Genomic DNA, 111,799 nt, shown 5'->3' on the forward strand with positions numbered 1-111,799 from the left:
CGACGATGTGGCGCGGGGCTTTCTGCATTCGCACTCGTACACCGGCAACCCGCTGGCCTGCCGCGCAGCGCTGGCCACGCTGGAACTGTTTGAGCAACTGGATGCACTGAAAACCAACCAGACGCTGGCGCAACGCATTGATACAGCCTGCAGGCCCATCACACAGCACCCGCGTGTGCAGCATGCACGCCATCTTGGAATGATCTGGGCCTGGGATGTACACACTACCCTGCCCAACTTTGCGCGCCGTTACCACCAGCACGCCATGGCACGCGGATTGGTACTGCGACCCATTGGCAAAACGCTGTACGCCATGCCGCCCTATGCGCTCGACGACGAGGCCGTCCAGTGCCTCGCCAGCGGCGCGCTCGATGCGCTGAACGCCACCCTGCAGGAGGAAAGTTGATGATGGGATGTTTTGTGACCGGCACCGATACCGGTGTCGGCAAGACGCTGGTGTCCGCCGGGCTGCTACACGCTCTGGCGCGCCACCACCGCCGCGTGGTGGGCATGAAGCCCGTGGCGGCTGGCCTGGTGCCCTGGGGGGACGACTGGGCCAGCGAAGACGCGATTGCGCTGCGCTCGGCCTCTACCCTGGCCGTGCCGCCATCGCTGGACAACCCCGTGCTGCTGCCCGACCCGCTCTCGCCCCACATCGCCGCGGCGCGGGCGGGTGTGCAGATCGACATCGCTGCCATCGTCGCCAGCTACCAAACGCTGGCCGCTCAGGCCGACGCCGTGGTGGTGGAAGGAGCAGGCGGCTTTCATGTGCCGCTCACCGATACGCTGACTGGCGCAGACCTTGCCCAAGCCCTGGCCTTGCCGGTGGTGCTGGTGGTGGGTTTGCGGCTGGGCTGCCTGAACCATGCGTTGCTGACCGCCGAGGCCATCCGTGCGCGGGGCCTCACGCTGGCGGGCTGGGTGGCCAACCGGGTGGACCCCGACATGGAGGCGATGGAGGACAACATTGCCTACCTGCGTACCCGGCTGGGTGCACCGCTGCTGGCCGATGTGCCGCACCAGGAGCTACCCGAACCCGGCAGCCTGGTGTTTGATTTGCCCAAGGACTGGCGATGACAAGCGCCACGGCACCACAAACGTCGTGGCTCGACGAGATCCCCGCGCGCCTGGTCGACATCGAACGCGCCCACCTGCTGCGCCGCCGCCGTGTGGTGCAGCCCGCCGGCGGTGCACGCCTGTTGGTGGACGGCCGGCCCATGCTGGCCTTTTGCAGCAACGACTACCTGGGTCTGGCCGGTCACCCTGCGCTGGCCGAAGCCGCGCGCGAGGCCACACACCACTATGGCGTGGGCTCGGGCGGCTCGCCGCTGGTCAGCGGCCATAGCGCTGCCAACGATGCGCTGGAGCACGATCTGGCGGCCTATGTACAACTGCCCCGGGCCCTGTACTTCTACGCGGGCTATGCCACCAACACCGGCATCATCCCCGCGCTGGTGGGTGACGGCGATGCGCTGTTCTCCGATGCACTCAACCACGCCTGCCTGATCGACGGTGCCCGCCTGTCGCGCGCCACCATTCACCGCTACCCCCATGCCGACCTGGCCTCGCTGGAGGCTGCTCTGGCCGCCAGCCCTGCGCGGCGCAAGCTGGTCATCAGCGATGCGGTGTTCAGCATGGACGGCGATCTCATCGACATCCCAGCCCTGCTCGCGCTGTGTGAGCGCTACGACGCACTGTTGTTGCTGGACGATGCCCACGGCTTTGGCGTGCTGGGCCCCCAAGGGCGCGGCAGCCTGGCACAGGCGGGGCTGACGGGCCCCCACGCCTCGCGCCGCGTGCTGTACATGGCCACGCTGGGCAAGGCAGCGGGCGTGGCGGGCGCCTTTGTGGCCGGCGATGCAGCCCTCATCGAATGGCTGCTGCAAAAAACGCGCACCTACATCTTTGCCACCGCCGCGCCACCGCTGCTGGCAAGCGCACTGCGCCAAAGCCTGCAGCTCATGGAGGAAGCCGACGACCTGCGCGCGCACCTGGACGGACTCATCGCGCAACTGCGCCAAGGACTGTCCACATTGCCTGCATCGCTGGGCTGGCACCTGCTGCCGTCGCACACCCCCGTGCAGGCCCTGATCATCGGCAGCAACGAAGCGGCGCTGGCGGTGATGGAAGGCCTGCGCGCCAAAGGACTGTGGGTGCCTGCCATCCGCCCGCCCACCGTGCCAGCGGGCACGGCGCGGCTGCGCATTGCGCTGTCCGCCGCGCACACCACCGACGATGTGGCGCAACTGCTGGCCGCGCTGCATGCGCTAGCGACACCGTTGGTGAGCCGCTGACAAGCCGCAGTACCATGCACAGCCCAGGCGCCCTGCCAGTGCAGGCCCTCCCCTATCCTTCCAGCGAGACGATTCCATGCCCCACCTGACCATCGAATACTCGGCCAACCTGCCCCACTACCCCGAAGCCGAAACCTTGACGGCCCTGAACGCCGCCCTGTGCGCACATCCCCAGGTGCAGGACGAGGCAGACCTGAAGACGCGCTTCATCGTGGCCGACAGCTTCGAGATCGGCATCGCGCCCGCCAACCGCGCCTTTGTGCACGCACAGCTGCGCCTGCTGTCAGGCCGCACGCCCGAGGCCAAGAAGGAGCTGTCCGACCTCATTGCCGCTGTGCTGCGCGAGCGCACCCCCAAGCCCCAGGGCGTGATGGTGCAATTGAGCGTGGAGATCGTCGATATGGACCGGGGCTCGTACGCCAAAGAGCGGCTCTGACGCTGCGCTCCTGCCCCCGCCTCAGGCCCCGTCGCCTGCGTTGCCGGTGATCGGCTGCACGATGCCCGTGATGTAGCTGGAACAACTCGGGGCCGCCAGGAACACGCCGGCGGGCGAGATCTCCTCGGGTTGCGTCGGGCGGTCCAGACGCGTTGTCACGCCAACCTTTTCCACCTCTTTGGCCGGGCGCTCCGCCGGGATCCGCGGTGCCCACACCGGCCCCGGCGCCACCGCTTTCACGCGGATTCCCCGGTCGGCAAGTTATGCGCCAGCACCTGGGTAAAGGCATGGATCGCACCCTTGGTGGCCGGGAGCGAAGGGGACGGAGGCGGTCATGGCGGAATGTCTTTCTGCCGACAGGGGCTCCAGGTCAACCGGAGCCAAAAAAAGGGGCGCCTGGGCTTCAAGGCCAGTGCGCCCACGGTGGTACGGACGGCGAGTTCAACGACCGGGCCGGGGCAGCACACGCTGCCCCGGCCCGGCCGCGTCAGTCGCAGCAACGGTCAGCTGGCATCCTTGGACTTGCCGGTATTGCCCTGGTTGCCGCCAGACGCAGTGCTGGATGCGCTCTGGGAGCCCGCACCTTTCTGGTTCTGCTGGCCAGGCTGCTGCTGGCCCGAACTGCCGCTGGTGCGTGTGGAGCGCCACTGGCTGAAGTCATCCGAGAACTTCTGGTAGCGCTCCTTGCGCCAACTGTCGTAGTCGTCATCCAGCATGCGCAGTTGCTCGTCGCGCCACTGCTGGTAGTCGGGATCGCGGTGGCCCTGGCTCTGCTGGGCGGGCGGTGCATTGCGGGTGAAACCATAGGCGTTGCCATAGCCACCCTGGCCGCGTTCATCATCGCGATAGGGCGAGGCAAAGCGCCCTTCGTCATCGCGAAAACCCTGGCTCTCGTACGGGGCTCCCCAGGCCTGGTGCTGACGGCCGGGACCGTTGTCGTAGCCCGAGCGGCCCTGAGGCCCATACGCGCCAAAGCTCTCACGCCCGGTGCGTGGGTAGCCCTGCGATTCGCCACGGCTGCGGTTCAGGCCGTACTGGCCATACCGTTCGTGGCCATAGCGTTCTTGCTCATAGCGGTCATTGCGGTTCTCGAACTCCTGGCGGTAACCGCCAGGGCTGCTGCCGCGATGGTCTTCGCTGCCGTAGCCGTGGTGGTCACCGCGCTCGGTAAAGCGCATGTCGTCGGCATCGCGGCCCATGCCATGGCGGGAAAAGTTGCTGTCGTCGCTGTCTCTGTAGCCCATGGTGTTCTCCTTGCGGTCAATGGGAATATCAAAAATTGAAAGTGAATAGGAATGAAAGGGTGCGGCTGGCCACGCGCTGTTGTGGCCCGCCCGGTCTCAGGACTGACTCTTGTGCGAATCGCGGCTGCCTTGCTGCTTCTGGTCGCGGCCCTGCGCGTGTGTGTCGGCGTCGTTGCGGCCGCCTTGCTGGCGGTGGGTGTTGTCGCCCGTGCTCTGCTCAGCCTGCTGCTGCCCGGCGGGCGACTGGCGCTGAGACGAAGGGGTGTTGGGCTGGTTCTGCGGGTTGTTTTGAGACATGGTGGCTCCTGTCGAAGTGGTTGAACAAAGGTGGCACACAAAGCCTTCAAAGGCGTCTTGTGTGGGTTCATGTTCGAGGGGCACCGCAGCGCTTTTTGTAGGCCGTGTCCTATAGGCCTGTGGGCCAGGTGCGATGCGGTGTAAGCAAGCGCACAGCAGGTAGCGGGATGCAAAAGGGGGCATTTGCCAGACCGCAGCAACCGGCCTTGCCAGGCCGGTGCGGTCAGGCTGGGTGGGCGCCATGCACGCGCCTACAGCCCGGGCAAGCAGCGTCACATCCTGATGCACAGGATGCGCGTTGGAACGCTCGGCCCGCTGCCTGAACGACCACCGAAGGCAACACACCCACGGCCTGATCCACTGCGCTGAACGGCCCCTGCGGCGGCCGCCAAACACCCTGGGGCGGCACGCCAACAGGGAGGTTGCGAGAAAAGGGTTGGCTACGCGTCCAGCGTGGCGTCCAGCCAGCCGCGCAGGCTGTTGATGAACGCCCAGCCTTGCACGCGGGGGATGTCGGCCACGCGCAGCACGGCCTCCACCACGTGGCCGTCCTGCAGTGCCACGGCGCGGCCCACGCCGGGCAGCAGGCCGCAGGACAGGGGCGGCGTCACCCAGCGCCCATCGACGAGCGCGGCGATGTTGCCGAAGGTGCCTTCGGTGATCTCGCCCGCCTCGTTCCACAGCACCGTGTCGAACACGCCGGGGGTGGTGGGTGCAAACGCCGCGTAGTGCGCGCGCCGCGTGGTCTTGTAGCGCACAAACTCGCTGTGTGCGGCCGCAAAGGGGCGCGGCGCCAGTTGCAGGCGCACGGGCACCGCCGTGGTCTGCAGCGCAAAGGCCTCGGCGCGGGCGCTGCCATCCGCCGCCAGCAGCAGGCGCACCCGCCAGTCGCCATCGCGGTGTTGCAGGGCGGCAATCTGCAGCTCCTGGCGCACCGCATGTGCGTTGAAGACAAAGCTGAAATGCGCGGCCGCCTCGCCCATGCGGCGCACATGCTGATCGGCGTGCACGAATTTGCCGTGGTGCAGGCCCAGGGTTTCGAGCACCTCGAACGGAGCGCTGGCCCGCTCGACAAAGGCGCGCTTGTGTTGCCACTCGGCCCATTCGGCACCCGCCTCGGCACCCGAGGTAATGCCGCTGCCAATGCCGCAGGTGGCTTTGGCAACGCCGGGGGAGGCCTCCGCACCGGCACCCGTACCCACGCCACGCAGCACCACGGTGCGGATGGGCACATTGAACGTGGCCGCCACCGGGTGCAGGCCGTCTGGCCCCGCCGCCCCGCCAGGCCGCACCACACCCACCGCGCCGCAATACACACCGCGCGGCGCGGGCTCCAGCGCGCGGATCATCTGCATGGCGCGCACCTTGGGCGCCCCCGTGACGGAGCCACAAGGGAACAGCGCCGCAAACACATCCGTCAGCGTGGTGCCGGGCCGCGTGCGCGCCGTCACGTCCGAGGTCATCTGCCACACCGTGGGCAAGGCCTGCGTGGCAAACAGCGCAGGCACCTGCACGCTGTGCGGCAGCGCAATGCGCGACATGTCGTTGCGCAGCAGGTCCACGACCATCACGTTCTCGGCACGCTCCTTGGGCGCCGTGCGCAGGTGCTCGGCCTGCTGCGCGTCCTGCTCGGGGGTGGCGCCGCGCGGGGCCGTGCCCTTCATCGGGCGGGCCAGCAGGGTGCCGCCTTCCGGCGCGTCCTGCCAGTCAAAAAACAGCTCGGGCGACACCGACAGCACTTGCTCGTCACCCGCCTGCAGGTAGGCGGCATAGCCCCCGGGCTGGGCACGCAGCAACGCAGCAAACAAGGCCTGCGGCGAACCCTGCAGCGGGCCGCGAAAGGGTGCGGTGTAGTTGACCTGGTACAGCTCACCCGCTGCGATGGCCTGCTGGATTTGCGCCAGCGCGGCGTCAAATTCCTCGCGCTCGGGGCTGTCGTCCCACACCACCTGCGCAGGGGTTGCCGCTGCCGCCGCATCCGCCGCGTCGTCGGTCCCGGGCTGGGGCGTGTCGTACACGGCAAACCAGGCCAGCGGGCCGTCGGCCGCATGGGTCTGCAATGCAGCATCGAAGGCCGGGGCGGCCTCGTAGCGCACATGGCCCACGCACCAGCGTCCTTGCTGTGCGGCGGCAAACACGGCGTCGAGCACACCGCGCACCTCGTGCAGTGCCTGGGCCACCAGCACCTCGCGCGGGGCCTCGAAACGGTGGCGCAGGCGCGCGGCGCCTGCGCTCAGCGGCTGGGTGAAGTCAATGTGGCAACTAGAAGTCAAAGCAGGCGGAGGCGCTAGTGGATCATGCGCCTGTAGCTATCAAAACATGAGCAAACTTCAACGCGTCGTGCGCACTCAGGCAGCGCCCAGGTGGGGCAACAGTGCGCCGGTGGGCTGACCGTTCTTGAGCGCCGCTGTGAAGGCCAGCATGCGGTCAATCGGCTGACGCGCACGCGGAATCAGTGCGGGGTCCACGTGAACAGCGTTCGCACCGGTCTCCAGCACCCGGGCCACATCGGCCAGGCCGTTCATCGCCATCCAGGGGCAGTGCGCACAGCTCTTGCAGGTGGCGCTGTTGCCCGCCGTGGGCGCTTCGTAAAACGTCTTGCCGGGGTTGAGCGTGCGCAGCTTGTGCATCATGCCGTTGTCGGTGGCCACGATGAATTCGGTGGCGTCCATCTCGCGCGCGGCCTTGAGGATGGCGCTGGTGGAGCCCACGGCGTCGGCCAGGGCCACCACGTCGGCGGGGCTCTCGGGGTGGACCAGCACCTTGGCATGCGGGTGCTGCTGCTTGAGCAGCTCCAGCTCCAGCGCCTTGAACTCGTCGTGCACGATGCAGGCACCGTTCCAGAACACCATGTCGGCGCCCGTCTCACGCTGGATGTAGGCGCCCAGGTGGCGGTCGGGCGCCCACAGGATCTTCTGGCCTGCGGCCTTGAGGGCGCTCACGATGTCGAGCGCGCAGCTCGATGTGACGAGCCAGTCCGCGCGCGCCTTCACGGCCGCGCTGGTGTTGGCGTAGACGACCACAGTGCGGTCGGGGTGCTGGTCGCAGAACGCGCTGAATTCGTCGATGGGGCAGCCCAGGTCCAGCGAGCAGGTGGCGTCCAGATCGGGCATGAGCACGGTCTTTTCCGGGCTCAGGATCTTGGCCGTCTCGCCCATGAAACGCACGCCGCTCACCACCAGGGTCTGCGCCGCGTGGTCCCGGCCAAAGCGGGCCATCTCCAGCGAATCGCTCACCAGGCCGCCGGTTTCCTCGGCCAGGTCCTGCAGGTCCGGGTGCACGTAGTAGTGCGAGACCATCACCGCGTTCTTTTCCTTGAGCAGGCGCCGGATCTTGTCCTTGAGCGCGACACGCTCAGCCTGGGTGGGCTCAGGTGGCACGCGCGCCCAGGCGTGTTTGGTGGAGCAGACAGAGCCCGCAGCGGCTTCGTCAGGCTGCTCGTATTCCACATCAATGCGGTTAAGGATCGTGGTGGTCATGCCAGCTCCTGCAGGCGCATCGAAAAGTCCGTGGCCTTCACGTCCTTGGTCAGCGTGCCGATGGAGATGCGGTCCACGCCGGTCTCGGCCAGTTCGCGCAGGCCGTCGAGCGTGACGCCGCCCGAGATTTCCAGAATCGCCCGGCCCGCGTTGATGCGCACGGCCTCGCGCAGCATGGTCAGGGGCATGTTGTCCAGCAGCACCATCTTGGCGCCAGCCTCCAGCGCCTCGGCCAGTTGCTCCAGGGTTTCCACTTCGATCTCGATGAACTTGGCCTGAGACGCCACCCGCTCGGCAGCGCGCAGCACGGCGGTCACGCCTCCCGCAGCGGCAATGTGGTTCTCTTTGATCAGCACCGCATCGTGCAGGCCAATGCGGTGATTGGTACCGCCGCCCACGCGCACTGCATATTTCTGCGCCAGGCGCAGGCCGGGAATGGTCTTGCGCGTGTCCACGATGTGGGCGCGGGTGCCAGCCACCACATCCACATAGGTGCGGGTCTTGGTGGCCACGGCCGACAGCAGTTGCAGGAAGTTGAGTGCGGTGCGCTCGGCGCTGAGCAGCGCGCGGGCATTGCCTTCAATCTCCAGCACCACCTGGTCGGGGGCGCAGCGCTGGCCTTCGGCCACATGCCAGGTGATCTGCACCGTGGGGTCGAGGGCGCGCAGCGCGGCTTCGGCCCAGGGGGCGCCGCAGATCACGGCAGCTTCGCGCGCCAGGATGCGCGCGCGGGCGCGGCGGGCGGGGTCGATCAGGCCGGCGGTGAGGTCGCCAGTGCCCACGTCTTCGGCCAGGGCGCGGGCCACATCGGCCTGGGCCAGGGCCTTCACTTCGGTATCGCTCATGGGGGTCTTTGCGGGGGAATGTGCGGAATATGTCGCAGCTGTCATGGGCCGCGAGCATACCGGGAACGCAAAGGCCACTGTGCCAGCGCTGGCCCCTGGGGCCCGCGCTGGAAACCAATAAGTACACCCAGTATTGGTCGCATAGACTCGCGGCAATTTTTTGGCTCCACCGCGCTACATGACCGCCACCAGCCCTGTTTCCGCCACGCCCTATGGCACGCTGCCGCCCGCATCGCCCCTGCCCCAGCGCCGCCCCGTGAGCCTGCCGCGCCTGGCGCAGATGCGCGCGGCGGGCGAGAAGATCACCATGCTCACCGCCTACGACGCCACCTTTGCGGCCGTGGCCGATGCGGCGGGGGTGGAATGCATTCTGGTGGGCGACTCGCTGGGCATGGTGTGCCAGGGCCTGCCCAGCACGGTGGGAGTGACGCTGGACACCATGGCCTACCACACGGCCAGCGTGGCGCGCGGCCTGCACCGCGTGCAGGGCACGGCCTGGCTGGTGGCCGACCTGCCCTATGGCACCTATGCCGAAAGCCGCGAACAAGCGCTGCGCAGCGCCTGCGTGCTGATGCAGGCGGGTGCACACATGGTCAAGCTCGAAGGTGGTGGCTGGACGGCGGCCACGGTCGAATTCCTGGTGCAGCGCGGCGTGCCGGTGTGCGCCCACCTGGGCCTGACGCCACAAACGGTGCACGCGCTGGGTGGCTACCGCGTGCAGGGCAAAACCGACGACGCGGCCCGCACGCTGCGCAAAGAGGCCCATGAGCTGCAGGACGCAGGCGCCGCCATGCTGGTGCTGGAGATGGTGCCCGCAGCGCTGGCCGCCGACATCACGGCCGAGCTGCCGCACTGCCACACCATCGGCATCGGCGCGGGCAACGGCACGGCCGGCCAGGTGCTGGTGTTGCACGACATGCTGGGCATGAACCTCGGGAAGATGCCGAAGTTCGTCCACAACTTCATGCAGGACGCGGGCAGCGTGCGCGGCGCCATGGAGGCGTATGTGCAGTCCGTGAAGCAAGGGCGTTTCCCGGACAACGCTGTGCACGCCTGGTGAGCCCTTTTCCTCTCTCCTTCTGACCCCTCCGACCCCATGCTGATTGCCCGCTCCGTTGCCGACCTGCACCAGGCCCTGGCCCCCTACCGCCGCCCTGCGTTTGTGCCCACCATGGGCAACCTGCATGAGGGGCACATTGCCCTGGTGCGCCAGGCCAAGCCCCTGGGCGATGTGACCGTGGCCAGCATCTTTGTGAACCGCCTGCAGTTTCTGCCGCACGAGGACTTTGACAGCTACCCGCGCACCTGGGAGGCCGACTGCGCGCAGCTGCAGGCCGCCGGTTGCGATGTGCTGTTTGCCCCGCGCGAGACGGACCTGTACCCCGAGCCCCAGACCTTCAAGGTGCACCCCGACCCGCAGCTCGCCGACATGCTGGAGGGCCATTTCCGCCCCGGCTTTTTTGTGGGCGTGAGCACGGTGGTGATGAAGCTGTTTGCCTGCGTGCTGGGCCAGACCGGCGGCACGGCCGTGTTTGGCAAGAAGGACTACCAGCAGCTCATGGTGATCCGCCACATGGTGCAGCAGTTTGCGCTGCCCATTGACGTCGTAGCGGGCGAGACCTGCCGCGCGGCCGACGGGCTGGCGCTGAGCTCGCGCAATGGCTACCTGAGCCTCGAAGAACGGCAGGAGGCCGTGGCCCTGTCGCAGGCCCTGAAGCGACTGGCGCAGCAGTGGCTGGACGCCAGCGACCGCAGCACGCTGGAGACCCAGGCGCAAGACGCGCTGCGCGCCCGGGGCTGGGCGCCCGACTACCTCACGGTGCGCCGCCGGGCCGACCTGTTGCCCGCCACGGCCGACGATGCCGCAGGCACGCTGGTGGCGCTGGGTGCAGCGCGGCTGGGCAGCACGCGGCTGATCGACAACCTGGAGTTCTGATTAGCTATCATTTCCATAGCTACCCAGGCATGTACTACTGGCGCTTCCTGTCAAAAAGACTTCTAACCAATTCAAATCCACCCGTTGCAGGCCAGCCACTGCACCAGCAAGCCAGTCACCACCTCGGGCTGCTCCATGGTCAGCATGTGGCCGCTGCAGGGCAGCAGGTGGTGTTCGGCGCCGGGCACCAGCGCCGCAATCTCTGCCGAGCATTCGGGCGGCGTGAGCTGGTCGGCCGCGCCACACACCACCAGCACGGGGCAAGCCAGCTGGGGCAGGTGCAACCGCGCATCGGGGCGGTGGATCACGGCGCGGTTCTGGCGCACCAGGTGGTCGGCGCCCGCGTCCAGCACAAAGTCCAGGTAGGCCTGCACCAGGTCCGCGTTGGCGGCGTTCACGGGGTGGAAGGCCAGGGCCACGTTGGGCTCGATGACCTCGCGCATGCGGCCCTGTTCAAACAGTTCGATGGCGCCTTCGCGCAGGGCGCGCATGTCGGGCGTCTCGGGCCGCGCGGTGGTACCCAGCAGCGCCAGCCCTGCCACACGCTGCGGCGCCTGGCGCGCGGCCTCCATGGCGACCATGCCGCCCATCGACGCACCGGCCAGCACCAGCGGCCCCGCGTGTTGTGCCAGCAGGCGTGCGGCAAAGTCTTCGATGCGGTGCAGGTTCACATCCTGGTGGGCGGTGGCGACCTCGGGGCGCAGCGCGGCGGGCAGTAGCGGCAGCACGCCGCGCCACATGCGTTCATCGGCGGCCAGGCCCGGCAGGAGCAGTAGTTGGGGGGAATGGGACATGGGTGAATCAGGGCATCACCAAGTTGGTGCGCAATCAGCAAAAGGGAGACAGCCCCGGCAGCGGGGCGCGGACCGCACATTGTGAACAGCCGATGACCGCTTGTCACCGCCCCCGGAATAGTTGCCCGCGATGGCTCGGGACTTGCTAGCATGGCCTGCATATGCCCATCCACGCCGCGCTCCACCACGTCACGCATTACCAATACGACCGGCTGGTAGGCCTCGGGCCACAGACCATCCGATTGCGGCCTGCGCCCCACTGCCGCAGCAACGTCATTTCGTATTCGCTCAAGGTCGAGCCTGCACAGCACTTCATCAACTGGCAGCAGGACCCGTTTGCCAACTACCAGGCGCGGCTGGTCTTCCCCGAGAAGACGCGCGAGTTCAAGGTCACGGTGGACCTGGTGGTGGAGATGGCGGTGTACAACCCCTTCGACTTCTTCCTGGAGCCCGAGGCCGAGAACATCCCGTTCAAGTACAGCAGCGATGTGCAGCAGGAGCTGGCACCGTACCTGGCCACCGACCCGATGACACCGCTGGTGCAGGCCTATCTGGACAAGGTGGACCGCAGCAAGCAGCGCACCATCGATTTCCTGGTCAAGCTCAACCAGCAGGTATCGCAAGACATCCGCTACCTCATCCGCCTGGAGCCCGGCGTGCAGACACCCGAGGAAACGCTGCAAAAGGCCAGCGGCTCGTGCCGCGACTCGGGCTGGCTGCTGGTGCAGCTGCTGCGCCACCTGGGGCTGGCGGCGCGGTTTGTGTCGGGCTACCTGATCCAGCTCACCCCCGATGTGAAGGCGCTCGATGGCCCCAGCGGCACCGACCACGACTTCACCGACCTGCACGCCTGGTGCGAGGTCTACCTGCCCGGCGCAGGCTGGATCGGCCTGGATGCCACCAGCGGCCTGATGGCGGGCGAGGGCCATATCCCGCTGGCCTGCACACCCCAGCCCTCGGGCGCCGCGCCGATTGAAGGCGGCGTGGACAAGGCCGAGGTGGAGTTCAGCCATGAGATGCGCGTCACGCGCATCTACGAATCGCCCCGCGTGACCAAGCCCTACACCGAAGACCAGTGGCAGGCCGTGCTGGCCCTGGGCGAGCAGGTGGACGCCGACCTGGTGGCGGGCGACGTGCGGCTGACGATGGGCGGCGAGCCCACCTTTGTGGCCGTGGGCGACCGCGACGCGCCCGAGTGGAACACCGACGCGCTGGGCCCCACCAAACGCGGCTTTGCCACCGAACTCACGCACAAGCTGCGTGCCGAATATGGACAGGGCGGCTTTCTGCACTTTGGCCAGGGCAAGTGGTACCCGGGCGAACAGCTGCCGCGCTGGGCGCTGTCGATCTGCTGGCGCGCCGACGGCCAGCCCGCATGGCAGAACCCCGCGCTGTTTGCCGACGAACGCAACCCCTCGCACTACACCAGCGCCGACGCCGAGCGTTTTGTGCGCCACCTCACGCGCAAGCTGGGCGTGACGGACCGCTACATCCAGCCCGGTTATGAAGACACCTTCTACTACCTGTGGCGCGAGCGGCGCCTGCCGGTCAACGTGGACCCGTTTGACGCACGTCTGGACGACGAGCTGGAGCGCGCACGCCTGCGCCGCGTGTTCGAGCAAAAACTCGACAGCGTGGTGGGCTATGTGCTGCCGCTGCAGGCAGGCGAAGGCGCGGGCACGCTGGCGGGCAGCGTGTGGAGTACCGGGCCGTGGTTCTTCCGCGATGACCGCATGCTGCTCATCCCCGGCGATTCGCCCATGGGCTACCGCCTGCCGCTGGACGCCCTGCCCTGGGTGAAGGCATCAGACACCGAGCACCTGATCCCGCAAGATCCGACCGCGCCCCAGAGCCCGCTGGCCGCTGCCACCACGCTGCGGGCGCGATATTCCGTGCCATCCGGCCCGGTCACTGGCGACCGCGACCTGCCCTACCTGGCAGGCGCCACCGCGCCGGGCGAGGCACGGCGCGTAACGCAGAGCACTGCGGGTGGTGATAACGCGCGCCTGTCCGGTCAGCCCGACCCGCATGCGGGCGTGCAGCCCCCGGGCAAGTTCCAGTCGGCCGCAGGCCTGTCGCGCACGGCGCTGTGCGTGGAGGTGCGCGACCCGCGCCGCGCCAGCGGCCCCAAGGCCGAGAAGGTGGGCGAGAAATACGGCGTGCTCTATGTCTTCATGCCGCCGCTGTCGCGCCTCCATGATTACCTGGACCTGCTGGCCGCCATCGAAGCCACGGCCGAAGAGCTGGGCATGAAGATCGTGCTGGAAGGCTACCCGCCGCCGCGCGATGCGCGCCTCAAAGTGCTGGCAGTCACGCCCGACCCGGGCGTGATCGAAGTGAACATCCACCCCGCCAGCCATTGGAAGGAGCTGGTGCAGCACACCGAGTTTCTGTACCAGGCCGCGTGGGAGACGCGCCTGTCGGCCGAGAAGTTCATGACCGATGGCCGCCACACCGGCACCGGTGGCGGCAACCACTTTGTGATGGGCGGCGCCACACCGGCCGACTCGCCGTTCTTGCGCAAGCCTGAGCTGCTGGCCAGCCTGCTGCTCTACTGGCACAACCACCCCAGCCTGAGCTATCTGTTCAGCGGCCTGTTCATCGGCCCCACCAGCCAGTCGCCGCGCGTGGACGAGGCGCGCAACGACCAGCTGTATGAGCTGGAGATCGCACTGCGCGAGATCGAAACCAACCGCGCAACCTATGGCCAGGACATGCCGCCCTGGCTGGTGGACCGCACACTGCGCAACATCCTGGTGGACGTGACGGGCAACACCCACCGCAGCGAGTTTTCCATCGACAAGATGTTCTCGCCCGACAGCAGCACCGGCCGCCTGGGCCTGCTGGAGCTGCGCGCCTTTGAGATGCCGCCCCACGCCCACATGAGCGTGGTGCAGCAGCTGCTGCTGCGCGCCCTGATCGCCCGCTTCTGGAAGACGCCCTACCGCGCGCCCGCCGCCCGCTGGGGCACCGAGCTGCACGACCGCTGGATGCTGCCCACCTTCATCCAGCAGGACATGCACGACGTCGTGGCCGAGATGAACGCCGCAGGCTACGCGTTTGACGCAGCCTGGTTTGCACCGCAGTTCGAGTTCCGCTTCCCCATGGTCGGCACCGTCCAATCGATGGGTGTGGAGCTGACCCTGCGCAACGCGCTGGAGCCCTGGCATGTGATGGGCGAGGAAGGCTCAGCCGGGGGCACCGTGCGCTATGTGGACTCGTCGCTGGAGCGCATCGAGGTGCGCGTGACGGGCATGAACGAAAGCCGCCATGTGGTCACCGTCAACGGCCAGCCGCTGCCGCTGCAAAGCACGGGCACCACCGGTGAATTTGTGGCGGGTGTGCGCTACAAGGCCTGGAACCCGCCCTCGGCCCTGCACCCGACCATTGGCGCCCATGCGCCGCTCACGTTCGACATCGTGGACACCTGGATGAACCGCTCGCTCGGCGGCTGCCAGTACCACGTGGCCCACCCGGGTGGGCGCAACTACGACACCTTCCCGGTCAACGCGTATGAGGCCGAAAGCCGCCGCCTGGCGCGCTTCTCGCGCATGGGCCACACGCCGGGCAGGCTGGCGGTGCCGCCTGCGACGATTGAGCTGCCGGGCAGCCGGGAGTTTCCGTTCACGCTGGATCTGCGGCGCAAGATGCGGAGGTAGAGAAGCCCCCTGAGTCGCTGCGCGCCTTCCCCCCAGGGGGACGACGCCCTTGCTGCGGGGCGGCCCTTGCTTGGCGTCTCTGGCATCGGCCCCACCAGTTTCGACGGTGCGGGTTACCCGCAGAGTGTTGTCGACCAAATGCCCGAAAATCGAGCGCAGTGAACCACCTCAACGACAGCCTCCCCACCCCCGACCCTTCTGACAGCGCAGCCCAGTTGGCGGCTGCACTGGCGCCTGCTGCGGCGGCCGGGCATTTTGACGAGTTGCGGGGTGCCAGCGTGGCGGACGCCCCCGGCGCTGCCACTGCATCATCCACTCCCAAATCAATAGCAAACAAGCCAGATATCACTAGCGCCTGGGGCCAATTCTTTGATCAATTGGGGCCCGAGGGCTTCCAGGACCTGGACCGGCGCATGCAGAGCCTGCAGCGGCAGGTGCGCGATAACGGCATCACCTACAACGTCTATGCCGACGCCGACGGCCCGCAGCGGCCCTGGTCGGTGGACCTGTTTCCGCTGATCCTCTCGCAGGGCGACTGGGCACACATCGAGCGCGGCGTGCTGCAACGCGCGCGCCTGCTCAACCGCGTGATGGCCGACGTGTATGGCCCGCAGGAGCTGCTGCGCAAAGGCCTGCTGCCCAGCGCGCTGGTGCAGGGGCACCCGGGCTACCTGCGCGCCATGCATGGCGTGCAGCCCGTGGGCGGCACCCATTTGCACATCGCGGCGTTCGACATGGCGCGCGATGCGCAGGGCGACTGGTGGGTGGTGACGCAGCGCACGCAGGCGCCCTCAGGCCTGGGATATTTGCTGGAGAATCGGCTGCTCATCTCGCGCCTGTTCCCCGAGGCGTTCAGCCAGATGCATGTGCAGCGCCTGGCAGCCACCTACCGCGCACTGCTCGACGGGCTGCGGCAGATGAGCCCGGCGGGGGCGGATGCGCGCATCGTGCTGCTCACGCCCGGCCCGTACAACGAGACCTATTTTGAGCACGCGTACCTGGCGCGCTACCTGGGTCTGACGCTGGTGGAGGGCAACGACCTCACGGTGCGCGACGCGCGCCTGTACCTCAAGACGCTGCATGGCCTGCAGCCGGTGCACGGCATCTTGAAGCGCCTGGACGACGAGTTTCTGGACCCGCTGGAGCTGCGCAGCGACTCGCGCCTGGGCGTGCCCGGCCTGCTGCAGGCCATCCGCGCGGGCAACGTGCTGGTGGCCAATGCGCCGGGCTCGGCGTTTCTCGAATCGTCGGCGCTGCTGGGCTTCATGCCCGCGCTGTCGCGCCACCTGCTGGGCGAAGAGCTGGCCCTGCCGTCACTGCCCACCTGGTGGTGTGGCGAGCGCTCGGCCATGCAGGCGGTGCTGCCGCAGCTCGCGCACAGCGTGATCCGCCCCACCTGGCCCATGGCGCAGCGCGTGCCCGTGCTGGGCGGTGCGCTGTCGGCACAAGACCTGGCGCAGTGGTCCGCTCGTATCGAGGCCCAGGGCGACGAATACACCGTGCAGGCCCACCTGCCGCTGTCGCAAATGCCCACCTGGCGCAGTGACGCCGCAGAGGGTGCGGGCCAGGGCGGTGGCCCCATCGCCCCCCGCTCGGTGATGCTGCGCGTGTTTGCGGTGTGCGACGGCCCCGGCTCGTGGCGCGTGTTGCCGGGCGGGCTGGCCCGCCTGGCCCAGGGCGACAGCGGCATCACATCCATGCAGCGCGGCGGCAGCAGCGCCGATGTGTGGGTGCAGACCGATGACCCCGTGGACACCACCACGCTATTGGCCCACAACCAGGCCGCGCCCGCCGTGGTGCACCGCAGCCGCCAGGTGACCAGCCGCGCGGCCGAAAACCTGTTCTGGCTGGGTCGCTACACCGAGCGCACCGAGAACGTCACGCGCCTAGCGCGCATCACGCTGCAATGCCTCAATGGCGAGGACCAGACCTCGCAGCCGCTGCTGGCCTGGCTGAGCGCCATGGGCGTGAGCCAGGGGCTGGTGCTGCCGACCGTGCCTGCGGCCGGGCAGGCACGGCGCGTGTTCGAGCGCTCGCTGATCGCCGGGCTGACGCAGCCCGCGCAGGTGACCAGCGTGGGCTACAACCTGCGCGGCATCCTGGGTGCAGCCTCGGCCGTGCGCGACCGTTTGTCGCAGGAACACTGGAACCTCATCGTGCGCGCCGAGGCGGAGTTTTTTGCGCCCCGCACAGGAGCCGAAGACGACGGCGACTATTCGCCGCTGGACGCGCTGCGCCAGCTGGAGGTGCTGAGCGGCCACACCGCCGCCATGACGGGCCAGCAGACCGACCGCATGACCCGCGACGACGGCTGGCGCCTGCTGTCCATCGGGCGCCATCTGGAGCGCCTGGGCTTTCTGGCTTCGGCGCTGGAAAGCGGCCTGCAGACCGGCGCCGTGCACGATGAGGGCGGCTTCGAGGCCATGGTGGCGCTGTTCGACAGCACCATCACCTTCCACGCGCAGTACCAGCAGCGGCGCGACATGCCCGCCCTGCTGGACCTGCTGGTGATCGACCGCGACAACCCCCGCTCGCTGGCCTGGGTCGCGCAGACGCTGCGCGGGCGCATTGCCAAGATCGAAGCGGCCGCCGGTACGCCCGGCGAATCCGCCGCCACGGGCATCCCCGAAGCGTCCGACCTGTCGCTGGTGGCCTTGTGCGCACAGGACGCCGAGGGGCGCCATGCCGCGCTGGAGGATTATCTGGGCCGGTGTGTGCGGGGCGTGATGGGCTTGTCGGATGTACTGGCCACGCGCTACTTCACGCATTCGGCGGATGCACTTCGGCACAGCGTAGGAGCTTGACCATGAAGCTGCGCGTCATCCACGAAACGGTGTACCACTACAGCCCGGCGGTGCAAAACGCCCAGCACATGGCCCATCTGCGCCCGCGCACCGGTGTGGTGCAGCGCGTGCTGACCCACAGTCTGCAGGTGGACCCCGCCCCAACACAGTGCAACCTGGTGCAGGACGTGTTTGGCAACACCCGCGCGTTCTTCAGCCTGCCGTTCACCCACGAGCAACTGCGGGTGCGCGCCGAAAGCCTGCTGGAGACCCTGCCCGTGCCCGCCGCACCGCCCGGCGAGCCCTGGGAGGCCGTGCGCGAGCGCCTGGGTTATCGGCGCGGCCAGCCCTACCACGCGGCCACCGAGTTCAGCTTTGCGTCGCCCTACATTCCCCGGCATGCCGACTTCGTGGCCTATGCCGCCGAGAGCTTTGCACCCGGCCGCCCGCTGATGCAGGCCGCCCGCCACCTGATGTCGCGCATCCATGCCGACTTTGCCTACACATCCAACGCCACCGACGCGGGCACGCCCGCGCTCGAATCGCTGCGGCTGCGCCGGGGCGTGTGCCAGGACTTTTCCCACGTGATGATCGGCTGCCTGCGCAGCCTGGGCTTGGCGGCGCGGTATGTGAGCGGCTACCTGCTGACCGAGCCCCCGCCCGGGCAACCCCGGCTGGTGGGGGCCGATGCCTCGCACGCCTGGGTGTCGGTGTGGTCACCGGCAGCCGAGGAAAGTGATGGCGCATCAGACGACAACACCTGGTTTGACCTGGACCCCACCAACGACCGCGCGGCGGGCGAGGACTATGTGACCCTGGCCATCGGCCGCGATTTTTCGGATGTGTCGCCGCTGCGCGGCGTGATCCACGGCGGCGACCACCATGTGCTGCAGGTGGGCGTGACGGTGGAGCCGGTGCCCGCCGCTACGGCCGCTATGGCCGCTGCGCCAGACGCGCCAGATACACCCCTCACACCGCCGCAGGCACCAGGAAGTCCCGGCTGATCCGCGCACCCAGGTCGTTCACCCGCTCCAGGAACTGGGTGAGGTAGGCGTGCAGTCCATGGGTCAGGATTTCATCGATGCGTGCGAACTTGAGGTGCGCCAGCAGTCGCCCCGCGTGCCGCTGGGTCTCGGCCGACTGGCCGCTGCCCAGCATGTCGAGGTTGCCCAGCACCTCTTTCATGCAAGCGTGCAGTGAGCGGGGCATGTCGGCCCGCAGGATCAGCAGCTCGGCCACACGTTCGGGCGTGATCACGTCGCGGTACACCTTGCGGTAGGTCTCGAAGCCCGACACGCTGAGCAAGATCGCGCTCCAGTGGTAGAAATCGTAGTCTTGGTCCTGCGCCGTGGCCGCGCCCATGAAGTCGCTCTGCACCGCGTGAAACTTCACATCCAGCAGCCGCGCCGTGTTGTCGGCCCGCTCCAGAAAGGTGCCCAGGCGCATGAAGTGCAGCGCCTCGTCCTGCAGCATGGTGCCCACCGTCACACCCCGCGAGAGGTGCGATCGGAACTTCACCCATTCGAAGAATCGCGCCGGGTCCTGCTCCAGTGCACCGCTGGCGATCAGGCGGTTCACTTCGAGCCAGGTCTGGTTCTGGATCTCCCAGGCCTCGGTGTTGAGCGCACCGCGCACGGCCCGCGCGTTCTCGCGCGCAGCCTGCAGGCAGGCCACGATGGACGACGGGTTGGACGGGTCCTTGACCATGAAGTCGAGCACCTTGGCGGGCGTCACCTCGCCATGCTGGGCGGTGTAGGCGGGCAGCAGCTCGCTGATGGACAGCAGGCCCTGCCAGCCCAGGGTGGCCACCTCGGTCGATTGGGGTAGCAACGCACTCTGGTAGTTGACGTCGAGCATGCGTGCGGTGTTCTCTGCCCTTTCGGTGTACCGGGCCATCCAGAACAAATGATCGGCGGTGCGGCTCAGCATGTGATCTCCTTCTTGGACGAGGGCAGAGAACCCCGAGCGTGTTGCACACGCTTGCGGTATTTTTTCGAAAGCCCCGCTGCGCAGGGCTTTTCTGCCCTTTCGGTGTAACGGGCCATCCAGAACAACTGATCGGCGGTACGGCTCAGCATGGTCATTCCCTCCCTTGGCGTTGTGTTTGCATTGGTGATGACGATATGTGTGCTGCAGCGGGCTGATCGCCCAGCACCCAGGTGTCCTTGGTGCCCCCGCCCTGCGACGAATTGACCACCAGCGACCCCTCCTTGAGCGCCACGCGCGTGAGGCCGCCCGCCACCATCTGCACCTTCTGGCCGCTGAGCACAAAAGGCCGCAGGTCGATGTGGCGGGGCGCAATGCCGCTGTCCACATAGGTGGGGCAGCTGGAGAGGCTCAGCGTGGGCTGGGCGATGTAGCCGTCGGGCTTGGCGATGACTGCGGCGCGGAAGGCCTCGATCTCGGCCCGGGTGGCCGCAGGGCCAATCAGCATGCCGTAGCCACCCGCGCCATGCACCTCCTTCACCACCAGTTCATGCAGGTGGTCCAGCACGTACCGCAGGTCGTCCGGCTTGCGGCACATCCAGGTGGGCACGTTCTGCAGGATGGGCTCCTCACCGAGGTAGAAGCGGATCATGTCCGGCACATAGGGGTAGATCGACTTGTCGTCCGCCACGCCTGTGCCCACGGCGTTGCAGATGGCGACATTGCCGGCCCGGTAGGCGGACATGAGCCCCGCACAACCCAGGGTGGAGGTGGGGCGGAAGACATCGGTATCGAGGAAGTCGTCATCCACCCGGCGGTAAATCACGTCCACCCGCTGCAGCCCGCGCGTGGTGCGCATGTACACAAACTGGTCCTTGACCACGAGGTCCTGCCCCTCGACCAGCTCCACGCCCATCTGCTGCGCGAGGAAGGCGTGCTCGAAATAGGCGCTGTTGTACATGCCGGGGGTCAGCACCACCACGGTCGGGTCGGCCGCACCGGCCGGGGCGCTGGCGCGCAGGGTGTCCAGCAGCAAGTCCGGGTAATGCGCCACCGGTGCCACCTGGTGCTGAGCGAACAGTTCGGGGAACAGCCGCATCATCATCTTGCGGTCTTCGAGCATGTAGCTCACGCCGCTGGGCACGCGCAGGTTGTCTTCCAGCACGTAGTACACGCCCTCGCCTGCCGCATCCGGTGCCCGCACGATGTCGATGCCGCTGATGTGGGAGTAGATATCGAGCGGCACATGAACGCCGACCATCTCCGGCCGGAACTGGGCGTTGCGCAGGATCTGCTCGGCAGGCACGATGCCTGCGCGCAGGATGTCCTGGCCGTGGTACACGTCGTGGATGAAGCGATTGAGCGCCGTGACCCGCTGCACCAGGCCCCGCTGCATGTGCGCCCATTCCTGCTGCGGAATGATGCGGGGAATCAGGTCGAAGGGGATGAGCCGCTCGGTGCCCGCGCCGTCCTCGTCCTTGGCGCCGTAGACGGCGAAGGTGATGCCCACGCGCCGGAAGATGACCTCGGCCTCGGCGCGCCGCGCCTGCATGGATTCGGCACTCTGGCGCGCCAGCCACTGGGCAAACCGCGCGTAGTGGGGCCGTACATCACTGCCCGCCCAGCCTGCCGCACCGCCCAGGCCGGCCAGGGGCAGCCGGGTAACCATCTCGTCGAACTTCTGCATGAGAGCCAATCTCCTGCAAGCCCTCAAGCAAGTTCCAGGCCGTTTTCATGCCCGGCCGACAGCCACCGTCAATATTTCGACCGAATCGCTCTCTAGCGCCGGTCTTTATTGGCTGCCTTGCTATTCTTTTTGACACCTTGATTCGCAGCCGGCGAGGGTGGCGGCATGGGTGCCATAGTGGCCACAGGGGCAGGGCGCGCGGCCGCTGCACGCACCATGTCGTGCACAAAGCGCAGCTTGGCCAGCACCTCACCCGCCAGCGCGAACGGGTAGGCATCAGGTTGACCCAGGCTGCGCGTAAGGCTGTTGAGCAGCAGCGTCAGCGGCACCAAGTGTTGCACCATGGACTGAAAGTCGGGCGCCGGGCTGGCAAACGGATCGATGGCGCTGCTGCGCTGCGCGCCATAGATACCGGGAATAGTGACCTCGGTGGCATAGCTGGCCGAGGTTTCCAGCAGGTCGATCATGTGCAGGTAATGGGCCCAGGTTTCAGCCCAGTCTTCCCAGGGGTGGGCGGCGGCATAGGCACTCACATGGTGGTTGGCCCAGTCACTGCCCTCGTTGCCCTTGGCGTAGTGCGCCTCCAGCGCCGCTGCGTAGTCCTGGCGCTCGTCACCAAACATCTGTCTGAAGTCGTCCAGCCGCCCGCCGTCGCGCACCAGCTGGTCCCAATAGAAGTGGCCGGACTCATGGCGCAGGTGACCGATCAGAGTGCGGTAGGGCTCACCCAGCGCGATGCGGCGACGCGCGCGCTCGTCGTCGTCCGCCTCGGCCACGTTGAGCGTGATGGTCCCACTGTGGTGGCCCGTCAGCACGGGCGGTCCGCCCGGCACCTCGGCCAAAAACTCGAACACCGGACCGGTACGCCCGGGCGCCGGCTCCAGGCCCAGGCGGGCCAGGCTGTAGAACAGCCGCCGCTTGGCCGCTTCGATCTGCATCCAGCGCCCCATGTTGGCGGGCTCGGACAGGTCGGGCATCACCCGGGTCTGGCGGCACGACACACACAGCTCCGCAAAGTCGTTGGCGGGTATCGCGAAGTTGCAGGCTTGGTGGTCCGTGTGGTTGCGGCACATGCGGTACAGGCGCCCGCTGTAGTGGGCACTGCCCTGCCCCCCTTGGCGGCGCCACAGGTCGGCACCGTCCTGCGGTGCAGGGGCCAGGGCAGCCATGGTCAGCACATCGGGCAAGAAGGCCAGCGCACTGCCGCAATGCAGGCACTGCACGCTATCGAAAAACACCAGATGACCGCAATGGTCGCAATTGAATACCCGCATGGTGTGGAGCTTATACCCCGTGGACCGGAGCCGTGAGGAGGAACAACGCACGGCCCCCCTTTTGCAGCGCCAGGGTGGGCCCATGAAAAAAGCAGGCCCCGGGACATTCCCGGAGCCTGCTTCAGGATCGAAGCCACTGCGCCAGGGGCGTGGTGCCCCGGGTGCAGGGCGTCAGCCCTACCGGTCAGGGCCGCACAACGATGCTGTTGCGCACTTCGCGCACATGCTTGGTGTTGCGCGCAATGTTTTCGGCCTGGTTCTTTTCAGCCTGCGACTTGGCAAAGCCCGACAGCTGCACCGTGCCATTGAGCGTTTCCACGCTGATGGAGGTGGCAGACACGTTCTTGTCTTCGGCCATCTTGGCCTTCACGGCGGTGGTGATGCCAGCGTCATCCACATAGGAGCCAACTGTTTGCTGTTCGCGGGCCACCGAGCAACCTGTGGCTGTGACGATGGTGATACCGGCAACTGCGGCAAAAGCGAGGGCACGTGCGTATTTCATGGTGTTTTCCTTGTTCAAGAATGGTTGGGAACGCGGGTGCTGGGACATGTTCAGTCCACCGGTCTGTTGCACCCTCCGCGACCGGCGGACTGTGGGAAAAGGACAGCGCTGGCGCATAGCCAGGCACTGCGGGCAAGGCACCGGCGTGCAAACACCGGCGTGCTAGCCCTCAGTATGCATTGCGCCGGCGGGACATCCACATCGCCACGGTGGCCAGCAAAGCCCCCGATGCGGCGGCGATGACCAGCGACTTGCCGGGCTGCTCGGCCACATACTTGCCGGTGACTTCGGCTGCCTGCTGGATCTGACGGCGTGCACGCGCGCTGGTCTCGGCGCAGTAGTCGATGCTGCGAGCAGCCAGGTCCTGTGCACGGGCTGCCAGGTCATCAATCGCCGGGTCGGTCTGGCGGCGCAGGGCGCGCACGCTTTCTTCGGCCTTGTCCAGCGACTGGTCGGCGGCAGCCCGAGTCGTCTGCACTGCGTCCTGCGCGCTTTGCAGCACGTCATCGGCCAGGTTGCGAACACCGTGGGTCACTTTGTCGGTAGCGGTCTGAAGGCTCATGGGGAAACTCCTTGGGGTATGGGGTACGGGGATGCGGGAGGGGGTGAAGGGCAGCAGTCCAGGCGTTGCGGCCTGACTCACCCCTTTTTCAGGAGCCCCAGCACGAAGGTGACCACAGCCATGATCACGAACACAAAGAACAGAATCTTCGCAATGCCCACGGCACCGGCAGCAATACCGCCAAAACCGAAGAGGGCTGCAATCAGCGCGATCACCAGAAAAACAACTGCGTAGTGCAACATTTCCATCTCCTTATGGGTGGCCGGCTTGCCGGCAGATCGGGTGGCGCCAAAACCTCAACGCCTGGGACCAACTGTAGGTATCTCCCTGTGCCCTGGATGCCAGTGCGCGGCGCGCGCCCATGTCGGCGGCGCAGTGGGGGTCATGTAGGACGGCGCGCACTGGCCGGACCGGGCGCACGGTAGCGCGCACAAGCGGCTGCAGCGCAGGTACGCCACGGCAGGACGCTGGCTCCGGGCGTGGCGTCCCCACAGCCAGCAGGTGTCGCACGAAGGCCTGCATGCGCTGCGCCACGCAATGCAGGGAATGAGGGAGATGCGGGAAGAAGGCGGCGTATGCCTCAGGCGTCGTGCGCAGCGGCGTTGCGGCGCGGCTCTGACGAGGTGCGCGGCAGCGGCAGCACGGCCGACAACAAGGTGCCATTGCCAGGCCGCGAAGTGAGCGTGAGACGCCCGCCCGCTGCCTCGACCCGGTGGCGCATGCCAGCCAAGCCGTGCGAAGTGGGGCGCACGGTGCCCGGGTCGAAACCCACACCATCGTCGCGCACCTGCACCGACACATGCGTGGGATAGCCGTGCACCGACACCAGCACCTTGCTGGCCTTGGCGTACTTGCCGATGTTGGTCAGCGCCTCTTGCACCATGCGATACACCGTGAGCTGCGCTGCGTCGGGCAGTTGAACGGCCTCCAGACTGGTCTCAACCTCAATGCCTGCGCGCTCGGCGTATTCGCGTGTCAGGATCTCCAGCGCGGCGGTGAGCCCCAGGTTCGACAGCGACGACGGTCGCAGGTCTTCGATGATGCGACGCTTGAGCGCAATGCCGCTGTTGAGTGTTTCGGTGAGGTGCTTGAGGCGCTCGGCAATGTCGGGCGCAGTGGCATCGATCTTGGATTTGAGGCGCGCCACATCCAGCTTGGCAGCCGTCAGCAGCGCGCCCAGCTCGTCGTGCAGTTCCCGCGCCAGATGGCCCCGTTCTTCTTCGCGCACCTCCTGCAAGTGGTTGGCCAACTCGGACAGCGTGGCCGTGCGGTCGCGCACCAGTCCTTCCAGGCGGTCGCGCTCACGCTCCAGCACCTCTTGCTCGCGCAGGTTGACGGTCTGAACCGCCTGCGTCTGGCGCAGGTACATGTAGAACGCCAGCAGGCCAATGGCAGTGACCGTGGCAATGCCGATGCGCGACAGCATCAGCGACTGCTCGATCTGCTCGCGCCCCTGTTGCAAGCGCTGGTCGCTGCGGGCAATCAGCTCTTGCGCGTGCTGGCGGATCGCCTCCATGTGCTCCTTGCCCACATCCGTGTTCAGAATGAATTTCCATGCATCTTCGTTGCCCTGACGGCGCAGGCGCAGGCTCAGCTCCATCTCAGCCAGCTTGCGCGAGATCTGCCGCGACAGCAACGCGAACTCCTGCATGTCCTCGGGCGATGCCATGAACTGGTTGCGCAGGCGATCCAGGTTGGTCTGCACGGTCGCTACGGCCTTGTCATACGGTTCCAGGTAGGTCTCGTTGCCCGTGAGCAGATAACCCCGCTGGCCGGTTTCCGCATCCAGCATGCTTTGCAGCAGCTTGTTCACATCGGCCCGCGTGGTCAGCCCCTGGGCCAGTTGTTCCACCGCGTCCTGCGAACGCATGTGCCCCGTTTCATTGATGCCCACCAGCACCATGGCCGCCAACAGCGCCATGGGCAGGCTCAGGGCCATCTGTCGGACTTTTGGTAACCAACGCCGGGTGTTTTCTTGGAGATTCATACGCTTATTCTGGATAATGACCCGTTACCTGCCAGGTGCGCCAGCCATGCAACGACATGCCGAGCGCCTGGACTTCAATACACACCGGCAGCACCTTTGCTGCCGCCTCGAAAGAAGCATCAATGATCAAGATTGGCATTGTGGATGACCACGCGATTGTTCGTTCCGGGCTGCGGCAGTTCTTGTCGGAGCACGTCGACTTGCGGGTGGAAGGCGAGGCGGCCAACGGCCGCGAGGCCATCGACCTGGTGCGCAACAAGGAAATCGATGTGCTGCTGATGGACCTGTCGATGCCTGGCCAAAGCGGGCTGGACGCGCTGGCCATGCTGCGCGCCAAGGCGCCCGACATGGGCATCCTGATCCTGAGTGGCTACCCTGAAGAACACTACGCGATCAACCTGATCCGCCAGGGTGCCAGTGGTTACCTGAACAAGGAGTGCGAACCGTCGGAGATCGTGGAGGCCATTCGCACCATTGCTCTGGGCCGCCGCTACCTGACGCCTGCCGTGGCCGAACTGCTGGCACAGCAACTCAACCGCAAGGACGATGCGCCACCGCATGAGCAGCTGTCTGAGCGAGAGTTCCAGGTGTTCCTGAAGCTGGCCAAGGGAGAGACGGCGGGCGATATCGCCAAGTCGTTGTCGCTGAGCGTGAAAACGGTGAGCACGTACCGCACACGCCTGATGGAAAAGATGAGTCTCTCGTCCAACAGCGACCTGACCTACTACGCACTCAAAAATCGCCTGATCGACTGACATCCAGAACCTGGCCAGAGCCCGGCGCTGCCGGGCGTAGGCAAGTCTTGCTTTTGCGTTGAAAAAGAAGGGAAAAGAAGCACCCCGACTGCCGCATGCACCCACGCACGCGGCGGCGGGTTGTGTCACTGGGATGCGCCCGATGATGCGGCAGACACACCGCCGCCGCTACCGGCCTCCAGCCCGTTGGCCGGGCTGCTGTGCTGTACGCAGTAGTCCACCAACGCGTCGATCTCGTTGGATTTGTCAAACACGGCATCCACACCCAGCTGCGCACAGCGCATGCGCACATCCGGCGTGGCGTAATTGCTAAGCACCACCATTTTTTGGCCTGGCCGCCGCGTGCGGCAGGCAGCCAGCACACCCAATCCGCTGCCCTGGCGCAAGAACAGATCCACGATGGCCAAGTCCCATTCCTCAGGGTGCGAGGACAACCAGTTCGTACCGTCGTCTTCGGTTTCCGCCACGCCCACCGCTTCTACAGACGCCAACTCCTCCAGAGTTCCGATCAGGTTCTCGCGGATGGTCGCGTTGTCTTCAACAATGTAGGTGCGCAGTTTCACGGGCGGGTCCATGTGTACGGACAGTGCGGGTCACGCTGTCCTAGCCTTGAATTTAAGGCTTCCATGCGCCGGATTCTGCCAGCCACAACACGCTGGCCATGTAGGAAGAATCCTACCGCGCAACACACACCTTGCAATGGGCGTGGCGCTGAACGCGCATGGTGCTCCACTCCATGGCCCGGCCATCGAGCATCAGCAGCCGCCCCGCCAGCGACTGCCCCACGCCCGCTATGAGCTTGAGCGCCTCGGCTGCCTGCACCGCACCCACCACACCCACCAGCGGAGCAAATACACCCATCGTGGAGCAGCGGACCTCTTCAAACTCCGCATCTGGCGGGAAGATGCAGGCATAACAAGGCGACTGCGCATCGCGCGGGTCCACCACCGTGATCTGCCCATCGAACTGGATCACAGCCCCCGCCACCAAGGGCTTGTTGTGACGCACACAGGCGGCATTGACCGCGTGGCGGGTCGCATAGTTGTCGCTGCAGTCGAGTACCACTGTGGCATCGCACACCAGACTGTCGAGAGCCGCCGCATCCACCCGGGCCTGCAGTGCGGTGACCTGCACCTCGGGGTTGATGTCGGCCATGGCCTGCGCCGCCGACTGGACCTTGGGACTGCCCACGCGCGCGGTGGTGTGCGCAATCTGGCGCTGCAGGTTGGTCAGGTCCACCACATCGTCATCGACGAGTGTGATGTGGCCCACACCGGCGGACGCCAAGTACAGCGCAGCGGGCGACCCCAACCCGCCAGCGCCGATGATGAGAGCATGGGCTTCCAACACCCGCTCCTGCCCCTCGATGCCCACCTCGTCGAGCAGGATGTGGCGGGAATAGCGCAGGAGCTGGTCATCGGTCATGGGAAGGCGGGCCTGCAGCGGCCAAAAAATCAACGGTGAAACAGGCGGACATGCAAAAGGCTGGATTCCTCGCGAAATCCAGCCCGGGGTCGGAGCGCGAAAGGCTCAATTCTCTTTCTTTTCTTCCTTGCGCTCTGTCAGCGTCTTGCTGACCAGCACAGGGCGACCCTTGAGCTGGTTGAGGGCCTGCACCAGCTGGAAGTCCTTGTCCGAACCGAATTCGGGCACCTTGCGGTCGGCCGCAGGCTTCTTGGCTTCTTCTTCCATGCGCTTGCGGGCTTCCTCACGGGCTTTTTCACGGGCTTCGTCCTTCTTCTCTTCACCCTGGCCGCTGTTCAAGTGCTTGTCCAGATCTGCCTCGCGCATGCGCAAGGCGGCAAAGATGTTGCCCTCTTCCGACTCGTCAATCATCACGTCGGGCACGATACCCTTGGCCTGGATCGACTTGCCACTCGGCGTGTAATAGCGGGCGGTGGTCAGCTTGATGCCCGTGTCAGGCCCCAGCGGACGCACGGTCTGCACCGAGCCCTTGCCGAAGGTCTGGCTGCCCATGATGGTGGCGCGCTTGTGGTCCTGCAGCGCGCCAGCCACGATCTCGCTGGCGGAGGCAGAGCCTTCGTTGACCAGCACCACCAGCGGCACCGCCTTGAGGGACGCGGGAAGGCGTTTGAGCGGATCACCGCCGCCCCGGCGCTGGTAGTAGTCGGGGGCAGCCTTGTAGGTGGCCTTGCTGTCGGCCAGCTGGCCATTGGTGGTGACCACCGTCACGTTCTCGGGCAGGAAAGCCGCAGAAATTGCCACGGCTGCATCCAGCAGGCCGCCGGGGTCGTTGCGCAGGTCCAGCACCAAGCCCTTGAGGTTGGGCTCCTGCTTGTAGACCTCTTCCACCTTGCGCACAAAGTCATCCACCGTGCGCTCCTGGAATTGCGAGAGGCGGATCCAGGCGTAACCGGGCTCGATCACCTTGCCCTTGACGGACTGGGTCTTGATCTCTTCGCGCGTGATGGTGACGGGGAACGTGCGGTTCTCGTCCTTGCGGAAGATGGTGAGGGTGACCTTGGTGCTGGGCTCGCCGCGCATGCGCTTGACGGCGTCATTCAGCGCCAGGCCCTTGACGGCGGTTTCGTCGATCTTGGTGATCAGGTCGTTGGTCTTGAGCCCGGCGCGGAAGGCAGGCGAGCCTTCGATGGGCGACACGATCTTGATCAGGCCGTCTTCCTGCGTGATCTCGATGCCCACGCCCACGAAGCGGCCGGAAGTGCCCTCGCGGAATTCCTTGAAGGACTTCTTGTCGAAGTATTGCGAGTGCGGATCCAGGCTGGAGACCATGCCGGAGATGGCGTCGGTGATGAGCTTCTTGTCATCGACCGGCTCGACGTAATCGGTCTTGACCAGACCGAACACGGCGGACAACTGCTGGATTTCTTCGAGCGGCAACGGCGTCATGGCGCCACGCGCCACCGTTTGCAGTGACACCGTGGTGAGCGCACCCGCCACCACGCCTACCGATACCCATCCTGCAATCTTGAGTTTGTGGCCCATACAACACCTTTTACCGCTTCGAAACCAATATACACCTTGGAAGGGCCAAACCCGCCGCAGTTCCGCATGGATGCTCACTTTGGCGGGGATAAGCGGGGTTTTCCCCGCTCTTTACCTGCGATTTACGCTTTGCCCTGTGATGCCACGGCGGCTGCGGCCTTGGCCGCCGCTTCGGCATCGCCCAGATAGTAGTGACGGATGGGCTTGAGGTCGGCGTCGAGCTCGTATACCAGTGGAATCCCGTTGGGAATGTTCAGACCCACGATGTCGGTCTCGGAGATGTTGTCCAGGTACTTCACCAGCGCGCGGATGGAGTTGCCATGCGCAGCCACCACCACCCGCTTGCCCGAGCGAATGGCGGGCGCCATGGCCTCGTTCCAGAACGGCAGCACGCGGGCCACGGTGTCTTTCAGGCACTCGGTCAGGGGCACATTCTCCGCAGCCACCCCAGCGTAGCGGCGGTCACCACGCTCGCTGCGAGGGTCGGTGGCTTCCAGCGCTGGCGGGGGCGTGTCATAGCTGCGGCGCCATACGAGCACCTGCTCGTCGCCGTACTGTTTGGCCATGTCGGCCTTGTTCAGGCCCTGCAGGGCGCCGTAGTGGCGCTCGTTCAGGCGCCAGTCCTTGACCACGGGCAGCCAGGTGCAGTCCATTTCGTCCAGCGTGTACCAGAGGGTGTGGATGGCGCGCTTGAGCACGCTGGTGAACGCCAGATCGAACTCGTAGCCCTCGGCCTTGAGCAGCTTGCCGGCCGACATGGCCTGGGAGACACCGGTGGGCGTGAGGTCCACATCGGTCCAGCCGGTAAAGCGGTTTTCAAGGTTCCAGGTGGATTCGCCGTGGCGGATCAGAACGAGCTTGTACATGGTTTCCCCAGGAAAGGCAGGTCAAAAAAATGCGGGCCAAAACCCAGCATTCTAGAATTACGCTGTTCGCCAACCCAAGGAAGCTTCGTGAAATTCATTATTGATAACTGGTATCTGTTCCTCGTTGCACTGGCTTCGGGCAGCATGTTGCTGTGGCCGGTCCTCAAGAACGCCAGTGGCGGTTCGCTGACGCCAGCACGCGCCGTGCAGCTCATCAACCGCGAAAAAGCGGTGGTCATCGACGTATGCGAAGCCGAGGAATTCGCCACCGGCCACGTGACTGGCGCCAAGAACGTGCCCGTGTCCCAGCTCGAAGAGCGCCTGCCCGCCGTGGTCAAGAACAAGGCCCTGCCCGTGGTGCTGGTGTGTGCGAGCGGCGCACGCGCCAACCGCGCCGTCGCCATTGCCAAAAAACTGGGCTACGACAACGCCCAGGCACTCGCTGGTGGCATGAAGGCCTGGCGCGAAGCCAGCCTGCCTGTGGAAAAAGCCTGATCCGCCCCTAGTTATTCGGTCAGCGCTAGTCTTGCGACTGGTTTTTCAGTCCCACAGGAAGAAAGAGGAAGGTTCGCCATGCAACCCGTGAAGATGTACACCACCGCCGTCTGCCCCTATTGCATCCGGGCCAAGCAGATCCTCAAGTCCAAGGGTGTGGAGCAGATCGAGGAGATCCGCATCGACACAGACCCCGCCGCGCGCAGCCACATGATGGAAATCACCGGCCGCCGCACGGTGCCGCAGATCTACATCGGCGACACCCATGTGGGTGGCCACGACGATCTGGTGGCGCTGGACAGCCGTGGCGAGCTGATGCCCTTGCTCGGCGCCTGACCCCCTCTCTGGGCGCTGCATAATGCAGCCCCATGTGCCCGCTGCGGGAGCTGCTCCCCGGCGGGTTTTGTTTTGCTAGCAATTTCGTAAGAGCAAAGAGACTTCACCATGGCCGACCAAGAAAACCCCGTGTTCCAGATCCAGCGCGTCTACCTCAAGGACCTGTCGCTGGAGCAGCCCAACTCCCCCGCCATCCTGCTCGAACAAGAGCAACCCAGCGTGGACATCCAGCTGGGCGTGGAAGCCACCCCCGTGGCCGAAGGCATCTTTGAAGTGGCTGTGACCGCCACCGTGCAGACCAAGATCAAGGACAAGACTGTGTTCCTGGTCGAAGCCAAGCAAGCCGGCATCTTCGAAATCCGCAACGTGCCCGAAGACCAGATGGGCCCCATCATGGGCATCGCCTGCCCCCAGATCGTGTACCCCTACCTGCGCGGCAATGTGGCCGACGTGATCAACCGCGCTGGCTTCCCGCCCGTGCACCTGGCCGAAATCAACTTCCAGGCCATGTACGAGCAACAGCAAGCCCAGGCCGCCGGCCAGGCATCGCCCATCATCACGCAGTAAGCATTTACAGGCATTTATGCCTGTAGTGCTGGATGAATAAGCGCATACAGCTATGAAAATCATAGTATTGGGCGCTGGAGCCTGGGGGACAGCGGTGGCCATGAGTGCCGCCCAGCACCCCGCAGGCCATGCCGTCACCTTGTGGGCGCGCGATGCCGCCCAGGCGGCCCAGATGCAGACGCAGCGGCAAAACGCGCGTTACCTGCCGGGCATCACCCTCCCCCCCTCCCTCACTCTGGCCCATGGCGACTTTGCTGCGCTATGGACCGGGGCCGACCTCGTCATCGTGGCCACGCCCATGGCGGCTTTGCGCGGCATGCTGCAGGCCTTGCATGGCTGTGCTGCACCTGTGGCCTGGCTGTGCAAGGGCTTTGAGGCTGCAACCGCTGGCAATTCCACGTCTTTTGGGCTGCTGGCGCATGAAGTACAAGCCCTGGTAGCTCCTGAACTGATAGCAGGCGTGTTTAGCGGCCCCAGCTTTGCGCAAGAAGTGGCGCTGGGCCAGCCGACCGCGCTGGTGGCAGCCAGCCCCCATGCGCAGGTGCGCGATGCGCTGGTCAACGCCTTTCACAGCCCCAGCGTGCGCGTGTATGCCAACGAAGACATCGTGGGCGTGGAGGTGGGTGGCGCGGTGAAAAACGTGCTGGCCATTGCCACCGGCCTGTGCGATGGACTGGCGCTGGGATTGAACGCCCGCGCCGCACTCATCACGCGCGGCCTGGCCGAGATGACGCGGCTGGGCTTGGCGCTCGGCGCGCGGCCCGACACCTTCATGGGCCTGTCGGGCCTGGGCGACCTGGTGCTGACCGCCACGGGCGACCTGTCGCGCAACCGGCGCGTGGGCATGCTGCTGGCCGAGGGCAAAACCCTACCGCAGGCCGTCGAGTCGCTGGGCCATGTGGCCGAGGGCGTTTACAGCGCCCGTACCGTGGCGCAGCGGGCGGCCCAGCTGGGGGTTGACATGCCCATCACCCGCGCGGTGGTGGCGCTGCTCGATGGCCAGCTCACCCCGGCAGATGCGGTCGTCACCCTGATGGGGCGCGGGCCGGCCTCGGAGTTGGTGTGACCCCATACTGATCCCCCAAGACAAAAGGCCCCTGCGGAATTCCACAGGGGCCTTTTGTTTGGCGGCGCCAATGTCATGCGAGCCGGGATGCGGGTTCAGAACACCCCAAACAGCATCAGCAGCAGCACAACCGACAGCGGGACGCCAAGTAGCCAAGCAATGAGAGGCATGGGGATCTCCTTGAAAGGTGAGAAGTTCAGGTGGTTTCACTGTATTTCTCACCCCGGCTGGTGCTTGTCCGGCTTTGCACCCCAAACCCGTAGGCCCTCACCTACCCGCACCTCTTGCCGGCTCGGCCCGCGGCGCCCCTGAGCAGCGCTGCGGCCTGGCCTACAGCCCCAACTCCAGCGCCAGCAGCTCGTCCACCGTCTGGCGGCGGCGAATCAGGCGGGCCTGGCCGCCGTCCACCAGTACTTCGGCAATCAACGGGCGCGTGTTGTAGTTGGAGGACATGCTGGCGCCGTACGCGCCCGTGTCGTGAATCACCAGCAAGTCACCCACCTGCGCGGCGGGCAGGTCGCGCGGCAGCACCACGCCGCCATCGCCCTGGGTGAACACGTCGCCCGATTCGCACAGCGGGCCCGCCACCACGCTGGGCTGCTCTGCCGCCTGGGTACCATCGCGGCGCAGCACGCTCATGGCGTGGTAGCTGCCGTACATGGACGGGCGCATGAGCTCGTTGAAGCCGGTATCGACCAGCACAAAGTGGTTGTTGCCCGCGTTCTTGGTGGCGCGCACCTGGCCCAGCAGCACACCCGATTCGGCCACCAGGAAGCGGCCGGGCTCGATCTCCAGGCCGAGCTTGTGGCCCACGATGGCCTCGGCCTGCTGGCGCGCGGCGTCCCACAGGCCGTGGTAATGCTGCGTGTCGACCACGGGGTCGCCGCTGCGGTAGGGGATGGACAGACCACCACCGGCGGAGATGGCGTGCAGGTCATGCCCCGCCGCATGCGCCGTGCGCACCAGGTTGACCATGGCGCCACACACTTCCTGCAGGTGGCTGTAATCCACACCCGAGCCGATGTGCATGTGCAGGCCCACCAGCTTCAGGCCATGCTGCTTGATCGCATCCAGTGCCGCAGGCAGGTCGGTGTGCCAGATGCCGTGCTTGCTGTGCTCGCCACCTGTGTTGGTCTTGTTGCTGTGGCCATGGCCAAAGCCGGGGTTGATGCGCAGCCACACCGCATGGCCCGGCGAACGCGCGCCCAGCTGATGCAGCATGTCGATGGAGCCTGCATTCACGGGCACACCGTGCTCCACCACGCAGTCGAGCGTAGCGGCGTCGAACAGGTCGGCGGTGAAGACGATCTCCGACGGCCCTTCGACGCCTTTACCCGCCACATAGCCAGCCGCCAGCGCACGCAGGATCTCGCCACGCGAGACGGCATCCACCTTCACGCCCTGCTCGCGCATCAGCTTCAGGATATGGATGTTGGAGCAGGCCTTTTGCGCAAAACGGATGGTCTCGAAATTGGACACCTGCGCAATGCGCTGGCGGATGGTGGCCGCGTCATACACCCACAGCGGGGTGCCAAACTGGTCGGCCAGGGCCCAGAGCTGAGCGGGGGAGAAAGGGTTGGACATGGGGAAGCTCCAAAGGCAGAAGGCGAGAACGATGCGCGGATGATGCCGCCTTCCATGTATTCAGTCGAATGCTTTTATTTACGCCATCCATTCAATATGGATATGCTCCATGCATGACCGGACCGACCGACACGCCCCTGGCCCACCGCATCACCCACCGCCACATCGAGGTCTTCCGCGCCGTGATGACCGCAGGCAGCGCCACCGGTGCGGCCGACTTGCTGCACAGCTCGCAACCCACCGTGAGCCGCGAGCTGGCGCGGCTCGAATCGCTGCTGGGCTATGCGCTGTTCGAGCGCGTGCAGGGCCGGCTGCGCCCCAACGCCCGGGCGCTGGCGCTGTGGGACGAGGTACAGCGCTCGTGGCAGGGGCTGGAGCGTGTGGTGGACCGGGCCGTGGCCCTGGGCCGGTCGGGGGCCGTGCAACTGTCGGTGCTTTGCCTGCCCGCGCTGGCCCATGCACTTCTGCCGGGTGCGGCGGCACGGCTGATGCAGGCGCACACCGAGGCACGCTTGTCCGTCACACCGCAGGAATCGCCCCTGCTCGAAGAATGGATGAGTGCCCAACGGTTTGATCTGGGCCTGTGCGAACAGACCACCGCCCCGCCCGGCACGCGGGCGGAGGTGCTGCTGACGCTGGACGAGGTGGCCGTGTTGCCCGCGGGCCACGCACTCGCGCACAAATCGGCACTGGACCTGGCCGACTTTGCGGGCGAGTTTTTTGTGAGCCTTTCGGCCGACGACCCCTACCGCCGCCTGATCGACGCCCGGTTTGCCGAGGCAGGCGTGGAGCGCACGCTGCGCGTGGAGACCCACAGCGCCGCCGCGGTGTGCGCCATGGTCGAGCGAGGCCTGGGCATCGCCATCGTCAACCCCGTCACCGCCCTGGCCGCCGCCAGCGAGCGGCTGGTGCTGCGGCGGCTCGCGTTTTCCATCCCGTTCAGCGTGACGGCGCTGCTGCCGCTGTACCGCCCGCCCCTGCCCGAGGTGGTGCCCATGCTGGAGGCCCTGCGCGCGCAGGCCCAGGCCATTGCAACGCAGCTGCCGCCCGCTATGGACTGATGTAACAGGATCTACAAACTATGATTTTGATAGCATCAAAGGCATATTGCACTAGCGCTATCGGCACAAAGGAGCCACAACCGGGGCTCCTTGCGCGTTCCGGACAGTTTCCTCAGCCGCCCGGCGCCGCGAGGCTACGCACCTTGACCGCCAGTCGCTCTTCCACCGAGGGCGATACGAACTTGGTCACCTCGCCGCCCAGCACCGCGATCTCGCGCACAAAGGTGCTGCTGATGAACTGGTACTTGTCGCTGGGGGTGAGGAACACGGTTTCGACCTGCGGCATCAGGCTGCGGTTCATGCCCGCGAGCTGGAACTCGTAGTCAAAGTCCGTCACGGCGCGCAGGCCGCGCACCATGGCCTTGCCGCCGCGCGACACCACAAAGTCGCGCAGCAGGCCCGAGAAGGGCTCGACCTGCACCTGGGGATACATCTTCACGGCCTCGCGCACCATGTCGATGCGCTCTTCCAGCGAGAACAGGGTCTTCTTGTGGTGGCCCGCCGCCACGGCCACGATCACACGTTCAAACAACTGGGTGGCTCTGCGCACCACATCTTCATGGCCCAGGGTGATGGGGTCGAAGGTTCCGGGGTACACGGCGAGCACGTTCTGGGCCATGGCTGGTTGTCTCCTGTCTGGCGATTGACGTTGGCCCCGGCCCCCGGGGCGCTCCCCGCAGGGCCCGCCGGGCCGCGTGCGCGCATTATGCAGTGCAGTGCAACATGAACCCGGACACCACATCCGCCCAACCGCCGCATCGTCCACCTGAACGATGCCAGGCGCAGGCTCGCGGCCTACCATGCCCAGCCCTTTCTGCCCCAAGGTAGGCCCCGCCTGTGACCTCCTCCCCCAACGCATCCCCCAGCACCCCCATCAACGACGCGCTGTTCGACACCACCGCCTGCCTCAACTGCGGCGCGGCGCTCACTGGCCCGTTCTGCGCACACTGTGGGCAGAAGAAAGCGGCGCGCATGGGCACCCGCATGATGCGCAAGGAGGCCTGGGAGCGGTTCCGGTGGTTTGAGTGGAGCACCATCCGCAATGCGCTGCGGGTGCTGCCGCAGCCGGGCACCATGGCGCGCGAGTATGTGCTGGGCCAGCGCAAGGACCACCCGCACCCGCTCACGCTGCTGTTCCTGTCCATCGGTTTTTTGCTCATCGTGCTGGGTCACACCGACTACCTGCGGCCCGAGCTGCCCAGCGAGGCCGCGCAGCGTATGTATGCGCTGGTGACTGGGTACTCGAAGTGGTCGTTTTCGCTGGGGGCGGTGGCGGCTTTGGCCAGCATGTGGCTGGTGTTCCGCCGGCGCGGCTACAACACGGCCGAGCTGCTGGCGCTGGCGCTGTACTGCCAGGCGGTGTTCATCGCGCTGCAGATGGTGAACCAGCTGCCCCTGGTGCTGGCGCATTCGCCGGAACTGCTCAAGTGGCACAAGCAGTGGTCGCCCTGGTACATGACGGCGCTGCAGACGTTGATGTTCATGCTGGCGCTGCGGCAGTTCTTTCTGCTGGACCTGCGCCGCGACGCGGGCTGGCTGCTGCTGGCCGGGGCGCTGTTTGCCGGGCTCAAGTGGCAGGCCACCCAGCTCTATGCCCGGGGCGTGGTGGAGCTGGTGCTCTGGCAGATGGGCGGCTGAGCCACCCGGTGTCCGCTGAAAAATGTGAACCAGTTCACGATTGTGTGTCGGAGTGCCACCACATCCTTCACCTGAATGATGCCGCCCTGGCGGCAACGCACCTACGATCCGCCGCAGTTCAACCCATACAGCGAAAAGGAGGCCACCTTGGCCGGTCAGGAGTGGGATATGCAGCGCATGGGGCAGCACCCAGGCATCCCGGGTTTTGAGGCCTTGATGGCCGAAAGCCTGGAGGCCCTGGGCGAGCCCGGCATGGTGGAGCGCCTGCTGCGCCGCCTGGGCGAGGCGCTGGGCAGCCACAAGGTGGTGCTGTTCTGCCCCCTGCCCGGCTCGGACGACCCGCTGACCGCCTACCAGTGGGGCATGCCCGACGATTTTCTGGCGCGCTACGCCAACCTCATCCAGGGCTGCGATGCCTGGAGCGAGGCGCTGGAGCGCCAGCAGGGCGCCGCGCTGGCGCGCGGCGGCTCGCTGAGCCAGCAGCTGGTCAGCACCCCGGCGCTGCGGCGGGGTGCGTTTTATGCCGACTACCTGCGGCCCCTGGGCATCGATGCCATGGTCAACAGCATCGTCGAGGCCTCGCCCGAGGTGGGCATGCATGTGCTGGCGATGTACAACGACCTGGGCCAGAGCGAATTCACACCCGAACAATTCGCCCGCCTGCGCGCCGCCACGCCGTGGGTGCGCAGCCTCATGCGCGCCCAGCGGCGGCTGCAGCAGGCCCAGCGCCACACCAGCGCGCTGGAGCGCACGCTGGACCAGCTGCCCCTGGGCGTGATGCATGTGAACCGCCGGGGCGAACTGCGCTACCTGAACGAACACGCCCGCGCCTGGCTGGGCATTGAAGACGCCTGCCGCATCCTGCTGCGCGGCGCCACCGGCTGGCAGGCGCGCCAGCCACTGCAGCTGGCACAGATCCACCCCGCGCTGGTCCCACTGTTGGGCTCCAGCCTGAGCACGCAGACACCGGTCTCCGCCCGCCTGCAGCCCCAGCACGCGGGTGCCCCCGCCACGCTGGTGGCCCTGGCGGCCCCCTTGCGCTGCGGTACAGCCCCTGGCTCCGGCGAGGCGCTGGCCCAGTTCATCCTGGTGCCCGAGACGCCCCCGCACGCAGGCGCCACCGTGTCGGTGTGCAGCGCGCTCTACGGCCTCACCCCTGCCGAAGCGGCCCTGCTGCCCCTGTTGCTGCAGGGCATGACACCGCGCGAAATGGCCGACACCCGCCAAGTGAAGATGCCCACCGTGCGCTCGCAACTCGCCAGCCTGTATGCCAAGACCGGCACCCGGGGCCAAGCCGAACTCGCCCAGCGTGTGCTGCGCGTGGCGGCCTTGGTGGCGGCATGAGACACCCCCCTGAGTCGCCTTCGGCGCCTTCCCCCCGCTCTCGCATGGCTGCGCCATGCGGGCAGGGGGACGCGGCCCTCACTGCGGGGCGGCCCTTGCTCGGCCGCCCTCGCCTGGGGCGCACCCGCATCGACGTCCCTGGGCGACGCACGGCGCAGCAGCCCCCTGAATTCACCGATCCAACCTGAGGAACCTGCACCCATGAAACACCGCAATGTTCGCCCTGTGGCCTTTGCCTGCGCCACCATGCTGGGCCTGGCCGTGGGCGGCCTGGCCATGGCCCAGAAGACGGCTGCCGTGGCCAAACCCAGCAAGGCGCAACTGGTGGCCGACCTGGCCGCCACGCTGCAGGCCTGCTCGTACGACGGCAGCCCGCTGGCGTTTTCACCGCCCGACCTGTCCAAGGGCGGCGGCACCGGCAAGCAGGTGGTGGCCGAGATCATGAAATACACCGGCCTGCCCGCCAACTTTGTGGTGGTGGAAGGCAAGGTGCCCAACGCGGCCGCCGTGATCATGCAGGGGCCCGACCAGGTGCCCCGCCGCGTGATTGCCTACAACCCGGCCTTCATGGGCCAGGTGATCGAGGCCACCAAGTCCAACAACTGGGCGCCCGTGAGCATCATGGCGCACGAGATCGGGCACCACCTCTCGGGCCACACCATCGTGCCCGGCGGCAGCCAGCCGCCCATCGAGCTGGAGTCCGACAAGTTCAGCGGCTTTGTGCTCTACAAGATGGGCGCGCCGCTGGCCGACGCCCAGCGCGCCATCGCCACACTGATCCCCGAGAAGGACGGCGAAACCCACCCCGGCCGCAGAAAGCGCCTGGCTGCCATCGAGTCGGGCTGGAAGGAAGCCTGCGAGCTGCAGGGCGGCGGGCCACAATGCTCCGGCGGGCTGCCGGTGCGCACGGCAGCGGCGGCGCCTGCCGCGCCATCACCAGTGCAGGCGCCCGCTACCCCAGTGGCCAAGGCCCCAGCACCCACTGCTGCGCCCACCCCCACGCCAGCCACCCCTGCGGCCAAGGCGCCGGCCCCGGCCCTGGCAGCTGCCGCCGCCGAAACCCTGCCCAAGGTCGACGTGGCCGCAATCCCGTCCAAGGGCACGCAGTTCATCTACGACGAGTTCGGCATCCTGGACCCGGCCATCCGCGCCCAATTTGAAAAGCAGATGTACGAGCATGCGCAAAAGACGGGCGTGGAGATCGTTACCCTGCTGGTGAAAGACCTGGACGGCAAGAGCGCCGAGGACTACGCGCACGCCATGATGCGCCAGCTGCGCGTGGGCAAGCTCGACGTGGGCAACGGCGCCGTGCTGGTAGTGGCGCCCGAGCAGAACCAGGCCGCCGCCGTGCTGGGCGCGGGCGTGGCGCTGGAGATGGGCAGCCATGACAAGACCGAGCAGCTCAAGCGCTGGATGAACACCGCATGGGCGCTGTGCAAGAAAAAGAACGCCTGCGGCAACTGGACCGAGAACCTGATGCTCGCGGCCGACCACATCCGCCGCGACACCAGCCGCGCCGACTGGACCATCGCCTACCAGTCGCTGGGCGACATCCAGAAGGCAGACGCTGCCGAGAACGGCAAGGTCACCAACCCCAACGACAGCAAGGTGTGGCGCAAGATCGTGCGCCTGTCAGGCACCGTGGAAAGCCTGAACCCTCCCTCTGGCAACAAGGCCGCCTGGGTCAACGACGCAAAGGTCCAAAGCGGCAAGCAGCCCGTGCTGCTGCGCAGCGCTGAAGGCCTGACCACCATGCTCTATGTGGACCCGCGCACCGCTGCGCTGCAGCCGGGCGGCAAGCTGGAACAGGGCAAAACCTACACGGTCATCGCGCGTGCGGCCGCCCTGTCTTGGAACCCCAGAGACACGCAGTCGCTGGACGTGCTGAGCTACGCCGTCACGGAGTAAGGCGCAGGCCCACCGCATGTCATCCACCGCCGTCACCCTGCTCATTGCAGGCGCCGCCAACCTGCTGCCCGCGCTGTTCTTCATGTTCACGGCGCTGCTGGGCAGCAACGGCATGAACTCCACCCAAGGCGGAAAGCTGCTGGGCACCCTGGCCGTGCTGCTGGTGCTGGGCTGGCTCGCCGCGCTGTGGCTGGCCCGCCACCTCGCGCGCCGGAGCCATGCGCGCGGCTGGTCCACCGTGGCCAGCGTGGCGGCCGCCGGCGGCGGTGCGGTGGTCGCCTTCACCGTGCTGGCGCTGCTGTCCACCCTGGCGGCGCTGCTGTGGGTGGGGGCATGAGCGGGCTGCGCCGCATCTAAAAGGCTTAAGAAATCACGCCAGCAAGAAAGACACAGAGGGACACACCACCATGCACCAACGCCTCCACCCACCCCTGCACCGCACCGCCCTCGCACTTCTGACCGCATTCATGCTGCTGGCCTCCGGCACGCAGGGCGCTCATGCCGCCGAACATTTCTGCGGCCAGCGCACCGCCCACCCCATCGACAAGGCCCTGGGCGCCGCCTCCGAGCGCAGCGGCGGCGTGACGGTAGACCTGATCGACGCCCAGAACGCCGCCTACGCCGCGTGGGACAAGGAGCTGAACCGCATCTACGCCCAGGTGCTGAAGGCCGCAGGCCCCGGCCGGCGCGACACCCTGCGCACTGCCCAGCGCGCCTGGCTGGCGTTTGACACCGCCCAAGGCCAGTGGGACAGCGCCGTGTTTGCCGATCAGGGCAGCTCGGCCGCGCTGAACATTGGCGGCGCGGCACTGGAGCGCCGACGCGCCCGCGTGTGCGCGCTCACCAACGACCTGGACAGCCTGAAAAATTCACCATGATGCGCCGCACCTGGCTGCAGCGCCTGCCCCTGTGGGCAGCCGCCTTGGCGCCACTGCTGCGCCCCACCGGGGCCCGCGCGCAGGGCAGCACCCAGGTGTGGCTACGCGTGCGCAACCAGAGCCAGGAGGCCTTCACCCATGTCTGGCAAGGCCTGCCGCAGCAGGGCACGGATGTGGACCTGGGCCCGCTGCTGCCGGGCGACACCAGCCGTTGGCACGCGCTGCCCGCCACGCTGGCGCATTACCGCAAGACCCGCATCCAGATCGGCCAGCGCCAGCGCACCCATGTCACTGACCAGTCTTTCCCTGGTGGCCAGGTCACGCTGGCACCGGGCCACTACACCTTCAGCTATACGCTCGAAGGCGACGCGCTGCAGCTGGTGGTGATACCGGAGGCTGGCCCCGTCCACAGCAGCCAGTCGCTTCAAAAACAATAGCAACCAGCGCAACCATCACTAGCACTTCGGGCGATTTTCCCCAAAAATCAGCGCCCCAGCAGCCAGCGAAAACGCGGGGAACACCCGCCCTGAGTCTGCAGCGCCCAGGCGCTCAGCCGCGCTGCAGCAGGTGTGCATGCACCGCACCGGCCTTGAGGTGCCGGTACAGTACGAGGCCGTGCGCCGCCAGTTCCTCGTCCGTCCAGGCGCGGGGCGCTTCGAGGTAAATAAAGCCCTGGGTGGCCACGGCCTTGGCAGCGGCCTGCAAAGCAGGTGCAAACAGCTCGCCGTCAAAGGGCGGATCGAGCAGCACCAGGTCCACACTGGCAGGTGCGGCCTGCTTGAGGGCGGCCACGCCGTCGCCGCGCTGCACGCGCACAGCGCTGGCCTGCAGCTTCGCTTGCAGCACCTGCAGCTGGGCCACCAGCGCAGCGTCACTCTCCACCAGTTGTACCGACGCGGCGCCGCGCGAAGCGGCTTCGAGCCCCAGCGCACCGGTGCCCGCAAAAGCGTCCAGGCAGCGCCAGCCAGAGAGGTCCTGGCCCAGCCAGTTGAAGAGCGTTTCGCGCACCCGGTCGGGCGTGGGACGCAGGCCGGGGCGCTGGGCCACGGGCAGGCGGGTGCGCTTCCATTGCCCGCCGATGATGCGGATTTCGCCCGCGCCCTTGGGGGCGGCCGCCGCCGCAGCTTTGTCCTTGGCGTTTTTCTTGGCGGCCTTGGGGTCCACGGGGGCCGCAGCAGCTGCGGCCTGGGCCTTGCGGATTTCGGCGGTGATGGCGCTGCCGCGCAGGGTGGAGCGGCTCATGGCTGCTTGCCTCCCACCACCACGGTCACCATGCGGCCGGGTTGCAGCTTTTGGGCCATGGCAGTGCGCACATCGGCCACCGTGAGGGCCTCGACCTTTTTGGCCCACTGGTCCAGATAGTCCAGCGGCAGGTCGTTCCAGGCGATGTTGGCCACGTTGCCCAGCAGCTTCTTGTTGCTGTCGATGCGCAATGCAAAGCCGCCGATGAGGTTGTCCTTGGCAGCGCGCAGTTCGGCCTCGGTGGGGCCTTCGGCCACAAAGCGGGCGATCACGTCGCGCGAGACCTGCACGGCCTGGGCGGCCTGGTCCGGGCGCGTCTGCAGGCCCACGGTGAAGGCCCCGGCGTGAAGGCCGGGCGCAAAGTAGCTGTAGACGCTGTAGCTCAAGCCGCGCTTTTCGCGCACCTCGTGGGTCAGGCGCGAGACAAAACCGCCGCCGCCCAGGATGTGGTTACCTACCAGCAGCGCGAGGAAGTCCGGGTCGCGGCGCTGGAAGCCCGGCTGGCCGATCAGCACATGGGCCTGGGCCGACGCAAATGGGATGGCCTTCTCGGCAGGCGCCGTCAGCGCCGCCACTTCGCCCACAGGCGGCAGCGGTGCGCAGCCAGCAGTGGCAGGCAGGCGCGACAGCAGCGTGGCCACCAGCGTCTGCGCCTGGGCGCGCGATACCGCGCCCACGATGCTGACCTTGGCGCGGCAGGCGGCCACGTACTGTGCATGGAAAGCCTGCATGTCGGCCACGCTGATGCGGGCCAGCGTCTCTTCGGTGGTGCGCACGCCGTAGGGGTGGCTGCCATACACCGCAGCGGCAAACGCGTGGTTGGCCACGGTGGCGGGGCGCGTGTTGGCTTCCTTCAGGCTGGCGCTCCAGCGGGCGCGATCGCGTTGCCAGACGTCTTCGGTCGTCACGGGCTCGGCAATCTGGCGGGCTGCCAGCCGTGCAGCGCGCTCCAGCAGCGGCGGGTCGGTCAGCGAGCGCAGCACGTAGTGCAGCGTGTCGTTGTCGGCATTGGCTTCAAAGCTGGCGCCCAGATCGGCCCAGGCCTCACCCAGGCCGTTTTCGTCCAGCGCGGGCTCGGCGCTGGCGTCGCGCCCGGCCTTCACGCCCTTGCTGGCCATGGCGGCGACGGCGTTGGCCAGGCCGGACTGGCCTGCCGGGTCGCGCCGCGTGCCGGCGTCAAAGTCGATCTGCACATCCACCATGGGGATGACCGGGCTTTCGACCAGGTAGACCTTGGCCCCATTGGGCTCCGTCCAGTGCTGGATGGGCAGCAGCGCCCAGGCCGAATTGGAAGAAAAAAGGGCGATAGCGCTAGTGCATAAAGCACGGACAGCTATGTTTTTGATAGTAATCATGGGCAGTTTCCGCAGGGCGGTTTCAGCGGATGACAGCGCCGGCAGGCAACTGGGGGCGGGCGCGGGGGGCGTCCAGGGGCTGGGGCAGCAGCGTGGCCACGGTGAGCTGGTCGTCGCCAAAATACTTGGCAGCCACGGCCTGCACCTGCGCCGGGGTCACGGTGCGCAGCAGGGCCAGCAGGCGCTCGTTGGCGTCCAGCGGAAAGCCCTGCACCCAGTTGCCCCCCAGTTCCTGCGCCTGGCTCATCACCGAGTCGCGCTCGTACACCGTAGAGGCGATCCATTGCGTCTTGACGCGGTTCAGCTCGGCCTCGCTCACGCCATCCTTCGCCACCCTCGTCACCTCGGCGCGCAGCGCGTCTTCGACCTGCTGGGCGGTCTTGCCCGCAGCGGGCACGCCGCTGAGCATGAACAGGCTGGGGCCGCGCCCGGTGACCATGGCGGAGCTGCTGGCGCTGTCGGCCACGCGGTTGGGCCCCTGGGTCAGTGCGCGATCCAGCCGGGCACCGTCATAGCCATTGAACACGGCCGACAGCACCATCAGCGCGAGGGCGTCGCGGTCTTCGTCGGTGAGGTTGTCCACGCGGTCCAGGCTGGGCGCGCGGAAGGCCAGGGCCACATAGGCCTGCTCTGCCGGGGCCTTGACGGCGATGCGCCGCAGGCCCTTTTGCTCGGGCTCGGTGCGCGGTTTGCGCGCGGGCAGCGCGTGCACGGGCAGGCTGCCGTAATACTTTTCGGCCAGCGCACGCACCTGGGCCACATCCACATCGCCCGCCACTACCACGGCGGCATTGGTGGGGGTGTACCACTGGCGGTGGAAGGCGCGCACGTCATTGGGCGTCATCGCGTCCAGGTCGCTCATCCAGCCCACGATGGGGCGGCGGTAGGGCGACGCATTGAAGGTGGCGGCAAACAATTGTTCGGCCAGCACGGCCCGGGGCTGGTCTTCGGTGCGCAGCCGTCGCTCTTCCTTGACGACCTCGATCTCTTTCTTGAACTCCTCGTCGGGCCAGTGGTTGTTGGCAAACCGGTCCGATTCGAGCTTCATCACGTCCTCCAGCCGGTTGGACGGGATCTGCTGGTAGTAGCCCGTGTAGTCGCGGCTGGTGAACGCGTTCTCCCGGCCTCCCAGCGCCGCCACGCGGCGCGAGAACTCGCCCGGCGGCAGGGTCTTGGTGCCCTTGAACATCATGTGCTCCAGCGCATGGGCCACGCCCGAGGTGCCGTCCACCTCATCCATCGAGCCCACACGCACCCAGACCATGTGCACCGCCGTCGGTGCGCGGCGGTCGGGCTGCACGATGAGCTGCATGCCGTTTTTGAGCGTGAACTGCTGCGCGCCAGAGGCCGTGGCGGACGGCGTGGTGGAGGGTTGAGACACCGGGGTGGTTGCCGCAAAGGCAGCCCCGGACGAGAGGCAGGCCAGCAGGCCCAGTAGGGTGAAAGCGCGTTTCATAGAATGGGGTGATTCTAAGAACCCGCCAATGTTCAGTTTTTTCAAGAAAAAGCCCGCTCCTTCGCCCGCCCCCACCGATGTGCCCGCCCCGGCCCAGCCGGTAGGCGCCCCGGCGCCCACCGTGGTTGCGCCCGTAGCGCCCCCCCTGCCCGCCACGCCGCCCGTGGCTACCCTCAACCCGCCAGCGCCCGCTACACCGGCTCCCGTGGCGGCGCCCGCCCCGGCAGGCTTTGGCTGGCTGCGCAACCCGTTTGGCAACAAAGCCCCCGAGCCCGCTGCGCCGCCCCCCGTAGCACCAGCTCCCGTCACTGTGACCCCGCCAGCGCCCGTGGCGATGCCACCGGTGGCACCGGCCGTCGCACCGACGCCCCCTGCAGCACCGGCAGCCACAGCGCCCACCGCTGCTCCAGTGGTTGCAAGCCCCGCATTGCCCCCCGTGGCGCCCCCGATTTCCGTTTCTGCACCTGCGCCGGTTGCACCACCCACGCCCGCCACACCACCGCCTGCGCCAGTGGCAGCACCCGCAACCTCGGCTGCGCCCACTGCCCCGGCGCCTGAGCGCAAAGGCTGGCTGGACCGCCTCAAGGCGGGCCTGCGCAAGACCGGCAGCAGCATTGCCACCGTCTTCACCGGCACGCAGATTGACGACGCGCTGTATGAGGAGCTGGAAGAGGCCTTGCTGATGGCCGACACCGGCGTGAAAGCCACCACGCACCTGCTGACGGACCTCAAGCGCCGCGTGAAGGACAGCAAGACCACCGACCCTGCGGCAGTCAAGGGCCTGCTGGCCGACGCGCTGGCCGACCTGCTGCGCCCGCTCGAAAAAGCCCTGGTGATTGGCGAGCACACCCCCACCGTGATCATGGTGGCCGGCGTGAACGGCGCGGGCAAGACCACCTCCATCGGCAAGCTCACCAAGCACCTGGCGGATGAAGGCGCCGCCGTGCTGCTGGCCGCCGCCGACACCTTCCGCGCCGCTGCCCGCGAGCAACTGGGCGTGTGGGCCGATCGCAACACGGTCGAGATCGTGAGCCAGGAAGGTGGCGACCCCGCCGCCGTGAGCTTTGATGCCGTGACCGCCGGCAAGGCGCGCGGCAAGGACGTGGTGCTGGTGGACACCGCCGGCCGCCTGCCCACGCAGCTGCACCTGATGGAGGAGCTGAAAAAGATCCGCCGCGTGGTCACCAAGGCCGACGCCACGGCCCCGCACGAGGTGCTGCTGGTGATCGACGGCAACACCGGCCAGAACGCGCTGGCCCAGGTGCGCGCGTTTGACGATGCGCTGCAGCTCACCGGCCTGATCGTCACCAAACTGGACGGCACGGCCAAGGGCGGCGTGCTGGCCGCCATCGCGCAGGAACGCCCCATCCCGGTGTATTTCATCGGTGTGGGCGAAAAGCTCGAAGACCTGGAAACCTTCAACGCCCGCGAATTTGCCCAGGCTTTGCTAAGTTGATCGAGTAGGCTCCCCCCATCCGGCGCCAAAGATGACAAGCGGTGATGCTGGTAACTTCTCAAAGAAACCAATGGCCGCACAACGCGCAATCTTCACCATTTGCTCTAACAACTATGTACCTATGGCCAAGGTACTTTTGGAGAGCGTCCGGCGACACCACCCGGAAGCCGCTGTCTACCTCTGTCTCGCCGACGAGATGCAGCCGGAGATGGTGGACTATCCCAATGCATGCAAGGTCATCACGGCTGCAGAGCTGCATATCGATGACTTTGAATCATTCGCGTTTCGCTATGACATCATGGAATTCAATACGGCAGTCAAGCCGTTCATGTTCCGTGCGTTAAGAAACCGCCGCCACGACCACATCGTCTATCTAGACCCCGATATAGAGCTGCATGCGCCTTTGGACAAGGTTTTCGAACTGCTGGACGCTGGCGCCTCGTTTGTCCTGACGCCACACCTGACCCGACCTGCTGAACGCGATACCTTTCCTGACGATGTGGGCATCATGCGCGCAGGTGTCTACAACCTTGGGTTCCTGGGCGTCGGTGCAACCGAAGAGACCGAGGGACTCCTGCGCTGGTGGGCTCGGAGACTTCAATACGACTGTGTCAATGAACCAGACTCGGGCCGGTTCGTCGATCAGAAATTCATGGATCTAATTCCTGGATTTGCGGCCAAGGTTCAAATTCTCAGGGACACCGCCTACAACGTCGCCTACTGGAACCTTCACCAGAGAAAGCTGTCGGGCACGGTGGGCGCATGGGAAATTGACGGAAGACCACTTCGATTTTTTCATTTCAGCGGCATTGATCCGCACAATTTACGCCGCTTGTCCAAATACACCCAGGCCTTCTGTGACTCGGACATTCCCCAGCCGTTGGCTGATCTCATGCGGGGCTATGCATGCCGGGTGCTGGCCAATGGGCACGGAAATATCCCCACAGGGGCCTACGCCTATGGGCGTTTTGCTTCGGGCACCCCCATCCCTCAATGCGTCCGCCGCATGTTCCGCGACCGGCATCTACGTTGGCTGGGAGGCGATCCCTTCTCCACCTATGAGGACTACCTGCATCTGCCAAGCCCCACCGCAAGCAGTGGCGCGTCGGGCCAGGTAACACGCCTGAGCGCCGAGTTACACCGCAACGAATCTTGGCTCCGCCACGCTTTTGATTTATCCACGGCACAAGGCACCGACAATTATCTGGAATGGCTCCGTACCCATGGACGGTCTTGGTTCGAGGGTCGATCCATGATGACGCCCAGACAGGCCGTCGCGGAGCCAAGGGTATACCAACACTTGGAGCCTCAGCCACTGGAAGCGTCTACCCCGCCCACTGTCACCGTGGTGGGCTATCTGAGACTGGCGCTCGGGGTGGGCGAAGCTGGCAGGCAGGTGCTGCGCGCACTCCATCAAGGCCAAATCCCGGCACGTGGGCTGCCGATTGACATCAGTGCCTTGTCCGACAAAGTGGAACAGCCGCTGGAAGAATTGTTTGTGGATCGGTCGCGTGCGCCCATAGAGATCTTCAACATCAACGCGGATCAGTTGCCACTTGTGCTCAAAACCCTTGAGTCCTCCCTGCATTCCAAGGCGTGGCGAACCGTCATGCCCTTCTGGGAACTAGAGAATTTCCCCGCCCCCTGGCTGAAAGCTCTGGAGCTGGTGGACGAAGTGTGGGCCCCAACACGTTTCATCCAGTCCATGCTGAAGCACAGGACTCGCAAGCCGGTACGCTACATGCCGCTGATGCTCACTTTTGATGCTCCCGCGTCAGTGGATCGGGCGCAATTTGGATTGGATGCAGGAGGATTCATCTTTTTCTTTTCCTTCGACTGCCTTTCATTTGTTGAACGCAAGAATCCCATGGCGGTGGTCCGAGCGTTCCGCCGAGCCTTTCGACATCGCAACCCCATTGCACAAGCAAAGTTGGTTATCAAAGCACTGAATGCAGATAAGCTGTCGACCGAAAAGCCGCCGGCTTGGGTGGAGGAGTTGCGCAGCGATCCGGACGTTCAATTGATCGAGAATACCTTGAGCCGTGAAGCAACTCTGCAACTTATAGGGTGTTCCGATGCGGTTGTTTCATTGCATCGCAGCGAAGGCCTCGGGTTGTTGATTGCGGAAGCCATGGAACTAGGTAAGCCAGTGATCGCCACTGACTACTCAGCCACCACGGAGCTGATTTCGAACCAGACTGGTTGGCCGGTGGACTACAGATTGGTCCCTGTCCCCGAGGGGCATTACCCGTTTTACACCGACCAAGTGTGGGCAGAGCCAGATGAGGTGCACGCAGCATGGCAGATGCGTTCGGTATACCTTCTTCAAGAAGAGGCCGCGCGCCGGGCACGCAACGCTCGCGATCTGTTGCACCAACAGCACGGTCTGGCTGCATGTGCTCAACAGCTGCGCAGCCGAATTGAGGAAGTGCTCAGATTGCAACCAGCCGCATGATGGACAGCGCACAAGATGGGCCCGTAACGGAACTCTCCAGCGAAAGGGAATGTGCAGTGGAGCATGCGATCGACAATCACCGCACCGCTGAACTTGCGGAAGCCATGGGCCGACCAAGTGGGGCAGCAGCTTTCGTCCAGGGGACTAAGAGGACCGTTCTCTGCGAGGATTCCTTACCGAGCTCACCGAAAGCTGAATCGATGTACGCCCCCAACTGCCAAGATGAGAAACTCGACCTATTGGACGCTCAGGCAGAATGCCGACGCCTTGTTCGCGCGGGCGTGCAAATGCACGAAGAAATTCTCTTGCTGCATCGCGAGTTGTCCGCCACAAGGCTGCAAGTGCAGGCACTTTTGTCAGACCAGCGGGAGTCCGCCCAAGACAAGGTCAAACTGCAATTTCTCGAAGCGCGGGTAGAGGCGCTCCTGCACTCGGCCTCCTGGCGCATCACCAAGCCCTTGCGATTGCTGTACAGGCTTTTGGTCGGCCACGCTTGATAATACGCCGCGAATGGAAGGCTGAGTAAAAGTAGCCAACAGTGCAATACCGATCACTGCAAAGTTGAACCGGTATTGCGACTGCAGTTGAAGCATGGAGTGCAGCTCAAGCTTTGATCGGAGTGCATGCCAAGATTTGACTACATGCAACCCGTAGGTACCCGCAGACAGGCACACCAAACCCCAGTGCTGTACCAAGGCGCTACACACGGCGAGCAGCAGATAAGCCAAGCTGAATAGCGCTAGGGCAGAAATGAAAGTGACCTTTCGCCCAAAAGCTACAGCGTTGGTGCGGATTCCGTTGGCGAGGTCTGCATCATGGCCCCGAACTTCATGCATGAGGTGCCCAGCTGCGAAAACCACACCAAAGTAGCATGCAAAAATAACGCTTGGAAAATCCAGCGGGGCAATTGCCAGATATCCCAACAGGAAATGCAGACTGCCTCCCACAAGGTGCAACAAGGACCCTGCAACCGGCGCACTCTTGAGGTGCAAGGGGGGGGCAGAGTAAATAGCACTGGTTGCCAGCATGCCTGCGGCAATCCACAACGCTGGAGCCCCCAAGTGGGCAGCGACCACCAGCCCTGACACCGCAAAAAATTGCGCAAGCCACCACATGGCACGCCGTGTTACCCCCAGCGATAGAAAAGTTCGCGCCCTCCGTCCTGGGTCCTTCAGATCGCTGTCGATTCCCGCCCAATCGTTCAACACGACGATGTGCGCCACCAGGCTGACGCTTGCACATACCACTGCCGCAAGCACAGCCAGGGCATCCGACCAAGGGAGCCCTTGCCCGGCACGGTAGTGCGCGAACGCGAACCCGATCAATGGAGTTCCCTGAAGTACCGCCACCTCATCCAGACGCACGCAAAACAGCCAAGGGTGTTGCCACCAAGAACGCGTTTCCACCGGGAAAATCTCTTTCATCGACGAAGCGCAGCCGCAGGACCGGCCTGCTCTGTTGCCGCGAAAAGGCGCAGCCAAAGCGCCAACCCCAACTCGGGCGACCAGTAGTATCGGCGCACCGTGGCAGTCAGGTCATTGTGAAAGTACAACAGGGGCGACTGCCAAACGCGCGAGAACCCACCCTCAGCCACCTGTCTCAGCAGGTCTTCATTTATCTGGAGCTCGTGCCGGTCAATTCCCGCTTCTGTGACCTGAATCCGCTCAATGATCCGTAACCAAAGCCGCTGATCGGCATCTTCGACGGTGAGCAGAGATTGAGGCAGCTTGATGGGACATCCCATGGCACGCAACGCGGGCAATCGCCACACAACGGCAGCCGGCGCTTTTTTGTAGTAAACCCAAAGAGACGGGTCCTCAGAGCGCGATTGCAGCACTTTGCAGAACTCCCGTGCCGCAGTGGCATCCACTTGGTTAAGCCACATCAGGACATGGATCTGGATGCCAATGTCAGCAGGATTGGGGTCCCTGCCAGGATCAACGCAATCGTAGTGGTCAGATGTAGATAACCATGTGCGGTAAAGACCCTCTGGCGTTTTGAATGCTTCCAGCATGGCGCGGGCCCTTGCCTTCAGCTTGTCATCTGACACCGGCGCCAATCGCCAAACCAGCGCAGTATCGTCCGCATCTGGTGTGATCTTGCACCCCAGTACACCGTGGGAAGGCATATCAGGGCGCCCATGGTAGCGAACGAGGCCCGACTCCTCCTCAATTTGCATGGAGAGAAAGCCCTTGGCCCGATTGAGCATGCCGGAGAGCTCCCATCGATCGCTCACTGGGCTAAGCAGATCGACGATTGCCGCGGTAGAGAACACGTTTAACTCGATGCCCGGTTTGTCAAAGCGCGTATCACTTGTGTAGTCGGTCAGCCAATAGCCGCCCCTGTCTTGTTGATGCTCCAGCAGCTTGGCGGCGAGTCCGGCCATATCGCTCATTGGCATGCTGGGAGACCAATGCGGACGAGTGGCCGTAGCCGTAACCGAGAACTTCCTGGCGATGAGGTGCTGTGATGTAAGGGAGAGGCTCTGCTGTGGCAATACGACGGAGACTTGGTGCTCCCCCTCGGTCAAGCTGCGCGCTGGGATACGGACTCTCCATCCGCTTGGACTGCTGATCCCCAGCACTTGCTCTACGTCCGGCCGCCTGTGGAAGGCGTCGATCACCGCGACCCGCTTGCCGTCGAGCCACAGTTCTAAGTTTTCAGGCGCAAGTTGGCCGCGCGTGGTCCATCCTACAACGTCAACACCCCGGTTGGGATACACGTGCACCACATCAATCGCCCCTTTCCAGGAAGCCTCAGCGGGAGTCAATGCGACCAACGGGGCAACAACCACAGGCTTTGGTAGTTCGAATGCCTGAAGTGCCCAAGGCGGGGCATTGGGATGCGAACGGACCCAGGCACTGAATACGGGACGGTCCGACTTCATGAGCGAGGCAGGGAAAGATATTTTCCACGCCCCTGCGGCGGAATTGCCCATGAACTTCGCTACATCCTCACGGTACTCAAAATGATTTGCACCACCTGGTATACGCACCCCATCGACCAATAAATGGACATCAAACGGTTGACGACTGCCGAAAAGCGACCACCCCTCTACGGTGGCAGTTCCATCCGAGGAAATACTCAGTCGGTCGATTGATCCGTAGAGGCCCGGGAACAGATCATTGAAAAACACGGGCAGGGATTTCCACGGCGAATGAGCAAACATCCAAGCAGCTTTTTCTGCATTTACTTTGTGCTCTTTATAGTTTCGTCCGGGATGGTCTCCAAGGTAGGCTGCGTGGGCAATGCCGTTGTAGCCAAATGCTCCGATCAAAGAACTGACAACAGCAATCAACCCAAGCGCCGCAAAAGCCCTGCGACCGATGACTCCGAAATGACGGATTACAGGGGGCAGCGCCCAAAAGAGTAGCGGCAACGCGTCCGTCAAGAATCGCGGCCCCCAACTCACTCCGGCGATCCAGTTCACCGCTCCGTAGAAAAATATCTGACACACAACGGCAGCCCCCACGGCCATGGACAGCAAACGCGTGCGAGGTTGCTTGGCATGGAGCAGCAACCCCAGTGGAGCAAAGGCCAGGAACGGAGAGAACGTCAGCAAGCCATGCACAGGGCTTACTAACAAGCCCCAGACTCCTTCCAAGGTACCCGTCCAGGACATGAGGATCCGATTTCCTCCAAGTGCGAGGCCGTATCCACCCAAAACATGGCCCACCACTTGAAGGTTGTACGCAAATGTGGCGGCTACCGGGAGTGCCCCCCCAAAAACGAAAAATCCGAAATTCCGGCGGTCGAGTGCAAACGCATATGCAACAAAGGCCATGGCCAAAATTGCGTCCGGTTGCCGATTACAGCCGAGCAATCCGCAAAGCAGTCCCCCAAAGAGGGCCCGTCCGGGCGATTTTTGCTGACTCACAGCCAACCACAGCAGGCCAATTACAAGCAATTGCGCTACACCATGCATCCAAAGCGCTTGGCTACTGATAACCCATGTGGACGTACCAAATGCGAACAAGGTGGTCAAGCTTGCTGCAACGGGCACCTCGGATTGCCGACGAAGCAACAAAAACATCCAAGCCACACATATGCTCGTGACGAAGGACGCTGCCAGTTTTTCCATAACGCGAGCGACCCGTTCAACACGCTGTGGGCTCCAGTCCGTGGCATTCAAATAGATGACCGCGGGCAAATAGAGCGGCGCTACAACCAGTGGCGTGACGGGTGGATACATCGACACCAGCTTTTCCTGCTGAGTCTTTAACATCCACCAAGCTTCACCCTGCTGACCCGACTTCTGAGGAACAGCGAGTCCTTGAGCCACGTGGTTTGCGATGGGATCTAGAAGGAGACTGCCATTTTTCCAAATCGACAAGGGCAGATATCGCGCTGCATAGGTGTCCACCGCACCTATCGTTCTCAAATTGCTGTTGAAAACCAGAAAACTTGTGCAAAAGAGCAGCAAGGCAATCTGCAGGTTTCGGTCCCACCGCACAAAGTGCACAGTCCGGTCGAGTACACGTTGCCAAATTGCCGTGCAAAAAAGATGAACACTCATGACCTGGTAAAACCTGCGGGGACAATTGGGGGGACGGGACACGGGAAAATGAGAGGCGCTAACCCGAGCCTGCCCCAGGAGTTCAGAGCCTCACAGTCGGGGGCGAAAACGGCTACTCATCCCCGTCAGATGGTGGAAAGCAAGGACAATCGGTCGCTCAGTGTAACAATGCCCCCGGTGCGTAGCGAGTGGTGCCATTCTGCTCAAATGAACGCGAATGTGGACCGCATATGCCCTCAGTTGCCAACGATTTGCCGCTCCTGCCCTGGTGTCTGGACGTTAGCTTTTTTGCGGTAGACCCTGTACTCCTTCAACAAAGCCCCCCGACATTCAGCTGCGCACCAATATTTTCAGCGTTTCGTTTTTCTTGAGATGCCCTGATGCCTAAGTTGTGCGCAAAGCTCATTGTGCTCATGCCCGTGTACGAGGACGCGGAGGCCTGCTCGCAGTTGCTACGACATCTCGAGATCAGCATTCAAGAACCTTACTGCGTCGTGGTCGTAGACGATGGGTCGCTGCGCCATCCATTTGTATATCCTGTTGCCAGAAATTCCGCGCAGGATCTTCGCGTCATACGCCTGAGCAGAAATCGGGGACATCAAGCGGCGATCGCAGTCGGTCTGCGTTACATCGCGAGATATGTGCGCACTGATCAATGGGTGGTGGTCATGGATTCCGACGGGGAAGACGTACCCGAGGCGATCGCTGAACTGGTGGCCCAAAATGAGGCAATCGTCGATGTCGTGGCGGCCTCCCGCGGAAAACGCAATGACGGACCTCTCTTTCAGCTGCTCTATGCTGCCTACAAGGCACTCTTCCGCTGCCTGACGGGCTACCGGATGAACTTTGGCAACTTCATGGCACTCCGGGGGACTGCGGTTCAGCGGCTGAGCACGATGACAACACTCTCCCAGCACCTTGCTGCCACTGTGCTTGCATCTGGTCTGGAGATGCGAAAAGTGCGAGTGGACCGCGGGCGGCGGTACGCAGGCCGCTCCAAGATGAACTTGCGCAAACTTGTGCTGCACGGTGTGGCTTCGCTCGCAGTGTTGGCTCCTGTGGTCCAGCGTCGGCTCGCTCTGAACACCGCACTCTTCGCGGGGCTGGCGTCAGTCGGCGGAATGGTCCTGGGTGGACTTATGGCGGCAGGACTGCACGCCAACCTCTCGTCCGTCGCCATGGCTGTTGTTGTTGTCTCGGCTGTGGTTGTAGTGGTATCTGTGGGGCTGTCCTCGCGACTGCAAAAGCTCCGCAAGCGGACTGAACGGGCGCTTGATCGGGCGCAACCGTTCTCGATTCGGATCGAGACATCGGAGGACCTTGTTACTGGCGGTACCCCAGCCCCATCAGCGAGACTGCTTGCTCAGCCGACCTCAGGATGCAGCTTGTCCGGCAACAACATCTCACACTCACTCCTTCCGCAGGATATTTGATGGAACGTGCAGCTCTCTCCGTCGCGGGAATAGCGACCTATGCAGCCATTGCAGTAGCTACATATTGGATTTACATCCGATTATTCAAAGTAGATGTTGTATTCTACGCGGCCATTTGGGCTTGCACCCTCGCATTACTTGCATATACCCTCCTCATCACAATCACACCATTTTCAAACTACTTCAACCCACTGGAGAAATTTCAAAATATCGCCATCTGTGGACTGCTCGGCTATATATTGGCAATCACCTTTCCGACCATCATAGACCGCTCGCTGTCGTTTTATTTTTTAGAAAAAATCCAGCAACGTGGGGGAGGCATCCAATTGAATTATCTAGACTATATATTTCGCGAGGAATACATCAAAGAGCATCGACTGATGGAGGTGAGGCTCACTGAGCAAATAGAGTCTGGCACCCTATTTGTCGACCAGGGAAGTTGTATCCGCCTGACCACGCGGGGAGAGCTCCTTGCGACGTTCAGTCGCTTCTTCAGGTCTCATTTTCTTCCGCCAAAACGCCTGATCGCTGGCGAATACTCCAGCGACCTTGTGGACCCCTTCCTGCACAAGAATACGGTGCCAAACTATCTTTGCAAGCAGTAGACTCGTACCGTGAATCGCGGTATGAACATTTTCGCAATTCCCACATCTTGCGAGATTAATTTTTGAAAAATGAGGAGTCAATTTGAATTTCGAAAAAGCCCAGCAACTGGTCGCCTCTGTCAAGCATTGGCATCATGCATTCGAAATTTACCCTGGCCTCGTGACACCCGGCAGTTACAATCCAGGATTTTTACTTAATGATATCGATTTCGCTCAAGATTTAAATGGCCAGAGAGTTTTGGACATAGGGTCGTCCGACGGATTTTTCTCGCTGGCCGCCAATCAACGGGGTGCTGAGGTAGTGGCAGTCGACTATCGGCCTAAAAATGCTCATGGCTTTGGTGTCATGGAAGAGATTACAGGGCGGAATTTTCAGTACCACCGTGCCAATATCTACGACCTGACTGCGGATGAGCTGGGAACTTTTGATCACGTACTTTTTCTGGGCGTCCTGTACCACCTGCCAGATATGGTGAAGGCAATGGCGATCGCTCGCTCTCTGTGCAGGGGTACCTTGCACCTCGAAAGCCATGCTGCAAACGACCTGGGTTTGCAAGAACCTGTCGCCCGTTACTACCGGCACTCCTCCCTTGCAGGCGATATTACGAATTTTTGGTCTCCCAATGCGGAGTGCATCCGGGATATGGCCTTCGACTGCGCATTTGACCTGGTATCGCAAAGAACCTGGGGAGATCGGTATTTTGGGCGCTTTCAGATCAACGAGGAGCCGTCGCGCAAGAGCAAACTTCAATGGGGCTACGGTCTGCTCAGATGAGCGTCCCGCAAGTAGCGCAATTTGCAGACAAGAGCGTCTGAGAAGCACGATGCAACCTGCGCGACGGGCGTCATCAGTCTGCGGCCCACTTCCAATGTGCATCGAACCTGGATATTTCAACGCCCGCGAATTTGCCCAGGCTTTGCTCAGCTGAGCCTCGCGATCTCCCCTCAACCTTGCGAGCAATGGCCCCATCCGGGGCCATTTACACGTTTACGGATCGCAACGTTTCCTCCATCATGGGCTTTCCCCTCGGAAAGCACGGAGGCCCATGTTCATTGAGCTGGTCAAAGGCGTTGCGCTGCTGCTGGCGCTGTGCTTTCTGCATGGGTTCAACATCCGCGTCTGGCGCCAGCACCCGTGGGTGGGCCAGGTCTTTTCGGGGCTGATCTTCGGCGGCATCTGCGTGGTGGGCATGCTCACCCCGGTGGTGCTGATGCCGGGCGTGATCTTTGACGCGCGCTCGGTGGTGCTGAGCATGGCCGGCCTGTTTGGCGGCCCGCTGGTGGCGGGCATTGCGGCGCTGATGGCGGCCACCGGGCGCCTGTGGCTGGGGGGCGCGGGTGCCGAGGTGGGGCTGATGGTGATCGCGCTGTGCACGGCCATGGGGCTGGTGTACCGCGAGGGCCGCGCCCGGGGGCGGCTGGGGGTGGAGCCCGTCCCCCTCGCGCTGTTCGGGCTGCTGCTGCACACGGCGGTGATCGCGCTGTTTCAGCTGCTGCCCGCCGAGGCCGTGCAGCGCATCAACCAGACGCTGGCCCTGCCCTATCTGCTGACCTTCACTCCCGCCACGGTGGTGCTGGGCCTGCTGCTGCACGATGTGGAGCAACGCATGGCCACCGAGCGTGCGCTCACTGGCACGGCAGCCCGCCTGCATGCCATCACGCAGGCCATCCCCGATGTGCTGCTGGTGCTGGATGCCCAGGGCCGGTATGTGGAGGTACTGTCCCCCAACGACGCCACCCTGGTCGCCAGCGCCCCCGAGCTGGTAGGTAAACGGCTGCACGATGTGCTACCCGCCGAGCAGGCAGAACGGTTCATGGCGCTCATCCGGGACACGCTGCAGTCTGGCCAGACCCACAGCGTGGAATACGAGCTGCAGACCCTGTCAGGGCTGCGCCAGTTCGAAGGGCGCACCCAGCCCCTGGGCGTGCAGGTGGGTGGCCAGGCGGCTGTGGTGTTCCTCGCCCGCGACATCACGAAGCGCAAGCAGGCTGAAAGTGCGCTGCGCGAGTCCGAGCTGCGTTTTCGCTCGCTGCTACGCAACATCCCGTCCATCTCGGTGCAAGGCTACCTGCAGGACGGCACCACCAGCTACTGGAACCAGGCGTCCGAGCAGCTGTACGGCTACACGGCCGAAGAAGCCCTGGGCGGCAACCTGCTAGACCTCATCATCCCGCCGCCCATGCGCGACGGCGTGCGGGCACACATGCAGCACATGTTCGCCACCGGCGAGGTGATCCCGGCGGGCGAGCTGCAACTGCAGCGCAAGGACGGCACGCCGGTGCATGTGTTCTCCAGCCATGCCTACATCCAGGTGCCGGGGCACCCGCCCGAGATGTTCTGCATCGACATCGACATCTCGGGCCGCAAGGCCGCCGAGGACGAGGCACGCTACCTGGCGTTCTACGACGCACTCACGCAACTGCCCAACCGCCGCCTGCTGGTGGACCGGCTGCAGCAGGTGCTGGTCAACGGTGCGCGCTCGGGCCTCACCACGGCCGTGCTGTTTGTGGACCTGGACAACTTCAAGACCCTGAACGATACCCGGGGCCACGAGGTGGGCGACCTGCTGCTCAAGGACGTTGCCCAGCGCCTGCGCAGCTGTGTGCGCGAGCAGGACACCGTGGCCCGCCTCGGAGGTGACGAGTTTGTGGTGGTGCTGCAGAACCTGAGCAGCGACGCCCCCGAGGCCGCCGCGCAGGCGCGCACGCTGGGCGAGCTGATCCTGGCGCAATTGCGCCAGCCCTACGAGCTGGCGGGGCACGAACACCACTTCACCGCCAGCATCGGCGTGACCCTGCTCAATCACCAGCGCGACTCGGTGGACGAGGTGCTCAAGCAGGCCGACATGGCCATGTACCGCGCCAAGGACGCCGGGCGCAACACACTGCGCTTTTTTGACCCCGACATGCAGCAGGCCGTGAACCGCCGCGCCCTGCTGGAAACCGAGCTGCACAACGGCCTGCGGCGCGCGCAGTTCCTGCTGCTGTACCAGCCGCAGGTGGACAGCCAGGGGCGCGTGACCGGCGCAGAGGCCCTGGTGCGCTGGCAGCATCCGGTCCAGGGCATGGTGCGGCCGTCGGAGTTCATTCCGCTGGCTGAAGAATCGGGCCTCATCCTGCCACTGGGGCACTGGGTCATGGAAACCGCCCTGCGCCAGCAGGCCCGCTGGCAACAAGACCCGCAGTTTGCGCAGCTGAGCCTTGCCATCAACGTGAGCGCACGCCAGTTTCTGCAAGACGACTTTGTGGCCCAGGTGCTGGCGCTGGTGCAGCAGACCGGCGCCAACCCCGCGCAGATCAAACTGGAGCTGACCGAAAGCCTGCTGCTGGACAACGTGGACAGCGTGATTGGCACCATGCGCGCCCTCAAGGCCCATGGCCTGGGGTTTTCGCTGGACGACTTTGGCACGGGCTACTCGTCGCTCAGCTACCTCAAGCGCCTGCCACTGGACCAGATCAAGATCGACCAAGGCTTTGTGCGCGACGTGCTGCTGGACGCCAGCGACGCGGCCATCGCCCGCTCCATCATCGCGCTGGCTGGCAGCCTGGGCCTGTCCGTGATCGCGGAGGGGGTGGAGACCACCGCCCACTACCAGTTTCTTTTGGCCCATGGCTGCCAGGCTTTCCAGGGCTACCTGTTTGGCCGCCCGCTGACGCTCGAAGACTTTGAAAGCCGGGTGCGGCAAGAGGTATAGCGGGGGGGCGGAGACTGCCACCGCGCCAGCCATCGGGTACCCGGCAAAAGGAAGCCAGAAAGAGGGCAAGGCAACATTCAAGTTCTTTCTCCGTGGCGTCGATATCTTTGTGTGGAAGCCCTGGAGGTGTCCCATGAAAATTGAATCGTCCGCCCTGCAGATGCAGGCCCAGCACGTTGCCAGCCGCGTGCACACCCAAAGCAGCCACTTTGAAGCCTGGGTCGGCGATCGCCGCCCCACCAGCGCCCCTGGCCTTACCCGAGCGGCACCAGCCGTACAAATTTCCAGCGCAGCACGCCTGGCCCGCGCCGCCCAGGAGGCCATCGACCCCACCCATGCCGCAGATGCCGCGCCCGGCAGCAGCCCCAGCGACGGCCTGACACCCCAGCTGGCCATGATCCGCGACCTGATTGCCCGCATGACGGGCGTGCAGGTGCGGGTGTACACCGGCCAGACGGAACCCGCACCCTCCCCACCCGCCAGCCGCCCCGCGACAACGCCGACCGCCGATGCAGGCCGTCCCCGTGCCGGGTGGGGCCTGCTGGTGGAGCAGCGCGAAGTGGTCGTAGAAACCGAAAGCACCCAGTTTGCCGCCCAGGGCACCGTGCGCACCGCCGACGGGCGGGAAATCCGCTTCAGCCTGCAGCTGGATATGCAGCGCAGCTACCGCCAGGAATCATCGTTCAGCCTGCGGCTGGGCGACGCTGTGGCGGTAGACCCGCTGGTCATCAACTTCGACGGCTCGGCCGCGCAGTTGCAGGAGCTGCGCTTTGCGTTCGACCTGGACAGCGACGGCCAGACCGACAACGTGCCCCTGCTCTCAGGCAACCGGGGCTACTTGGCCCTGGACCTGAACCACAACAGCCGCATCGACAACGGCCGGGAGCTGTTCGGCCCCGGCACCGGCAACGGCTTTGCCGAACTGGCCGCCTATGACAGCGACGGCAACGGCTGGATTGACGAGGCGGACCCGGTCTTTCAGCAGCTGCAGGTATGGACCCCGTCGGCGGATGGCGCCGAGGGCGCCGGCAGCCTGCGCACCTTGGCCGACGTGGGCGTGGGCGCACTCTCCACCAACGCCGTCGTCACCCCTTTTGCCCTGCGCACCGCCGACAACGCCAGCCTGGGCACCGTGCGCTCCACCAGCGTCTACCTGCGAGAAAACGGCAGCGTGGGCACGGTGCAGCAGGTGGATCTGACCGTCTGACGATATTGCAGCGACAGCCCGCCACTATGATTTTTATAGCTTCACAGGCATGAAACACTAGCGCTTGATGGCAATTTGACTCAAAAAAGTCCAACGGTATCAATGAGCAACCCGACGGGAACTCCGGGCTTAGCACTCAATCATAGAGAGTGCTAATATCATGGCTTAGAGGAAAGGATTCCCGGAATGAACATTCAATCTGGAACCGCGACGATGTCTCTGGCGCCCGCCAATCCCTGGGCGCTGGTGCCCCCCTTGGGCAATCTGGACGCCTACATTTCGGCCGTCAACCGCCTGCCCCTGCTCACGCACGAAGAAGAGCAGACTTACGCACGCCAGCTCAAGGACAACAACGATCTGGACGCCGCCGGCCGGCTGGTGATGTCGCACCTGCGCCTCGTGGTTTCGATTGCACGCCAGTACCTGGGCTACGGACTGCCCCATGGCGACCTGATCCAGGAAGGCAATGTGGGCCTGATGAAGGCCGTCAAGCGCTTCGACCCCGACCAGGGCGTGCGCCTGGTGAGCTACGCCATGCACTGGATCAAGGCCGAGATCCACGAATACATCCTGAAGAACTGGCGCATGGTCAAGGTGGCGACCACCAAGGCGCAGCGCAAGCTGTTCTTCAACCTGCGCTCCATGAAGCAGGGCTTCAAGGCCGATGCCTCGGCCGCCGATGCCGCCACGCACCGCGACACCCTGTCGGACCATGAGATCGACGCCGTGGCCGCGCAGCTCAATGTGAAGCGCGAAGAAGTCATCGAAATGGAAACCCGCATGGCGGGTGGCGACGTATTGCTGGACCCAGCCCCTGCCGACGATGGCGAGCAGGCGTTTGGCCCCATTGCCTACCTGGCCGATGCATCACACGAACCCACGGCCATGATCGAGTCGCGCCAACGCGACGCCCTGGCTACCGACGGTATTGCCAACGCACTGGCCAGCCTGGACGACCGCAGCCGCCGCATCGTGGAAGAGCGCTGGCTCAAGGTCAATGACGACGGCAGCGGCGGCATGACGCTGCACGACCTGGCGGCGGTGTACGGCGTGAGCGCCGAGCGCATTCGCCAGATCGAAGTGGCTGCCATGAAGAAGATGAAAAAGGCCCTGGCCGAATACGCCTGACCGGTCCGGGCAGCGGGGTTAATATCCCGTGCTGCAGAAGTTGCCTCGCGGGGCCCCAGTTCTGGGGCCCCGCGTCGTTTGGGCCCCCGAATATTCTTCAAGGAGATTGCACCCCATGCCCTCACGTCTCGCCTTTCCTGGCCGTGTTTCCCGCCGTGCTTCGCTGTTGATCGCGCTGGCTGCCGCATCCCCCTGGGCCCTGGCGCAAAGCGCCGGCAAGGCTGCTGCCACTGCGCCCGCGCCGCTGGCCTGGCCCACCAAGCCGCTGAAGATCATCGTGGGCTTTCCTGCGGGCTCGTCGCCGGACCTGACGGCACGCACGTTCTCGGAACCCCTGTCCAAGGCCCTGGGCCAGCCTGTGCTCGTGGACAACAAGGTGGGGGCAGGCGGCAACATTGGCGCCGACGCAGTGGCCAAGGCCCGTGACGATCACACCATCGGGCTGATGATCAACGGCAACATGACGATTGCCAAGCTGCTGAACCCGGCAGTTCCGTATGACCCGATCAAGGACCTGGCACCGCTGAGCCTGATCGGCACCTCACCGCTGATCCTGACTGCACCCGTCAACCAGCCCGGCGTGGCCGCCAACAGCAGTGCCCGCGACTTCTTCGTGGCAGCACGCAACGGTGGCGACAAGTGGAGCTACGGTACGCCAGGCGTGGGCACGGTGGGCCACATCGGCACCGAGCTGCTCAAGGCGCGCAGCAACATCAACCCCGTGCATGTGCCCTACCCTGGCTATCCGCAGGTGGCCAACGCGATGCTGGGCGGCCAGCTGCAGATGGCGCTGCTGCCCCCGGCGCTGGCGCAGGCCCAGGTGCGTGCGGGCAAGCTGCGCGCAATCGGCGTGACCTCCTCCGGGCGCAGCCCGCTGGCACCCGAGGTGCCGAGCCTGGCCGAGGCAGGCATCAGCAACTTCAACCTGGAAATCTGGAACGCCTTCGCAGCGCCTTCCACCATGCCCAAGCCCATCCAGGCCAAGCTGGCCGCGCTGATCAGCGAGATCGCCCGCAGCGAAGACGTGCGCAGCAAGCTGTTCCAGCAAGGGTGGCAGACGGTGGGCTCGTCTCCCGAAGGCCTGGCCAACCGCATCAAGGCCGACACCAATCTGCTGGGCGGCGTGATTGCGATGCGGGGCATCAAGGCCGAATAAGGCCCAAGAGCATCAGCTCATGCGGGGCCGCACAGTGCCTCGCATAACAGCGGCATGGCACAGGCCCCGGGTCACTCAGGGGCTGGGGGCTCAGCCCCCGGCCTCGGCCAACAACACCTTCACATCGGCCGCCAGGGCCTGTGCGCCGCTGCCATAGCGGTTGTAGACCCGCAGGCGCCCTGAGGGGTCGTACACGTAGCTGCCTGCAGAGTGGTCCATGGTGTAGCTGGTGGGCGTCTTGCCATCGACTTTCTTGTAATAGATCTTGAAGTCCTTGGCGACGGCGGCCAGCTGCTCGGGTGTGCCGTACAGCGCCAAGAAGCTCGGGTCGAAGTTGGCCATGTAGGCCTTGAGCACTTCGGGGGTGTCGCGCTCCGGGTCCACCGTCACAAAAATGCCCTGCAGACGGCCTGCGTCCTTGCCCAGCATCTGCTTGACCTCGGCCAGCTCCTGCATCGACGTGGGACACACGTCGGGGCACTGGGTGTAGCCGAAGAACACCACCACCACTTTGCCGGCAAAGTCCTTGATGTGGCGTGGCTGGCCGTTGTGGTCGGTCAGGGGAATGTCGCGGGCGTACTCAGCGCCGGTGACGTCCACGCCCCGGAATTCGGCCTTCTTCTCGGAACATGCACCCAGGAGGCCTGTAGCGCATATGGATATTGCACCAGCCGCTATCAATTGAAGAGCATTTCGTTTCTGCATGGAGATCATCACAGCACATAGTGGTCCACCAGCAGTGCAGCAAACAGCACGCTCAGGTGGATAAGGGAGAAGCGGAAGGTCTTGCGGGCCAGAGCGTCCGAATAATTGCGCCACAGCGCGAACGCGTACCCGCAGAAACCCAGACAGAGGAGCACGGCGGCAATCAGATAGATCCAGGAACTCATGCCGTAGATGAAGGGCATCATGCACCCGGCCAGCAGGATCAGCGTGTACAAGAACACCTGCAACCGCGTGAACTCGTTGCCGTGCGTGACCGGCAGCATGGGCAGGCCAGACTTGCGGTAGTCCTCCACCCGGTACAGGGCCAACGCCCAGAAATGCGGTGGCGTCCACAAAAAGATGATGAGGAAGAGGATAAGCGCCTCGGGCCCCACATCGTTGGTCATGGCCGCCCAACCCAGCACCGGCGGCATGGCCCCCGAGGCGCCGCCAATGACGATGTTCTGGGGCGTCAAGGGCTTGAGGATCACGGTGTAGACCACCGCGTAACCCACAAAGGTGGCAAAGGTGAGCCACATGGTCAGCGGGTTGATCCAGACATACAGCAGCACGGAGCCTGCGGCACAGAGTACGGCCGAGAACAGCAGGGTCTGCGCGTTGGACAGCTCGCCCTTGGCCGTGGGCCGCCAGGCGGTGCGCTTCATCTTGGCGTCAATGCCTTGCTCGACGATGCAATTGAACGCGGCTGCAGCACCCGCCACCAGCCACACGCCCAGGCAGGCCAGCGCCATGTGGCCCAGTTGCGCAGCGTTGGGCAGGCCGGGCACGGCCAGCACCATGCCGATCAGTGCACAAAAGACGATGAGCTGTACCACGCGGGGCTTGGTCAGCGCATAAAACTGCTGGAACCGCGAGGGCGGCGCAGCAACGGCGGAGGGGGCAACACTCATGCAGATACTCTCGATGCGCCCGTGGGCGCGGAAAACTCTCGGGGCGCGGGCGCAGCGCGGCTGGACACCAGGGCCCAGGTCAATACCACCACCAAAGCTGCGGCACCGCCGGTATGCAGCACCGCCGCCACCAGGGGCCAGTCCAGCACCACGTTGGACAAACCCGTCACCAGTTGCAGCAAGGCCAGCCCGCCGATCCACCGCGCCTGCGTGGGCAACACGCCACTGCAGTGAAAACGCCAGGCCACGAGGCCCAGCGCCAGCAGCACCACATAGGCCATCAGGCGGTGCACGTAGTGAATGGCTGTGAGCGCTGCAAAGCTGATGTGACTGCCGTCTTGCAACAGGCCCAGCTTGCGCCAGATCTGGAAGCCTTGCGCAAAGTCCATGGCGGGCCACCAGCTGCCCTGGCAGGTGGGGAAGGTTGTGCATGCCAGCACCGCGTAGTTGGTGCTGACCCAGCCCCCCAGCACCACCTGCAGGGCCAGCAGCAGCGCGGTCACCGCCAGCCCCCAGCGCAGCGCGGGGGACAGGGCCACCGGTGAGCGCCCCTGGGCACTGTGGGTGTGTCGTACCGCCTGCACACACAACAGGGCCAGCAGCACCAGGCCACCGATCAGGTGCAGAGTGACGATGGCGGGAAAGAGCTTCATGGTCACCGTGAGCGCGCCAAACGCACCCTGCAGGCACACCCACAACAAGGTCACTGTAGGCCACCAGGGACTGAGCGGAGGCGCCTGCCCGCCATCGCGCTGGGCGCGCCGCAGCTGCACCCAGGAGGAGACAGTGATGACAATGATCAGCACCCCCACCCCCGTGGCGAGATACCGGTGGATCATCTCGATCCAGGCCTTGCCGTGGGTCACCGGGCCGGTGGGCATGGCCTGCTGGGCGGCTGAAATCTCGGCGCGGGCGCCCACCGGGCTGGCACTGCCATAGCAGCCAGGCCAGTCGGGGCAACCGAGGCCCGAGTCGGTCAGGCGCGTGAAAGCGCCAAACAGCACCAGATCAAACGTAAGAAACAGCGTGAGCACCGTGAGCGCCTGCAGGCGCCGCATGGGAGAGCTGCGGCGGTTACGCGCCCACACCCAGACCAGCGGCCCCAGGGCGATCACCAGGCCGAGCAGCATCAGCTCGAGCACTGGAGCCAGGTCGTACAGCGGTTGGGCATCGGTCATGGCTTGACCGGCCGCCCCGGCTCGTCCCACGAAGAAGAAGCGCGCAGCAGACGCTCCAGATCACGCTTGGCCTTGGCGGCGCCACCGGTGTCCATGGCGGCCGGAAAACGCATCATCCAGTTGCCCATCGGGTCCACCACGTAGAGGTGGTCCGCCAGCTGCTGGCCCGGGGCAGGCTCCAGCCAGGCCTTGAGCGCGCCCGGGTCCACCCGCAACACGGTAGCCTGTTGCAGGGCGGGCGTGAGGGCGACCGGAGGCAAAGCGTTGTCGTTGATCAGCCAGACCCAGTCCAGACGGTCCTTTTCCTTGCCCAGGCTCTCGCGTAGCTGGCGCTGCAGGTACAGGTGCTTCTGGCAGGCCGGATCACAGTCGCCCCCCGCCACGCTCACCAGCAACCATTGGCCTTTGAGGGCCTCCAGCCGGGCGGCCCCACCATCGAGCGTGGAGGCCATGAGCGCGGGCACTGTGCGCTGGGGATTGATCAACTCACCGTAATTGCGCCGCCCCTCCGGACGGATCACGTAGTAAGTGAAGTACGAGGCAACCACCGGCGCCGCGCAGATCAGCAGCACGCCCAGCATCTTCCAGCGCCCATGGCGCGCACGCTGCACGGTGGCGACCGCATCCCCCGCCTCGGGCAAGGTGTGCACGGTCAGCCCCAGCGGGTGCTCTGCACGGGCGCCCGCCTGTGAATCAGGCGGCAGGCTGGCTGCGCGGGCGAATGAACCGTCGGACGATTTGGAACCAGACATAAAGGAGTGCTATCAGGCCGCAGAGCCCGAACCATTGAAATGCGTAACCGTAGTGTTTTTCGATGCCTGCGCCGACCACAGGCCAGTCGCGTTGCAGGCCATCGCCCGCGTCGCCTGCCGGGCCTGTCTGCAACACCGTAAGGGAGGCGAGCGCCAGACCGGTTTCGGTACGGAACGCTGCCAGGTCGAGATTTTGCCGGATGCGGGAAGACCCCTGTGCGCTATTGCCCCCTTGGAACTCATACAGCCGCGAGGGCGCCAGGGCCACACGGCCTTGAACGCGCACCTCGGTATCAGCCGGCGTGGTCACGGAAGGCAGCTGGGTGCGGTCCTGAAAATTGCGCCCCACCCATCCGCGCTGCACCAGCACCACCCCAGCACCCCCGCCAGAAAGTTGCAGTGGCGTGAGCACAAAAAACCCAGGGCGCCCCTGCATCTGCCGATTGTCCAGATACACCGTGTGTGCAGGCAACCAGCGCCCCTGCAGCACCACAGCACGGTGTACGAGGGCCTGTTGCGCCTCGGGTTTCTGGTTAGTCAGGTCTGTCAGCGTGCGTCCATCAATGGCCGGCAAGGTGGCGCGCGCATCCAGCATCGCCTGCAGCGATTCTTTCTGGGCGGCTCGCGACAATTGCCAGCGCCCCAAAGAGGCGGTGACCAGCATGCCCACCACGGCAGCCAGGGTAATGAGCCAAAAACGCAGGTCCACAGGACGGCGAAGGGGGGTCACAGGATAATGCGCTCCATGAAATACCTCGTAGTGCTGGCGTTCCTCGCCATTTTGGCCAGCCTGGCATCGGCTCTGTTCTTCATGATGCGCAATGGGCGCGACGACAAGAGCAAGGGCAACCACATGGCCAAAGCGCTGGCGGTGCGTGTCGGGCTGTCCATCGTTCTGTTTTTGTGCATTCTGGTGGCCTGGCAGCTGGGATATATCCAGCCCACCGGCCTGCCCGCCACCCGTTGACCTGAGGGCTTGGTCCGCAGCCTGGGAGGCTTGGGCCCATCACAGTCCACCACTGGCCAGCACGCAGAGGGTGGAACAAAAAAAGCGCCGCGAGGCGCTTTTTTTGATGACTTCGGGGTCTGACTTACATCCAGTAGACCAGCACGTACAGGCCCAGCCACACCACGTCCACAAAGTGCCAGTACCAGGCCGCACCTTCAAAGCCAAAGTGCTTGTCGGCCGTGAAGTGGCCTTTTTGCAGGCGCAGCGTAATCACCAGCAGCATCAGCATGCCCAAGAACACGTGGAAGCCGTGGAACCCGGTGAGCATAAAGAACGTGGAACCAAACACACCCGAGCTGAGCTTGAGGTTCAGGTCGGTGTACAGGTGGTAGTACTCATAACCCTGCACCAATAGGAACACGAAACCTAGCAGCACCGTGGCCCACATGAAGCCGATGGTCTTGCCACGCTGGTTTTCACGCAGAGCGTGGTGGGCAATGGTCAGCGTCACGCCGGAGGTCAGCAGCAGCGCTGTGTTGATCGTGGGCAGCCAGAAGGGGCCCACCGTCTGGAAGGGCTCGATGATGCCGGCCGGCGAAGCGGTGGCGCCAGCGGCGAGGCTGGGCCAAACGGCCTTGAAATCGGGCCAGAGCAGCGCATTGTCCAGGCTGCCCAATGCAGGCACCGAGTGCGAGCGTGCCCACCACAGGGCTGTGAAGAACGCGCCGAAGAACATCACCTCGGAGAAGATGAACCAGCTCATGCTCCAGCGGTACGACAGATCGATCTTGTGACCATACAGGCCACCTTCGCTCTCACGCACCGCGTCGCCGAACCACTGGTACAGCGTGAACAGCCACCACACCAGCCCCACGGCCAGAGAATATTTACCCCAGTCGTGGCCATTGATCCACTGGCCTGCGCCGAGGATCACAAAGAACAGACCGGCCGCGGCCATCACCGGGTGGCGGGACTCGGCGGGCACATAGTAGTACGGGGTTCCGCCGTGGGTTGATGCACTCATTTCAGCTCCTGATTCTCAAAATCTTTGTTTTCAGTATTTGTTCGCACGAACCAGCCAACACACACTCACACAATCCAGTTCACCAGCCCGATCAGACCAATGACGAGCAAGAAAACCGCGATCAATCCCACCACGATGATGTGAATCGGATTGAGCTTTTCGACATCTTGCTGGTACTCGCTGCCTTTGCGCAAGCCAATCAGCGACCATGCCACTGCACGCACTGTGCGCAGCAACGAGCCCTTGCGTTGCGAGGGCTTGACGTCTGCCGATGGCTCCAGGGGCGCACTCATGACCCGGCTCCTTGCATGCCTGCAGAGCTGGGCGCGGGCAGCACCACCGCCGCCGTCGATTCGGGAGCTGCCGGTGTCTTGCCGCCCACCTCGAAGAAGGTGTACGACAGCGTGATCGTGGTGACGTCTTTGGACAATTTCGGATCAATCACGAACGCCACAGGCCAGGTTTTCTTTTCACCCGGCTCCAGGGTGTACTGATTGAAGCAAAAACATTCCAGCTTGTTGAAATGCGCAGCGGCCTGCCGGGGCGCGTAACTGGGAATGGCCTGAGCGGCCATGCGGCGGTTCTGCACGTTTTGAAACTCGTACATCACCGTCGTCAGTTCACCAGGGTGCACCTGCACAGAACGCTGCGCTGGCTTGAAGTCCCAGGGACCGCGCGAGTTCGCGTCGAACTCCACGGTGATGGTGCGCGACTTGTCCACCTGGGTGTTGGCGGGTACGCGTACATCCTTGCCAGCCACACCGTTGCCAGGCACCTGCCGCTCGGACAGCGACAGGATGTTGATGCCCGTCATCTCACAGATGTGCTTGTAGATCGGGATCAGCACGTAGCCGAAGGCGAACATGCCAGCCGCAATCACGACCAGCTTGCCGACCATCTTGGCGTTTTCGCGGTGCAGGCTCATGGGGTGGGCCAGTGGCTTCAGCGGGACAGCAACACCACCTTGACCATGAACCCGACAAAGAACACCACCGCCACGGACGCCAGAATCAGCGCCAGCCGCAGGTTGCTCTTTTTTTGCTCGGGGGTCATGGACATGGTGTTCAGCCAATCACGCGGGTTGCAGTGGCGTCCAGTTTGGGAGGATTCTCAAACGTGTGGAAAGGCGCGGGGGAAGGAACTTCCCACTCCAGGCCCTCGGCACCGTCCCATGGCTTGGCGGGGGCCTTGGCGCCGTTGCCACGCATGGCAGGCACAACGACCGCCAGGAAGAAGTACACCTGCATCAGACCGAAGCCAAACGCACCCACCGAGGCAATCGCGTTGAAGTCAGCAAACTGCATCGGGTAGTCGGCATAACGACGGGGCATGCCAGCCAGGCCCAGGAAGTGCATCGGGAAGAAGGTGATGTTGAAGGTGATCAGCGAACCCCAGAAATGGATCTGGCCACGGGTTTCGGAATACATCACGCCGGTCCACTTGGGCAGCCAGTAGTACACGCCAGCAAACATGGAGAACAACGAACCTGCCACCAGCACGTAGTGGAAGTGCGCCACCACGTAGTAGGTGTCCTGCAGCTGGATGTCGATGGGCGCCATGGCCAGAATCAGGCCGGTGAAACCGCCCATGGTGAACACGAAGATGAAGCCCACGGCAAACAGCATGGGGGTTTCAAACGTCATGGAGCCGCGCCACATGGTTGCGATCCAGTTGAAGATCTTCACGGCCGTGGGCACGGAAATCAGCATCGTGGCGTACATGAAGAACAGCTGGCCAGTCACGGGCATGCCGGTCGTGAACATGTGGTGGGCCCACACGATGAACGACAGGATCGCAATGGACGAGGTGGCGTACACCATGGAGGCATAGCCAAACAGCTTCTTGCGGCTGAACGCGGGAACGATCTGGCTGATGATGCCGAAGGCCGGCAAGATCATGATGTACACCTCGGGGTGACCGAAGAACCAGAAGATGTGCTGGTACATCACCGGGTCACCACCACCGGCGGGGTTGAAGAAGCTGGTACCGAAGTGACGGTCCGTCAGCGTCATGGTGATGGCACCGGCCAGCACAGGCATCACGGCGATCAGCAGGTAGGCGGTGATGAGCCAGGTCCAGGCGAACATGGGCATCTTCATCAGCGTCATGCCGGGGGCGCGCATGTTCAGGATGGTCACGATGATGTTGATCGAGCCCATGATGGACGAGGCACCCAGGATGTGCATCGCGAAGATGCCAGCGTCCATGGAAGGGCCCATCTGCAGCGTCAGCGGTGCGTACAGTGTCCAGCCCGCAGCAGGAGCGCCACCGGGCATGAAGAACGAGCTCACCAGCATCAACGCGGCAGGAATCATCAGCCAGAAGCTGAAGTTGTTCATGCGCGCAAAGGCCATGTCGGAGGCGCCGATCTGCAGCGGGATCATCCAGTTCGCAAAGCCCACGAAGGCCGGCATGATCGCGCCGAACACCATGATGAGGCCGTGCATGGTGGTGAGCTGGTTGAACAGCTCGGGGTTCACCAGTTGCAGGCCGGGCTGGAACAGTTCGGCGCGAATCAGCAGGGCCAGGATGCCGCCGACCATCAGCATGGTGAACGAGAACAGCAGGTACAGCGTACCGATGTCTTTGTGGTTGGTGGCAAACACCCAGCGGCGCCAGCCGGTGGGGCCATGGTGGTCGTGGCCGTCGTGTGCGTGGTCGCCAGCGTGCCCGTGGTTGTCGAGTACTGCGCTCATGGTGAATTCCTCAATACGATGGGGCGATGATTACTTGCCACGCTGGGCCACAACTTCAGCTGGCTGCACCAGCTGGCCGGTCTTGTTGGACCAGTTGTTCTTGGTATAGGTGACCACGGCGGCGATGTCGGTGTCGCTCAGCTGTGCCCATGCAGGCATGGCGCCGTTGTTCTGCCCCTTGAGCAGCACCTGGATCTGCTTTGCATGATCGGCATCCAGCACCACGGCAGCGCCGTCGAGTGGCTTGATGGGGCCAGCGCCCTTGCCGTTGGCCTGGTGGCAGGCGGCGCAGTTGGCCGCATACACCTTCTCGCCGCGCTTGAGAATGTCGTCCAGTGCCCACACCTTCGTGGGGTCGTCCAGCTTGGCTGCGGCCTTCTTCTTTTGTTCGGCCACCCAGGCGGTGTAGTCCTCAGCGGACACCACCTTCACGTGGATGGGCATGTAGGCGTGTTCCTTGCCGCACAGCTCGGCGCACTGGCCGTAGTAGTCGCCGATCTTCTCGGCGCGGAACCAGGTGTCACGCACGAAACCAGGGATCGCGTCCTGCTTGATGCCGAAGGCAGGCACCATGAAGGCGTGGATCACGTCGTTGGCCGTAGTGATGATGCGGATCTTCTTGTTGACCGGCACCACCATGGGGTTGTCCACCTTGAGCAGGTAGTTGGCGGGAGCGTCCTTGACGTTGCCGCTGTCGGACATCACGCGGTGGCTGCTGTCCAGCGTGGAGATGAACGCCAGGCCTTCGCCTTCGCCCGTGATGTAGTCATAGCCCCACTTCCACTGGTAGCCCGTGGTCTTGATCGTGAGGTCGGCGTTAGTGGTGTCCTTCTGGGCTACCAGCACCTTGGTGGCGGGCAAGGCCATCAGGATCACGATGATGAAAGGAACAATGGTCCACACCACTTCAACCGTCACCGACTCGTGGAAGTTGGCAGCCTTCGCGCCTTTGGAGCGGCGATGCTTCCAGATCGAGTAGAACATCACGGAGAACACTGCAACAAAGATCACCGTGCAGATGATCAGCATCATCCAGTGCAGAAAGTGCTGCTCTTCTGCGATCTTGGTGACGGGCGGCGCCAGGTTCAGCTGGTTGACTGCAGGGCCGCCAGGCAGGTCCTGAACGGCATGGGCTGCGGAGCCCACCCATGCACCGGCAATCAGCAGCAGAGAAGCCAGCTTGTTGGAAATGCTCTTCATAGTTCTCACTTACTTCTAAGCCTCAATTTAACCAATCCCTTTCGCGCGCCTGCGTGGGGTCAGGCAGCGCGCAAGGCCATGCGGATCTCCGATGCCAAGGCCGGTCGGAGCTCTGGGCGCACATAGCGCCCCACCTCCACCGAACGGCCCTGCGCAGACAGCGTGATCAGCGAATGGTCTCCCGTCTTGGGCTCTACGCGAACCCGGCTCCGGTCAAACTCCGCGCGCTCCAGCCTGCCTGCTGTCTCCAGCTCCACCACAAGGCGCGAGCCCTGCAATGAAATCCTCTCGCCATCCGCCGCATGGCGACCGTACATGGCGAATGCAATCCCTACTGCCACGATTTCGAGCCAGGCGAAGGGCATCACCAGGTGGGCGCCGAGCATCCAGAAGAATGTCGCGATCCCCAGGGACACCACACACAGCGACAGGTACATCCAGCCCAATTGCGTCGGCGTGACCGAACAATTGCGAACCAGACGCCAGTCAATGCGCTGACCCGACACCGTGGCAAAACGAAAAACCAAGCCCGTCACCGTGAGTGCTCACAAGACTGCCGGCTGCAGCACACGTTGCGCCTTGGGCACAACAGGCACAGCCTGCCAAATTGCGCGGGAAGATGCCCGAAATCTCAATAACCAAGAATTGTAGCGTGCCTTGTTCCAAGTCATTGACACGCCGTTACAGGTTAGTTCTCAGTGCCGCCCTTGCGCAACATGGCACGCATGTCCTGCAGCGACACCGCGCTGCTGGAACTGACGCGCACCCGGGGTGCAGGCTTGAAGGCATGGCCATAGATGATTTCAAAAGTCAGTGCCAACTGACCATTCTGGCCCGGATCGGCCAGACGCTCAGACAGCACTTGGTAGAGCTTGTCGCGCCAGCGCCGTCCGCGCAATGAGGGAAAGCGATCAGGGTGCAAATTGACACCCAGCTCGCGCAGCTCCTGAACCAGCCGCTCGGGAGTGGCAAATGTGAGCGTGATGCGCTCCATGTCCATCACCGGCTCTGCAAAACCTGCGTGCACCAGCATGTCACCCCAGTCGTGCATGTCGGTAAAGGCATGGCCCGCAGGCGGCCAGCCCAAGGCGGCGTACACGCCATGCAGTTCGCGCAGCGTGTCCGGTCCGAGACACGAGAACATCAGATAACCGTCCACCGCCAGGGCGCGGTGCCAGCGGCCAATCAAATCCTGCGGGTCGGCCGCCATGTGCAGCGCCATGTTGGACCACAACATATGCACACTGGCATCGGCAGGCGGCCCCATTTGCAGGGCCCCAGCACCCCAGCGGGCGGGGTTCCACCAGGGCTTGGCCAATGCCTGCCTCGCAACGGGTTCGCAATGCGCGCTGGTCTCGTACACCTGGCAGCGCGCCTGCGGGTAGCGAGCACTCACCAGGGCATGCGCCTGCAAACCGCCACGCACTGGGTCCCAGTGGCACCAGGACTCTGGGGCCTGGCGAATCCACTGCAGTCGGTCCTCCATGCGGCGCGCCACTTCTTCGTGCAGCCAGGGGGACGCAGCCGGCGCTGCGGCATGCCAGCGGGCGGCGGCAACAGGATCAATGGTGGGGGGACGCTCGGAGGACATGGGCGGTACAGAAGGACGCGCGAGTATATTGATTCATGCTCTTTTTGGGTTTGCCAGGGATTTCACGCCGCCTCCACGCCTGGGTGGACAAAGTGCCTAGCCAGTGCGCCGTGTGCCACGCCTGGCCGTCGCAGCGTGTCTGCAATGCGTGTGTGATGCGGTTTGCCCAGCCTGCCACGCGTTGCCAGCGCTGCGCCCTGCGGGTGCCCGCAGGGATTGCTGTGTGCGGCGCCTGCCTGCAGAACCCGCCCAGCTTCGACGCCTGCATTGCCGCCGTGGACTACGCCTACCCCTGGGCCGACGCCCTGGCGCAGTTCAAGTTTCGCGGCGATCCGGGGTGGGCCAGGGCCTTGGCCACCCTCATGCGCAGCACGCCCTGGATGGAGCCGGCGCTGGACGCGGCCGACCGAGTACTGGCGGTTCCCCTGTCCACCGAGCGCCTGCGCGAGCGGGGCTTCAACCAGGCGGCCCTGCTGGCGAGGCAGCTGGCTGGTGCCAAAGCGGACTGCCACACGCTGTTGCGCCTGCACGCCACCGAGGCACAAAGCGGCCTACCCCGGGCGCAGCGGCTGCGCAACCTGCGTGGCGCCTTCGCCGTTGAACCCGCCCGCGCAGCCAGCCTGCGCGGCCAGCGGGTGGTACTGATCGACGACGTGATGACCACGGGCGCCACCCTGCATGCTGCTACGTTGGCACTGCGCGAGGCGGGTGTCGCGCACGTCACAGCCGCTGTGCTGGCGCGCACGGAGCTGGACTGAAAAGCACCAGACAGGTAGCGAACAGGAACCGAGGAGGTAGCGCACACCTACCAAAGGGATACTTTTGATTACGAGCGGTTGCTCAACTCACAGGTCCAACGATGACAATGGCGGTCATGTTCCATATCGTCCTCGTCGAACCCGAGATCCCGCCCAACACCGGCAACGTGATTCGCCTGGCGGCCAACACCGGGTGTTCGCTGCACTTGATCGAGCCCCTGGGGTTCTCGATGGAAGACCGCCAGATGCGGCGGGCAGGGCTGGATTACCACGAATACGCCAGCGTGCAGGTCCATGCGGGCTGGACGGCCTTTCTGCGAGACACCCAGCCAGACCCGACCCGCATGTTTGCGATGACCACGCATGGCTCACAACCCGTGCACTCCACGTGCTTCCTGCCCGGCGACTGGATGGTGTTTGGCGCTGAAACGCGGGGACTCCCCCCCGAGTTGCGCGAAAGCTTCCCCCCGGCGCAGCGCCTGCGCCTGCCCATGGTGCCGGGTCAGCGCAGCCTCAATTTGTCCAATGCGGTGGCGGTGACCGTGTTCGAGGCCTGGCGCCAGAACAGCTTTGCCATGCCCGACGGGCAGGTCATGGTCGAGCCCGAAGGCACGATCATCAGCGGGTTCGCGCAGCTCAACTGAGCTGGCCGGACTTTTCCGCCATGGCGCGGGGCACGTGTTCGGTCAGGAAGTCCAGAAACACCCGCGTGCGCGCGGGCAGCATGCGGCCCGAGGGCAGCGCCGCATAGATCGTGTAACGCGAAAAGATCCAGCCGGGCAGGATGTGGACCAGTTCGCCGCGGGCCAGGTGCTCCTCGGCCAGCAGGCGCGACGTGACAGCCACGCCCGCCCCGTCCACAGCGGCACGCATCAGCAGCTCGGTGCTGACGGACTGCAACACCGCCGGTGCGTCCACTTCTTCATCCGGCACGTCTGCCCGCAGCGACTGCAGACGCAGCTTGCGGCCGGGCCCTGACTGCAGGCGCACAGGCGCGCTCGAATCGCGCAGGTAGTCGTGGTGCACCAGGTCTTGCGGCTCACGCGGAATGCCCCGGCGCTCCAGGTAGTCGGGGGACGCCACCACGATCGCCTCCCCCTGCACCAGGGGGCGCGCGACGATGTTGGCGTCAAAGTCCTCGCCCGCCACCATGATGGTCACATCGAACTCATCCACACGGCTGGAGGCATAGGCGTCCATGCTGATGTCCAGCATGAGCTTGGGGTAGTAGGCATGCCACACCGCCACCATGGGTGCCAGAAAGTTGGTGGCGAGCACTGGTGCCGCCACGATGCGGATGGTGCCGCGCAGATCGCGCGTGCTGGCAGCGGCAGCGGCCTCGGCATCATCGATCTCATGCAGGATGGCGCGCACCCGCTGCAGGTACGACTCCCCCGCGTCGGTGAGCGCCAGCTTGCGGGTGGTGCGTTGCAGCAGGCGCGTGCCCAGGTGCTGCTCCAGCTCGGCCACCATGCGGGTGACCACGGGGGGTGACATGTCCATGGCGCGGGCAGCGGCGGCAAAGCCGCCCTCTTCCACCACGCGCTCGAAAATTTTCATGGCTTGCAGGCGGTCCATGGTTCAGACCTCCTGCCCGATGGCGAACCGGCTCAGGCCGGAGCGCCGAAGTTGCGCGCGAGGGATTCCGCCACACACACCGGCTTGTCGCTGCCCTCGCGCTCCACGGTAACCAGCCAAGTCATCTGCATGCCATCGGGCGCCACGGGCTCGGCAGCCTGCAGCGTGAGGCGCGCCCGCAAGCGGCTGCCCACCGGCACCGGCGCGGTGAAACGCACCTTGTTCAGCCCGTAGTTGACGCCCATGCGCGCACCCTCGATGGTCAGGCCCGTCTCGAAGAATTGCGGAATCAGCGACAGCGTGAGAAACCCATGCGCAATGGGCGCGCCAAACGGCCCGGCCTTGGCACGCTCGGGGTCCACATGGATCCACTGGTGGTCGCCCGTGGCCTGGGCAAACAGGTTGACCTGTTCCTGCGTGATGGTGATCCAGTCGGTCACGGCGACCTCCTGGCCCACGCAGGCGCTGACTTCGGAATAAGAGCGGAAGATTTTCATCGTTGCAATGTAGCCCTGCGCTCCGGCGCGCCTTGTCTGCCGGGTGACAGGTGTTTTCCCGGGGGATTGGATGTACGTCGTGCTTCACGCTGTCCTTCAAGAATTGAGCCACGTGCAGATCCCTTGCCACTGCTCCAGGTCGCGTGCCACGCGGCCAGGGGCCACGTCAAACAGCGTGAGGCCGTGTGCTGCCAGGTGGATGTAGTTCTGCGTGTCACGCAGATAGCCCAGCACCGGAAACCCCAGGCTGTCTACAAAATGATGCAGTTGCTCGGCCGCCTTGGTGCGCGCATCCACCCGCATGCCGACGATGCCCACGGGCACCCCGGCGGCGTGGCGGTGCTCGGCCAGCTGGTCCAGAAAGGCCCGCGTGGCAAAGATGTCGAACACGCTGGGCTGCAGCGGCACGATGACCTTGTCAGCCAGCTTGAGCACATCGTTCAGGCGCCAGCCGTGCAGGCCGGCGGGCGTGTCGAGTACCGCGTGGGTGGTGCCCTTGGGCGGGCGGCTGATGACGTCCGAGCTGGTGTCCCAGCTGCCGATGGGGCGCGCAGCGGGCGGGCGCAGGCCCAGCCACAGCCGGGCGGACTCCTGCCGGTCGGTGTCGCCCAGAATCACGGGATGCCCCTGGCTGGCAAAGTAGCCCACGATGTTGGTGGACAGCGTGGACTTGCCCACTCCGCCCTTCGGGTTGGCGACAACAACTACTGGCATGACAAGCTCCTTGGAATCTGCAGGTCCATGAAAATACAAGCCAAATCAGCCTCAAGCGCAATATTCATATGCGCTAGCAGCTATCAAATCAGAAGCACCCTCTGACACCCCAGCGGTGCCACAGCCGCCTCAGGCGTGCTGGCCGCCGCGCTTGACGAAGAACAGCCCCGCCCCCACCGCCATCAGCAAACCGCCAAACACGCGGTTCTGCGCTCGCACGGCCCGCGCACTGCGCATCAGGCGGCGCAGTGCGCTCGCCCCCGCAGCGTAGCCGTGCATGACCACCACGTCCACCGTCACCGTGGTGGCGGCCATCACCAGCAGCTGCGTCCACAGCGGGCGCGTGTCGGTCATGAACTGGGGCAGCACGGCCACCATGAAGATGATGCCCTTGGGGTTGGTGGCGTTGGTCAAGAAGCCGGTCAGGCAGCGTTTTTGCCAGGTGCCCGCCGACTCGGTCTCATCACCTTGTACCGGCGATTTATCACCAGCACGCCACTGGCAGAAGCCCACATAGATCAGATAACACGCGCCCAGCACTTTGACGATGCTGAACGCCACCTCGGACGCCAGCAGCAGCGAGCCCACGCCCGCCCCGGCAATCAGCAAAATCAGCAACAGCCCCAGCTGCAGGCCCAGGATGGTGGCGCCCGTCTTGCGCACACCGAACGACAGACCATGGCTCATCGACAACACAGCCCCCGAGCCCGGCGACACCGCAATCAGGCACGACGCCGCAAAAAAAGCCAGCCAAGTCTGCAAATCCATGGGTCACCGTGCCTGTGTGCGAAGAAGGGCCCGCATCTTAGCAACGCGGGGCTCCATGCACCATGATCTGCATAAAAACAGGCTCAGGCGCTAGATAATCATGCCTTAGTTGCTATCAAATAAATAGCGCCATAGATCCAAACCACGGCACCCAACCCAACGCCTTGCAGCGGTGCCAGAATCTGCTACACCCGCCCCGCTCCTCGGGGGCGCGGTGTTCTGCCTCCCCACGACGACCCCCAAGCGCACGCCCATCCATGGAACACGCCCCCACCTGGCTCACCTACGGTTTCCTGTACCTCACCGCCGCCGTGCTGGCCGTGCCCATTGCCAAGGCGCTGGGCCTCGGCGCCATCATTGGCTACCTGGCAGCGGGCATCGCCATCGGGCCCTGGGGCCTGGGGCTGGTGAGCAACGTGCAGGACATCCTGCACTTTGCCGAGTTTGGCGTGGTGCTCATGCTGTTCCTGGTCGGGCTGGAGCTGCAACCCAGCCGCCTGTGGGCGCTGCGCCGCCCCATTTTTGGCACTGGCACCGCCCAGGTGCTGGGCTGCGCGGCTGTGCTGTTCGCGCTGGGTGCGCTGGCCGGCCTGCCCTGGCGCGTGAGCCTGGTGGGCGCGCTGGGCCTGGCGCTGTCGTCCACCGCCATTGCGCTGCAATCACTGGCCGAGCGCAACCTGATGCGCACACAAAGCGGCCAGGCCGGCTTCTCCATCCTGCTGTTCCAGGACGTGGCGGCCATCCCTATCCTGGCCCTGCTGCCCGTGCTGGGCGCGGCCGCCGGTGAAGGCGCAGGCCACACCCCGGGCGAGATGGTGCTGGAGGTGCTGAAGATCGTCGGCGTGATCGCCGCCATCATCCTCGGCGGGCGCCTGCTGCTGCGCCCTGTGCTGCGCTGGATCGCCAAGAGCAACACCCCCGAGATCTTCACTGCCGCCGCGCTGCTGCTGGTCGTGGGCATTGCCTACCTGATGGTGCTGGTGGGCCTGTCGATGGCGCTGGGCGCCTTCCTCGCCGGCGTGCTGCTGGCCGACAGCGAATACCGCCGCGAGCTGGAGGCCGACATCGAACCCTTCAAGGGCCTGTTGCTCGGGCTGTTCTTCATCGCCGTGGGCATGAGCATCGACTTCGGCGTCATCCTGCGCTCGCCCGGGCTCATGGCCGCCATCCTGGTCGGCTTTCTGGCGGCCAAGGCCGTGGTCATCTACGCCCTGGCCAAGGTAGTCGAGATTCCCTACCAGGAGCGCCCTGTCTTCACCCTGCTGCTGGCCCAGGGCGGCGAGTTTGCGTTTGTGGTGTTCCAGGCCGCCGCCGGCGCCAACGTGTTCCCGGCCGAGACTGCCTCGCTGCTGATCGGCGCCGTGGCGCTGTCGATGCTGATCAGCCCGCTGTTGCTGGTGCTGCTGGACCGGGTGCTGCTGCGCCGCTATGCCCAGCTCAAGACCGCCACGCCCCAGGCCGAGGAAATCTCCGAGCCCCAAGAGGCGCCCATCATCATCGCGGGCTTCGGCCGCTACGGGCAGATCGTCTCGCGCGTGCTGCTGGCCCAGGGCATCCCCACCACCGTGCTGGACCACAGCGTGGACATGCTGGAGGTGGCGCGCACCTTTGGCTACCGCGTGTTCTACGGCGACGCCACGCGGCTCGACCTGCTGCGCATCGCCGGAGCCGAACACGCGCGCATCCTGGTGGTGGCCGTGGACGATGCCGAGCAGTCCCTGCAGATCGCCAAGCTGGCGCGCGAACACTTCCCGCACCTGCAGGTCGTGGCCCGCGCGCGCGATGTGACGCATTGGAACAAGCTGCGCGACCTGGGCGTGACCCTGGTGCAGCGCGAGCTGTTCGAGTCCAGCCTGCAAAGCGCCCACACCGTGCTGGAGCTGATGGGCCTGCCACCCGCGCAAGCCACCGCCATCACCCAGCGTTTTCGCACCCACAACATCGCCCTGGCCGACCGCATGTACCCGCACCACAAGGACCGCGCCAAGTTCATCGCCGTGGCGCGAGAAGGTCGCAACCAGTTTGCGGAGCAGATGGCGCGGGAGCGTCAGGAGAGTGCGGCGCTGGGCGCGGCCGCTGGTGCATACCCGGGCTACGGCGCAACGGAGGATGGCCCTGGCGGGGACGCCCCCTTGAACACCAGTACCTCCGACAAAAACAAACCTTAGCGCTTATCTTTATTGCCCACATTGCTATTCATTCAATAGCATCCAACAGCACCCCAGGAAAGTAGCCAACGCTATCGCCGCAAGGCTGCGGCCCCGCGTGGCCTCAGTGCTTGCCCTCAACGCAGCCCGCTACCGCCGGCACAAGGGGGCGGCCTCATGGACCCGGCTGTATCCGAACACAGGGCTCAATGAAATACAGCCCGCCCCGGCATCACCGCTCGGCACCCAGGCAACGATGTCGGAGCTGCCCGGCGCTTGCTTCACAAACTCGCGCATGCGGCCATGCTCGTAGGACGCGTTGGCAGGCGATTCACAAAAGAGCTTCGTGCTCGTGTACCGCCGTCCTTCCAAGACATAAGAAAACTGCACGTCTGGTACGCCCACCCGGTTGCCTCCTCGGGGGTGCTGCCGGGGCACCACGGAGGTGAAGGTCACGGGAACGGTGTAGAAGTTGCATGCAGGTGGAGGGCCGTCGTGGAACAGCAACATGGCCGTGACCCACAGCACGGGGCCCAGGACAAGGGTCAGTCCCAGGACTGCAGCAAAGCGTCTCACCAGACGTCCTCTCAACGATCAGCAGCCCGGGAGTTTGCCCCAATTCGCCATCCCCAAGAAAGGCTGGCGCCCGGTCGCAGGCGACCAAAGCCGGAGCAAAGGAATGCAGCGTCATCGCCGCAAAAGATAATCATTCGCATTACAATCCATCACCTTCAGCCAGCCAGCGTCCCGGGACATCACGCGAGCCAGTGCACTCCGCGTTTTGCCCACTCTCCAACGGGACATCCATGCCTTTCCAGCCCTCTCGCGCAGCCCTGGCGTCCAGCGCTGCCCGCACTTTGGCGCATGCCATTCCTTCGGTCTGCCAAGCCCGTCTGTTCGCCCTGACACCCCTTGCCCTCTGCCTGGCCCAGGCCGCAATGGCCCAGCAGGCTGACGCACCGGCAGCAGAGGCCGCGGCCTCTGACCACAGCGTTACCGCCCCCCAGCTCCAAGAAGTCCGCATCAACGCCAGCACCGAAAAAGACATGGGCTTTGCACCCGTGGAGGCCCAAACCGCCAGCAAGGCGCCCATGCGGCGGCTCGAAACTCCGCAGTCCGTCAGCGTGGTCACGCGAGAGCAGATGGAATCGCGGCAGATCACCAACGTGCAGCAAGCGCTGCAGACGGTGGCGGGGGTCAGCCCGGTCAACTTTGGGCGCCGGGGGTTTGACGATCTGAATATCCGGGGCTTTCGCTCCACCGAGTCCATCCTGGTCGATGGCCTGGTGCAAAGCCCGGGCATGTGGGCCAAGCTGCAGCCTTATGGCTACGAGCGCTTCGAGGTACTCAAGGGCTCGGCCTCAGTGCTCTATGGCCAGGTGCAGCCGGGCGGCATCGTCAACGCGGTGAGCAAGCGGCCCAAGAAGGAGGCGATCAACGAGGTGGGTGTGGAAGTGGGCAGCTTCGGCCAGCGCACGCTGCAGGCCGACATCAACCGGCCCCTGTCCGAATCGGGCAAGACGGCGCTGCGCATCAACGCACAGGTGTCCAACGCCGACGACCCCACGCAGTTCGTCTACCGCAAGGACCGGTGGTTTGCGCCCTCGCTCTCCATCGACCTGGGTGCGCAGACCGACCTGGTGCTGTTTGCCACCTACAGCCAGAGCGAGTGGATGCGCCAGCAGGGCATCACGCCCTACGGCACGGTGTTGCCCAACCGCAATGGCACGTTGTCACGCACGATGTTCACGGGCGACCCGAGCTTCGGTGTGTATGACGTGGAAAGCACCACGGTGGGCTATGCGCTGGAGCATCGCCTGTCGGAGGCCATGACCTTCCGCCAGAACGTGCGCTACGAGACCGAGAAGGGCACGGGCAACTTCGTCTCCAACCAGGCATTGCAGGCCAACCAGCGGCTGCAGAACCGCCAGGCCTCGCGCCAGTACATGGACTACGACCTGCTGGCCACCGACACCTCGCTGCTGTCACGTTTCGAGGCGCTGGGCGTAAAGCACCAGCTGGTGACGGGCCTGGATGTGCGCAGCGGCACCAGCCTGCTGGCCAGCCGCACCTGCCGCATCGGCGCGCTGGACCTGTTCGCGCCCGTGTACGGCATGCAGGCCACCTGCCCCGAGGCGCTGACCAGCGATGCGCCTTCCAAGCTCACCGTGGCGGGCCTGTACGCGCAGGACCAGATCAAGTTCGGCCAGGGCTGGACGGCCTTGGTGGGCCTGCGCCGCGACTGGTCCACCAACGATACCAACAACCGCGTGGCCAACACGCAGACGCGCCAGAAGGACAACGCCACCACGCTGTCTGCCGGCCTGGTGTACGAATTCAAGCCAGGCTGGGCCGCTTATGGCAGCTATGGCGAGTCCTTCCTGCCCCAGTCGGGCCTGACGTTTGGGGGATCGAACTTCGTGCCCGAAACCGGCAAGCAGTGGGAGGCGGGCGTGAAGTACGAGGCCCCCGGTGGCCAGATCACCGGCGCGCTCGCCGTGTTCGACCTGGTGCGCCAGAACGTGACCACCGCCGACCCGGTAAACACGGGCTTCAGCGTGCAGACCGGCGAGCAGCGCGCGCGCGGGCTGGAGCTGGAGCTGGGCGCCGACCTGAAGAACGGCTGGAAGATCACCAGCGCCTACACCTACACACAAAGCAAGGTCACGCGCGATAACAACGCGGCGATTGTGGGCCTGCCGCTCAACCTCACGCCGCGCCACACGTTCACGGCCTGGGCCACCTACAAACTGCCGCAGTACCAGCGGGTGACGCTGGGACTGGGCGGACGTTATGTGAGCGAGCAGATCGGCTCGTACCCCTTCACGCTGCCGTCGTACTTTGTGGCCGATGCGTCCGTCAGCTACATGGGCGAGAACTACCGCGTGACGGCGGGCGTGAAGAACGTGTTCAACAAGGCGTACTACGACGGCGCGATCAACGCCAACGTGGTCTCGCCTGCATTGCCCCGCAGCTTCAGCCTGGGTGTGACGTACTTCTTCTGACGCAGCGCCCCACTACATCGCCCACACGCCATGACCAGCCAGCGCACGCTCAACCGCCTCTTCACCCTGCACTCCTGGGCGGGCATCGTCACGGGGCTGCTGCTGTTCATCGTGTGCTTTTCGGGCGCGGTGGTGGTGTTCAAGAACGAGATCGACCTCTGGGCCAACCCTTCACTGGCAAAGTTGCCACGCTCGGAAAAGCCGGCCTCGCTCGACGCGGTGCTCACGCAGCTGCAGACCCGCTACCCGGGCGCGACGGTGGAAACCATTGCGCTGCCCGATGCCGTCAACCCCAGCTACTTCGCGTTCGTGCGCGAGCGCGGCGCGCCTGCCAACACCCGCACCAAGGTGGCCTTGCGCTCCGACACCGGCACGGTGGTGGGCCCGGTGGACAGCCAGCTCGGCCAGTACCTGCGCATGCTGCATGTATTCCTGTTCTTCGGGCCGCGCTGGATCGTGGGGTTCCTCGGCGCGGCGATGCTGGTGCTGATTGCCACCGGCATCGTCATCCATCGCAAGATCCTGGCCGAGCTGTTCACCCAGCGCTGGGGCCGCAGCTTTCGGGTGGTGATGTCGGACCTGCACAAGTCCGCAGGCATCTGGGGCCTGGGTTTTCATATCCTGATTGCCGCCACAGGCGCTTGGATGGGGCTGGCGCCGCTGTTCGAGCAGGGCTACAAGTTCATCACCACCCCTGCCGCAATGGCGCCCTCTCAGCCCGCGCGCAGGGCCGAGGGCAACGAGCCCGTGCTCATGCAGTCGCTGGATGCGATGTATGCCACCGCGCAGCAGGCCGTGCCGGGGCTGGAGGCGCGCTATGTGTCGCTGCGCCGCTGGGGCACGGGCACCGCCGAGGCGGGTTTCACCGGCAACCTGAGCGGCCACCTGGCCAGCACCGCGCGGGTGGACATCCATGCCGTCACGGGCGTTCCCAAGAAGGTGCACGACCCACGCACGGCGGGCTTCTGGTCGCTGGTCAACAGCCTGATGGAGCCACTGCACTTTGGCGACTTTGGCGGGCTGGCGCTCAAGTGGCTGTATTTCTTTCTGGGCATGACCCCGGCGTTTTTGTCGATCTCGGGCACGCTGATCTGGCTGGATGCGCGCCAGCAGCGCAGGCGCGAGGCCGACGCGGCACATCCGGCGTCCGCAGGCAACGCCATCGCGGCGGGCTGACGGGCACCAGCCCCCACCTTCCACACCACACCCACCATGCAACGTTTCTTTTTGGCCCTGCATGCCACCGTGCCCGCCGCGCTCCTCGTGGCGGTGTTCGTACACCTGTGGGGACCTGCGGGCTTGGCCCCGCTGGCGCAGCGGCCGGTGTGGACGGTGTGGGTGCTCATTGCCGTGTGGCTGCTGATGTCGGCCCTGGCCGCGTGGGCGCTGCGCACGCTGGCGCTGTGGCGGGTGGCGCTGGGCAGCACCGGGGCGCTGTTGGCTGTGGCGGCGCTCACCGGCCTGGCACTCGGTAGCGCCCTGGCACCCGCCATGGCCCTGGGCCTTGCGGCCACGGGTCTGGCCTGTGCGGGCGTGGCGGCGTTCATGGGCCCGCAGCGGGTGCAGCAGACTCATCGGCGCCGGGGGAGCCGCCCGTCCATTGCTGTCATCCCGGCGGCACCACGGCATGTGGTGTCCCACACGGGCCGCCCCTGGCCGTTGGCACAGCTGACGCACCTGCCCTTCTGGCTTTGCGCGGCGCTGGCGGTGGAGTCATTCCGTCTGGCGCACATCGTGGCGGTTGAGCCCGCTCGATCGGCCGCCATGCTGGGCCTGCTGCTGTCGTTTTTTGTCGGGTTGCCTGCGGCCACGGTGCGCACCTGGGCGCCCCGCACCAGCGCCCTGCTGTGGCTGCTGGCAGGGCTGGCTTGTGCCGGCCTGGCAGCAAAGGCCGGGCTGCAGCAAGGCTGGGTGGCCGCCATGCTGTGCGCGGCAGCAGCCTGCAGCAGCGTGTGGTCGCTGCACCACCGGCTGGGGGCCCGGAGCCTGGGCCATCGCAGCCGCGCCCGTCACACCCCGCGCCACCCACAGCCCTCGGAGACCGCATGAACGAACTGCTGGGCATTGCCGCCGCCTTGGCCTCGCTGGTGGCACTGGCCTGCTGGGCCCGCACAGTGCCCACCCGTGCGTGGGGCGATGACACACCCACGGGGGCGGCGCGATGGCGCGCCAAGGCGGTGGCGCTGGGCACCTTGCTGTTGCAGACCACCACCGCCAGCCTGGCTGCTGGCTGGGTCGCCGGTGTGGCCCTGGTGCTGGCCGCATGGATGGTGCTGGGCTGGTTGCTGGTGCTGGCCATGAACCTGTGGCCGCAGGCCAGCCAGCGCTGGGCACTGCGGTTGGGGTGGCTGGGCCTGGGCGGATGTGTGCTGGCGCTGGTGGCCTGCGCATTGGGCGAGGGCCTGCTGCGCTGAGTGGACGCAGGCAAGTGCTGCACCGGGACCTGACGGGGCCTACCGGGCATACACAACGCCCATCTGCACATTTTTTGCTCAAAATACGTCCAAGCGCTACTGATTTATGCCTCAGTAGCTATCAAATAGATAGCGACTAACCCCCCATGGAATCGCCAGCGGCCACGGCACAATCGTCGCCATGGATTCGCTGATCATCAACGCCCCCTGGGTGCACACCCTGCGCTTTGTGCTGGAAGTGGCCGCCACCGTGGCTTTCGCACTGTCGGGCGTGATGGCCGCCGCGCGCAAGCGGCTGGATGCCGTGGGCGTGTGTGTGGTGGCCTTCGTGGCCGCGTTTGGCGGGGGCACGCTGCGCGATTTGCTGCTGGACCAGCGGCCCTTTTTCTGGATTCGCCACACCGAGTTTGTGTGGGGCATTCTGGCGCTGTGCATCGGCGCCATGCTGTTCATGCGCCAGCGGCACTTTGAGCCCACCGAACGCGCCATGCTGCTGCCCGATGCCATCGGCCTGGGCCTGTTTGCCGCTGTGGGCGTGGACATTGCCACCGCCATTGGCATGCCACCCATCATCAGCGTGATGATGGGCGTGACCACCGGCGTGTTTGGCGGTGTGCTGCGCGACGTGCTGTGCAACGAGGTGCCCCAGGCCTTCAGCGACCACCGCCCCTATGCGCTGTGCGCGTTTGCGGGCGGCTGGGCCGACGTGGCCCTGCGCCAGATGCAGGCTCCCGACTGGGCGCCGCTGGTGGTCTGTGTGCTGCTCACCGCCGGGCTGCGCGGGTTGGCGGTGTGGCGCAACTGGGAGCTGCCTGCGTGGCGGGTGTGATGGGGGCATCGGCCCCCTCCCGCGCAGGGCTGGCGCGCCTGTGACAGCATCGGGTGCCCGAGGCCCGCACACTGGCCTCCGTCCGACTGCAGGAGACACCCCCATGACCGACGCCCTCACGCCCGCCCACCTGCGCGCCACGGCCCTCATCGACAGCGACGCCCCTGCTGTGACGGCCTTTGCCGCCGAACACGCGCGTGGCGCCACCGACCGCGAACGCGCGGTGGCCCTGTACCTGGCCGTGCGCGATGGTTTCCGCTACGACCCCTACCGCATCGACCTGTCGCCCCAGGGCATGACGGCCAGCACCGTGCTGGCCAACGGCTACGGCTGGTGCGTGCCCAAGGCCGCGCTGCTGACGGCCGTGTGCCGTGCGGCGGGCATCCCGGCGCGCATGGGGTTTGCCGATGTGCGCAACCACCTGAGCACCGAGCGCATGCGCGAGACCATGAAGACCGACCTCTTCATCTGGCATGGCTACACCGACATCTGGCTGGACGGCGCCTGGCGCAAGGCCACACCCGCCTTCAACATCGAGCTGTGCGAGCGCTTTGGCCTGCTGCCGCTGGAGTTCGACGGCGAGAACGATTCCATCTACCACCCGTTCGACCAATCGGGCGCACGCCACATGGAATACGTGCACCAGCGCGGCGCGTTTGACGACATGCCGCTCGCGCAGATAGTGGCCGACTTTCGCACGGTGTACGGCGGCTGGCTGCAGGGTGACGCCACCCGCAGCAGCCTGCAGGACGCCAGTTTTTCCAACGACATTGAAAATGAAAAGGAAGCCCGCTGATGACGCACGCCCCCGAGAACGCCACCACCGCCCCCATCCCCGCAGGTTTTGCGCCGCTGGTGGCCGGGGGCCCTTACATCCAGCACAACGGCCCGCTGTATGTGCTGCACCAGGGCAACGTGGTGAAGTTCGGCTTTCGCGTGGAGCCGCGCCACACCAACCCCATGGGCAACCTGCACGGCGGCATGATGGCCACGTTCTGCGACATGCTGGTGCCGCTGTCGGTGCACCGCAAAAGCGACCAGGTGTCGGACCGCTTCTTGCCCACCATCAGCCTGCAGATCGACTACCTGGCCCCCGCCCCGCTGGGCGCCTGGGTGGAGGGCGAGGCCGAGCCGCTGCGCATCACACGCTCTCTGGTGTTTGCGCAAGGGCTGGTCACAGCTGATGGCGTGCCCTGTGCGCGGGTGAGCGGCGTGTTCAAGATCGGGCCCGTGGCGCCCCGCGACGCCGTGGAGTGAGCGACCCTGGGCGTCACGCCCAAGGCCCCAGGCCTCCAGCTGTGCCCCCCCCGGCGCACAAGCCTGACCCGCACCGCTCAGGCTGCGCCCAGCGCGCCCACCACATGCTCCACAAACCGCGCCAGCTTGGGCAGTTGCCGCCGGTCGGGCGCATACACCAGGTGCATCGGGCGCGGCACGGGCAGGCAGTGCTGCATCACCGGCACCAGCACGCCACTGGTCAGGTCGTCGGCCAGTAGCACCTCGGGTTGCATGATCAGGCCCAGGCCGCGCAACGCCGCCTGGCGCAGGCCATCGCCCTGGTTGCACACAAAGCGCGCATTCTCAGGCCAGAAGAAATCCTCGTTGCCGTCGCGCAAGGTCCATTCCACCCGGCGCTGCCACACCGAGTGGCTGAGGCACTGGTGGCGCGCCAGGTCGGCCGCGCGTTCGGGCGTGCCGTGGCGCTGCAGGTACGCGGGTGCTGCGGCAATCACCATGCGGTAGGGGCGCAGCGGGCGCGCCACCAGGCCCTCGTTCACCACCTGGCCAATGCGCACGGCCACGTCAAAGCCCTCGCCTGCCAGGTCCACCACGCTGTCGGTGAGCTGCAGGTCCACACGCACCTGGTCGTGGCGCTGCAGAAAGTCGGCCACCAGCGGCGCGATCACGTGGTTGCCCAGCGTGAAGGGCGCGCTCACTCGCAGCAGGCCCTGCGGCACGGCGCGGCTGCGCTCCACGGCGGACTCGGCCCAGCGCACCTGCTCCAGCACGCGTTTGCTGTCGTCGTAGAACGCGGCGCCCACCTCGGTCAGGCTGTTCTGGCGCGTGCTGCGCTGGAACAGGCGCGCGCCCAGGTGGGTCTCCAGCTGCTGGATGTGCTTGCCCACCATCACGGCGGAGATCTGCAGCTGGCGCGCGGCAGCGGCAAAGCTGCCGGCCTCCACCACGGCCACCATGACTTCCATATTGCGCAGCTTGTCCACGGCAACTCCCTCAATTCCTAATCAATGGTTAGCACAAGCATAACTTGCATGTACTTTATGTTCCGATTGATTAGCAAAAGAATCGGGCTGTCAGTTCCTCATCAACCCTTTTTGACACCCAAGGAAAACACCATGTCCAAGATTCTTCTCATCGGCGCGAGCGGCACCATCGGCCAGGCCGTGCTGGCCAACCTGGGCGCACGCCACGACGTGATCACCGTGGGCCGCAGCAGCGGCACGCACCGTGCGGACTTCTCGCAGCCAGGCGCGGTTGCCCAACTGTTCGAGGCGGTGGGCAAAGTCGATGCCATCGTGAGCACCGCAGGCAATCTGCACTTTGGCCCGCTGGCGGAAATGACGGCCGAGCAGTTCAACCTGGGCCTGCAGGACAAATTGCTGGGCCAGGTGCAGCTGGCGCTGGTCGGCCAGAAGTATCTGAACGATGGCGGCTCCATCACGCTGACGGCGGGCATCCTGTCGATTGAGCCCATCCGCAACGGCGCCAGCGCCACGGCCGTGAACGCGGCCATCGAAGGTTTTGTGGCTGCCGCCGCCATCGAGCTGCCGCGCGGCCTGCGCATCAACGCCATCAGCCCCACAGTGCTGACCGAGTCGATGGGCAGCTACGGGCCGTTCTTCCCGGGGTTCGAGCCGGCGCCTGCCGCACGCGTGGCGCTGGCCTACCAGCGCAGCGTGGAAGGCGCGCAGACGGGGCGTGTGTACCGGGTGCAGTGATCCTGCCGACCCGAATGTGAAACAAAAATAGCTGCTACCGCCCGATGCATGAGCGGTAGCAGCTATCAATCTGGTAGCTACAAAAAATCTTGGTAGCGCTTAGTCCAGGCTCGCCCCAGACTCCTTCACGACCTTGCCCCATTTGACGGACTCCGCCTGGATGAAGGCAGCAAACTGCTCGGGCGTTTCGCTGTACGTCTCGGCGCCCTGCTCGTTGATCTTTTTCTTCACCTCGGCCTGGTTCAGCACCTTGACCAATGCGGTGTTGAGCTTGGCCAGCACCGGCGCAGGCGTGCCAGCGGGCGCGAACATGCCAAACCACGAGGTGGCTTCATAGCCCGGCACGCCCGCTTCGGCGATGGTGGGCACGTTGGGCAGCTCGGGCGAGCGCTTGGCCGTGGTCACGGCAATGGGCACCAGCTTGCCGCTGCGCACGTGCTGGATGGCCGAGGGCATGTTGTCGAACATGATGCCGATCTGGTTGCCCAGCAGGTCGGTCACGGCCGGTGCGCTGCCCTTGTAGGGCACGTGCACCATGTCCACCTTGGCGAGGCTCTTGAACAGCTCGCCCGACAGGTGGATGGAGCTGCCGTTGCCCGAGGAGCCAAAGTTGACCTTGCCAGGGTTGGCCTTCGCGTAGGCGATCAGCTCCTTCACGCTCTTGTAGGGCTGTGCCGGGTTGGCCACCAGCAGGTTCGGCACATTGGCCACGCGCGTCAGCGGGGCAAAGTCCTTGATGGGGTCGAACGGCATCTTCTTGTACAGGCTGGCGTTGATGGCGTGGGTGCCCACCGTGCCCATGAAGAGGGTGTAACCATCTGCCGGGGCCTTGGCCGCCATGGCCCCGCCGATGTTGCCGCCCGCACCTGCGCGGTTGTCCACGATGACGGATTGGCCCAGCTCGGTGGTCAGCGCCTGGCCAATGATGCGGGCCAGGATGTCGGTGGTGCCACCTGCTGCAAAGGGCACGACGATGGTAACGGGCTTGGTCGGATAAGCCTGGGCGAGCGCAGCACTGCTGCCCAGCAGGCCGATACCAGCGAGGGCGGTGACTGCAGCGGCCGACAGCGCGAAGCGGCGGGTGGCGTGGATGGAACGGGTCATGGTTTGTCTCCTTCAAGAAGGTGGATGAATGAATGGGTCGGTGCCACCAGCGCCGCGTGGGCCCGCGTCTGGCCGCGCCGTGGCCTCAACCGGGCGCCGAGGCCTCCGGACGAGAACGGGGGGTGCCCCTTGCGGGGCGGCAAGGAAGATCAGTTCTGGTTGCTAAACAGGCGCCACTCCCAGCGTGGTGCCTCCGCACACGTACAACACCTGCCCGGTCACAAAGCCGTTGTCGGGCGAGAGGAAAAACAGCGCTGCGCGTGCCACGTCATCGGGCGTGCCCATGCGGCCTACGGCAATGCTGTTCAGGATGCGCTGCGTTTGCGGCGCGCCGTCGGGGTTGCTCTGGCGGAAGAGTTCGGTGGCGATGGGCCCGGGACCAATCGCGTTGACGGTGATGCCGTCACGCCCCAACTCCATGGCCAGCGTGCGTGTCATGCCGATCATTCCGGCCTTGGTGGCCGAATACACGATGCGGTCGGCCTTGCCCAGTGCGGCGCGCGACGACATGTTGACGATGCGGCCCTGCCCGCTGGCGCGCAACGTGGGCAAAACGGCCTGCACCAGCAACATGGGCGCGCGCAGGTGCAGCCCCACCACGTCATCCAGTTGGGCTGTGGTCGCCGTGTCGATGGTGCCAGGGCGCGTGGCGCCCGCGTTGTTCACCAGTGCGGTGACGTTGTGCTTGGCCGCGATCTCGGCCGCGCGTTCGCGGGTCGAGGCTTCATTGGTCAGGTCGCCCTGGTACGAGGTGAGTTGCGGGTGGCTCCAGGTGGGCAGCACGTAGTCCAGGTTGACCACGGCGTGGCCCTGGGACAGAACGGCTTCGGCAATCGCGCGGCCGATGCCGTTGCTGGCACCCGTGATGACGGTGACCGGTGTCGGGTTGCGCTCAATCACGGTCACACGCGCTCCAGGATCACGGCAATGCCCTGGCCCACGCCGATGCACATGGTGCACAGCGCGTACTTCCCGGCGTGTTCGTGCAGGCGGTTGGCGGCGGTGGTGACCAGGCGCGCGCCGCTGGCACCCAGCGGGTGGCCCAGCGCGATGGCCCCGCCCCAGGCGTTCACGCGGGCATCGTCGTCCTTGAGGCCCAGCGCGCGCAGCACGGCCAGGCCTTGCGCGGCAAAGGCTTCGTTCAGTTCGATCACGTCCATGTGGTCGATGGTCAGGCCCGTCTGCGCCAGCACCTTCAGCGTGGCAGGCGTGGGGCCAAAGCCCATGATGCGTGGCGCCACACCAGCCACGGCCATGCCCACCACGCGGGCGCGGGGCTTGAGGCCATATTTGGCAGCATTGGCCTCGTCGGCCAGCAGCAGCGCGCAGGCGCCGTCGTTCACGCCGCTGGCGTTGCCCGCCGTCACCGTGCCATCGGGCCGCACCACACCCTTGAGCTTGGCCAGCGCTTCGATGCTGGTCTCACGCGGGTGCTCGTCCTGGCTCACGATGATCGCGTCGCCCTTCTTTTGCGGGATGTGCACCGGCACGATCTCGCGCGCCAGATGGCCCGCCTTGATGGCGGCCACGGCGTTGAGCTGGCTGCGCAGGGCCATCTGGTCCTGGGCTTCGCGCTCAATCTTGAACTCCGTCGCCACGTTCTCGGCGGTTTCGGGCATGGAGTCCACGCCGTACTTTTCCTTCATCAGCTTGTTGACAAAGCGCCAGCCGATCGTCGTGTCATACACCGCGTTGTTACGGCTGAAGGCCGACTCTGCCTTGGGCATGACGAAGGGGGCGCGGCTCATGCTCTCCACACCGCCCGCGATCATCAGACCTGCCTCGCCCGCCTTGATGGCGCGCGCTGCGGTGCCCACGGCATCGAGCCCCGAACCGCACAGGCGGTTGATGGTGGCGCCGGCCACTTCGATGGGCAGCCCCGCCAGCAGGCTGCTCATGTGGGCCACGTTGCGGTTGTCTTCACCGGCCTGGTTGGCGCAGCCGTAGAGCACGTCGGTCACGGCCGCCCAGTCCACGCCGGGGTTGCGGTCCATCAGCGCCTTGATGGGGATGGCACCCAGGTCGTCGGTGCGCACGCTGGAGAGCGCGCCGCCGTAGCGGCCGAAGGGGGTGCGGATGGCGTCGCAGATGAAGGCCTGGCGTTGTGTGCTCATGGTTTTGTCTCCTCGTTGCTTGGGGGGTGGATTCGTTCAGGCGGCGGGGCGGATGGGCAGGCCCACCAGTTGCTCCAGCTCAGCGTGCGACAGGCCGGGCACGGTGTCGATAAGCTGCAGCCCGGTGGGCGTGCAGGCCAGTGTGCATAGATCGGTGTAGATGCGCTTCACGCAGGCGACACCGGTGAGCGGGTAGGTGCACTGCGTCACGATCTTGCTCGCGCCCTGCTTGGTCAGCAGGTCCATCATCACCCAGGTCTGCTTGGCGCCGATGGCCAGGTCCATCGCGCCGCCCACGGCGGGGATGGCGCCGGGCTCGCCCGTGCTCCAGTTGGCCAGATCGCCCGTGGCGCTGACCTGGAAGGCGCCCAGCACGCAGATATCGAGGTGCCCGCCGCGCATCATCGCGAAGCTGTCGGCGTGGTGGAAGTACGCGCCGCCGGGCAGCAGCGTGACGGGCTGCTTGCCCGCGTTGATCAGGTCATAGTCCTCCAGTCCCGCAGCGGGCGCGGGGCCCATGCCCAGGATGCCGTTTTCGCTTTGCAGGATGACTTCGCGGCCTGCCGGGATATGGTTGGCGACCAGGGTCGGCTGGCCGATGCCCAGGTTGACGTAGGCGCCGTCGTGGATGTCTTGTGCCACCCGTTTCGCCAGCTCGTCTTTACTACGCTTTTGATAGCTACTCATGCTTATTCTTTCTACGCCTGGGGGCTATATCACGCGGATTTCTTGAATCCGCCCGCCTGCGTGGCCGTGCGGTCGATCTTCACCACATGCGTCACATAAATGCCCGGAGTGACGATGGCTTCCGGGTCCAGCGCGCCCAGCTCCACCACCTCGTGCACGGTGGCAATCGTGGTCTTGGCAGCCGTGGCCATCACGGGGCCAAAGTTGCGCGCCGACATGCGGTAGGTGAGGTTGCCCCAGCGGTCGCCCTTCTCGGCCTTGACCAGGGCCACATCGCCATGGATGGGGTATTCGAGCACGTAGTGTTTGCCATTGATCTCGCGCGTTTCCTTGCCCGCAGCCAGTTCGGTGCCATAGGCCGTGGGGCAGAAAAAGGCGCCGATGCCCGCACCCGCAGCGCGCAGGCGCTCGGCCAGATTGCCCTGGGGCACCAGTTCCAGCTCCAGCTTGCCACTGCGATACAGGTCATCGAACACATAGCTGTCCACCTGGCGCGGAAAGCTGCAGATGATCTTGCGCACCTGCCCGGCCTTGAGCAGCGCGGCCAGGCCCTGGTCGGCATTGCCTGCGTTGTTGTTGACCACCGTGAGGTCCCGCGCCCCCTGGGCGATGAGGCCGTCGATTAGCTCGCCCGGAATGCCGGCCGTGCCGAACCCGCCTATCAACACCGTGGCACCATCCTTCACCCCCGCAAGGGCCTGAGCCACCGAGTCCGCCAGTTTGTTGATCATTGCAACGCTTTCTTGGTTTGCTTGTTTGTTGTCTCGTCTCTCTGAAATTTGTTCGCATATAGAACAAATGTTCGCTTAAAGAATTATAGTTGGCATACGTATGAATTCCCAAACCCCTGAAGCCAAAGACCCCAAACCGAGCGACAGCTATGTGCAGTCGTTCGCGCGCGGGCTGGAAGTGATCCGCTCGTTCAGCGCGGCCACGCCGCAGCAAACCTTGAGTGAAGTCGCCGCGCAGACAGGCCTCACGCGCGCCGGTGCGCGCCGCATCCTGCTCACGCTGCAGACGCTGGGTTATGTGGAGACAGACGGCAAGCTGTTTCGCCTGAGCCCACGCATCCTGGATTTGGGCTTTGCCTACCTCTCATCGCTGCCCATCTGGAACCTGGCCGAGCCGGTGATGGAGGACCTGGTGGAAGAGGTGCGCGAGTCGTCATCGGCCGCCGTGCTCGACGGCCTGGACATCGTCTATGTGCTGCGCGTGCCCACCCACAAGATCATGCGCACCACGCTGGGCGTGGGCTCGCGCCTGCCCGCGTGCTGGACGTCCATGGGCCGCATGCTGCTGGCCGGGTTGCCGGACGATGAACTGCAAGCCCGGCTACAGGGCCACCCTCTGCAGCGTTTTACCGAACACACCACCACGGACAGGGATGCACTGCTGGCCCACATCCGTCAGGCGCGACAGCAGGGCTGGTGCCTGGTGAACCAGGAACTGGAAGAGGGTTTGATATCGATTGCCGCGCCGCTGACCAACCGCACGGGGCAGACAGTGGCGGCGCTCAACATCAGCGGTCAGGCCAATCGCACAAGTGCGGCGGTGATGCAGGAGAGCCTGCTGCCCGCACTGCTGAGTGCGGCCCGGACCATCTCGCGCATGATGGGGGCGCCGAGGGGGTGACAGATAACGGCTGTCGGCAACCGGTACCAGGGATCACCCACCGCAACGAGCGGCCGGTGCTAAAGCTCCGATTTACGTCTTACGTGGATAGGGCGAGAACCGGAGCCGCAACACCCGTCACTCGCCACGGTGGATGAAATCAGTTCTTGCGAAAGCCGAGCACCAGCACCACGCCGCCGAGAACCATCGCGCCCAGACTCAACCATTGGGGGATATTCACGGATTCCTTTTCTTTCACGGTCAACTCCAAGGGACCGATCTTGGCCTGGGTGGTGTCCTTGGTAAAGCTGAAGCCCCCGGTCAGAAACCCGGCAAGGCCCAACACCAACAACAGCACACCAACGATTCGCATTGCATTCATGACACTTCTCCCGATGCCGGGTTTGGAGGACTGCAGCAAAGTGGACCCGGCTCCCGCCCCTTGCGCCAGCCCAATGTAGGTGCGCCGGCGCACAGCCCGCGTAGGACGCCGCCCCGGCGCGATGTAGCAGCCGGACGCAATCCGCATCACCCTCTCCCGCCTCCCCTCTGACGCCAGGCCCTTGCCCTGCGTGCTACCCTCACGCCCCATGTTCAGCCCCTCCCAAGCCGATGTGCGCCGCTTTCTGTGTGGTGTGCACGCCAAGACCCAGAGCGGCGCCCCCATGGAAGCCATCGAGACGCTGGCCAGCCTGTGGATCGCCGAGCACCCCGAGTACCACGCCGACCTGTCCGACGCCGATGCGGCCGTGGCCCGCAACTACGACGAAACACCGGGCCAGACCAATCCCTTCCTGCACCTGTCGATGCACCTGTCCATCAGCGAGCAATGCAGCATCGACCAGCCCCGTGGCATCCGCCAGGCGGTGGAGCTGCTGACGGCGCGGCTCGACTCGCTGCACGACGCCCACCACGCCGCCATGGACTGCCTGGGCGAAATGCTGTGGGAAAGCCAGCGCGCAGGCCGTCCGCCCGATGGCGATGCCTACATCGCCTGCGTGCAGCGGCGCGCGACGCGCGACTGAACGTACAGCCCGGCACCCGAAAGCCAGTCCAGCCAACAAAAAAGGCCAGCACCCGTCGAGGGCACTGGCCTGCATCAACACCATGGCCCTTTCGGGCGTGTAGCGATCAACCCGCCTCGTAGTGCGCCTGGCGCTCTTCCATCGCCTCCCAGCCGATCACTTCCTTGAAGTCGGCCATGCTGGTCTGTCCACAAGGCAAGCCGTCCACATCGCCCGTGCGGCGCGCCGACAGCGTGGCGAGGTTCTTCTGCAAGGCGTGCACCGTGCTCATCAGCGTGACCACCGGATAAGTCGCAAAAGCCGCCACCTCTTCGATCTGCGACCGCGTGAGGCGCGACATCCACAGCCCTTGCATGAGCTGCAGCGACAGGCGGCGGCCCGAGGCATTGCGCAGGCGCACGAGGTCTTCATAGCCCTTGAACGTGCGCGAGATGGGCTGGATCAGGTCCGCCCCCGCCTCCGCAAAGCGCACGGCGCGCTCGATGGCCTCCTCGGGGTCGGCCACATCGGTGCGTGCGACGATGAGAAAGTCCGGGTCCTGGCGGGCATCCACCGCCGCCTTGATGCGCGCCACGGCATCGGGGATGGACACCACAGGCGTCACCGCTGCGGCCGCCGGGCAGCGCTTGGGGCTGATCTGGTCTTCGATCGAGATCGCGGCCACGCCCGCCTTCTCGAACTCGCGCACCGTGCGGGCCACGTTGATGACATTGCCGTAGCCGGTGTCGGCATCGGCAAACACAGGCTTTTTCACCACGTTGACGATGTGGTGCACCACACCCACGTTTTCGCTGAGTGTGTAGACCTCCATGTCTGGCTGGCCCAGCAGCGATGCCGAGATGCCAAACCCCGTGGTGAAGATGCCGTCAAAGTCCGACTGGTCCACCAGCAGGGCCGAGAGGGCGTCCTGCGCACCGGCCATCCAGAAGGTGGGGCCCGACTGGATGCGCGCACGCAGCTGTTGTCGCAAGCTTGTTGTCATGGCGGGTGTCCTCAACGTTTGACGGGGTCGATGTAGCTGCCCATGGACACGAACTTCTGGTCCTTGAGCTCCATCAGCGCCACACCCGTCTGGCCGCGCCGCGCATAGCCACCGGCACTGACGGGCTGGAAGGTGATCTTGGGGCCGATCTTCTGGTCAAAGTCCTTCATGCCATCCAGCTCGGCCACCACCTTGGCGCGGCTCGGTTCGGCGCCGGTGCGCTTCAAGGCCTCGACCGTCACGGCGGCCGACGAATAGCCCATGAGCGCCATCGAGGTGGGAGCCGACTTGGGATACAGCTTGGTGTAGCGCTGGAAGAACGACTGGATGGCTGGGTTGTTGCCATCCACCGCGTCGTAGTACGAGGCCACATACAGCTTGGACTGCGTCTTGCCCAGCAGCTCGATGAACTTGGGGTCGTTGAGCCCCCCCGCACCAAACACCGTGGGCTTCCAGCCCAGCTTTTCGGCACCGCGGAAGAACTGCACCGCCTCCTGGCCCAGCGCGTAGACGATGACCACGTCCGGCTCAGCCTGCTTGAGTTTGAAGACCTGCGAGGTCAGGTCGGTCGCGAAGCGCTCAAACGTCTGCGCCTCCACCAGCTTCATGCCGTGCTTTTCCATGCGCTGCACCGCAATGTCGTAGGCCGGTTTGCCCCAGCCGTCGTTCTGGTAGAGCATTGCGATCTTCTTGGCCTTGAGCACCTCCACCGCATGGTCGATGTAGGCCGCCGTCTCGGTGGACTGGGGCGACGGCAGCACGTACAGCAGGTCGCGTGGCGGGTTGGAGGTCAGGTCGGAGATGCTCAGCGCGCCAATGGTGGGCACCTTCTTGGTGGAGCTGTATTCGTAGGCGCTGATGTTGGTGGCATGGCCGATGTTGCCCACCATGGCAAACACCTTGTCGCGCTCGACCAGGAGCTTGGCGTTGGCCACCGACTTGGCGGGCTTAAGTTCGTCGTCATAGGTGATGAGCTTGATCTTGCGGCCATTGACGCCGCCCTGCTCGTTGACCATGTCGAAGTAGGTGCGCATGCCTTCGTCCACGGCCTTGCCCATGTAGGCCAGCGTGCCGGACAACGGCTGTGATGAGCCGAGCACGATCTCCTGGGTCAGCACGCCCTCTTCCTTGTTTTCGAAGGCATGCGCGCCCAGGGTGGCGGTCATCAGACTGGCAGCTGCAGCGGCCAGCAGGGTGCGGCGGGGAGTGAGGTGGGTCATGGTTTGTCTCCTGTGTTTATCGGTGGGAAGGGAACGTGGGGGAAGGAACTTGCAAAGCCGAGCCTGTGGTCAGCCGCCCAGGTAGGCACGGCGGATGTCTTCGTTGCCTGCCAGCTCCGAAGCAGGGCCTTGCATCACGACACGGCCGGTCTCGATGACATAACCTTCATCGGAGATGTCGAGCGCGATGTCTGCGTCCTGCTCCACGATCAGCAGCGTGAGGTTTTCGCGGTCGCGGATGTCGCGCAGCGTCTCGAAGATCGCGTCTTTCAGGATGGGGGCCACGCCCATGGAGGGCTCATCCAGCATCAGCAGGCGCGGCTTGGCCAGCAGGCCCCGGGCAATGGCCAGCATCTGCTGCTCGCCGCCCGACAGCGTGCCGGCGCGGGACGTGATGCGTTCCTTAAGCCGGGGGAAATAACCCAGCACCCGGTCGATGTCGTCGCGCACCTCGGCGGCTGGGCGGGTGTACCCCCCCAGCACCAGGTTGTCGCGCACGGTGAGTTGCGCAAACACCATGCGGCCTTGCGGCACATGGGCAATGCCGCGCCGCACCAGCGCTTCGGCAGGCACGTTAGCGATGGACTGGCCGTCAAAAATGGCTTGCCCGTCACTGACGGGCAGCAGCCCCGAGAGTGCACGCATCAGCGTGGTCTTGCCCGCGCCGTTGGCGCCCAGCACACACACGATGCGGGCCTGCGGTACGCGCAGGCTCACGCCGTGCAGCGCGCGGATCTTGCCGTAGCCCGCGCTCAGGTTGTCCACGCTCAGCAGTGCGGGCGCACTGGATGGTTCAACGCCGTTTGCCACTCTTGCCTCCTCCGAGATACGCCTCAACCACGGCGGGATGGTTTTCGATCTCCCTGGGGGAGCCCTGCGCCAGGAAGGCGCCGTTGTGCATCACGGTGATCGTGTCCGAGATGGACATCACCAGCGGCATGCTGTGCTCGATAAGCAGCAGGGTCGCTTGCGTGCTGGCCTGCAGCCGCTTGAGTGTTTCGCCCAGGGCATCGATCTCACGGTTGTTCATGCCCGCTGCAGGCTCGTCCAGCAGCATCAGGCGTGGCTCCAGCGCCATGGCACGGGCCAGCTCCACCAGCTTCTGCGTGCCGTAGGGCAGATCGCGCACCACCGCATGGGCATGGGCTTGCAGGTTGAGCTTCTCCAGCACGGCCTCCACACGCTCACGTTCCTCGCGCTCCTCACGGCGCTGGCGTGGCAGGCCCAGCAGGGCTTCCAGCAGCGTGGCGCGCATCGCCATCGACCGTGCAATCAGCACGTTGTCAAACACGGTCAGTTCGGCAAAAAGCTCCAGGTTCTGGAAGGTGCGGGCAATGCCCAGGCGCGCCACCTGGTGCGCCTTGCAGCCCAGCAGTTCCACGTCACCTGCGGCCGTGCGATACCGCATGGAGCCTTGCTGGGGCGTGTAGAAGCGGCTGATACAATTGAGCATCGTCGTCTTGCCGGCGCCGTTGGGCCCGATCAATGCGTGCACCGTACCGGGCATCACGTCGAAGCTCACGTCCTGCACGGCCACAATGCCGCCGAACGCCATGCGCACGCCCTGGATGCTGAGCAATGGGGCCGCCCGACCGAGTGCTGCTGACACAGTTGCCTGCAACGCCAATATCTTGTCGTCCAAAACTCTCATCGCACCACCCCGCTTTGCGCCGCATCTGCGCCGGGCAGGCGCTTGCGCTTGAAGAGGCTGGCCAGCCCGTCGGGCAGGAACATCAGCGCCAGGATCATGGCCACGCCGTACAGCGCGCGCTGGAACTGATCAAACCCCAGGTAGGTGAGCAACTGCGGCGCACCGATGACAAACACCGCGCCCAGCACCGAGCCCAGGATGGAGCCCAGACCGCCCACGATGACCATCGAGACGAAGCTGATTGACACCATGATGCTGAACAGCGATGGGTCGATGAAGCGCACCAGCGGTGCATACAACGCACCCGACAGGCCGGTGTAGAAGGCACAGACGCCAAACGCCACCAGCTTGAGCGCCGTGGTGTTCAGGCCCAGAGCGCGAGCTGCTGTCTCGCTGCCCTTGATGGCCAGAAAGCCACGCCCAAACCGGCTGCGCGCCAGGTTGCGCGCCACCCACAGCGCCCCCGCCAGCACCACGGCGGTGAACACGTGGTACGCGCGCTCGTCCAGCGCCCAGCCGAACAGCGTGGGGCCGGGCGCGCCCATGCCGTTCTCGCCGCCCGACATGTCGCCGCTGGACTTGGCGATCTCCACCGAAATCATCACGAAACCCAGCGTGGCGATCGCCAGGAACACCTCCTCCAGCCGCAGGACGGGGAGCGCCAGCAGCAAGCCCACCACGGTGGCGATGCTGGCCGCAATGAACATCGACAGCACCAGCGGCACACCAAAGTGCGTGGTCAGGATGGCCGAGCCATAAGCACCGATGCCGAAGAACACGGCACCCGCCATGGAGATCAGGTTGGTGTAGCCCGTGAGGATGTTGGTGCCAAACGAGGCCAGCGTGTAGATGATGACAAGCGTGAAGATGTACAGCACGTAGCCACCGGGCACGAGCGGCGCCAGCACGAAGGCCAGCACGAACAGCAGCGGGCCGAGCCAGGGGTATGCGTCAAAGACTTTGGTCATGGCGGCTCCTTAGACCTTCTTGATCTGGGCGCGGGCCAGCAGACCGTGGGGGCGCAGGATCAGGATGACCAGCATCACGATGAAGGGCACCGCGTCCTTCCAGGCCGAGGACACATAGGCGCCCGTGAGGTTCGACGACACGCCGATGATCACGCCGCCCAGCAGCGCGCCTGGCATGCTGCCAATGCCGCCCAATACCGCGGCGGCGAACGCGAAGTGCAGGGCGTGCTGCATCATCGAAAAGTGCACGAAAGTCAGCGGCGCAATCAGCAAGCCCGCCGTGGCGGCGATCACGTGCGACAGCGCCCAGGCCAGCGCATAGATGCGCTTGATCGGAATGCCCATGAGGCGCGCAGCCGTGGGGTTTTCCATGGTGGCCTGCATGGCGATGCCCAACCGCGTGAAGCGAAAGAACGCAAACAGCAAACCTGCCAGCGCGGCGCACACGGCCACGATGCCCAGGTCGATGCCCGAGACGATCACACCGCCGATGTCGATGGGGGCAGCCGGGAAGATGCTGGGCAGCTCCTGCGTGTCCTTGCCCCATACCCAGATGGCCAGGTCGCCAAACACCAGGAACAGGCCCAGTGTGCAGATCGCAGACGACAGCAGTGCCTTGCCGATGAAGCGGCGGATGATGAACCGTTCAATCGCCATGCCCAGCGCCGCGCCGAACAACAGCGTGAGCAGCACCACCGCCCACAGCGGCAGGCCCAGCTTGAACAGTGTGTAGGCCACAAAGGCCGAGAGCATGGCCGCTTCGCCATGCGCGAAGTTGAGGATGCCCGTCGCCTTGAACACCATCACGATGCCCAGGGCGATGAGCCCGTAGATGGCGCCCAGGGCGACGCCGCTCACAATCATCTGCAACATGGTGCGCTCCTGCCCGTCATGTCGCCGCAGCGGCTGCACGCTCGCGCGCCAGCCGGGCTTTGAGATACGGCGTGAACCCGCCCGCCTCGATGGTGGCGCGCTCGGTGGACGACCAGGGCTCGAACGGCAGCGCCTGGCTCGTGCGCTCGTTGACGACCACACCGCGCACCCAGTCCACGCGCAGAGTGTCCCAGCGCTGCGTGGCGGCACGGATGCCCGGGCAGGTGATCAGCGGGAAGCCCATGCTGATCTCCCCCCGAAAGAAGCCGGGCGAGAAAGACTCGGCGATCACGCCGGCCACCCCGAGGTGGCGCATGGCGCGCATGGCCGGGTAATGCGGGTGGCCATAGCCAAAGTTCTGGCCGCCCACCAGTACATCACCTTTGGAGACGGATTGGGCAAAGCCAGGGTCGTAACTGGTCATGGTGACCGCCGCCAGTTCATTGATGTCGGTGATCTTGATGTTCTTGATGCCGACAATCAGGTCGATGTCGTAGTCGTCTTCGGTGAAGACCCAGGCCGCGCGGCCATGCAAGGTGGGCAATGTCATGCTGCGCTCCCTTCGGTGTTGGCGAGGTAGGGCCGGGGGTCGGTGATGCAGCCTTCCAGGGCCGATGCCGCCACCACGGCGGCGTTGCAGATGAAGATTTCGGAGTCGGCACTGCCCATGCGGCCGGGCGTGTTGAGCGTGCCGGTGGACACAGCGCGCTGGCCATCGGTCATGGTGGCAATGCGGCCATAACAGTAGTCGCAGCTCGAAGAGCTGATGAACGCGCCTGCATCCACCAGGGTGGAGATCAGGCCTTCGCTGGCGGCCTGCGACATGATGGCCTGGGAGGTGGGCACCACATGCAGCTGGAACCCCGGCTTGATCTTGCGGCCCTTGAGCACCTGGGCGGCAATGCGCAGGTCCTCCAGGCGGCCGCTGGCGCAGCTGCCCAGGTAACCCATGTGCACTTCCAGGCCTGTGTATTCGGTCAGGTCCCGGGTATTGGCGGGGCTGGGTGGCGCCACCACGATGGGCGCCAGGTCGCTCACATCCACGGTCACCACACGGTCGTAGTGCGCATCGGCATCGGGGTAGACCGGGTCGAGGGCGATCTTGGAGCGGCCCTTGGCGTGTTCCAGCGTTTTTGCATCGGGGGCAATCAGCATCGTGGTCGCGCCCAGGAACATGGCCTGGCCGCAGATCGTCTGGCGGCCCTCGATGCTCATGGCATCGATCACGGTGCCGCACAGCTCCACCACCTTGAAGCGGCAGGACGATGGCCCCATCACCCGCACCAGGTGGTGAAAGATGTCGCGCGCCATCACACCGGGCTGCACCGTGCCGGTGACTTCGATCTTGACCGTGCCCGGCACCACGAGCGCCATGCGCTCGGAGACAAAGGTCTCCAGCACACTCTTGCGCGCTCCAATGGCCAACGTGCCGAACGCACCCAGCTGGCTCACATGCCCGTCGAAATGCACCGCAAATGCACCCGGCGTGGCGTAGCCCAGCTCGGCCGACACCTGGTGGCCAATGCCCTCGCGCTCGTGCACGGGCACGCCCTGCTCCTTGCCCCAGGCGCGGGTGACCTTGTGCAGCTCTTCCTCCTTGGGGGCGGCAGCCGGGACCATGTGGTCGATGAACAGCACAAAGCGCTCGGGGCTGGGCACCTTGTCCACACCGAAGTCCTCCTTGGCCTCCTTGAAGAACACATCCGTGTAGCCCGGAAAGTCATAGGCAATCACGAAATCCGGCCTGGCCAGGATCTCATCGCCCGCCCGGACCGCAGGCACCCCTGCAACCCGGGCGAGGATCTTTTCAGTCATCGTGTAAGACATGTGGCTTCACCCAGTTATCCACTATGTGGAAGTTGAAAAATCGTTTGATTACTTATTAAAAAATCAAACGACAGCTCAATCGCCTGGGTAAACCCTATATTGCCCACTATGTGGATACAAACTACAAAGACAACATGAATAAAAAAACCATAACAGTCCCATCAGAGACAAATAAACCGCCACATAGTGGAAATTCGAAAACAGGGACTCAAAGCATCGAACGTGTCGTGCAGATGCTCCGTATCGTGGCGTCTCGTGGCAAAGGTGGCATGCGCATCGGCGAGATCGCCGCCACCAGCGGCCTGCCGCAGTCCACTTGCTTTCGCATGCTTCACCGGCTGGAGGCCGAAGGCCTGGTGGACCGGGACGCCCACACACGCAAGTACTACCTGGGCCCGCTGCTGTACGAGCTGGGATTGCTCGCACGCCCCCGCTACCGGCTGTCGGAGCTGTGCGACAGCGCGCTGCAAAAGCTGGCCGAAGTCACCCAGGACACCATCTACCTGAGCGAACGCAGCGGCCTGGAGGCCGTGTGCACCCACCGCGCACTGGGCGACTACCCCATCAAATCGCTGGCGCTGGACGTGGGCATTCGCCGCCCGCTGGGCGTGGGTGCGGGCGGGTTGGCAATCCTGTGCGCACTGCCTCCCGACGAGGCCGAATCCATCATCGATGCCAACGCGCCCAAATACGAGAAGTACGGATTCGTCACAGCTCCCTACCTGCGCGAGGCGATCAAGGTGGGACGCGAGAAGGGCTATGCGTTTCTGGACAGCGTGGTCACACCAGGTACAGCAGCCATCGGTATCGCTTTCCCGCCAGACAACCCGATCGCCGCCATCAGCGTGGCAGCGATCTCGGGGCGGCTGGAGTCGCACCGGCGCGACGAGGTGGCCCGGCTCATGCGCCCGCAGATCCGCGCCATCTGCGAGGCCATGACCAGCCAGGCCGTGTTGGCCGAGCGGTAACGACTACAACAAGCGAAACGCCAGCACCGCCACCATCGTAGGCGGCAAAGCCCCGAGCAGCAGTCCGAGCGGGTGGATGGCGTTGTCAGCAAACTTCTCTTTCAGGATCGCCGCGCCTGCCGGGTTGGGCGCATTCGCGATCACGGTCAGGCCACCGCCGGTCACCGCACCTGCCACCAAGGCCACCTTGAACTCATGGCTGAGGCCTTCGACCAAAGAGCCCAGGTAAGTCAGCGCTGCGTTGTCCGTGAAGGCCGTGAGCGCCGCAGCACCAAAGAACACGGCGTTGGCATCCATCTTCATGAGCACCGGCTGTAACCACCACCGCTGCACGCCACCCAGCACCACCAGACCGACCAGGAAGAAAGCCACGAGCAAGGCCTCGCGCAAGATCAGCGGGTTTTGATGGCGCTGGTAGGCCGTGGTGAACCCCATGAAAAACAGGAACAGGCCCAGGAACACAGCTGGATGGTGCGCAAAAAGCACTACCAGCGCCAGGAACACCAAGTGCACCAGCATGACGGACACAGGCACGGGCGCCTCATCCCTCGCGACCTTGCACCCCATATGCCCCACCTGGCGGCGAAACAGCAGCGTGGCGATGCCAGCGTTGACCACCACCGCCACGGCCGCCTTCCAGCCAAAGTGGGACACCATGAACCACAGGTCCCAGTTCCACTGCGCCGCCACCATGAGCACCGGCGGCGCGGCGAACGGCGTGAAGGTGCCGCCAATGGAGATGTTGACGAACAGCACGCCAAGGGTCGAATACTTGAGTCGGTTCGACAAAGGCTGCGAAAACAGGATGTCACGCAGCATCAGTGCCGCCAGCGTCATCGCTGCAGGCTCGGTGATGAAGGAGCCCAGCAGCGGAACGGCCGACAACACTACAAAGTACATGGCCACACCGCGCTGAAAAGGCATGCACCGGGCCAACACCCGCACCGCAGAGCCTGACAGCTGGAGGATTGGCCGGGTGGCGGCAATCACCATGATCGCAAACACGAACAGTGGCTCGGTGAAATTGCGCGAGTCCAGGTAGGCGGTGGCCTCCTGCTTGCCGCCGAGGGAGAACATGAACAGCATGAGCACCAGGGCCCAGAAGCCGAAGACGACCTCTACCTCACCCAGCAGATGCCAGATGCCCGCATGCTTGGGCTGCACGTGCGCTAGACGTTCGAAGTACTTGGTGGAGAAGGTATGGAGAATGGCCAGGCCGAACAGGACGGCACCAATCCCCTGGATTAGGGTGGGAGAGGAGTTCATGGGTCGTAAAAAAACCGCGCGGCGGCCCGACCAGCGCATGAACCTGCCGGGCCACGATGGCGCCGACACCCATCTCCAATTTTACCGTGGCACTACGGCGACCCCGTGTAGGCGCAGCGCGCTTTGCACGCAGCGCACGGCGCACACAACCATGCAGCCCACTCGGGAGTCTCGCTTTCCAGACAATGCAGGCACCCCACCTGGAGGTCCCATGCACCATCATCCCACCGCACCACCCTTGTCTTCACCGCCCCCCTGCGCCGATCCCATCGCCCGTGGCCTGGCTGGGCTATTGGGGCCTGTTGCCGTTTGTGGCGCTGGCGGTTGTGGGCCTGTGGGCGCCCGGCACGCCGTGGTGGAGCGCGGCGCTGCTGGCCTACGGCGCGGTGATTCTGAGTTTCGTGGGCGCTCTGCACTGGGGCTTTGCGATGGCACAAAGCGGGCTGAGCGCCACAGAACGCACGCACTGCTTTGTGTGGAGCGTGGTGCCATCACTGATGGCCTGGCCTGCCACGCTGTTGCCACCTGCAGCAGGAGCCGTGCTGCTGATAACAGGCTTTGCAGCCCACCTGGTGCAAGACCACCGACTGGCTGCGCGCACCTTGCTTCCCACGTGGTACTTGCCGCTGCGATGGCGCCTGACGGTCACGGCTTGTATATGTCTGGCGTTGGGGGCATGGGCCGCCAGCCGTTGACGATTCAACCAGCCAACAAAAAGCCCGCCGAAGCGGGCTTTTTTTGTAGTCAGCCAGACTGCTGATCAACGGAAGCGCGACTGGGGCACCGTGTGCAGGTCGCCGTCCAGGCCGCTCACGTAATTGGCCAAGGCCTTCAGTTCAGCGTTGGTGAACTGCTTGGCCACACCGCCCATGATGGCGTTGCCACGACCCACGTTGGCGTTCTTCTCAACCTTGTAGGCCTTGAGCGCCACAAACAGGTAGTCGGCATGCTGGCCGGCGATCTTGGGGTAAGAGGGGTCGATGGGCTTGGCGAAGTTGTCGCCGTGGCAGGAAACGCAAGCGCCCTTCTTCAGCAGCTCGGCCACTTGCACGCTGGGTTCACGCGAGGGCTTGGCGGGCAGTTCGGCACCGGTCTTGCCGTGTTGTTCGTAGTAGGCCGACACGTCAGCGATGTCCTTCTCGGACAACGACTCGGCGATGCCGCGCATGGTGGGGTGCTTGCGCTCGCCCTTTTGGTAGGCGACCAGCGCTGCCGCAATGTACTTGGCACTCTGGCCCGAGATCATGGGCACCTTGTGGATCTCAGGAAAGCTGGCCTGGTAGCCAACGATGCCGTGGCAACCAATGCACATGGCGATCTTTTGCTTGCCGGCTTCCACGTCGCCCTTGGCTTCCTGGGCGTGGGACAAGGCGGTCACGGAAGCGACAGCCAGGGCAAATAGCGTGGTCAACGTTTTGTTCATTTTGCGCGCACAATCTCGTGGAAGTTCAGCTCTGGGCTCTGATCAGCCGTCGATTATAGCCAGCGCCCTGTCAAGCCCATTCATCAACGATCCGGTGTTTTCCCCCATGAAATTCCAAGGCTCCCAGAACTACGTCGCCACCCAAGACCTGATGCTGGCCGTGAATGCGGCCATCACGCTGCAACGGCCGCTGCTGATCAAGGGCGAGCCCGGCACGGGCAAGACGATGCTGGCCGAGGAAGTGGCGCAGGCGCTGGACATGCCCCTGCTGCAATGGCACATCAAGTCCACCACCAAGGCCCAGCAGGGCCTGTATGAATATGACGCGGTGAGTCGCTTGCGCGACAGCCAGCTCAACGACGGCGACAGCGCCGAGCGCGTGAAGAACATCCGCAACTACATCATCCAGGGCGTGCTGTGGCAGGCCTTCACGGCCGACCGCCCCGTGGCGCTGCTGATCGACGAGATCGACAAGGCCGACATCGAATTCCCGAACGACCTGCTGCGCGAAATCGACCGCATGGAGTTCTACTGCTACGAAACGCGCGAACTCATCAAGGCCAAGCACCGCCCGCTGGTGTTCATCACGTCGAACAACGAAAAGGAGCTGCCCGATGCGTTCCTGCGCCGCTGCTTCTTCCACTTCATCAAGTTCCCCGAGGCCGACACGATGCGGCAGATCATCAACGTGCACTTCCCCACGCTCAAGAGCGAACTGCTCAGCGTGGCGATGAAGACGTTTTATGACGTGCGCAACCTGCCGGGCCTGAAAAAGAAGCCCTCGACCAGCGAACTGATCGACTGGCTCAAGCTGCTGGTGGCCGAAGACATTCCACTCACCGCCCTGCAAAGCGCCGACAACAAGGTGGCCGTGCCCCCGCTGGTGGGGGCGCTGCTCAAGAACGAACAGGACGTGAGCCTGTTTGAAAAGCTGGTGTTCATGAACCAGAGGAACCGCTGAGTGAGCAACGGCAACAGCAACGACGACACCCGCCAGCTGCTGGCACACGGCGTCGCCGATGCCGTGGGCTTTGTGGGGGGCGCCCTGCTGGGCTTCTGGCTGGGCCAGCTGTTGGGGCTCGATATCTTCGCGCCCGGCTACGGCACCGGCAGCCTGGTGGGCATCGCCCTGGTGGGCATCGGTGGCGGCCTGGGCCTGCATGCGGCGCGGCGCTGGCAGAACAGCCGCCGCAGCCAACCGTCCAAGGATTGATGATTAGGGGATAGAGACCCATGGCTTTTGTAGAACCTGTCACGCTGCGCGATCGCGGAGTCCGCCTGGAGCCGCTGGCGCTGGCCCATGAAGAAGGCCTGCGGGCCGCAGCCGCCGATGGCGAGCTGTGGAAGCTGCGCATCACCTCGGTACCCGAGCCGCAGGACACCCGCGCGTACATCGAAGCCGCGCTCAAGATGCGCGAGGACGGCAACCGCTTTGCCTTTGCCGTGGTGGAAGACGCCACCGGCAAAGTGCTGGGCTCCACCAGCTACCACGACATCGTGCCGGCTGTGAAACGCGTGGAAATTGGCTACACCTGGTACTGCCAAAGCGTGCAGCGCACCCACGTCAACACCACCGCCAAGCTGCTGATGATGGGCCACGCCTTCGACACGCTGGGCTGCCATGTGGTGGGCTGGCGCACCGACAACTACAACTTTGCGTCACAACGCGCCATCGAGCGCCTGGGCGCCAAGAAAGACGGCGTGCTGCGCGGCCACGCGCTGCGCCGCGACGGCACCATCCGCGACACGGTGATGTACAGCATGCGTGCCGGCGAATGGCCTGAGGCCAAGGCACAGCTGCTATATCTTTTAGAGCGTCATGCGCAATAAACACTAGCGCTAGAGGCCCAAATCATGCTCATCGACTTCTTCTACACCCTGCGCTCGGCCAAGTTGCCCGTGTCGGTCAAGGAATACCTCACCCTGCTCGAAGCGCTGCAGGCCGGTGTGGTGGGCCCCAAGTCGGATGACGCGTGGAGCCTGGACGATTTCTACAACCTCTCGCGCCTCACGCTGGTCAAGGACGAGAAGCACTACGACAAGTTCGACCGGGCCTTCGGCGCCTACTTCAAGGGCGTGGAGATGGTGGCCGACTTCACCAAGCAGATCCCGGCCGACTGGCTGCGCAAGATCCTGGAGAACGAACTCACGCCCGAGCAGAAGGCCGCCATCGAGAAGATGGGCTGGGACGAGCTGATGGAGACGCTGAAGAAGCGCCTCGAAGAGCAGAAGGAACGCCACGAAGGCGGCAGCAAGTGGATCGGCACCGGCGGCACCAGCCCGTTTGGCCACGGCGGCTACAACCCCCAGGGCGTGCGCATTGGCGGCGCGGGCAAGAACAAGAGCGCGGTGAAGGTGTGGGAGCAGCGCGCCTACAAGGACTACGACGACCAGCAGGAGCTGGGCACACGCAACATCAAGGTGGCATTGCGCCGCCTGCGCAAGTTTGCGCGCGAAGGGCATGAGCTGGAGCTGGACCTGCCCGACACCATCCGCAGCACGGCGGCCAACGCAGGCTACCTGGACATCAAGATGGTGCCCGAGCGGCACAACAACGTGAAGGTGCTGCTGCTGATGGATGTGGGTGGCACGATGGACGAGCACATCCAGCGCGTGGAAGAGCTGTTCAGTGCGGTCAAGAGCGAGTTCAAGCACCTGGAGTTCTACTACTTCCACAACTGCGTGTACGACTTCATGTGGAAGAACAACCGCCGCCGCTTTGCCGAGAAGTTCCCCACCTGGGACATCATCCGCAAGTACAACAAGGACTACAAGCTGATCTTTGTGGGCGACGCGACGATGAGCCCGTACGAGATCCTGCAGCCCGGCGGCAGTGTGGAATACAACAACGAGGAGCCGGGTGCCGAGTGGATCCAGCGCCTCACCCACGCCTTCCCCAAGTTTGCGTGGATCAACCCCGAGCCCCAGGGCGTGTGGCAGTACCGCCAGAGCATCAGCATCATCCAGCAGCTGGTGAGCAACCGCATGTACCCGCTGTCGCTCAAGGGGCTGGAAGAAACCATGCGGCTGCTGTCCAAATAGGCGCGGTACCGGAGTCAGATGCCTTGTGAGCATCTGTCCGACAGGGAGCGCTTCCGTTTCAGGGCATAGTCGGGGATGAATGGGACAGGCTGGCAGGCTTGTCCGCCCCCCCATACGACCTCCCTGACATATCCTTCCGCGCCGTGCCTCTCCGCGTTTTGCGCTCCGCCACCGCTACCACCCCAACGCCGGCCCTGTGGTCGGCGTTGCTGCTTTCCGGCGCACTGTGCCTGAGCGGCTGCAGCCTGCTGCCACGGGCCGACGAGCCCACGACCGGTGACTCGCGCAGCGACATGGCCAGCACCGCCGCCAGCGATGGCACGGCGTCGTTTGACGTGGTGGTGCGCGCCCCCGACACGGTGCGCGAGACGCTGGAGCGCCACCTGGAGCTGCAGCGCTTTCGCCAGCTGCCCGACCTGCAGGCCAACGAGCTGCAGCGCCTGCTGGGCGCCACTGATGCCAATGCGCGGGAACTGCTGGGCACCCTGGGCTACTTCGCGCCCACCATCACCGTGGAGCTGACGGAGGCGCAGGAAACCGCCGGTACCCGCAAGGGCGCGCCCCGCACCGTCACCATCACCGTGGAGCCCGGCCCCCAAACCCGCATTGCCCGCGCCGACATCACCGTGGCGGGCACCGACGATGCCGACAAAGACAACCTGGCGCGGCGGCAGCAGCGCCTGCAGCGCAACTGGTCCCTCGCCCCCGGGCAGCCCTTCACCCAATCGGCCTGGGACAACGCCAAGGCCGACGGGCTGCGCCAGCTGCAGGCCCGGCGCTACCCCACGGCCCACATCGCCAACAGCCGGGCAGAGATCGATGCCGACCGGCACGAAGCCCAGCTGGGAGTGAGCTACGACCCCGGCCCCGCCTACCGCTTCGGCCCCTTGCGCGTGCAGGGCAGCCAGCGCTACGACAGCGACGGTGCGCGGCGCCTGGCGCGCCTGCCCACCGGTGCGGTGTATGACGAAGCCGACATGCTGGACGCCCAGCTGCGCCTGGCCAGCAGCGGCTACTACGATACCGTGTTCCTCACGCTCGATACCGAAGGCACCGACCCGCAGGCCGCCCCCGTGGTGGCCCAGGTGCGCGAGGCCCCGATGCAAAAGCTGGTGTTCGGCCCCGGCTTCTCGACCGACAGCGGCGCACGCCTGTCACTGGAGCACATCCACAACCAGATGCCTGTGCTGGGCTGGCGCGCGGTGACCAAACTCGCACTCGACCGCGAAACCAAGCTCGCCAACACCGAATGGACGGACCTGCCCAACGACAACGGCTGGCGCTGGTTTGCAGGCGGCCAGGTGCTGCGCGAGGCCACGGGCGACTACGACGTCAACAGCGGCCGTCTGCGCGCAGGCCGCAGCAAAAGCACCAAATCCATCGACCGCAATTATTTTTTGCAGTACGACTACGCCAACAGCCAGGGCCTGACCGACAACACGCGGTCGCCCTCCGACACCAGCACGGCCCTGAGCCTCAACTACGGGTGGA

At 64.9% G+C, this 111,799-nt stretch carries 111 protein-coding genes and 1 pseudogene (2 of these 112 running past the window's edge); 51 read left to right on the plus strand and 61 right to left on the minus strand.

All coding sequences use genetic code 11. The features are described from left to right. The 4 genes from bioA to IB236_RS09165 form a co-directional block, all read left to right on the plus strand. Positions 1–406 carry the final stretch of an adenosylmethionine--8-amino-7-oxononanoate transaminase gene (gene bioA, locus IB236_RS09150; protein ID WP_192420235.1) on the plus strand. 920 nt of this gene lie to the left of the window's left edge, so 406 of the gene's 1,326 nt are visible here — the last part of the coding sequence; its start codon lies off the left edge, out of view; the stop codon is at positions 404–406. Further along, positions 406–1,077, plus strand: coding sequence for a dethiobiotin synthase (bioD, locus tag IB236_RS09155; RefSeq protein WP_192420237.1), 672 nt, complete (start codon positions 406–408; stop codon positions 1,075–1,077). The genes bioA and bioD overlap by 1 nt, the downstream gene beginning before the upstream one ends. After that, positions 1,074–2,294, plus strand: a complete 1,221-nt coding sequence (gene bioF / locus IB236_RS09160) for an 8-amino-7-oxononanoate synthase (protein ID WP_192420239.1) — start codon at positions 1,074–1,076, stop codon at positions 2,292–2,294. Before bioD ends, bioF begins: the two co-directional genes overlap by 4 nt. Positions 2,295–2,370: 76 nt before the next feature. Next, positions 2,371–2,730, plus strand: a complete 360-nt coding sequence (locus IB236_RS09165; RefSeq protein ID WP_110960097.1) for a 5-carboxymethyl-2-hydroxymuconate Delta-isomerase — start codon at positions 2,371–2,373, stop codon at positions 2,728–2,730. Positions 2,731–2,751: 21 nt separating this feature from the next. Here IB236_RS09165 and IB236_RS09170 read toward each other — a convergent pair. From IB236_RS09170 to nadC, 6 genes and pseudogenes are all read right to left on the minus strand, one after another. Then, positions 2,752–3,038: pseudogene (locus IB236_RS09170) on the minus strand (SDR family oxidoreductase); the annotation flags it as partial. 195 nt (positions 3,039–3,233) lie between these two features. Then, positions 3,234–3,974: a hypothetical protein gene (locus IB236_RS09175; RefSeq protein WP_192420241.1), complete on the minus strand. Its 741-nt coding sequence runs from the start codon at positions 3,972–3,974 to the stop codon at positions 3,234–3,236. A gap of 96 nt (positions 3,975–4,070) precedes the next feature. Beyond that, on the minus strand, positions 4,071–4,271 hold the full coding sequence (locus IB236_RS09180; protein WP_192420243.1) for a hypothetical protein: 201 nt from the start codon (positions 4,269–4,271) through the stop codon (positions 4,071–4,073). A 440-nt stretch (positions 4,272–4,711) separates the two neighbouring features. After that, a complete protein-coding gene (locus IB236_RS09185; RefSeq protein WP_192420245.1) occupies positions 4,712–6,544 on the minus strand; it encodes a chorismate-binding protein in 1,833 nt (610 codons plus the stop codon). A 75-nt stretch (positions 6,545–6,619) separates the two neighbouring features. Next, a complete protein-coding gene (nadA, locus tag IB236_RS09190) occupies positions 6,620–7,750 on the minus strand; it encodes a quinolinate synthase NadA (RefSeq protein WP_099731014.1) in 1,131 nt (376 codons plus the stop codon). Then, on the minus strand, positions 7,747–8,595 hold the full coding sequence (gene nadC / locus IB236_RS09195) for a carboxylating nicotinate-nucleotide diphosphorylase (RefSeq protein WP_192420247.1): 849 nt from the start codon (positions 8,593–8,595) through the stop codon (positions 7,747–7,749). The genes nadA and nadC overlap by 4 nt, the downstream gene beginning before the upstream one ends. A gap of 178 nt (positions 8,596–8,773) precedes the next feature. Between nadC and panB the strand changes: the two genes are divergently transcribed. Beyond that, entirely contained in the window at positions 8,774–9,655 is an 882-nt protein-coding gene (gene panB, locus IB236_RS09200) for a 3-methyl-2-oxobutanoate hydroxymethyltransferase (RefSeq protein ID WP_056746783.1), read from the plus strand. A 36-nt stretch (positions 9,656–9,691) separates the two neighbouring features. After that, a complete protein-coding gene (panC, locus tag IB236_RS09205) occupies positions 9,692–10,531 on the plus strand; it encodes a pantoate--beta-alanine ligase (RefSeq protein ID WP_192420249.1) in 840 nt (279 codons plus the stop codon). A gap of 71 nt (positions 10,532–10,602) precedes the next feature. Here the strand turns inward: panC and IB236_RS09210 are convergent, their stop codons facing one another. After that, complete coding sequence (locus IB236_RS09210; RefSeq protein ID WP_056746785.1) at positions 10,603–11,325, minus strand: alpha/beta fold hydrolase; 723 nt, start codon at positions 11,323–11,325, stop codon at positions 10,603–10,605. A gap of 161 nt (positions 11,326–11,486) precedes the next feature. Between IB236_RS09210 and IB236_RS09215 the strand changes: the two genes are divergently transcribed. The 3 genes from IB236_RS09215 (at position 11,487) to IB236_RS09225 (ending at position 18,771) form a co-directional block, all read left to right on the plus strand. After that, the gene (locus tag IB236_RS09215; protein ID WP_056746786.1) at positions 11,487–14,984 is read left to right on the plus strand and encodes a DUF2126 domain-containing protein; all 3,498 of its coding nucleotides are present in this window, start codon (positions 11,487–11,489) and stop codon (positions 14,982–14,984) included. Positions 14,985–15,142: 158 nt separating this feature from the next. Further along, positions 15,143–17,788, plus strand: coding sequence for a circularly permuted type 2 ATP-grasp protein (locus tag IB236_RS09220; protein ID WP_192420251.1), 2,646 nt, complete (start codon positions 15,143–15,145; stop codon positions 17,786–17,788). 2 nt (positions 17,789–17,790) lie between these two features. After that, positions 17,791–18,771: a transglutaminase family protein gene (locus tag IB236_RS09225; RefSeq protein ID WP_192420253.1), complete on the plus strand. Its 981-nt coding sequence runs from the start codon at positions 17,791–17,793 to the stop codon at positions 18,769–18,771. Here IB236_RS09225 and IB236_RS09230 read toward each other — a convergent pair. The 9 genes from IB236_RS09230 to IB236_RS24465 form a co-directional block, all read right to left on the minus strand. Beyond that, a complete protein-coding gene (locus tag IB236_RS09230; RefSeq protein ID WP_116747811.1) occupies positions 18,737–19,696 on the minus strand; it encodes an alpha-E domain-containing protein in 960 nt (319 codons plus the stop codon). The genes IB236_RS09225 and IB236_RS09230 overlap by 35 nt on opposite strands. Continuing rightward, complete coding sequence (locus tag IB236_RS09235; RefSeq protein ID WP_192420255.1) at positions 19,690–19,845, minus strand: alpha-E domain-containing protein; 156 nt, start codon at positions 19,843–19,845, stop codon at positions 19,690–19,692. The genes IB236_RS09230 and IB236_RS09235 overlap by 7 nt, the downstream gene beginning before the upstream one ends. Before the next feature lie 2 nt (positions 19,846–19,847). Beyond that, positions 19,848–21,380: a circularly permuted type 2 ATP-grasp protein gene (locus IB236_RS09240; protein WP_192420257.1), complete on the minus strand. Its 1,533-nt coding sequence runs from the start codon at positions 21,378–21,380 to the stop codon at positions 19,848–19,850. Between the two features lie 92 nt (positions 21,381–21,472). Then, on the minus strand, positions 21,473–22,654 hold the full coding sequence (locus IB236_RS09245; protein ID WP_056065914.1) for a putative zinc-binding metallopeptidase: 1,182 nt from the start codon (positions 22,652–22,654) through the stop codon (positions 21,473–21,475). Positions 22,655–22,838: 184 nt separating this feature from the next. Then, a complete protein-coding gene (locus IB236_RS09250; protein WP_056066545.1) occupies positions 22,839–23,156 on the minus strand; it encodes a BON domain-containing protein in 318 nt (105 codons plus the stop codon). 169 nt (positions 23,157–23,325) lie between these two features. Then, complete coding sequence (locus IB236_RS09255; RefSeq protein ID WP_056065917.1) at positions 23,326–23,718, minus strand: hypothetical protein; 393 nt, start codon at positions 23,716–23,718, stop codon at positions 23,326–23,328. A 77-nt stretch (positions 23,719–23,795) separates the two neighbouring features. Next, entirely contained in the window at positions 23,796–23,960 is a 165-nt protein-coding gene (locus tag IB236_RS09260) for a DUF1328 domain-containing protein (protein WP_010463174.1), read from the minus strand. A gap of 338 nt (positions 23,961–24,298) precedes the next feature. Next, positions 24,299–25,705, minus strand: coding sequence for a CHASE3 domain-containing protein (locus IB236_RS09265; RefSeq protein WP_056746792.1), 1,407 nt, complete (start codon positions 25,703–25,705; stop codon positions 24,299–24,301). Positions 25,706–25,709: 4 nt separating this feature from the next. Further along, positions 25,710–25,835: a hypothetical protein gene (locus IB236_RS24465; protein WP_255424896.1), complete on the minus strand. Its 126-nt coding sequence runs from the start codon at positions 25,833–25,835 to the stop codon at positions 25,710–25,712. Here IB236_RS24465 and IB236_RS09270 point away from each other — a divergent pair. After that, entirely contained in the window at positions 25,828–26,460 is a 633-nt protein-coding gene (locus IB236_RS09270; RefSeq protein WP_056065924.1) for a response regulator transcription factor, read from the plus strand. The genes IB236_RS24465 and IB236_RS09270 overlap by 8 nt on opposite strands. 125 nt (positions 26,461–26,585) lie before the next feature. On the opposite strand, the gene IB236_RS09275 is transcribed toward IB236_RS09270, so the two are convergent. The 4 genes from IB236_RS09275 to gpmA form a co-directional block, all read right to left on the minus strand. Next, on the minus strand, positions 26,586–27,023 hold the full coding sequence (locus IB236_RS09275; RefSeq protein ID WP_370539906.1) for a response regulator: 438 nt from the start codon (positions 27,021–27,023) through the stop codon (positions 26,586–26,588). 112 nt (positions 27,024–27,135) lie between these two features. Then, positions 27,136–27,885: a HesA/MoeB/ThiF family protein gene (locus IB236_RS09280; RefSeq protein WP_192420261.1), complete on the minus strand. Its 750-nt coding sequence runs from the start codon at positions 27,883–27,885 to the stop codon at positions 27,136–27,138. A gap of 105 nt (positions 27,886–27,990) precedes the next feature. Beyond that, the gene (locus tag IB236_RS09285) at positions 27,991–29,427 is read right to left on the minus strand and encodes a S41 family peptidase (RefSeq protein ID WP_056065928.1); all 1,437 of its coding nucleotides are present in this window, start codon (positions 29,425–29,427) and stop codon (positions 27,991–27,993) included. A 122-nt stretch (positions 29,428–29,549) separates the two neighbouring features. After that, positions 29,550–30,293: a 2,3-diphosphoglycerate-dependent phosphoglycerate mutase gene (gene gpmA / locus IB236_RS09290; protein ID WP_015015479.1), complete on the minus strand. Its 744-nt coding sequence runs from the start codon at positions 30,291–30,293 to the stop codon at positions 29,550–29,552. A gap of 87 nt (positions 30,294–30,380) precedes the next feature. Here gpmA and IB236_RS09295 point away from each other — a divergent pair, with 87 nt between their 5' ends. From IB236_RS09295 to IB236_RS09310, 4 genes are all read left to right on the plus strand, one after another. Then, complete coding sequence (locus IB236_RS09295) at positions 30,381–30,788, plus strand: rhodanese-like domain-containing protein (RefSeq protein ID WP_060985050.1); 408 nt, start codon at positions 30,381–30,383, stop codon at positions 30,786–30,788. A gap of 78 nt (positions 30,789–30,866) precedes the next feature. After that, entirely contained in the window at positions 30,867–31,124 is a 258-nt protein-coding gene (gene grxC / locus IB236_RS09300; protein WP_015015481.1) for a glutaredoxin 3, read from the plus strand. Positions 31,125–31,232: 108 nt separating this feature from the next. Continuing rightward, a complete protein-coding gene (gene secB / locus IB236_RS09305) occupies positions 31,233–31,691 on the plus strand; it encodes a protein-export chaperone SecB (protein WP_056746795.1) in 459 nt (152 codons plus the stop codon). Positions 31,692–31,743: 52 nt separating this feature from the next. After that, complete coding sequence (locus IB236_RS09310) at positions 31,744–32,757, plus strand: NAD(P)H-dependent glycerol-3-phosphate dehydrogenase (RefSeq protein WP_192420263.1); 1,014 nt, start codon at positions 31,744–31,746, stop codon at positions 32,755–32,757. Positions 32,758–33,087: 330 nt separating this feature from the next. On the opposite strand, the gene lysA is transcribed toward IB236_RS09310, so the two are convergent. Next, positions 33,088–34,341 (minus strand): diaminopimelate decarboxylase, encoded by a 1,254-nt coding sequence (lysA, locus tag IB236_RS09315; protein ID WP_192420265.1) that lies wholly within the window; start codon positions 34,339–34,341, stop codon positions 33,088–33,090. A 113-nt stretch (positions 34,342–34,454) separates the two neighbouring features. On the opposite strand from lysA, the gene IB236_RS09320 reads away from it, so the two are divergent. Further along, positions 34,455–35,402 (plus strand): LysR family transcriptional regulator, encoded by a 948-nt coding sequence (locus IB236_RS09320; RefSeq protein ID WP_192420266.1) that lies wholly within the window; start codon positions 34,455–34,457, stop codon positions 35,400–35,402. 112 nt (positions 35,403–35,514) lie between these two features. Here IB236_RS09320 and coaD read toward each other — a convergent pair whose 3' ends face one another. Further along, positions 35,515–36,021 carry a pantetheine-phosphate adenylyltransferase gene (gene coaD / locus IB236_RS09325; protein ID WP_015015486.1) on the minus strand — a complete coding sequence of 169 codons (507 nt, stop codon included), beginning with the start codon at positions 36,019–36,021 and terminating at the stop codon, positions 35,515–35,517. A gap of 218 nt (positions 36,022–36,239) precedes the next feature. Here coaD and IB236_RS09330 point away from each other — a divergent pair, with 218 nt between their 5' ends. The 6 genes from IB236_RS09330 to IB236_RS09355 all read left to right on the plus strand — a co-directional run bounded on the left by IB236_RS09330 (position 36,240) and on the right by IB236_RS09355 (position 41,607). Further along, positions 36,240–37,040, plus strand: coding sequence for a DUF3667 domain-containing protein (locus IB236_RS09330; protein WP_116747820.1), 801 nt, complete (start codon positions 36,240–36,242; stop codon positions 37,038–37,040). Positions 37,041–37,115: 75 nt separating this feature from the next. After that, complete coding sequence (locus tag IB236_RS09335; protein ID WP_192420269.1) at positions 37,116–38,384, plus strand: helix-turn-helix transcriptional regulator; 1,269 nt, start codon at positions 37,116–37,118, stop codon at positions 38,382–38,384. A 201-nt stretch (positions 38,385–38,585) separates the two neighbouring features. Then, positions 38,586–40,292, plus strand: a complete 1,707-nt coding sequence (locus IB236_RS09340) for a YgcG family protein (protein ID WP_192420271.1) — start codon at positions 38,586–38,588, stop codon at positions 40,290–40,292. A 16-nt stretch (positions 40,293–40,308) separates the two neighbouring features. Beyond that, the gene (locus IB236_RS09345; protein WP_192420273.1) at positions 40,309–40,629 is read left to right on the plus strand and encodes a hypothetical protein; all 321 of its coding nucleotides are present in this window, start codon (positions 40,309–40,311) and stop codon (positions 40,627–40,629) included. Positions 40,630–40,699: 70 nt separating this feature from the next. Next, a complete protein-coding gene (locus IB236_RS09350; protein WP_192420274.1) occupies positions 40,700–41,170 on the plus strand; it encodes a lysozyme inhibitor LprI family protein in 471 nt (156 codons plus the stop codon). Beyond that, entirely contained in the window at positions 41,167–41,607 is a 441-nt protein-coding gene (locus IB236_RS09355) for a hypothetical protein (RefSeq protein ID WP_192420276.1), read from the plus strand. Before IB236_RS09350 ends, IB236_RS09355 begins: the two co-directional genes overlap by 4 nt. Before the next feature lie 112 nt (positions 41,608–41,719). Here IB236_RS09355 and rsmD read toward each other — a convergent pair whose 3' ends face one another. Genes rsmD through IB236_RS09370 form a run of 3 tightly spaced genes read right to left on the minus strand, consistent with a single transcriptional unit; the run spans position 41,720 to position 45,223 of the window. After that, positions 41,720–42,412, minus strand: a complete 693-nt coding sequence (rsmD, locus tag IB236_RS09360) for a 16S rRNA (guanine(966)-N(2))-methyltransferase RsmD (RefSeq protein ID WP_192420278.1) — start codon at positions 42,410–42,412, stop codon at positions 41,720–41,722. Beyond that, entirely contained in the window at positions 42,409–43,767 is a 1,359-nt protein-coding gene (locus IB236_RS09365; RefSeq protein WP_192420280.1) for a pitrilysin family protein, read from the minus strand. The genes rsmD and IB236_RS09365 overlap by 4 nt, the downstream gene beginning before the upstream one ends. Before the next feature lie 22 nt (positions 43,768–43,789). Continuing rightward, the gene (locus IB236_RS09370; protein ID WP_192420281.1) at positions 43,790–45,223 is read right to left on the minus strand and encodes a pitrilysin family protein; all 1,434 of its coding nucleotides are present in this window, start codon (positions 45,221–45,223) and stop codon (positions 43,790–43,792) included. 28 nt (positions 45,224–45,251) lie between these two features. On the opposite strand from IB236_RS09370, the gene ftsY reads away from it, so the two are divergent. Both ftsY and IB236_RS09380 read left to right on the plus strand, forming a co-directional pair. Then, on the plus strand, positions 45,252–46,679 hold the full coding sequence (gene ftsY / locus IB236_RS09375; RefSeq protein WP_192420284.1) for a signal recognition particle-docking protein FtsY: 1,428 nt from the start codon (positions 45,252–45,254) through the stop codon (positions 46,677–46,679). Between the two features lie 70 nt (positions 46,680–46,749). Further along, complete coding sequence (locus IB236_RS09380) at positions 46,750–49,134, plus strand: glycosyltransferase (protein WP_192420285.1); 2,385 nt, start codon at positions 46,750–46,752, stop codon at positions 49,132–49,134. Positions 49,135–49,490: 356 nt separating this feature from the next. Here the strand turns inward: IB236_RS09380 and IB236_RS09385 are convergent, their stop codons facing one another. Next, positions 49,491–50,558, minus strand: a complete 1,068-nt coding sequence (locus IB236_RS09385; protein WP_192420287.1) for a UbiA family prenyltransferase — start codon at positions 50,556–50,558, stop codon at positions 49,491–49,493. Then, a complete protein-coding gene (locus IB236_RS09390) occupies positions 50,555–53,650 on the minus strand; it encodes a hypothetical protein (protein ID WP_192420289.1) in 3,096 nt (1,031 codons plus the stop codon). Before IB236_RS09390 ends, IB236_RS09385 begins: the two co-directional genes overlap by 4 nt. A gap of 413 nt (positions 53,651–54,063) precedes the next feature. Between IB236_RS09390 and IB236_RS09395 the strand changes: the two genes are divergently transcribed. The 7 genes from IB236_RS09395 to IB236_RS09425 all read left to right on the plus strand — a co-directional run bounded on the left by IB236_RS09395 (position 54,064) and on the right by IB236_RS09425 (position 62,874). After that, positions 54,064–55,083 carry a glycosyltransferase gene (locus IB236_RS09395; protein ID WP_192420291.1) on the plus strand — a complete coding sequence of 340 codons (1,020 nt, stop codon included), beginning with the start codon at positions 54,064–54,066 and terminating at the stop codon, positions 55,081–55,083. Continuing rightward, positions 55,083–55,688 (plus strand): hypothetical protein, encoded by a 606-nt coding sequence (locus IB236_RS09400; RefSeq protein WP_121942150.1) that lies wholly within the window; start codon positions 55,083–55,085, stop codon positions 55,686–55,688. The genes IB236_RS09395 and IB236_RS09400 overlap by 1 nt, the downstream gene beginning before the upstream one ends. Positions 55,689–55,770: 82 nt before the next feature. Beyond that, complete coding sequence (locus IB236_RS09405) at positions 55,771–56,463, plus strand: bifunctional 2-polyprenyl-6-hydroxyphenol methylase/3-demethylubiquinol 3-O-methyltransferase UbiG (RefSeq protein WP_121942149.1); 693 nt, start codon at positions 55,771–55,773, stop codon at positions 56,461–56,463. A gap of 271 nt (positions 56,464–56,734) precedes the next feature. After that, on the plus strand, positions 56,735–59,383 hold the full coding sequence (locus IB236_RS09410; protein WP_192420293.1) for an EAL domain-containing protein: 2,649 nt from the start codon (positions 56,735–56,737) through the stop codon (positions 59,381–59,383). Between the two features lie 133 nt (positions 59,384–59,516). Beyond that, positions 59,517–60,590 (plus strand): hypothetical protein, encoded by a 1,074-nt coding sequence (locus tag IB236_RS09415; protein ID WP_192420295.1) that lies wholly within the window; start codon positions 59,517–59,519, stop codon positions 60,588–60,590. 186 nt (positions 60,591–60,776) lie between these two features. After that, complete coding sequence (gene rpoH, locus IB236_RS09420; RefSeq protein ID WP_056065967.1) at positions 60,777–61,718, plus strand: RNA polymerase sigma factor RpoH; 942 nt, start codon at positions 60,777–60,779, stop codon at positions 61,716–61,718. A gap of 115 nt (positions 61,719–61,833) precedes the next feature. Then, positions 61,834–62,874 carry a tripartite tricarboxylate transporter substrate binding protein gene (locus IB236_RS09425; protein WP_192420297.1) on the plus strand — a complete coding sequence of 347 codons (1,041 nt, stop codon included), beginning with the start codon at positions 61,834–61,836 and terminating at the stop codon, positions 62,872–62,874. Positions 62,875–62,964: 90 nt separating this feature from the next. Here the strand turns inward: IB236_RS09425 and IB236_RS09430 are convergent, their stop codons facing one another. The 5 genes from IB236_RS09430 to IB236_RS09450 are packed head-to-tail and all read right to left on the minus strand — an operon-like array spanning position 62,965 to position 67,150. Next, positions 62,965–63,579 carry an SCO family protein gene (locus tag IB236_RS09430; protein ID WP_192420299.1) on the minus strand — a complete coding sequence of 205 codons (615 nt, stop codon included), beginning with the start codon at positions 63,577–63,579 and terminating at the stop codon, positions 62,965–62,967. Positions 63,580–63,587: 8 nt separating this feature from the next. Further along, complete coding sequence (gene cyoE / locus IB236_RS09435; RefSeq protein ID WP_192420301.1) at positions 63,588–64,490, minus strand: heme o synthase; 903 nt, start codon at positions 64,488–64,490, stop codon at positions 63,588–63,590. Continuing rightward, a complete protein-coding gene (locus tag IB236_RS09440) occupies positions 64,487–65,668 on the minus strand; it encodes a heme A synthase (RefSeq protein ID WP_192420303.1) in 1,182 nt (393 codons plus the stop codon). The genes cyoE and IB236_RS09440 overlap by 4 nt, the downstream gene beginning before the upstream one ends. Next, positions 65,665–66,420 carry a hypothetical protein gene (locus IB236_RS09445; protein ID WP_192420305.1) on the minus strand — a complete coding sequence of 252 codons (756 nt, stop codon included), beginning with the start codon at positions 66,418–66,420 and terminating at the stop codon, positions 65,665–65,667. Before IB236_RS09445 ends, IB236_RS09440 begins: the two co-directional genes overlap by 4 nt. Continuing rightward, positions 66,362–67,150 carry an SURF1 family protein gene (locus IB236_RS09450; RefSeq protein ID WP_192420307.1) on the minus strand — a complete coding sequence of 263 codons (789 nt, stop codon included), beginning with the start codon at positions 67,148–67,150 and terminating at the stop codon, positions 66,362–66,364. The genes IB236_RS09445 and IB236_RS09450 overlap by 59 nt, the downstream gene beginning before the upstream one ends. A gap of 15 nt (positions 67,151–67,165) precedes the next feature. Between IB236_RS09450 and IB236_RS09455 the strand changes: the two genes are divergently transcribed. Further along, positions 67,166–67,387, plus strand: coding sequence for a twin transmembrane helix small protein (locus tag IB236_RS09455; protein ID WP_056065987.1), 222 nt, complete (start codon positions 67,166–67,168; stop codon positions 67,385–67,387). Between the two features lie 124 nt (positions 67,388–67,511). Here IB236_RS09455 and IB236_RS09460 read toward each other — a convergent pair whose 3' ends face one another. From IB236_RS09460 to IB236_RS09490, 8 genes are all read right to left on the minus strand, one after another. Further along, positions 67,512–68,393 (minus strand): cytochrome c oxidase subunit 3, encoded by an 882-nt coding sequence (locus IB236_RS09460; protein ID WP_056065990.1) that lies wholly within the window; start codon positions 68,391–68,393, stop codon positions 67,512–67,514. A 65-nt stretch (positions 68,394–68,458) separates the two neighbouring features. Next, positions 68,459–68,686 (minus strand): DUF2970 domain-containing protein, encoded by a 228-nt coding sequence (locus tag IB236_RS09465; protein ID WP_056065993.1) that lies wholly within the window; start codon positions 68,684–68,686, stop codon positions 68,459–68,461. Further along, positions 68,683–69,318: a cytochrome c oxidase assembly protein gene (locus IB236_RS09470; RefSeq protein ID WP_056746811.1), complete on the minus strand. Its 636-nt coding sequence runs from the start codon at positions 69,316–69,318 to the stop codon at positions 68,683–68,685. Before IB236_RS09470 ends, IB236_RS09465 begins: the two co-directional genes overlap by 4 nt. Positions 69,319–69,335: 17 nt before the next feature. Further along, on the minus strand, positions 69,336–69,446 hold the full coding sequence (locus IB236_RS24310) for a cytochrome oxidase small assembly protein (RefSeq protein ID WP_225581085.1): 111 nt from the start codon (positions 69,444–69,446) through the stop codon (positions 69,336–69,338). An 11-nt stretch (positions 69,447–69,457) separates the two neighbouring features. Continuing rightward, positions 69,458–71,089, minus strand: coding sequence for a cytochrome c oxidase subunit I (gene ctaD, locus IB236_RS09475; RefSeq protein WP_056066001.1), 1,632 nt, complete (start codon positions 71,087–71,089; stop codon positions 69,458–69,460). A 30-nt stretch (positions 71,090–71,119) separates the two neighbouring features. Continuing rightward, positions 71,120–72,289, minus strand: coding sequence for a cytochrome c oxidase subunit II (gene coxB / locus IB236_RS09480; RefSeq protein ID WP_056746812.1), 1,170 nt, complete (start codon positions 72,287–72,289; stop codon positions 71,120–71,122). A gap of 59 nt (positions 72,290–72,348) precedes the next feature. Then, positions 72,349–72,825: a DUF2244 domain-containing protein gene (locus IB236_RS09485; protein ID WP_056066007.1), complete on the minus strand. Its 477-nt coding sequence runs from the start codon at positions 72,823–72,825 to the stop codon at positions 72,349–72,351. Positions 72,826–72,977: 152 nt separating this feature from the next. After that, entirely contained in the window at positions 72,978–73,880 is a 903-nt protein-coding gene (locus IB236_RS09490; protein ID WP_192420309.1) for a methyltransferase domain-containing protein, read from the minus strand. Between the two features lie 35 nt (positions 73,881–73,915). Here IB236_RS09490 and IB236_RS09495 point away from each other — a divergent pair, with 35 nt between their 5' ends. Together IB236_RS09495 and IB236_RS09500 are read left to right on the plus strand one after the other, a co-directional pair. Continuing rightward, complete coding sequence (locus IB236_RS09495) at positions 73,916–74,638, plus strand: ComF family protein (RefSeq protein ID WP_192420311.1); 723 nt, start codon at positions 73,916–73,918, stop codon at positions 74,636–74,638. Positions 74,639–74,754: 116 nt separating this feature from the next. Then, positions 74,755–75,282: a tRNA (cytidine(34)-2'-O)-methyltransferase gene (locus tag IB236_RS09500; RefSeq protein ID WP_056066014.1), complete on the plus strand. Its 528-nt coding sequence runs from the start codon at positions 74,755–74,757 to the stop codon at positions 75,280–75,282. Here the strand turns inward: IB236_RS09500 and IB236_RS09505 are convergent. From IB236_RS09505 to IB236_RS09520, 4 genes are all read right to left on the minus strand, one after another. Next, positions 75,275–76,216, minus strand: coding sequence for a LysR family transcriptional regulator (locus tag IB236_RS09505; protein WP_121942124.1), 942 nt, complete (start codon positions 76,214–76,216; stop codon positions 75,275–75,277). The two genes, IB236_RS09500 and IB236_RS09505, sit on opposite strands and share 8 nt — an antisense overlap. A gap of 32 nt (positions 76,217–76,248) precedes the next feature. After that, positions 76,249–76,713 carry a MaoC family dehydratase gene (locus tag IB236_RS09510; protein ID WP_056066019.1) on the minus strand — a complete coding sequence of 155 codons (465 nt, stop codon included), beginning with the start codon at positions 76,711–76,713 and terminating at the stop codon, positions 76,249–76,251. A 96-nt stretch (positions 76,714–76,809) separates the two neighbouring features. Beyond that, entirely contained in the window at positions 76,810–77,427 is a 618-nt protein-coding gene (locus IB236_RS09515) for a ParA family protein (protein ID WP_056746815.1), read from the minus strand. A gap of 129 nt (positions 77,428–77,556) precedes the next feature. After that, positions 77,557–78,195: a LysE family translocator gene (locus IB236_RS09520; RefSeq protein ID WP_056066027.1), complete on the minus strand. Its 639-nt coding sequence runs from the start codon at positions 78,193–78,195 to the stop codon at positions 77,557–77,559. A gap of 257 nt (positions 78,196–78,452) precedes the next feature. Here IB236_RS09520 and kefC point away from each other — a divergent pair, with 257 nt between their 5' ends. The 8 genes from kefC to IB236_RS09565 all read left to right on the plus strand — a co-directional run bounded on the left by kefC (position 78,453) and on the right by IB236_RS09565 (position 87,847). Continuing rightward, positions 78,453–80,363, plus strand: a complete 1,911-nt coding sequence (gene kefC / locus IB236_RS09525) for a glutathione-regulated potassium-efflux system protein KefC (RefSeq protein WP_056746816.1) — start codon at positions 78,453–78,455, stop codon at positions 80,361–80,363. A 785-nt stretch (positions 80,364–81,148) separates the two neighbouring features. Next, the gene (locus IB236_RS09535) at positions 81,149–83,347 is read left to right on the plus strand and encodes a TonB-dependent siderophore receptor (RefSeq protein WP_192420313.1); all 2,199 of its coding nucleotides are present in this window, start codon (positions 81,149–81,151) and stop codon (positions 83,345–83,347) included. Positions 83,348–83,377: 30 nt separating this feature from the next. Continuing rightward, positions 83,378–84,523, plus strand: a complete 1,146-nt coding sequence (locus IB236_RS09540) for a PepSY domain-containing protein (protein ID WP_056746819.1) — start codon at positions 83,378–83,380, stop codon at positions 84,521–84,523. Between the two features lie 36 nt (positions 84,524–84,559). Then, complete coding sequence (locus IB236_RS09545; RefSeq protein ID WP_192420315.1) at positions 84,560–85,396, plus strand: hypothetical protein; 837 nt, start codon at positions 84,560–84,562, stop codon at positions 85,394–85,396. Continuing rightward, the gene (locus IB236_RS09550; protein ID WP_056066043.1) at positions 85,393–85,761 is read left to right on the plus strand and encodes a hypothetical protein; all 369 of its coding nucleotides are present in this window, start codon (positions 85,393–85,395) and stop codon (positions 85,759–85,761) included. Before IB236_RS09545 ends, IB236_RS09550 begins: the two co-directional genes overlap by 4 nt. A gap of 181 nt (positions 85,762–85,942) precedes the next feature. Beyond that, positions 85,943–86,590: a trimeric intracellular cation channel family protein gene (locus tag IB236_RS09555; protein WP_056746822.1), complete on the plus strand. Its 648-nt coding sequence runs from the start codon at positions 85,943–85,945 to the stop codon at positions 86,588–86,590. A gap of 103 nt (positions 86,591–86,693) precedes the next feature. Then, positions 86,694–87,386 (plus strand): transglutaminase family protein, encoded by a 693-nt coding sequence (locus IB236_RS09560; RefSeq protein WP_192420317.1) that lies wholly within the window; start codon positions 86,694–86,696, stop codon positions 87,384–87,386. Continuing rightward, entirely contained in the window at positions 87,386–87,847 is a 462-nt protein-coding gene (locus tag IB236_RS09565; protein ID WP_110960151.1) for a PaaI family thioesterase, read from the plus strand. The genes IB236_RS09560 and IB236_RS09565 overlap by 1 nt, the downstream gene beginning before the upstream one ends. 77 nt (positions 87,848–87,924) lie before the next feature. Here the strand turns inward: IB236_RS09565 and IB236_RS09570 are convergent, their stop codons facing one another. Then, positions 87,925–88,812 carry a LysR family transcriptional regulator gene (locus IB236_RS09570; protein ID WP_192420320.1) on the minus strand — a complete coding sequence of 296 codons (888 nt, stop codon included), beginning with the start codon at positions 88,810–88,812 and terminating at the stop codon, positions 87,925–87,927. A gap of 132 nt (positions 88,813–88,944) precedes the next feature. On the opposite strand from IB236_RS09570, the gene IB236_RS09575 reads away from it, so the two are divergent. Beyond that, positions 88,945–89,547 carry a short chain dehydrogenase gene (locus IB236_RS09575; RefSeq protein WP_146871713.1) on the plus strand — a complete coding sequence of 201 codons (603 nt, stop codon included), beginning with the start codon at positions 88,945–88,947 and terminating at the stop codon, positions 89,545–89,547. Between the two features lie 99 nt (positions 89,548–89,646). Here the strand turns inward: IB236_RS09575 and IB236_RS09580 are convergent, their stop codons facing one another. The 5 genes from IB236_RS09580 to IB236_RS09600 all read right to left on the minus strand — a co-directional run bounded on the left by IB236_RS09580 (position 89,647) and on the right by IB236_RS09600 (position 94,183). Further along, complete coding sequence (locus IB236_RS09580; protein ID WP_192420322.1) at positions 89,647–90,651, minus strand: tripartite tricarboxylate transporter substrate binding protein; 1,005 nt, start codon at positions 90,649–90,651, stop codon at positions 89,647–89,649. A gap of 162 nt (positions 90,652–90,813) precedes the next feature. Beyond that, positions 90,814–91,557, minus strand: coding sequence for an SDR family oxidoreductase (locus IB236_RS09585; RefSeq protein WP_192420324.1), 744 nt, complete (start codon positions 91,555–91,557; stop codon positions 90,814–90,816). Beyond that, on the minus strand, positions 91,554–92,765 hold the full coding sequence (pcaF, locus tag IB236_RS09590) for a 3-oxoadipyl-CoA thiolase (protein ID WP_192420326.1): 1,212 nt from the start codon (positions 92,763–92,765) through the stop codon (positions 91,554–91,556). The genes IB236_RS09585 and pcaF overlap by 4 nt, the downstream gene beginning before the upstream one ends. A 36-nt stretch (positions 92,766–92,801) precedes the next feature. Continuing rightward, positions 92,802–93,452, minus strand: a complete 651-nt coding sequence (locus tag IB236_RS09595; RefSeq protein WP_056066067.1) for a 3-oxoacid CoA-transferase subunit B — start codon at positions 93,450–93,452, stop codon at positions 92,802–92,804. Positions 93,453–93,481: 29 nt separating this feature from the next. After that, entirely contained in the window at positions 93,482–94,183 is a 702-nt protein-coding gene (locus tag IB236_RS09600) for a 3-oxoacid CoA-transferase subunit A (RefSeq protein WP_099729378.1), read from the minus strand. A gap of 100 nt (positions 94,184–94,283) precedes the next feature. On the opposite strand from IB236_RS09600, the gene IB236_RS09605 reads away from it, so the two are divergent. Then, entirely contained in the window at positions 94,284–95,084 is an 801-nt protein-coding gene (locus IB236_RS09605) for an IclR family transcriptional regulator (RefSeq protein ID WP_192420328.1), read from the plus strand. Positions 95,085–95,223: 139 nt separating this feature from the next. Here IB236_RS09605 and IB236_RS09610 read toward each other — a convergent pair whose 3' ends face one another. Further along, complete coding sequence (locus tag IB236_RS09610) at positions 95,224–95,445, minus strand: hypothetical protein (protein WP_192420330.1); 222 nt, start codon at positions 95,443–95,445, stop codon at positions 95,224–95,226. A gap of 208 nt (positions 95,446–95,653) precedes the next feature. On the opposite strand from IB236_RS09610, the gene IB236_RS09615 reads away from it, so the two are divergent. After that, positions 95,654–96,088, plus strand: coding sequence for a DUF1841 family protein (locus IB236_RS09615; RefSeq protein WP_010459392.1), 435 nt, complete (start codon positions 95,654–95,656; stop codon positions 96,086–96,088). Positions 96,089–96,194: 106 nt separating this feature from the next. Here IB236_RS09615 and IB236_RS09620 read toward each other — a convergent pair whose 3' ends face one another. The 8 genes from IB236_RS09620 to IB236_RS09655 all read right to left on the minus strand — a co-directional run bounded on the left by IB236_RS09620 (position 96,195) and on the right by IB236_RS09655 (position 103,597). Further along, positions 96,195–97,070, minus strand: coding sequence for an oxaloacetate decarboxylase (locus IB236_RS09620; protein ID WP_192420332.1), 876 nt, complete (start codon positions 97,068–97,070; stop codon positions 96,195–96,197). 11 nt (positions 97,071–97,081) lie between these two features. Continuing rightward, positions 97,082–98,290, minus strand: coding sequence for an ABC transporter substrate-binding protein (locus tag IB236_RS09625; protein ID WP_056066085.1), 1,209 nt, complete (start codon positions 98,288–98,290; stop codon positions 97,082–97,084). A 69-nt stretch (positions 98,291–98,359) separates the two neighbouring features. Further along, the gene (locus IB236_RS09630) at positions 98,360–99,100 is read right to left on the minus strand and encodes an ABC transporter ATP-binding protein (protein ID WP_056066088.1); all 741 of its coding nucleotides are present in this window, start codon (positions 99,098–99,100) and stop codon (positions 98,360–98,362) included. Further along, positions 99,084–99,899: an ABC transporter ATP-binding protein gene (locus IB236_RS09635; RefSeq protein WP_370539907.1), complete on the minus strand. Its 816-nt coding sequence runs from the start codon at positions 99,897–99,899 to the stop codon at positions 99,084–99,086. The genes IB236_RS09630 and IB236_RS09635 overlap by 17 nt, the downstream gene beginning before the upstream one ends. Before the next feature lie 38 nt (positions 99,900–99,937). Beyond that, complete coding sequence (locus IB236_RS09640; RefSeq protein ID WP_192420334.1) at positions 99,938–100,909, minus strand: branched-chain amino acid ABC transporter permease; 972 nt, start codon at positions 100,907–100,909, stop codon at positions 99,938–99,940. 9 nt (positions 100,910–100,918) lie between these two features. Beyond that, entirely contained in the window at positions 100,919–101,782 is an 864-nt protein-coding gene (locus tag IB236_RS09645) for a branched-chain amino acid ABC transporter permease (RefSeq protein WP_192420336.1), read from the minus strand. A 16-nt stretch (positions 101,783–101,798) separates the two neighbouring features. Then, positions 101,799–102,332, minus strand: coding sequence for a 3-isopropylmalate dehydratase (locus IB236_RS09650; protein ID WP_192420338.1), 534 nt, complete (start codon positions 102,330–102,332; stop codon positions 101,799–101,801). Next, complete coding sequence (locus IB236_RS09655; RefSeq protein WP_225581044.1) at positions 102,329–103,597, minus strand: aconitase family protein; 1,269 nt, start codon at positions 103,595–103,597, stop codon at positions 102,329–102,331. Before IB236_RS09655 ends, IB236_RS09650 begins: the two co-directional genes overlap by 4 nt. A 146-nt stretch (positions 103,598–103,743) precedes the next feature. Between IB236_RS09655 and IB236_RS09660 the strand changes: the two genes are divergently transcribed. Further along, positions 103,744–104,577 carry an IclR family transcriptional regulator gene (locus tag IB236_RS09660; protein WP_192420342.1) on the plus strand — a complete coding sequence of 278 codons (834 nt, stop codon included), beginning with the start codon at positions 103,744–103,746 and terminating at the stop codon, positions 104,575–104,577. A gap of 3 nt (positions 104,578–104,580) precedes the next feature. Here the strand turns inward: IB236_RS09660 and IB236_RS09665 are convergent, their stop codons facing one another. Next, a complete protein-coding gene (locus IB236_RS09665; protein ID WP_225581045.1) occupies positions 104,581–105,843 on the minus strand; it encodes a putative Na+/H+ antiporter in 1,263 nt (420 codons plus the stop codon). A gap of 185 nt (positions 105,844–106,028) precedes the next feature. Between IB236_RS09665 and IB236_RS09670 the strand changes: the two genes are divergently transcribed. Next, positions 106,029–106,538 (plus strand): DUF3429 domain-containing protein, encoded by a 510-nt coding sequence (locus IB236_RS09670; RefSeq protein WP_192420346.1) that lies wholly within the window; start codon positions 106,029–106,031, stop codon positions 106,536–106,538. A gap of 65 nt (positions 106,539–106,603) precedes the next feature. On the opposite strand, the gene IB236_RS09675 is transcribed toward IB236_RS09670, so the two are convergent. After that, a complete protein-coding gene (locus tag IB236_RS09675) occupies positions 106,604–107,266 on the minus strand; it encodes a cytochrome c (protein WP_056746840.1) in 663 nt (220 codons plus the stop codon). Positions 107,267–107,372: 106 nt separating this feature from the next. Here IB236_RS09675 and IB236_RS09680 point away from each other — a divergent pair, with 106 nt between their 5' ends. From IB236_RS09680 to IB236_RS09700, 5 genes are all read left to right on the plus strand, one after another. Beyond that, positions 107,373–108,227, plus strand: coding sequence for a MoxR family ATPase (locus IB236_RS09680; protein WP_055401588.1), 855 nt, complete (start codon positions 107,373–107,375; stop codon positions 108,225–108,227). Further along, positions 108,228–108,479, plus strand: coding sequence for a hypothetical protein (locus IB236_RS09685; RefSeq protein ID WP_060985012.1), 252 nt, complete (start codon positions 108,228–108,230; stop codon positions 108,477–108,479). Between the two features lie 20 nt (positions 108,480–108,499). Then, positions 108,500–109,096 (plus strand): GNAT family N-acetyltransferase, encoded by a 597-nt coding sequence (locus IB236_RS09690; RefSeq protein WP_056066118.1) that lies wholly within the window; start codon positions 108,500–108,502, stop codon positions 109,094–109,096. A 24-nt stretch (positions 109,097–109,120) separates the two neighbouring features. Continuing rightward, positions 109,121–110,308 carry a VWA domain-containing protein gene (locus tag IB236_RS09695; RefSeq protein WP_146871704.1) on the plus strand — a complete coding sequence of 396 codons (1,188 nt, stop codon included), beginning with the start codon at positions 109,121–109,123 and terminating at the stop codon, positions 110,306–110,308. A 143-nt stretch (positions 110,309–110,451) separates the two neighbouring features. Further along, positions 110,452–111,799: the 5' portion of an autotransporter assembly complex family protein gene (locus IB236_RS09700; protein ID WP_370539908.1), read on the plus strand. The gene runs 590 nt beyond the window's last position; the window shows 1,348 of its 1,938 coding nt (coding positions 1–1,348); the start codon lies at positions 110,452–110,454; the stop codon falls past the right edge of the window.

The organism is Acidovorax sp. ACV02 (genome assembly GCF_014851475.1).
GTDB classification, from domain to species: Bacteria; Pseudomonadota; Gammaproteobacteria; order Burkholderiales; family Burkholderiaceae_C; genus Acidovorax; species Acidovorax delafieldii.

What these genes read in the sequence shown, in the direction of transcription:
- bioD (WP_192420237.1), top strand. Translation starts at nt 406, where the DNA reads ATGATGGGATGTTTTGTGACCGGCACCGATACCGGTGTCGGCAAGACG.
- bioF (WP_192420239.1), top strand. Translation starts at nt 1,074, where the DNA reads ATGACAAGCGCCACGGCACCACAAACGTCGTGGCTCGACGAGATCCCC.
- IB236_RS09165 (WP_110960097.1), top strand. Translation starts at nt 2,371, where the DNA reads ATGCCCCACCTGACCATCGAATACTCGGCCAACCTGCCCCACTACCCC.
- IB236_RS09175 (WP_192420241.1), bottom strand. Translation starts at nt 3,974, where the DNA reads ATGGGCTACAGAGACAGCGACGACAGCAACTTTTCCCGCCATGGCATG.
- IB236_RS09180 (WP_192420243.1), bottom strand. Translation starts at nt 4,271, where the DNA reads ATGTCTCAAAACAACCCGCAGAACCAGCCCAACACCCCTTCGTCTCAG.
- nadA (WP_099731014.1), bottom strand. Translation starts at nt 7,750, where the DNA reads ATGACCACCACGATCCTTAACCGCATTGATGTGGAATACGAGCAGCCT.
- nadC (WP_192420247.1), bottom strand. Translation starts at nt 8,595, where the DNA reads ATGAGCGATACCGAAGTGAAGGCCCTGGCCCAGGCCGATGTGGCCCGC.
- panB (WP_056746783.1), top strand. Translation starts at nt 8,774, where the DNA reads ATGACCGCCACCAGCCCTGTTTCCGCCACGCCCTATGGCACGCTGCCG.
- panC (WP_192420249.1), top strand. Translation starts at nt 9,692, where the DNA reads ATGCTGATTGCCCGCTCCGTTGCCGACCTGCACCAGGCCCTGGCCCCC.
- IB236_RS09210 (WP_056746785.1), bottom strand. Translation starts at nt 11,325, where the DNA reads ATGTCCCATTCCCCCCAACTACTGCTCCTGCCGGGCCTGGCCGCCGAT.
- IB236_RS09215 (WP_056746786.1), top strand. Translation starts at nt 11,487, where the DNA reads ATGCCCATCCACGCCGCGCTCCACCACGTCACGCATTACCAATACGAC.
- IB236_RS09225 (WP_192420253.1), top strand. Translation starts at nt 17,791, where the DNA reads ATGAAGCTGCGCGTCATCCACGAAACGGTGTACCACTACAGCCCGGCG.
- IB236_RS09230 (WP_116747811.1), bottom strand. Translation starts at nt 19,696, where the DNA reads ATGCTGAGCCGCACCGCCGATCATTTGTTCTGGATGGCCCGGTACACC.
- IB236_RS09235 (WP_192420255.1), bottom strand. Translation starts at nt 19,845, where the DNA reads ATGCTGAGCCGTACCGCCGATCAGTTGTTCTGGATGGCCCGTTACACC.
- IB236_RS09240 (WP_192420257.1), bottom strand. Translation starts at nt 21,380, where the DNA reads ATGCAGAAGTTCGACGAGATGGTTACCCGGCTGCCCCTGGCCGGCCTG.
- IB236_RS09245 (WP_056065914.1), bottom strand. Translation starts at nt 22,654, where the DNA reads ATGCGGGTATTCAATTGCGACCATTGCGGTCATCTGGTGTTTTTCGAT.
- IB236_RS09250 (WP_056066545.1), bottom strand. Translation starts at nt 23,156, where the DNA reads ATGAAATACGCACGTGCCCTCGCTTTTGCCGCAGTTGCCGGTATCACC.
- IB236_RS09255 (WP_056065917.1), bottom strand. Translation starts at nt 23,718, where the DNA reads ATGAGCCTTCAGACCGCTACCGACAAAGTGACCCACGGTGTTCGCAAC.
- IB236_RS09260 (WP_010463174.1), bottom strand. Translation starts at nt 23,960, where the DNA reads ATGTTGCACTACGCAGTTGTTTTTCTGGTGATCGCGCTGATTGCAGCC.
- IB236_RS09265 (WP_056746792.1), bottom strand. Translation starts at nt 25,705, where the DNA reads ATGAATCTCCAAGAAAACACCCGGCGTTGGTTACCAAAAGTCCGACAG.
- IB236_RS09270 (WP_056065924.1), top strand. Translation starts at nt 25,828, where the DNA reads ATGATCAAGATTGGCATTGTGGATGACCACGCGATTGTTCGTTCCGGG.
- IB236_RS09280 (WP_192420261.1), bottom strand. Translation starts at nt 27,885, where the DNA reads ATGACCGATGACCAGCTCCTGCGCTATTCCCGCCACATCCTGCTCGAC.
- IB236_RS09285 (WP_056065928.1), bottom strand. Translation starts at nt 29,427, where the DNA reads ATGGGCCACAAACTCAAGATTGCAGGATGGGTATCGGTAGGCGTGGTG.
- gpmA (WP_015015479.1), bottom strand. Translation starts at nt 30,293, where the DNA reads ATGTACAAGCTCGTTCTGATCCGCCACGGCGAATCCACCTGGAACCTT.
- grxC (WP_015015481.1), top strand. Translation starts at nt 30,867, where the DNA reads ATGCAACCCGTGAAGATGTACACCACCGCCGTCTGCCCCTATTGCATC.
- secB (WP_056746795.1), top strand. Translation starts at nt 31,233, where the DNA reads ATGGCCGACCAAGAAAACCCCGTGTTCCAGATCCAGCGCGTCTACCTC.
- IB236_RS09310 (WP_192420263.1), top strand. Translation starts at nt 31,744, where the DNA reads ATGAAAATCATAGTATTGGGCGCTGGAGCCTGGGGGACAGCGGTGGCC.
- lysA (WP_192420265.1), bottom strand. Translation starts at nt 34,341, where the DNA reads ATGTCCAACCCTTTCTCCCCCGCTCAGCTCTGGGCCCTGGCCGACCAG.
- IB236_RS09320 (WP_192420266.1), top strand. Translation starts at nt 34,455, where the DNA reads ATGACCGGACCGACCGACACGCCCCTGGCCCACCGCATCACCCACCGC.
- coaD (WP_015015486.1), bottom strand. Translation starts at nt 36,021, where the DNA reads ATGGCCCAGAACGTGCTCGCCGTGTACCCCGGAACCTTCGACCCCATC.
- IB236_RS09335 (WP_192420269.1), top strand. Translation starts at nt 37,116, where the DNA reads ATGATGCCGCCCTGGCGGCAACGCACCTACGATCCGCCGCAGTTCAAC.
- IB236_RS09340 (WP_192420271.1), top strand. Translation starts at nt 38,586, where the DNA reads ATGAAACACCGCAATGTTCGCCCTGTGGCCTTTGCCTGCGCCACCATG.
- IB236_RS09345 (WP_192420273.1), top strand. Translation starts at nt 40,309, where the DNA reads ATGTCATCCACCGCCGTCACCCTGCTCATTGCAGGCGCCGCCAACCTG.
- IB236_RS09350 (WP_192420274.1), top strand. Translation starts at nt 40,700, where the DNA reads ATGCACCAACGCCTCCACCCACCCCTGCACCGCACCGCCCTCGCACTT.
- IB236_RS09355 (WP_192420276.1), top strand. Translation starts at nt 41,167, where the DNA reads ATGATGCGCCGCACCTGGCTGCAGCGCCTGCCCCTGTGGGCAGCCGCC.
- rsmD (WP_192420278.1), bottom strand. Translation starts at nt 42,412, where the DNA reads ATGAGCCGCTCCACCCTGCGCGGCAGCGCCATCACCGCCGAAATCCGC.
- IB236_RS09365 (WP_192420280.1), bottom strand. Translation starts at nt 43,767, where the DNA reads ATGATTACTATCAAAAACATAGCTGTCCGTGCTTTATGCACTAGCGCT.
- IB236_RS09370 (WP_192420281.1), bottom strand. Translation starts at nt 45,223, where the DNA reads ATGAAACGCGCTTTCACCCTACTGGGCCTGCTGGCCTGCCTCTCGTCC.
- ftsY (WP_192420284.1), top strand. Translation starts at nt 45,252, where the DNA reads ATGTTCAGTTTTTTCAAGAAAAAGCCCGCTCCTTCGCCCGCCCCCACC.
- IB236_RS09380 (WP_192420285.1), top strand. Translation starts at nt 46,750, where the DNA reads ATGGCCGCACAACGCGCAATCTTCACCATTTGCTCTAACAACTATGTA.
- IB236_RS09385 (WP_192420287.1), bottom strand. Translation starts at nt 50,558, where the DNA reads ATGAAAGAGATTTTCCCGGTGGAAACGCGTTCTTGGTGGCAACACCCT.
- IB236_RS09390 (WP_192420289.1), bottom strand. Translation starts at nt 53,650, where the DNA reads ATGAGTGTTCATCTTTTTTGCACGGCAATTTGGCAACGTGTACTCGAC.
- IB236_RS09395 (WP_192420291.1), top strand. Translation starts at nt 54,064, where the DNA reads ATGCCCGTGTACGAGGACGCGGAGGCCTGCTCGCAGTTGCTACGACAT.
- IB236_RS09400 (WP_121942150.1), top strand. Translation starts at nt 55,083, where the DNA reads ATGGAACGTGCAGCTCTCTCCGTCGCGGGAATAGCGACCTATGCAGCC.
- IB236_RS09410 (WP_192420293.1), top strand. Translation starts at nt 56,735, where the DNA reads ATGTTCATTGAGCTGGTCAAAGGCGTTGCGCTGCTGCTGGCGCTGTGC.
- IB236_RS09415 (WP_192420295.1), top strand. Translation starts at nt 59,517, where the DNA reads ATGAAAATTGAATCGTCCGCCCTGCAGATGCAGGCCCAGCACGTTGCC.
- rpoH (WP_056065967.1), top strand. Translation starts at nt 60,777, where the DNA reads ATGAACATTCAATCTGGAACCGCGACGATGTCTCTGGCGCCCGCCAAT.
- IB236_RS09425 (WP_192420297.1), top strand. Translation starts at nt 61,834, where the DNA reads ATGCCCTCACGTCTCGCCTTTCCTGGCCGTGTTTCCCGCCGTGCTTCG.
- IB236_RS09430 (WP_192420299.1), bottom strand. Translation starts at nt 63,579, where the DNA reads ATGCAGAAACGAAATGCTCTTCAATTGATAGCGGCTGGTGCAATATCC.
- cyoE (WP_192420301.1), bottom strand. Translation starts at nt 64,490, where the DNA reads ATGAGTGTTGCCCCCTCCGCCGTTGCTGCGCCGCCCTCGCGGTTCCAG.
- IB236_RS09440 (WP_192420303.1), bottom strand. Translation starts at nt 65,668, where the DNA reads ATGACCGATGCCCAACCGCTGTACGACCTGGCTCCAGTGCTCGAGCTG.
- IB236_RS09445 (WP_192420305.1), bottom strand. Translation starts at nt 66,420, where the DNA reads ATGTCTGGTTCCAAATCGTCCGACGGTTCATTCGCCCGCGCAGCCAGC.
- IB236_RS09455 (WP_056065987.1), top strand. Translation starts at nt 67,166, where the DNA reads ATGAAATACCTCGTAGTGCTGGCGTTCCTCGCCATTTTGGCCAGCCTG.
- IB236_RS09460 (WP_056065990.1), bottom strand. Translation starts at nt 68,393, where the DNA reads ATGAGTGCATCAACCCACGGCGGAACCCCGTACTACTATGTGCCCGCC.
- IB236_RS09465 (WP_056065993.1), bottom strand. Translation starts at nt 68,686, where the DNA reads ATGAGTGCGCCCCTGGAGCCATCGGCAGACGTCAAGCCCTCGCAACGC.
- IB236_RS09470 (WP_056746811.1), bottom strand. Translation starts at nt 69,318, where the DNA reads ATGAGCCTGCACCGCGAAAACGCCAAGATGGTCGGCAAGCTGGTCGTG.
- IB236_RS24310 (WP_225581085.1), bottom strand. Translation starts at nt 69,446, where the DNA reads ATGACCCCCGAGCAAAAAAAGAGCAACCTGCGGCTGGCGCTGATTCTG.
- ctaD (WP_056066001.1), bottom strand. Translation starts at nt 71,089, where the DNA reads ATGAGCGCAGTACTCGACAACCACGGGCACGCTGGCGACCACGCACAC.
- coxB (WP_056746812.1), bottom strand. Translation starts at nt 72,289, where the DNA reads ATGAAGAGCATTTCCAACAAGCTGGCTTCTCTGCTGCTGATTGCCGGT.
- IB236_RS09490 (WP_192420309.1), bottom strand. Translation starts at nt 73,880, where the DNA reads ATGTCCTCCGAGCGTCCCCCCACCATTGATCCTGTTGCCGCCGCCCGC.
- IB236_RS09495 (WP_192420311.1), top strand. Translation starts at nt 73,916, where the DNA reads ATGCTCTTTTTGGGTTTGCCAGGGATTTCACGCCGCCTCCACGCCTGG.
- IB236_RS09500 (WP_056066014.1), top strand. Translation starts at nt 74,755, where the DNA reads ATGTTCCATATCGTCCTCGTCGAACCCGAGATCCCGCCCAACACCGGC.
- IB236_RS09505 (WP_121942124.1), bottom strand. Translation starts at nt 76,216, where the DNA reads ATGGACCGCCTGCAAGCCATGAAAATTTTCGAGCGCGTGGTGGAAGAG.
- IB236_RS09510 (WP_056066019.1), bottom strand. Translation starts at nt 76,713, where the DNA reads ATGAAAATCTTCCGCTCTTATTCCGAAGTCAGCGCCTGCGTGGGCCAG.
- IB236_RS09515 (WP_056746815.1), bottom strand. Translation starts at nt 77,427, where the DNA reads ATGCCAGTAGTTGTTGTCGCCAACCCGAAGGGCGGAGTGGGCAAGTCC.
- IB236_RS09520 (WP_056066027.1), bottom strand. Translation starts at nt 78,195, where the DNA reads ATGGATTTGCAGACTTGGCTGGCTTTTTTTGCGGCGTCGTGCCTGATT.
- kefC (WP_056746816.1), top strand. Translation starts at nt 78,453, where the DNA reads ATGGAACACGCCCCCACCTGGCTCACCTACGGTTTCCTGTACCTCACC.
- IB236_RS09535 (WP_192420313.1), top strand. Translation starts at nt 81,149, where the DNA reads ATGCCTTTCCAGCCCTCTCGCGCAGCCCTGGCGTCCAGCGCTGCCCGC.
- IB236_RS09540 (WP_056746819.1), top strand. Translation starts at nt 83,378, where the DNA reads ATGACCAGCCAGCGCACGCTCAACCGCCTCTTCACCCTGCACTCCTGG.
- IB236_RS09545 (WP_192420315.1), top strand. Translation starts at nt 84,560, where the DNA reads ATGCAACGTTTCTTTTTGGCCCTGCATGCCACCGTGCCCGCCGCGCTC.
- IB236_RS09550 (WP_056066043.1), top strand. Translation starts at nt 85,393, where the DNA reads ATGAACGAACTGCTGGGCATTGCCGCCGCCTTGGCCTCGCTGGTGGCA.
- IB236_RS09555 (WP_056746822.1), top strand. Translation starts at nt 85,943, where the DNA reads ATGGATTCGCTGATCATCAACGCCCCCTGGGTGCACACCCTGCGCTTT.
- IB236_RS09560 (WP_192420317.1), top strand. Translation starts at nt 86,694, where the DNA reads ATGACCGACGCCCTCACGCCCGCCCACCTGCGCGCCACGGCCCTCATC.
- IB236_RS09565 (WP_110960151.1), top strand. Translation starts at nt 87,386, where the DNA reads ATGACGCACGCCCCCGAGAACGCCACCACCGCCCCCATCCCCGCAGGT.
- IB236_RS09575 (WP_146871713.1), top strand. Translation starts at nt 88,945, where the DNA reads ATGTCCAAGATTCTTCTCATCGGCGCGAGCGGCACCATCGGCCAGGCC.
- IB236_RS09580 (WP_192420322.1), bottom strand. Translation starts at nt 90,651, where the DNA reads ATGACCCGTTCCATCCACGCCACCCGCCGCTTCGCGCTGTCGGCCGCT.
- pcaF (WP_192420326.1), bottom strand. Translation starts at nt 92,765, where the DNA reads ATGAGCACACAACGCCAGGCCTTCATCTGCGACGCCATCCGCACCCCC.
- IB236_RS09595 (WP_056066067.1), bottom strand. Translation starts at nt 93,452, where the DNA reads ATGAGTAGCTATCAAAAGCGTAGTAAAGACGAGCTGGCGAAACGGGTG.
- IB236_RS09600 (WP_099729378.1), bottom strand. Translation starts at nt 94,183, where the DNA reads ATGATCAACAAACTGGCGGACTCGGTGGCTCAGGCCCTTGCGGGGGTG.
- IB236_RS09605 (WP_192420328.1), top strand. Translation starts at nt 94,284, where the DNA reads ATGAATTCCCAAACCCCTGAAGCCAAAGACCCCAAACCGAGCGACAGC.
- IB236_RS09610 (WP_192420330.1), bottom strand. Translation starts at nt 95,445, where the DNA reads ATGAATGCAATGCGAATCGTTGGTGTGCTGTTGTTGGTGTTGGGCCTT.
- IB236_RS09615 (WP_010459392.1), top strand. Translation starts at nt 95,654, where the DNA reads ATGTTCAGCCCCTCCCAAGCCGATGTGCGCCGCTTTCTGTGTGGTGTG.
- IB236_RS09620 (WP_192420332.1), bottom strand. Translation starts at nt 97,070, where the DNA reads ATGACAACAAGCTTGCGACAACAGCTGCGTGCGCGCATCCAGTCGGGC.
- IB236_RS09625 (WP_056066085.1), bottom strand. Translation starts at nt 98,290, where the DNA reads ATGACCCACCTCACTCCCCGCCGCACCCTGCTGGCCGCTGCAGCTGCC.
- IB236_RS09640 (WP_192420334.1), bottom strand. Translation starts at nt 100,909, where the DNA reads ATGACCAAAGTCTTTGACGCATACCCCTGGCTCGGCCCGCTGCTGTTC.
- IB236_RS09645 (WP_192420336.1), bottom strand. Translation starts at nt 101,782, where the DNA reads ATGTTGCAGATGATTGTGAGCGGCGTCGCCCTGGGCGCCATCTACGGG.
- IB236_RS09650 (WP_192420338.1), bottom strand. Translation starts at nt 102,332, where the DNA reads ATGACATTGCCCACCTTGCATGGCCGCGCGGCCTGGGTCTTCACCGAA.
- IB236_RS09655 (WP_225581044.1), bottom strand. Translation starts at nt 103,597, where the DNA reads ATGACTGAAAAGATCCTCGCCCGGGTTGCAGGGGTGCCTGCGGTCCGG.
- IB236_RS09660 (WP_192420342.1), top strand. Translation starts at nt 103,744, where the DNA reads ATGAATAAAAAAACCATAACAGTCCCATCAGAGACAAATAAACCGCCA.
- IB236_RS09665 (WP_225581045.1), bottom strand. Translation starts at nt 105,843, where the DNA reads ATGAACTCCTCTCCCACCCTAATCCAGGGGATTGGTGCCGTCCTGTTC.
- IB236_RS09670 (WP_192420346.1), top strand. Translation starts at nt 106,029, where the DNA reads ATGCAGGCACCCCACCTGGAGGTCCCATGCACCATCATCCCACCGCAC.
- IB236_RS09675 (WP_056746840.1), bottom strand. Translation starts at nt 107,266, where the DNA reads ATGAACAAAACGTTGACCACGCTATTTGCCCTGGCTGTCGCTTCCGTG.
- IB236_RS09680 (WP_055401588.1), top strand. Translation starts at nt 107,373, where the DNA reads ATGAAATTCCAAGGCTCCCAGAACTACGTCGCCACCCAAGACCTGATG.
- IB236_RS09690 (WP_056066118.1), top strand. Translation starts at nt 108,500, where the DNA reads ATGGCTTTTGTAGAACCTGTCACGCTGCGCGATCGCGGAGTCCGCCTG.
- IB236_RS09695 (WP_146871704.1), top strand. Translation starts at nt 109,121, where the DNA reads ATGCTCATCGACTTCTTCTACACCCTGCGCTCGGCCAAGTTGCCCGTG.